The sequence below is a fragment of the Microbacterium sp. genome, assembly GCF_049650565.1.
Lineage (GTDB): Bacteria > Actinomycetota > Actinomycetes > Actinomycetales > Microbacteriaceae > Microbacterium.
This window is the reverse complement of sequence record NZ_JBASAK010000045.1, coordinates 1-105,084: the sequence shown is the minus strand read 5'-3', so window position 1 is coordinate 105,084 and position 105,084 is coordinate 1. Positions and strand designations below refer to the sequence as shown.

The window sequence follows — 105,084 nt, the reverse complement described above, 5'->3', positions numbered from 1 at the left end:
GGCACACCGCCGGACGGGGTGGAGATCCGGGTGTGGGATATGAGGTCTCCCGCTCCCGCCAGGCGCATCGACATCGTCGTGCCGCCCTACATGGGCGCGTCCGGGTCGCTGGACGCGCTCGACGGGTTGAGCATCGGCCTCGTACAGGGCCAGTCGATCGGCTACGACGGCGTGGCCGACCTGCTGCCGGCCGGGATGCCGTACGCCAACGCCGCCAGCGTGCACGAGACCTCGACGGCGGAGCTGGCCGTGGGGCTGATGATCGCCGCGCAGCGGCAGTTCCCGCGGTTCGCGCTGGCCCAGGAGCGCGGCGAGTGGGCGCCCGTGTTCGCCGAGAGCCTGGCCGATCGGCGCGTGCTGCTGGTGGGCTTCGGCGGTGTGGGCAAGGCCATCGCGCGCCGGCTGGCGCCGTTCGAAGTGGAGCTGACGGCACTCGCGCGCAACGCACGCACCGAGCACGTCGAGGGGCTGGGAGAGGTGGCCGTGCACGGCATCGACGAGCTCGAGGCCCTGCTGCCGCACGCGGAGATCGTGATGGCGAGCCTGCCCGACAACGCCGAGACCCACCACCTCTTCGACACCGCGATGATCGCACGGATGGCGCCGAACGCGCTGCTGGTGAACGTGGGCCGCGGTCCGCTCATCGACTCGGATGCCCTGCTCACGGCCCTCAAGGAGGGACGCATCCGCGCGGCATCCGACGTGTTCGAGCCCGAACCGCTGCCCGCCGGGCATCCGCTCTGGACCGCTCCCAACCTGCTCATCACCCCGCACGGCGGCGGCGCGTCCACCGCGATGAACCCGCGCATGGCGCGCCTCGTGCGCACCCAGATCGAGCGGATGCTGGCCGGCGAGCCGCCCGTGAACGTCGTGATCCCGGCATCCTGACCCACCCCTTCCGGTTCCCGTCGCACTTTCCGTCGCCTCGAGCCCATCCTCGGCGGCTCTTTCAGCGGCGGGGACAGCTTCCGACGGATCGAACCGATTCGAACCGCGTACTTCCGAGCTGTAAGCGCTTGCACTAACCTGGTGGCATGGCAGACCTCGAGCAGATCGCATCCCCCGGCTCCGAATGGTGGCGCACCGCCGTCATCTACCAGATCTACCCGCGCTCCTTCGCCGACGCATCCGGCGACGGCATCGGTGATCTGCCGGGCATCACCGCCCGACTCGACTCGCTGAAGAGCCTCGGCGTGGACGCCATCTGGCTGAGCCCGTTCATGGTCAGCCCGCAGAAGGACGCCGGCTACGACGTGGCCGACTACCGCGACGTCGACCCGCTGTTCGGCACGCTGGCAGACTTCGACGCCATGCTCGACGCCGCGCACAACCGCGGCATCCGCGTCATCGTCGACCTGGTCCCCAACCACTCCTCCGACCAGCACGTCTGGTTCCAGCAGGCGCTGAAGGCGGCCCCCGGCAGCCCCGACCGCGCCCGCTACATCTTCCGCGACGGCAAGGGAGAGAACGGCGAACTGCCCCCGAACAACTGGGAGAGCGTGTTCGGCGGCGGCATGTGGCAGCGCGTGACCGAGGCCGACGGCACGCCCGGCCAGTGGTACCTGCACATCTTCGACGTCTCCCAGCCCGACTTCGACTGGACCAACGAGGAGGTCCGCGAGGAGTTCCGCGGCATCCTGCGCTTCTGGCTCGACCGCGGCGTGGACGGCTTCCGCGTGGACGTCGCGCACGGCATGATCAAGGCCGAGGGTCTGCCCGACTACACCCCCGACGCCGACGCCGACTCGATGGGCGGCGGCGAGGAGAACGTGCCGTACTGGGGCCAGGACGGCGTGCACGACATCTACCGCGACTGGCACCGGGTGCTCGCGGAGTACGACGGCGACCGCGCACTGTGCGGCGAGGCCTGGCTGCCGACGCTCGAGCGCACCGCGCTGTGGGTGCGCTCCGACGAGATGCACCAGACCTTCAACTTCCCGTATCTGATGACGCCCTGGGATGCCGCCGCGCTGCGTGACGTGATCCGCGACTCGCTGAGCGCATTCGGCGCGGTCGGCGCACCCAGCACGTGGGTGCTCTCCAACCACGACGTGATCCGGCACGCATCGCGCCTGGCGCTGACCGCCGACAGCCCTCAGGGCGACGGCATCGGCCCGAAGTCGGCGGGCAAGCCCGACCCCGTGATCGGCCTGTCCCGCGGCAGGGCGGCCACCACGGTCATGCTGTCGCTGCCGGGCTCGGCGTACGTCTACCAGGGCGAGGAGCTGGGCCTGCCCGAGGCCATCGAGATCCCCGACGAGTTCCGCCAGGACCCGACGTGGTTCCGCACCGACGGCGAGCGCTACGGCCGCGACGGCTGCCGCGTGCCCCTGCCGTGGACGGCCGACGGCCGCGCGTTCGGCTTCAACGAGACGGGCGCGTCCTGGCTGCCGCAGCCCGACGAGTGGGCGCGCTTCGCTCGGGATGCCGAGGAGGGCGACGAGAGCTCGGCGCTCAACCTCTACAAGCACCTGATCGCCGAGCGCCGCTCCCGCGGTCTCGGCACCGGCTCGCTGGTCTGGGAGGATGCCGGAGCGGATGCCGTGGCCTTCCGCCGCGGCGAGCTGCACGTGGTGGCCAACCTCGGGGTCGAGCCCGTCGAGCTGGGCGAGGGTGTGACGTTCGTCGTCCAGTCCGAGCCGTTCAGCGGCTCCGCGCTGCCGCCGAACACCGCCGCCTGGTTCACCCGCGCCTGAGCGGAGCATCCTCATGGTGAGCATCGACGAGGTGGCGAAGCTCGCCGGCGTGTCGACGGCGACGGTCTCACGCGCCCTCAGCGGCCGGGGCCAGGTGTCCCGAGCCGCACGGGAGCGCGTGCAGAGCGCCGCCGCGTCGCTGGGCTACGTCGTTTCGTCGCGGGCGTCGAGCCTGGCATCCGGGCGCACCCGGAACATCGGCGTGATCGTTCCGTACCTGGACCGCTGGTTCTTCAGCACGGTGCTCTCCGGTGCGACCAGTGCGCTGATGCGCGCCGGCTACGACATCACGCTGTACAACATCACTGCCGACGCCGATGTGCGGCACCGGGTGTTCTCGACGTTCCTGCGCCGGCAGCGCGTGGATGCCGTGATCGCGGTGTCCATCGAGCTGGACGAGTCCGAGACGCAGCAGCTGCTGGACCTCGGCCTGCCGGTGATCGCCATCGGCGAGCCGAACCCGCGGCTGCGAACGCTCACAGTGGACAACACCGCGGTGGCCCGGCTCGCCACCGAGCACCTCATCGGGCTGGGCCACCGCGACATCGCGCACATCGGCGCGAACCCGGAGTTCGACATGGACTTCCACATCCCGACCCAGCGCCGGCACGGCTTCGAGCAGGCGCTGCAGGATGCCGGCATCGAGCCGAGCCATGCGTTCCTCGAGCCTGCGGACTTCACCGTCGACGGCGGCTTCCGCGCCGCCAAGCAGCTGCTGGGGCGACCGGGTCCGCGCCCGACGGCGATCTTCGCCGCGTCGGACGAGATGGCCGTCGGTGCGATCCTCGCCGCCCGCGACCTGGGCTTCCGCGTGCCACAGGACCTGTCGATCGTCGGGATCGACGGACACGAGCTGGGGGAGTTCTTCCAGCTCACCACCGTCGACCAGTTCCCGCTCGCACAGGGCGAGCGGGCGGCGCAGGCCGTGCTGGCTCAGCTGGACCGGGCCGACGCCGACACTCCGGCGCACCTGCCGTTCGAGCTCATCGTCCGCGGCACCACCGCCCGCCCGTAGCGCGTTCCCCGCCCGTCCAATGCCGGGAGCCTCAGGCGACGGTGAACTCCGCGGACAGCAGGTCCTCCTCGCGCGAGGACGGACCGACCAGCAGCGCGAACGCTCCGGGCTCCACGACGCGCGCGCCACGGGCATCGACGATCGTGCAGTCCGCCACCGGCACCTCGAGAGCCACGCGCACAGAGTCCCCGGGCTCCACGCGCACCTGACGGTACGTCTTCAGCTCGCGGTCGGCCCAGCTGGCCGAGGTCACCTCGTCGCGCACGTAGACCTGCACGGTCTCGATCGCGGGGCGGTCGCCGGTGTTGGTCAGGGTGACGGATGCCCGGATCACGGCATCCGCGGTCAAGGACGACGACTCCAGCACCAGGTCCGAGTACGACACCGTCGTGTACGACAGCCCCTGCCCGAACGCCCAGGCCGGAGCCTGCGTGAGGTCGGCGTAGCGATCGCCGTGCTGACCGCGGATCTGGTTGTAGTACGTCGGCTGCTGGCCTGCATGCCGGGCGAACGAGATCGGCAGGCGGCCGGCCGGCTCGATGGCGCCGGTGATCAGTTCGGCGATGGCCAGCCCGCCCTTCATGCCGGGGTTGGCGACCCAGATCACGGCGGCCGCATCCCGAACGGATGCCGGCAGCACCAGCGGCTTGGATGCCATCAGCACCACGATCACCGGCGTGCCGGTCGCGATCACGGCATCCAGCAGCTCCGCCTGCCCGCCGATCAGCTCCAGCGTGGCCGTCGAGCGACCCTCGCCGTACAGCCCGCGTGCATCGCCGACGACAGCGACCACGGCATCCGCTCTCTGCGCCGCGGTGATGGCCTCGGCGATCTGAGCGTCGTCGGCGGGGATGGGCCGCACCACCGGCGGGCGGGGCTGCCCGTCGGGCCAGGTGGCGCCGGCGGGGTCGGGCTCCAGGTTCAGGATGTCGGCGCCGCGGGCGTGCACGACCTCCCACGGGGCGATCGCGCGCAGGCCGTCCAGCACGGTGGTGATCATCTCGCGGGGCTGGCCGTCCAGCCAGCCGGCCTGCCCGGATCCGCCGGCCCAGTCACCCAGCTGCTCCTGTGCGTCATCGGCCAGCGGGCCCACGACTGCCAGGCGCCGCACGGCGCCAGCAGCAACGGGACCATCAGGCGAAGCGGGCGAGACGGGCAGCGTGCCGTCGTTCTCCAGCAGCACCAGCGAGCGCCGCGCCACCTGCAGGTTCAGGTCGGCGTGCGCCCGCCCACCCACGATCTCTGCCACGCCCGCCTCGGGAAGGCGGGGGTTCTCGAACAGGCCCAGCTCGAACTTGAGGGTGAGGATGCGGGCGACGGCAGCATCGAAGTCCGACGAGTCCAGCATCCCGCGCGAGACCGCCTCCAGCGCGCCCTCGAAGAACTGCGGCGTGGTCATGACCATGTCGTTGCCGGCCTTCACGGCGGCGGCTGCGGCGTGCGCGAAGTCGGGCTGCACGCGCTGCTCCCACACCATCCGGCCCACGTTGTCCCAGTCGGTGATGAGCGTGCCGGTGTACCCCCACTCGCCGCGCAGCACGTCGCTGAGCAGCCAGTCGTTCACGGTGATCGGCACGCCGTCGGTGGTCTGGTAGCCGAGCATGAACGTGCGGCAGCCTTCGCGGGCCACGCGCTCGAAGGGCGGCAGGAACCACGAGCGCAGCTTGCGGCGCGAGATGTCGGCCTCGCTGGCGTCGCGCCCGCCCTGCGTCTCGGAGTACCCGGCGAAGTGCTTGGCTGTCGCCAGAATCGCGGTCGGGTCGGCCAGCCCCGAACCCTGGTAACCGCGCACCATCGCCGAGGCCAGCTCACCGATCAGGACCGGGTCCTCGCCGAACGTCTCGTTCACACGCCCCCAGCGCAGGTCGCGGGCGATGCACAGCACCGGGGAGAAGGTCCAGTGGATGCCGGTCGCCGCGACCTCCACGGCCGTGGCGCGCGCCACCTGCTCCACCAGCGAGGCGTCCCAGGTCGCGGCCATGCCGAGCTGGGTCGGGTAGATCGTCGCGCCGGGCCAGAACGAGTGCCCGTGGATGCAGTCCTCCCCCACCAGCAGCGGGATCCGAAGCCGGGTCTGCGAGGTCAGGCGGTTGGCCTGCACGATGCGCTCCGGCGAGGTGTGCAGGATCGAGCCGACGTGACGCCGCAACACGTGATCGCCGATGTCGTCACGGGCATCCAGCTGCAGCATCTGCCCGACCTTCTCCTCCACACTCATGTGCGAGAGCAGATCGGCCACCCGGTCGGGAATCGGAAGAGAGGAGTCCTGGTAGGGCAGGGGAGTCAACGTACAACTTCTTTCGGAGGGTTCTCGTCGTCGGCATCCGGATTCTTCAGAGCGGATGCCGAGGCCTGGCGCACCGCGGTGACGGCGGCGTTCACGTCCAGGCCCTTCTTCTTCATGGCGCGGGCGCGCTCGCCGGCCGAGCGCAGGCGCGGGTTGACGTACTCGTCGATGCCGAAGTTGATCAGCGCCAGCGCGACACCCACGAACGCGATGCACAGACCGGCGGGGACGTACCACCACCAGTAGTCCGGGAACGCGTTGTTCTGCTGCGCCCAGAACAGGATGGTCCCCCAGTTCAGGTTCGACACCGGGATGACGCCGATGAACGCCAGGGTCGTCAGACCCAGCACCGCTGCGGTCATGGTGCCCACGAAGCTGGAGGCGATGATGGCCATCAGGTTCGGCAGCATCTCCACCAGGATGATGCGGTGCAGCGGCTCGCCGTTGGCACGGGCGGCCTGGATGAAGTCGCGATTGCGCAGCGACATGGTCTGCGCGCGCAGCACGCGGGCACCCCACGCCCAGCCGGTCAGGCCCAGCACGGCGGCGATGATCCACAGCGGCGGATCGGCGAACTGCGAGGCGATGATGATCATCAGCGGCAGGCCGGGGATGACGAGGAACACGTTCGACAGCGCCGACAGCGACTCGCTCTTCCAGCCGCGCAGGTAGCCGGCGGTCACGCCGACCAGCACGGCGGTGACCGTGGCCATGATCGTGGCGAGAAACCCGACCACCAGTACGCCCCGTGTGCCGTAGACCAGCTGGCTGAACACGTCCTCGCCGATGTGCGTGGTGCCCATCAGGTGCTGGAAGGACGGCGGCTGCAGCGTCTGGTCCAGGTGCTGCGCGGTGGGGTCGTCGGGGGCGATCAGCGGCGCGAAGATCGCAACCAGGATGAACACCGCCAGGATGATCAGCCCGGCGGCGGACTTCGGGTTGCTGAACATCGCCATGGAGGCCTTCAGCTGACTCCAGAAGGTCTTCTGCTGCACGCGCGGGCCCGGCATGTCGGCCTGCTGGGCGATGAGGTTCTGCGTGGGAGCGGTCATGTCAGGCCTCCGACTGCCGGGTGCGGGGATCGAGGATCGCGTAGGCGATGTCGGCCAGGATGTTGGCCACCAGCACGGCCAGCACCAGCACCAGGAAGATGCCCTGCATGAGGGCGAAGTCCTTGGCGTTGGTGGCGCTCAGCAGCAGCAGTCCGATGCCGGGGTAGGAGAACACCATCTCCATCACGATGGTGCCGCCGACGATGAAGCCCAATGCCAGCGCGAAGCTCTGGATCTGCGGCAGCACGGCGTTGCGGGCGGCGTAGCGCCACAGCACGCGGCGGTTCGGCAGGCCCTTGGCCTGCGCGACGGTGACGTAGTCCTCATCGAGCACGGTGAGCATCATGTTGCGCATGCCCAGCACCCAGCCGCCCAGCGACACCAGCACGATCGTGATGACGGGCAGCGCGCCGTGCGAGATCACCTGGGAGATGAACTCGGCATTCCAGCCCTCTTCCACTCCGACCTCGTAGGCGTGGCCGGCGGGGAACCAGCCCAGCACGCTGGCGAACACGGCGATGAAGATCAGTCCCAGCCAGAAGTACGGCACGGTGCCGAGGAATGTGGTGATGGGCACCAGGGAGTCGAGCCGGCCGCCGCGCTTCCAGCCGATCACGGCGCCCAGCACGGTGCCGATGATGAACGAGATCACGGTGGCGACGCCGACCAGGCCCAGTGTCCACGGCAGGGCGGAGGCGATCGCCTGCCCCACCGGAGCCATGCCGGTGGAGATCGAGACGCCCAGGTCGCCGTGCAGCATGTTGCCCCAGTAGGTGAGGTACTGCTGCCACAGCGGGATGCTCTTGTCCAGACCGAACAGGATGCGCAGGGCGTGCTCGGCCTCGGGCGTCAGCTGCCCCTGGCTGCGGGCCATGTAGGTGTCGACCGCGTCGCCCTTCATGAGCCGCGGCAGGAAGAAGTTGATGGTGATGGCCGCCCACGCCGTGAACAGGTAGAACAGCACCCGCCCGCCGATGAACCGCCACGGCACCCGGATGCCGCCGCGCTCGGCGCGAGTGGCGGTGGTGCCCACCAGAGTGGGGTCGGATGCCGTGGTCCCTGACGCCTGCTCGGCGGTGGTCTGCTCGGGGGTCATCGCGCACCTCCGGTGCTCTGCGCCGAGGCGGTTCCGAAGAACTCCTCGGGGTCGGGGGATGCCGCGCGCAGCTCGCGCGTGTACGGGTCCTTCGGGTGCAGGATCACGTCGTCGGCGGGGCCGTACTCCACGACCCGGCCCTGGTTGAGCACCATGATCTCGTCGCTGAAATGCCGCGCGGTGGCCAGGTCATGCGTGATGTACAGCACGCCCAGGCCCTCCTCGCGCTGCAGGTCGGCCAGCAGGTTCAGCACGCCCAGGCGCAGCGAGACGTCCAGCATCGAGACCGGCTCGTCGGCGATCAGCATGACGGGGCGGGATGCCAGGGCGCGGGCGATCGCGACGCGCTGGCGCTGCCCGCCGCTCAGCTCGTGCGGGCGGCGCTCGAGCACGGCATCCGGATCCAGCCTCACCCGCTCCAGCAGCCGGCGCACCTCGTCGTCGATCTCCTTCGACGGCACGACGCGGTCCAGCTTCAGCGGACGCTCGATGTGGTGCCGGATGGAGTGATACGGGTTCAGCGACGCGAACGGGTCCTGGAACACCATCCGCAGCTGCTGCCGGTACTTCCGCAGCCCGCGGCCCGAGCGGGGGATGGGCGTGCCGTCGAGCAGGATCCGCCCGTGCGTGGGCGTCTCCAGCTGGGTGAGGATCTTGGCGATGGTGGATTTGCCGCTGCCGGACTGGCCGACCAGGCCGACGGTCTGGTGCGAGTGCAACGTGAAGCTCACGTCGTCGAGGGCCTTCATCTGGCCGGAGCCTCGGACGTTGTAGATCTTGGTGACGTTCTGGAACTCGAGAGTCGTCATCGCACCACCACTCCTCTCTCGCCGGTGAGGCGGGGGAACGAGCGCAGCAGGCTCTGCGTGTACTCGTGCTGCGGGTTCGTCCAGATCTCCCTGGCATCGGCGAACTCGACGATCTCACCCTCGCGCATGATGGCGATCCGGTCGCTGATCTCCAGCAGCAGCGGCAGGTCATGGGTGATGAAGATCACCGAGAAGCCGAACTCGTGCCGCAGCTGCGAGATCTGCTTGAGGATCTCGCGCTGCACCAGCACATCCAACGCGGTGGTGGGCTCGTCCATCACCATCAGCTGGGGCCGCAGGGCCAGCGCCATGGCGATCATCACGCGCTGGCGCATGCCGCCGGACAGCTCGTGCGGGAACGAGCGCGCGCGCTGCGCGCCCACCTTCACGATCTCCAGCAGCTCGGCGACCGCGGCCCGGCGCTCGCGCCGACCCAGCTGCGGGCGGTGCACCTCGAACACGTCCTCCAGCTGCGAGCCGATGGTCGCGACGGGGTTCAGCGCGTTCATCGCGCCCTGGAACACCATCGAGATCTTGTCCCACCGGAAGCGGCGCATCTGCTCGGCATCCAGGGAGTGCAGATCGATGTCAGCGCCGTTCTCATCGTGGAAGACGACGCTGCCGCTGGTGATCACCGCCGGCGGCTTGAGCAGGCGCTGCACGCCGTAAGCCAGCGTGGTCTTGCCGCTGCCGCTCTCGCCGGCCAGGCCGATGATCTCGCCGCGGTGCACGTCGAGGCTGACGCGGGTGACCGCCTCGACCGGCGGATCGACGTCGTACACGACCGAGAAGTCGCGTATCGAGAGGAGGGTGTCTGTCATGACTGTCCTTCGGGGCGAAGTCCGCTTCGACAGGCTCAGCGACCCGGGTGGGTCCCTGAGCCTGTCGAAGGGTGCGGATGCTACTTGACGGGCTTCAGCTTCATCAGCACCTGCACGGCCGTCGGCTGCGTCGGGTCGGCGGTGGCGTACTGGTCGCTCTCGCTGGGCCAGCCGGTGTAGGTGCGGGTGTTGTACTCGCCGAGCATCGGGTGGGTGCCGATCGGAATCGCCGGGACGTCCTCGACGAAGATCTTCTGCAGCTTGTTGAGTGCGTCCGTGCGGGCGGCGTCGTCCGATGCCTGTGCGTACTGCTTGAGCAGGGCGGTCGCCTCGGGGTTGTTGTAGCGCCCGAAGTTGTCCGAGACCTTGCCGTCGGCGGCCTGCTCCAGGTAGGCGCCGTTCATGACGTCGTCGTAGATGTGCCACGGGTTGGTGCCGGAGCCGGTCCAGTGCAGCGCGGCCTCGAAGTTGCCGGTGGCCATGTTGGTGAGCCAGGTGTCGGCATCCGGTGTGGCGACCTTCGCGTCTGCGCCCAGCGTCTTCTTCACCTGGGTGGCGACCAGCTGGATGCCGGTGACGTAGTCGTTCCAGCCCTGCGGGTCCTGCAGGGTGAACGAGACCGGGGTGCCCTTCGGGTCGATGAGGGCATCTCCCTTCCAGGTGTAGCCCGCGTCGGAGAGCACCTTGCGGGCGCCCTCGACGTCGATCGAGAACTTCTTGTCCTTGTACTCGGGAGCGATGTACTGGTCGCCGGTCGGCTGGGGGATCCCTGTGATGCTGGTCAGCTCGGGGCCGGCATTGCTGCGGGCGGTCTCGGCGTGCGCCTTGCGATCCACGACCATGTTGACGGCCTTGCGCAGCGCGACGTTGTCGAACGGGGCCTTGGTGGTGTTGACCAGGATCATGTCGGGGCTGAGCACATTGGCTCCCCAGAATACGTTGTGCTTCGGATCCTTGTCGACGTAGTTGATCTTGAAGTCGGTGATGAAGATCTGCGCCCAGTCGGCGTCGCCGCTCTGCAGCGCGCGCAGCAGGCCGGTGTTGTCGTTGTACTCGAGGTACTTCAGCTGCGCGACCGGAACCTTGCCGCCCCAGTAGTCGGTGCGGGCCTGCAGCACGACGCCCTGCGACGAGAAGGTCTTGATCGTGTAGGGGCCGGTGCCGATGGCATCCTTGACCGGATCCTTGGTCGGGTCGGCGATGCTCTTCCACTGGTGCTCGGGAACGATCGGCACCTGCAGCACGTCGCCCTGCTTGACGAACTTGGACTCGCCGAAGGTCATGACGACGTTGTCGCCGTCCTTCTTGATGTCGGTCAGCTTCAAGCCGCCGAGATCCAGAGCGGGGGTGTTCTTGATGAGGTTGAAGGTGAAGATGATGTCGTCGGCGGTGAACGGCTTGCCATCGTTCCACTTCACATCCTTGCGCGGTGTGACGGTCAGTTGGGTGTAGTCGCCGTTCCACTCCACCTTCGATGCCAGCCAGGGAGTGGTCTCGTTCTTGCCGACCGGGTTGACCATGGCGAGGGGTTCGTAGATCATCCGCGCGTAGGCGAGGTTCATGCCCGAGCCATTGCCGATGAACGGGTTGTTGATCTGAGCGGAAAGCACGCCCGAGCCGTCCGGCTTGGCGATCGTGAGGGATCCGCCGCTCGTGGTGGAGGCCGACGTCCCCCCTGACGAGCATCCGGTCAGCGCCATGGCGCTGAGCGCAGCGATCGCGACTCCCGCGATCAGGTACTTCTTGAGCTTCATTGCTTCTCCTAAGGCTCCGGGGCCTGGTGTGAGGGAAGTGAGCGGCAGCGCTCGGGACCCATTCACTTACTGATGAGAAAGTGAACTGACGAGTAGGTTACCTACTAGTCAGTAAGCTGGCAAGCGCGCGCTATCAGACCGTTACACTCGCCCTGAGGGAGGAACCGTGCCGAAGGCAGTGAAGGACAAGCCCCGCAGCCGCGCGGCGCAGCTCAAACGCGCCGAGATCCTGAAGGCTGCCGTCGACATCTTCGGCAGCAAAGGGTCCACCAACGGCACCCTGGCCGATGTCGCCGAGCAGGTCGGGCTCACGCACGCCGGGGTGCTGCACCACTTCGGCTCCAAGCAGAGACTGCTGCTGGAGGTGCTGGCGTATCGCGACCAGGCCGACGTGGCCGAGCTGCACGAGAGCCACATCCCCGGCGGGCTGGAGCTGTTCCTGCACCTGGTGCGGACGGCGTTCGTGAACGAGACCCGCCCAGGCATCGTGCAGGCGTACACCGTGCTCTCCTCGGAGTCCGTCACCGACGGGCATCCGGGCCGGCCGTACTTCGAGGACCGGTACACGACACTGCGCCGCGAGGTCAGCGAGGCGTTCGCCGTGCTGTGCGAGGCCGAGGGCGTGACCGACACGAGCACCGTCGCCGCGGCATCCGCCAGCATCCTCGCCGTCATGGACGGCCTGCAGCTGCAATGGCTGCTGCACCCCGAGATCGTCGAGCTGGGCGCCGCCAGCGAGTTCGCCATCACCGCGATCGTGAACGCTGTACTGAACCCCGCTCCGCCCCTGAAGTCCTACCAGCACTGACAGAGCCCATCCATACGGCGCAACCGGCCCTCTATTCCGCTGATCCGGGGCCCCTTGGATCCGGGGCCCCTTGCGCCACATGGACGGGCTTTCGCGGATCAGAGCACGGGGCGGCGGTCCACCCGGTGGGCCAGCAGCAGGTGCACGACCAGCGAGAGCGTCAGGAAGACAGATGCCAGCGGCACCAGCGCGTCTGCCGGCAGCCCCGCGGCCAGCACCGCGCCGCCGGTCGCGCTGCCGATCGCCGAGCCGAGCATCATGCCGCTGGTGTTCAGCGCGACGACGAGCGCGACGGAGTCGGGTGCCATCATCGCCAGCCGCGCCTGCAGCGAGATGCCGGACCCGCCGTTGAAGGTGGCCGTGCCGAAGAACCAGACCAGGATCGAGACGATCCCCCACGCTCCGGTGAGTCCGAGCCCCGCGGTGCCGAGCAGCATGAAGCCGATCAGCGCGACGATGATGGTCGTGATCACGCGATCCGGCCCGCCGCGGTCGATCCATCGGCCGGCGACCATGTTGCCGCCCAGACTGAAGATTCCGTAACCGAACAGCGCACCCACCATCGCGAGCCCGAGTCCGGTGCGCGAGCCGACGATGAGCGAGGCGTAGGTGAAGCACAGATAGCTGGCGCCCATCAGCCCCACCGGCACCAGCAGCGCGAGCAGGATCGGCCCGCGGGTGAGCGGGCGGAGCGTCTCGCGCAGCGGCAGCGAGGGCAGGTGCAGCGTGGGCACATTGATCAGGATGCCGATCAGCGCCAGCACCCCGATGCCGAAGACGATGAACAGCGGCAGGCGCCAGTTCTCCTCGCCGATGAGCAGTCCCACCGGCACCCCGAGCGCGGTCGCGGCGAGGAAGCCGCCCATCACGACCGACAGCGCTCGCCCGCGGCGCTCTGGCGCGGAGATCGCGATCACGTAGGCTGCCACGACGGCGCTGAGCAGGGCCCCGCCGACGGCCGAGATCACCCGCCCGCTCATGGCCCACCCGTACGTCGGCGCCACGGCGACGACCAGGTTGCCGATCGCGAACACCGCCAGCGCGACGGCGATCGTGCGCTTGCGCTCGAACCTGCCGGTGAGCGCTCCGAGCAGAGGGCCTGCGACCGCGCTTGTCAGCGCGAAGACGCTCATCAGCTGCCCCGCCGCCGCTTCGTCGACACGCAGATCGCCCGCGATCTGCGGCAGCAGTCCCGTGAGGACGTAGCCGTCGATGCCCATGGAGAAGTTCGCGACGGAGAGCCACAGCAGTGCTGCGAAGCCGCCGGACCGCGTGTCGTCTCTCGCCACCGATCCATCCTCGCAGAGCGCGGCCTCAGCCCGGCACCCACACCCGGCCACGGGATGCCGGACAGCACCGGAGACACGGAACCGGCCCGGACTCGATGGTCCGGGCCGGTTCTGCGTCGCTTCGATCAGAGCGGGCGGATGTTCATCGCCTGCATGCCCTTGGGGCCGCGCTCGGCGTCGAATTCCACCTTCTGATTCTCTGTGAGCTCCCGGAAGCCCGACGCGGCGACCGCCGAGAAGTGGGCGAAGAGATCGGCAGAGCCGTCGTCAGGGGCGATGAAGCCGAAGCCCTTCTCCGAGTTGAACCATTTCACAGTGCCCGTGGCCATGTGTCTACTTCTTCCTGTTGTCGCGGCCGTCGATACGGCCGTGTGCGTCGCACCGGATGTCGGCGGACACGATTCTCATCCCCGGTCGGAGACGGACGATGGAGTCGCAATGCCGGGGATCGGCGCGCGACGTGGACATTCGGGCGATGGTGAGGATCGCCGGGGTGAGAGAGATTCACCACGACCTCCAGAGTGGAGGACACGCAACCGTATCACGCGCGCCTGCGAGAAACCCGCCGATCGGGCGACGGGTCCCTCTCAGCCATGGCCGCGCCGCATCCGACTTCCCGTCATAGCATCCGGTGAGCCCGTGATCCCGCAGTTCCGTGACGGCGCCGATCACGGGGATCGGCTGACATCCCGGCATCCGCCCGCTCTATGCTCGCCTCATGAGCATCGATCTCGAGTCGCTGTACATCGACCTGCATCGCAACCCCGAGCTGTCCTTCCAAGAGACCCGCACGGCCGGGATCGCCGCCGGGCACCTGCGCGATCTGGGCCTGGAGGTGGCCGAGGGCGTCGGCACCACCGGCGTCGTGGCAGTGCTGCGCAACGGCGACGGCCCCACCGTCTGGCTGCGCGCCGACATGGATGCGCTGCCGGTGACCGAGGAGACCGGACTGCCCTATGCGTCCACGGCCACCGGGACGGATCCCGACGGCGAGCACGTCGGTATCATGCACGCCTGCGGGCACGACATGCACGTGACCGCCATGATCGGAGCCGTCGAACAGCTCGTCGCCCAGCGCGCGGAGTGGTCGGGCACCGCAGTCATCGTCATCCAGCCCGCTGAGGAGCTGGGAGCCGGCGCCCGCGCCATGCTCGACGACGGCGCACTGGACCGCTTCCCCCGGCCGGATGTCGTGCTGGGCCAGCACGTAGGACCGCTGCCTGCAGGCACGGTGGGGCTGCGCCCGGGCCCGCAGATGTCAGCATCCGATGGTCTGAAAGTGGTGCTGCACGGCCGCGGCGGGCATGGCTCCCGCCCGGAGTCGACGATCGACCCGATCGTGATGGCCGCCTCGACGATCATGCGCCTGCAGACCGTGGTCTCGCGCGAGACCGACCCGGCACTTCCCGTGGTGGTGACGGTGGGCTCCGTGCACGCCGGAACGAAGAACAACATCATCCCCGCCGATGCCACGCTGCAGCTGAGCCTGCGCTACCCGAACGACGAAGTGCGCGAGAAGGTGCTGAAGAAGGTGGAGCGCGTCGTGCGCGCGGAATCCGCGGCATCCGGCGCCGAGCGCGAGCCTGATATCGACACCCTGCACACGCTTCCGGCAACCATCAACGATGCGGATGCCGCAGCCCGGGTCACTGCTGCGTTCCAGGCGGGCTTCGGCGAGCAGGCCGTGCTCGACCCGGGGCTGCTCACCGGCAGCGAGGACGTGTCGTGGTTCGCCCGGGATGCCGGCGTGCCGCTGGTGTTCTGGTTCTGGGGCGGCGCAGACCCGGCTGCGTTCGGCGCGGCGATGGCGAGAGGCACGCTGGAGGAGGACATCCCCACCAATCACTCGCCGTTCTTCGCCCCGCTCATCCACCCCACCATCGAGGTCGGCGTGAAGGCGCTGGTGACCGCGGCCCGGGAGTTCCTGGCCTGAACAGAGACACCCGCAGTGCCTGCAGAACGGCGACGATAGGTCTGCAGAACGGCAACGAGAGGCTTGTAAAACGGCAACGGCAGGCCTGCAGAACGGCAGAGTTGTGCTAAATTCACCGCATGTCACTGTTGCGTCGCAATGCTGCCGCGCTGGCCGCGGAGATCATGGCGACATCGCCGATCACCGTGCTCTCCGGCGCAAGACAGGTCGGCAAGAGCACCCTCATGCAGCAACTCGCAAGCAACCGGGACGCGCGCATCGTGTCGCTCGATTCCGCCGTGGACCGGGCCGCCGCCGAACGCGACCCTGACGGATTCGCGCAGCAGCATCCATCAGGCACCCTTGCGATCGATGAGATCCAGCGCGTTCCGAAGCTACTCATCGCTGTGAAACACGCGACTGATCTGAATCGGACTCCCGGGCGCTTCATCCTCACAGGATCTGCCGATCTGCTCACCATTCGTGGCGGTCAGGAGAGCCTCGCAGGTCGCGCTCAGACAGTTGCCCTCGACGGTCTGAGCCGCGGCGAGATCGAAGGCACGACCGAGGACTTCGCCCACTATGCCTGGAATCTGCCGAACGGGGCAGTCCTTCGGGATGTCCCGGATATCTCCCGTCGCGACTACCTCGAACTGAGCTCGCGCAGCACGTTCCCCGAGATCCGTGATCTGACGTCCCGCCAGCAGGTTCGATGGCTGAACAACTACTCAGAGCGCGTACTGTCGAAAGACGCGGCGGAAGTGTCCGGCATCCAGCATCCGGATCGTCTCCGTCCTCTGCTCCAGCTGATCGCTGCGGAGAACGCCACCGAGTTTGTCGCCGCCCATGTTGCGCGTCAGCTCGACATCCCGCCCCGCAGCGTCCCCGCCTACCTCCGTGCATTGCGCGATGTCTTCCTTGTGCGGGAGCTTCCCGCGTGGGGTGCCAACATCAGCAGGCGCGTCATCTCGAAACCCAAGGTGAGCATCGCCGATCCGGGGCTGGCCGCCGCGCTCAGCGGGGCCGACATCGATGGCCTCGAACGTGACATTGCCGGAGCGCTCACCGGCGGGCTGGTCGAGGGGTTCGTCACCTCAGAGATCGCGAAGCAACGGACATGGTCCGCTATCGACACCCGTCTCCATCACTTCCGCGACAGCGGCGGACGCGAAGTCGACCTGGTGCTGGAGAATCCTCGGCGTGAGGTCGTCGGCGTCGAAGTGAAGGCCACCAGCTCTATCACCGCACGGCACTTCCGCGGCCTCGAGTTCCTGCGCGACTCGCTCGGTGCGGCGTTCGTTGCCGGCGTGGTCCTCTACACGGGACACAGATCCCTGCGATTCGGCGACCGGCTCTGGGCACTGCCCATCGGTTCCCTCTGGCGCGCGACGGTCTGAGCGCCTATGCCTCCAGCACCCGGTGGTTGATCTGGAGGGCCTCGCGGTGCAGCCGCTCCATCTGCAGGTCCAGCTCGCCCGCGGTCTCGGCCGCGTCGGTGAGGCGCTGCACCAGGTGCGCGGGGACGCGGCCGTCGAACTTGTAGTGGATCTTGTGCTCCAGACTCGCCCAGAAGTCCATTGCGATGGTGCGGAACTGCACCTCGACGGGCACCTGGATCGGACCGGTGGACAGGAACACCGGCACCTCGACGATGACGTGCAGACTGCGGTAACCGTTGGGCTTGGGCTGGGCGATGTAGTCCTTCACGATGCGGACGGTGATGTCATCCTGCCGGGTGAACAGCTCGAACAGCCGGTACACGTCGCTGACGAAGCTGCAGGTCACTCGCACGCCGGCGATGTCGGTGATCTCGCCGCGGATGGTCTCGAAGTCCGGCTCGATTCCCTTGCGCGCGACCTTCTCGACGATCCCATCGGGTGACTTGAGCCGACTGGAGACGTGCTCGATGGGATTGTAGGCGTGCAGGTGGGTGAACTCGTCGCGCAGGATCGAGATCTTCGTCTCGACCTCGCGCATGCCGAACTCGTACTCGCGCAGGAACCGCTGGAACTGGTCGCGGAGCTGCTTCGCCTGGGCGATCGCGGCGTCGTCGACGGGAACCGTGCTCATGCCGATGACGTTACGCCGTCGCGTTCGGAATGCGCTGGAAGCAGCGGATGCTGGGGCGCCTCGCGAGCGCTGCGTCTACCGGCAGCGCGGTGCAGATGCCGCCACCGGGGTCGCCGTGTTGCACCCCCGTCACCGCAGGCGTAATGTCGCCGCTCGTGGCACACGATGGCCGCGAGCCGGGCGATGCCCCGCAGCTCGCAAAACGCATCCTGATCGGCGAACCGCTGACGACCGAACAGGTCAACGACCAGCTGCTCCCCAAGCGCATGGCGCTGCCGATCTTCGCATCCGACGCGCTGAGCTCTGTGGCCTACGGGCCGCAGGAGATGCTGATGATCATGCTCATCGGCGGAACCGCGCTGATGACGCTGAGCCCGCTGGTCGCTGCGGCCGTGGTGCTGCTGCTGATCGTGGTGGTGCTCAGCTACCGGCAGATCATCAAGGCCTATCCCTCCGGCGGCGGCGACTTCGAGGTGACGCAGCGCAACCTCGGCGAGGTGCCATCGGTGATCGTGGCCGCCGCCCTGCTCGTGGACTACATCCTCACGGTGTCGGTGTCCATCGCCTCGGGCGTGGACAACATCATCTCCGCCGTGCCCGTGCTCAACAACTGGCGCGTGGAGATGGCTGTCGGATTCGTCGCCCTGATCGTCATCGTCAACCTGCGAGGCGTGCGCGAGGCATCCGCTGTCTTCGCCATCCCCACCTACGTGTTCATCGGATCGGTGGGCGTGATGATCGTCACGGCGCTGGTGCGCACCGTGATGGGCGATGCGCCGGTGGCTGCCAGCGCCGCCTACACGATGCATGCGGAGAGCCTCAGCCAGGCAGCCATCGTGCTGTTGATCCTGCGGGCCTTCTCCAGCGGATGCTCGGCCCTGACCGGCGTGGAAGCCGTCTCCAACGGCGTGCCGGCGTTCCGCGTGCCGAAGATCCGCAACGCCAAGACGACCCTGGCGATGATGGGCTCGATCGCCGCCCTGCTGTTCGCAGGGCTCACCGCCGTCGCGCTGATCTCGGGCGTCAAGTACGCCGAGGATCCCTGCCAGCTGGTCGGCTACACCTGCGGCACCCCGCAGCAGAGCCTGATGGCGCAGGTGGCATCCGCCACGTTCGGTGCGGGAAGCATCGCGTTCTTCATCATCCAGGCGGCCACCGCCTGCGTGCTGCTGCTGGCCGCCAACACGGCGTTCAACGGCTTCCCGCTGCTGGGTTCGGTGCTGGCGCGCGAGGGTTACGCCCCGAAGGCGCTGAACACCCGGGGCGACCGGCTGGTGTTCTCCAACGGCATGATCGTGCTGGGCCTCGCCGCAGTGGTGGTGCTGGTGGTGTTCCAGGCGAACCTCACCAACCTCATCCAGCTGTACATCATCGGCGTCTTCGTATCGTTCTCGCTGGGCCAGATCGGCATGGTGCGGCACTGGAAGCGCGTGCTGCACGAGACGCACGCGCGTCCGCTCAGCGAGGTGGCCGATGACCGACGCGGCGCCGTCACCGGCCTGGTGATCAACACGACGGGCGCGATCATGACCGTGACCGTGCTCGTGATCGTGACGATCACGAAGTTCACGCACGGCGCGTGGATGGTGTTCTTCGCGATCCCGGTGCTGGCCGTGCTGATGCTGGGCGTGAAGCGCTACTACCGCGACGTGGAGCACGAGATCTCGATCGACGACACCACGCACTTCGGCTCCAGCGGCGACGTGGCCATCGTGCTGGTGAGCAGGCTGCAGAAGCCCGTCATCAAGGCGCTGGACTACGCCATCGCCGCCCAGCACGACAAGACCATCGCCCTGCACATCGCCCTCACCCCCGAGGACGGCAAGGAGCTTCAGCGTCAGTGGCAGCAGCACAACATCCCCGTGCCGCTGGTCATCGTCGACTCCCCGTACCGCACGTTCGCGCAGCCGGTGGAGCACTTCATCCGCCAGTATCGCGAGAAGCATGGTCCGAGCGTGATCACCGTGTACCTGCCGCAGTACATCGTGGGGCACTGGTGGGAGTCCATGCTGCACAACCGTCGCTCCCGCCGCATCGCCGCGCAGCTCATGATGGTTCACGGTGTGACCATCACCCTGGTGCCGTGGCTGCTGGATTCCTCCGAGCTCATCTACGGCCGCAGGTCGCGTCCGCTGCCCGGTCAGCAGCGCTCGGGCCGTCCGGTGGTGCTCTACAGCAAGCCGCCCGTCGGTCGTCGCGCGCAGCGACCGGCGGGTCCGCCCGACCAGGGGTGACGGCATCCGGCATCCGCAGGTCACCCCCGAACGGGGGTGGACGCCGCCGCCGCACCAGCGCATCCTGTTGCGATGAGCAACGGCGCTTCCTACTCCTCCGGAATCAGTTCCACTCCCCTGCGCGGGCAGACCATCGGCGACATGCTGCGCGAGGGCGCGGCGACCTTCGGCGATCGCGAGGCTCTCGTCGACGCACCCGACGGACGCCGCTGGACATACGCCCAGCTGCTGCACGACAGCGAGCGGCTGGCCTCTGCGCTGCGCGGACTCGGCATCCGCAAGGGCGACCGCGTGGGCATCTGGGCTCCGAACTGCGCGGAGTGGGTGCTGACGCAGTACGCCACCGCGTTGATCGGCGCGATCCTCGTGAACGTCAATCCGGCCTACCGCACGCACGAGGTCAAGTACGTCATCGAGCAGTCCGAGATGGCTCTCATCGTCAGCGCCGTCGAGTACCGCACCTCGAAGTACGCCGAGATGCTCGCCGAGATCGGGTACGAGAAGACACTGTTCATCGGGTCGGAGCGCTGGTCGCAGCTGGTCGCGGATGCCCCGGAGTTCGAAGACACGGATGCCCTGGCTTTCGACGACCCGATCAACATCCAGTACACCTCGGGCACCACCGGGTTCCCGAAGGGCGCCACGCTCACGCACCACAACATCCTCAACAACGGGTTCTTCGTGGGGGAGGGCATCGCCTACACCGAGCACGACCGTGTGGCGCTGCCGGTGCCGCTGTACCACTGCTTCGGCATGGTGATGGGCGTCCTCGGGGCGCACTCGCACGGAGCGGCCGTGGTGCTGCCGGCGCCCGGCTTCGATGCCGAGACCACGCTGCAGGTCGTTCAGGACGAGAAGGTCACCTCGCTGTACGGGGTGCCGACCATGTTCATCGCCGAGCTCGCGCATCCGCGGTTCGCCGAGTTCGACCTGTCGTCGCTGCGCACCGGGATCATGGCCGGCTCGCCGTGCCCGGTCGAGACGATGAAGCGCACCATGACCGAGATGGGGATGAGCGAGGTGGCCATCTGCTACGGCATGACCGAGACCTCGCCGGTGTCGACCATGACCAAGATGGACGACGACGTGGCCGCACGCACGCAGACCGTCGGGCAGGTGATGCCCCATCTGGAGGTCAAGATCGTCGACGAGGACGGGCAGGTGGTGCCGCTCGGCCAGCCGGGCGAGTTCTGCACCCGCGGGTACTCCGTGATGCTGGGCTATTGGAACGAGCCGGCCAAGACGGCGGAGGCCATCGACGCCGGCCGCTGGATGCACACCGGAGACATGGCGACCATGGATGCCGATGGCCGGGTGCAGGTGGTCGGGCGCATCAAGGACATGGTGATCCGCGGTGGCGAGAACATCTACCCGCGCGAGATCGAGGAGTTCCTGTACACGCACCCCGATGTGCAGGACGTGCAGGTGATCGGCGTGCCCGACGAGCAGTACGGCGAGGAGCTGATGGCCTGGATCGTGCTGCGCCCCGGTGCCGCATCGCTGACCGCTTCGGATGTGAGGCAGTTCGCGACCGGGCGGCTGGCGCACTTCAAGATCCCGAAGTACGTGCACCTGGTCGACGACTTCCCCATCACCATCACCGGCAAGGTGCGCAAGGTCGAGATGCGCGAGATGGCGGCGCGGCTGCTGGTCGGGCGCTGACCCGGCCGAACCGGTGTAGGTTCGAGGGCACGCGGCGGGGTTGCCGCGTGGGAGGTGCAGGATGCCGCTGTTCGGATCGTCGTTCCGCGCGCTGCGTGACCGCGGCGGGCTGGACGTGGTCTTCGGGGGCATCGCCCGGCCTCGGGCGACCGGCTTCGCCATCACGCACACGCAGGGCGGTCTCACCGACCGGCTCAATGGGCTGCTGATCCGCGCCGGGCACGGGCTCGGCGGGCTGGTGATGACCTCGGCGCACCCGGCTGCCGTGCGCGACTACCTCAGCGACGGCCGAATCACGCACGCCTACGACGCCGCCGTCTCCGCCGAGCGACTTCGCACGGTCACCGCGTTCCCGGTGCTCGTGAAGGGTGCAGTGCGGGGCGTGCTGTACGGGGCGATGCGGGGTGCCGCACCGCTCACGCCCTCGGCATCCGCAGCGATGAAGAGCGTCGCCGACGGCATCGGCTTCGACCTGGCTGTGGAAGAGGCGGTCACGCAGCGTGTCGACCTGGCCGAGACTGCGGAGCGGATGCGCCTGGCGCGCAGTGCCGTGCCGGATCGGGAATGGGAGGGGGTCCGCACGGCGTTCGCCGAACTGCGGGAGCTGGCGCAGGATGTCGAGGATGCCGGCATCCGCGCCCGCTTGGACTCGATCCTGGATCGCATGGCGCACCCTTCTTCTGCTGTGGGTGCGCGACTGTCGGCGCGCGAGGTGGACGTTCTGGCACTGGTGGCGCTGGGCTGTTCCAACGCCGAGATCGGCCTGCGCCTGAACCTGCAGCCCGAAACCGTGAAGAGCTATCTGCGCACCGCGTCGCGCAAGCTCGGAGCCGGGGGCCGCGTCGATGCCGTGCGGCTGGCGAGAGCCGCGGGACAGCTGCCCTGAGCCGGGCGGGCTTCCGGCATTACGCTGGTGAGATGGTCGAACTGCACCAAGTCCCCTGGCCGATCCGCACCGAGCGGCTGCTGATCCGGCCACTGGAGGATGCCGATCTCGCAGCCGTCTGGGAGTTCCGGCGGCTGCCGGAGGTGAATCGCTGGCTGGGTCGTGCGCCCGCCACGCGCGAGGCGTTCGATGACACGTACTCGGAGCCGGAGCGTCGGGCGATCACGTTCGTGATCGAGCTGCCGGATGCTGCGGGCAGGACGATCATCGGCGATCTGATGCTGAAGATCGAGGACGGCTGGGCGCAGGCCGAGGCCGCGGACGCAGCGCGCGGCGTGCAGGCCGAGCTGGGCTGGGTGCTCGCGCCGGCGCATGCGGGGCGGGGCTACGCGACCGAGGCCGTCAGCGCGATGATCGACCTGTGCTTCGGGGCGCTCGGGCTGCGCCGCGTGCATGCGGGATGCTTCGCCGTCAACGAGCCGTCGTGGCGGCTGATGGAGCGACTCGGCATGCGCCGCGAGGAGGACAGCCGGCAGACCGCGCTGCACCGCTCGGGTGAGTGGATGGACGGCGTGAACTACGCCCTGCTGGCCGACGAGTGGCCCGGCCGGCGCTGACGTCGCACGGGCCGAGCGCACGGGATGCTGCCGAGCCCACGGGTTGTTCGCGTGAACCTCCCGCCCGCCCCGCGAGGTCAGTCGCTGTCGACGGAGGGCGAGAGGCGGAGTGTCAGCGGCCCGGGCGGAGATCCAGTCGGCGCAGCGCCTGGGCGTTGAGCGCGACGACGATGGTCGACAGGCTCATCAGCACGGCGCCGACGGACATCGGCAGCACGAACCCGACCGGCGCCAGCATGCCCGCGGCCAGCGGCACCGAGATCAGGTTGTAGCCGGCGGCCCACCACAGGTTCTGCGTCATCTTGCGGTAGCTCGCCTGCGACAGCTCGATCACCGATACCACCGAGCGCGGGTCGTCGGATGCCAGGATCACCCCCGCGGACGCGATCGCGACGTCGGTTCCGGCGCCGATCGCGATGCCGACATCAGCCTGCGCGAGTGCCGGGGCGTCGTTCACGCCGTCGCCGACCATCGCGACTCTCCTGCCCTCGCGCTGCAGCTCGGCGACCCTCGCGGACTTGTCCTCCGGCCGCACCCCGGCGAACACTCTCTCGATGCCGAGATCGGCAGCCACCGCATGCGCGACAGCCTCGGCATCGCCGGTGATCATGACCACTTCGATGCCCCGCGCCTGCAGCGCACGCACGGCCTCACGCGACTCACTGCGGATCTCGTCGGCCAGCTTCAGCCCACCGATGGTCTGCCCATCACGCACCACGTGCAGGATGATCGCCCCGTCGACCCGCCACTGGGCAGCCTCCGGCGCATCGTCGGCCCCGACCTCTTCGAGCAGGCGCGGCCCGCCGACTCGCACCTCGTGTCCGTCGACCGTCGCGGTCACACCGACCGCAGGCGACGAGCTGAAGCCCGTCGCGCTCGGCACGTCACGTGCCGAGGCCGCACGCACGATCGCCTTCGCGAGCGGGTGCTCGCTGTCGGCCTCGGCGGATGCCGCCAGCGCGAGCACCTGATCTGCGGTCCACCCCGCAGAGGGGGCGACGGCGGTGACGGTGGGCTCGCCCTTGGTGAGCGTGCCGGTCTTGTCGAACAGCACGGCGTCGACGTCGCGCATCGTCTCCAGCGCCAGACGGTCCTTGATGAGCACGCCGGCGCGCGCCGCGCGCTCGGTCGCGATCGACACGACCAACGGGATCGCGAGGCCCAGCGCGTGCGGGCAGGCGATCACGAGCACCGTGATGGTGCGGACGACCGCCTCATCAGGCATCCCGAGGAAAGTCCAGACGAGAGCCGTGACGACCGCGGCGCCCAGCGCGAACCAGAACAGCCACGCCGCCGCACGGTCGGCGATGCGCTGTGCTCGCGAGCTGGACGCCTGCGCGTCGGCGACGAGCCTGCGGATGCCGGCGAGCGCCGTGTCGTCGCCTGTGGCGGTCACGCGAATGCGCAGGCCCGAGTCGGTGGCGACAGTTCCCGCGGTGACGTGGTCGCCCGTACCGCGGCTGACCGTGCGGGACTCCCCGGTGAGCATGGACTCGTCGAGGTCGGCGCGGCCGTCGACGATCTCGCCGTCGGCGGGGATGCTGCCGCCGGGGCGGACCCGCACGATGTCGCCGATCTCGAGATCGGCGGGGCTGACCACGGTGCCGTCCACCAGCTCGGCCTCGTCGGGCAGCAGGGCCGCGAGTGAGTCCAGCGCGGAGGTGGTCTGCGCGAGCGAGCGCATCTCCAGCCAGTGCCCGAGCAGCATGATCACGATCAGCAGCGCCAGCTCCCACCAGAATTCGAGCTCGTGGTGCAGGATGCCGAGGCTCGCTCCCCACGAGGCGAGGAACGCCACCGTGATGGCCAGGCCGATCAGCAGCATCATGCCGGGGCGGCGTGCCTTCAGCTCGGAGACAGCGCCCGTGAGGAACGGGCGTCCGCCCCACGCGTACATGACCGTGCCGAGGACCGGTGCGATCCAGGGGCCCCAGGCAGGCACTTCGTAGCCGAGGATCATCGCGAACATACCGCTGAACGCGACGGCGGGAACGGCGATCAGCAGGTTGATCCAGAACAGCCGGCGGAACTGGCCGACGTGGTCGCCGTGTCCGGCGTGCTGCCCGTGTCCGGCGTGATCCATGCTCATGCCAGGGCGCGTGTGCTCGCCAGGGCTGGAGTGGCTGCTGTGCTCGGCGTGCCCTCCAGGCATCTCGCCGTGCGGCGAGGTGTGTGCGTTCATCGTGTGCGCTCCCTGCTCTGCGTGGCTGTTCGGGCCCATCGGCGCCTCCTCGGCATCCGGAGCCGGCCGCGCCGGCTCATGATGACTCCAACCAAATACCCCCCTGGGGTATTCCTTGGAAGGTATGACCGGTGTCGCCGCCCGTGTCAGCGGAAGCTGCGCAGCCGCAGACTGTTGCCCACCACGAACACGCTGGAGAACGCCATCGCAGCACCGGCGAGCATGGGATTCAGCAGGCCCAGTGCGGCCAGGGGGATGGCGGCGGTGTTGTATGCGAATGCCCAGAACAGGTTGCCCTTGATCGTGCCGAGAGTGCGGCGCGAGAGGCGGATCGCGTCGGGTGCCGCGCGCAGATCGCCCCGCACGAGCGTGATGTCGGATGCCTGGATCGCGACATCCGTGCCGGTGCCCATCGCCATGCCCAGGTCGGCCTGCGCGAGCGCGGGCGCATCGTTGACGCCGTCGCCGACCATCGCGACCACATGGCCCTCGGCCTGCAGCCGCGAGATGACGGCGACCTTTCCGGCCGGCAGCACCTCGGCGATCACGTGGTCGATGCCGACCTGGGCGGCGATGTGCCGCGCGGCCTGTTCGTTGTCGCCGGTGAGGAGGACGGGCGTGAGCCCGAGCGCCTTCAGCGAGGCGACGGCCTCGGCGCTGGTGGCCTTGACCTCGTCGGCCACGACGATCAGGCCACGGGGCTCGCCGTCCCAGGCGACCAGCACGACCGTCTGGGCCGCGGACTCGGCATCCGCCTGCGCCTGCAGCAGCTCGGCCGACGGATGCAGCGACCACTCCTCCAGGAGCGACAGCCTCCCCACGAGCATGGCGTGGCCCTCGACGACACCCGTGACCCCGCGACCCTCGTGGTTCTGGAACCCTTCGACAGGCTCAGGGACCCATCCTTCGGCACCTGACCCCACCTGGGTCGCTGAGCTTGTCGAAGCGTCGGGCGCCCCTTCGCTCCCCACGCCCCAGTCCCGTGACGCAGCCGCAGCGATGGCCCGGGCGATCGGGTGCTCGCTGGCATGCTCGATCGCCCCGGCCAGGCGCAGCAGCTCACCGGCATCCGTCCCCTGCTCGGGCACGACCCGTGCCACCGACATCCGCCCCTCGGTGACGGTTCCGGTCTTGTCGAGCACGATCGTGTCGACCTGGCGGGTGGACTCCAGAACCTCCGGGCCCTTGATCAGGATGCCGCGCTGCGCGCCGCGTCCGGTGCCCACCAGCAGCGCGGTCGGCGTGGCCAGTCCCAGCGCACAGGGGCAGGCGATGATGAGCACCGCGACCGCGGCGGTGAAGGCCATCGACGCCCCGGACCCCCGCAGCAGCCAGGATGCCAGCGTCACCAGGGCGATGCCGATCACGACGGGCACGAAGATCCCCGAGATGCGGTCGGCCAGGCGCTGCACCTCGGCCTTGCCGGTCTGCGCGTCCTCGACCAGGCGCGCCATCTGCGCGAGCTGCGTGTCGGCGCCCACGCGAGTGGCGCGCACCACCAGCCGACCGCCGGCGTTCACGGTGGCGCCGGTCACGGCATCCCCCGCCGCCACTTCGACCGGCACGGCCTCGCCGGTGATCATCGACTGGTCCACGGCAGATGTGCCCGAGGCCACGATGCCGTCGGTGGCGATCTTCTCGCCCGGGCGCACGACGAACTCGTCGCCCACGCGCAGTTCGGCGATGGGGATGCGCACCTCGACGCCCGCCCGCAGCACCGCGACATCCTTGGCCCCGAGCTCCATCAGCGCGCGCAGCGCGGCGCCGGCCTGCCGCTTGGCGCGCTTCTCGAAGTAGCGCCCGGCCAGCACGAACATGGTCACGCCGGCGGCGACCTCGAGGTAGATGCTGCCGGCACCGTCCGTGCGCGCGATCGCGAGCGAGAACTCGTGGGTCATCCCCGGCATTCCGGCCGTGCCGAGGAACAGCGCGTACAGCGACCACAGGAACGCCGCCGAGGTGCCCAGGCTGATCAGGGTGTCCATGGTGGCCGCGCCGTGGCGCAGGTTCACCCACGCCGCGCGGTGGAACGGCCACGCCGCCCACACGATCACCGGCGCGGCCAGCGCCAGCGACGCCCACTGCCAGTACGTGAACTGCAGCGCGGGGATCATGGCCAGCAGGATCACCGGGATGCTGAGCACGATGGCGCCGACCAGCCGCTGCCGCAGGGAGCGCAGCTCCGGGTCGTCGCCGGATGGCCGGGTCCCTGAGCCCGTCGAAGGGTCGGGAACCTCGGGCGCGGGTACGGATGCCGTGTATCCGGCGTTCTCGACCGTGGTGATCAGCAGCGCGGCATCCAGCGGCCCGTCGACGGTGACCTGTGCCTTCTCGGTGGCGTAGTTGACGGTCGCGGTGACCCCATCGAGCTTGTTGAGCTTCTTCTCGATGCGCATCGCGCACGACGCGCAGGTCATCCCACCGATCTCCAGATCGATCCGGGATGCGTCTGCGATGGTCATGGCGATGCTCCTCCGAAGGAAGAGGAAGTCAGGCGGCGACGGCGGAGTAGCCCGCTTCGTCGACGGCGGCGATGACGGCATCCTGATCCAGAGCGGACGACGAGGTCACGACCAGGCGGCCGCTCTGCGCGCTCACGTCGATGCTCTCGACTCCGGCGATCCTCTCGACCTCTTCGCGCACGGACATCTCACAGTGCCCGCAGGTCATCCCGGTCACCTGGAACTCGGTGGTGGTCATCGTCTCTCCTCCGCTCGGTACCCCGCAGGGTACGTGGATCAGAGTACCACCGATACCCTATGGGGGTATCGGTGAACACCGGATGCTGTCAGACTCCCCGCTTGTTGCGGTACATCGCGGCATCCGCTCGACGCACGCCCTCCTCCATGGATTCACCAGGGCGCATCTCGGTCACGCCCCACGACCACGGGTGACCGGCCAGCTGTCGCATGCCGGCCAGCATCCGCTCGGCGTCGTCGGCAGGCGTGTCAGGCAGCATCATGACGAATTCATCGCCGCCGAGGCGGCCGACGAGGTCACCGGAACGCGAGAGCGAGACCCACTGCGCGACGAGGCTCTTCAGCACCGCATCGCCGGCTTCGTGCCCCTCCTCGTCGTTGACCTCCTTGAACCGGTCCAAGTCCAGCACCGCGATCGACAGCGGCCGGCGCGCGCGGTTCGCGCGACGCATCGCCTCGGTCAGCTGCGCGGTGAAGCCACGCCGGTTCAGGGCGCCGGTCAGCGCATCGGTGTGCGCCTCGACGCGCACGCGGTGGCGCACGAAGAACCCCATCTCCAGGCACAGCCACGTCAGCAGCACGGCACCGGCGATATTCGCCACTCCGAACAGTCCGGTGCCCAGCACCCCTTCGATCTTGGGCCCGCCGAACGGGCCGAATCGTATGGCGGCGGCGACGGACGCCACGATGATGAGCTCCAGCGAGCGACCGATACGGGCGCCGAAGAACCAGGCGAGGTAGACCGCCATGACCGGAAGCTCCTGGATCGCCGCGACGGCGTTCTGACGCTCCTGGGAGAACCCGATGTAGTAGACGGACACGACGGCATGGGCCACCACGAGCACCAGCCCGGTCCACTTGGGCAGTCGCACGCCCATCACCATCACCATCACCACCGGCACCAGGCACGCCACCAGCAGCACTGCCGCGGTCGTCGCCTCCGCACGCGTGAGATCGTCCTCGAAGAGCTCGACCCCCTCCAGCACGGCGAAGTACAGGCAGAGGATCGCCGTCACCAGGGACTGGACAGAGGTGCGCTTCCGAGCCCGCTGGATCCACCCCAGCTGCAGCCAGGAGAGCTCCTGGCTGTCGGCGGCCCGAATGCCCTGCTCGACCACGACGAATGTCCCTTCCCCAGCGCACCCCTTCCGCGCGCTGGATGTCAGACTACCCCGCACCCCCGACACACGTCGATGACGTCTTCGACGAAAGTCGAGGTCGGGTGGAAGTTGTGACAGAGGGCTCCTCCGCGGGACACGCAGCGAATACACTGAACCGTGATCTTCATCTCGCCGAGCACGGGAGCAGCATGACACGCACCGTGGACGCCGTTGCGCACTTCCAGCCGATCGTGGATCTGCGCTCCTCTCGCGTGGTCGGCTTCGAGGCGCTGGCGCGCTTCGACGACGGCGTCTCGCCCCTGGATCACCTGGACGCCGCAGAAGAGGGCGGGCAGCGCGAGGATCTGGAGCTGCGCCTGATCGAGATGGCCGTGGAGGCCGCATCCGCTCTCCCGCCGTCGTCGTTCGTGACCCTGAACGCCTCGGGCGGCACGGTGACCGACCCGCTCCTGGCCGAGGTCCTGCAGCGCGCGGAGCGCGCGTGGGGGCTGGAGCTGTTCGAGGGCTCGGCCCCGAGCGCGTGCGTGGCCGTGCGGGAGCAGGTCGACCGCCTCGGAGGCTTCCTGCTCATCGACGATGCCGGGACGGACTTCTCCGATGAGGAGCGCATCCGGCAGCTGCGACCGGACATCGTCAAGATCGATGGCGATCTCTTCCGGCGATCGTTCGACGACACCCCGGCCTGCGAGCTGATCCGCCGCGTCGTCGCGGCCGCCCACGAGGTGCACGCACGGATTCTGGTCGAAGGCGTCGAGGACGCCCATCAGCTGGAGACGATCGTCGCCCGGGGCGCGGACCTCGCTCAGGGCTACTATCTGGGTCGCCCCACCCCCGTCGAGGACATCCCCGCCATGTTGGCCGACCTGCACCAGCGCGTCGGGATGGATGCCGGTCTCTGAGCCGATGGTCCTGGGCGGGGGAGGCGACATCCGCGACCGGAACCGCGCGGCAGCCTCGCTGCGACTGGCAGCGCCGAGTAGTCCCGCAGGGCATCCTCGTACTCCCAGGCGCTCCTGAGATCTGAGGTGTGCGCGCGCAGAGATAGGGATTCCTCCCGATGCTCGCGCACCGCCTTACCGCGAAGTGTAGGGATGCACCGAAAGGGGACATCCCATGTATCAAGACATCATCGGCACCTACCGGGTCATCGTGATCGAGCAGGAGCAGGCCGCTCTCCGCGCCGAGCGTGCACGGATGCTGGCCGAGCGCGCCGCATGCGTGCCGGTCGAGGGGCGGTGGAGCCGGATGCTGCATGCACTAGGACCGCGTCGTGTCGCGAGATCGCGCAGCAGCCGTGCCGGGAGCCGCGAAGCCTGCCCGGGCGCCGAGCACACTCTCGCCGGCGCGTGAGCACGACGCGCACAGCACCGCGTGTCGGCGCCGCGTGGCACGATGAGGGCATGTCCCTCGTCGAGCCTGCCGCCGGCATGGTGGGTCGCGACGCCGAGTTCGAGCTGCTCGGCGCCGCTCTGCGGCGCGCCTCCGCAGGAGAGTCGGCGGGAGTGCTCGTCGCGGGCGAGGCCGGCCTCGGCAAGTCGCGTCTGCTGCGCGAGTTCAGCGAGAGCCTGCCCGAGGGCGTGCTGCTGCTGTCGGGCTGGTGCCTGGACTACGGATCCACACCCGCCCCGTACGGGCCCCTGCCCGCGATCCTGCGCGGGGCGCTGACCGCCCTCGGCGACGCCGCCGCCGATGCCGCCGGTCCGGGGCGTCAGGCGCTGCGCGTGCTGCTGCCCGAGCTGGGCAGCGGGCCCGTCGACCGGTCGGCCGGGCCCGAGGGCCTGCGTGAGGCGATCGCCAATGTGCTCGAAGCCGCCGCCGAACGGCATCCGCTGGTCATCGTGGTGGAGGACCTGCACTGGGCCGACGACGCAACCCTCTCCCTGTTGGCGTTCCTGCTGCGCGCACTCGCGGGTCACCGCGTGCTCTTCGTGCTCACCTGCCGTGTGGACGAGGTCCGTCGAGGCGGTCCCGTGCGCGCCTTCCTGGTCGAGTCCGAGCGCTCCCGACTGCTGGAGCGCATCGAGCTGAGGCGGCTGGACGCCGTGCAGGTCCGCGAGCTGGCCGAGGCGCTGAACGGGCCCATCGGCGATGCGAGCTTCGCACGGCTGCTGGAGCGGTCGGAGGGAGTGCCGTTCTTCATCGAGGAGCTCTCGTGCCGGACCACCGGACCGCTGCCGGACTCGCTGCGTGACCTGCTGCTGGTGCGGTTCGATGCCCTCGGCGACGATGCGCGACGGGTGGTGCGGGTGCTCTCGGCGTCGGAGGCCGAGGTCGACCACGGGCTGCTCTCCGAGCTCGTGGGTTTCGACGACGACCGACTGGACACCAGCATCCGCGAGGCGGTCGGCGCGGCCATCATCGGCGTGCGCGCGGACGAGGACTACGACTTCCGGCACGCACTGCTGCGCGAGGCGGTGCACGACGACCTGTTGCCCGGCGAGCGTGCGCGGCTGCACCGCTCGTATGCCGAGGCGCTCGAGCGGCGGGTGGCTGCGGGGCGCAGCGGGCTGGAGGCCGCGCTCGCCTTCCACTGGCATCAGGCGCACGACGCACGACGCGCGCTGGTGGCCGCCATCGCCGCGATGGACAAGGCTCGCAACGGCTTCGCGTTCTCCACCGCGGCTCGTCTGGGTGAGCTCGCGCTGGAGCTGTGGGATCAGGTGCCGGATGCCGAGGCTGCGACAGGCACGTCGCATCTGGCGCTGCTGAAGAGCTTCGGGTCGACGCTGCGAAACGCAGGATTCGACGAGCGCGCGCTGGCCGCCGTGGATCTGGCACTGGCCGAGATCGATGACGACACCCCGCCCATCGTGCGCGTCAAGCTGCTTCGGGACAAGTCGCTGTACACGCAGAACGCCGGCCGACCGGGCGCAGTCGACCTGCTGCGCGAATCCCTGGCGGCCATGACGGACGTCGATGACGAGCATCTGCGAGCGGACCTGCTGAACCTCCTGGCGGGGCGGTTGATGGTGCAGGGTGATCTCGACGGGGCGCTCGTGTCGGCGCAGGAGGCGCTGGAGATCGGGCGACGCGGCGGCTACGACGCGCCCATCTCCGTGGCGGCGAACATGATCGCCAGCTGTCTTCTGCATCAGGGCGATCTGGACGGGTCGGCGCGATTCTACGGTCTGGCCTGGGAGCATGCGAAGGAGATCCGATCCCAGCTCCACTACTGGGTGAATCGCTCCGACACGCTGAGCCTCCTGGGGCGGTACCGTGAGGCGATGCGCACCGCCGAGGCGGGGATCGCGCACGCTCGAGAGCTGGGCCTGGAGCGATCCAGCGGGTCGATCCTCACCGAGAACATGGTGCAGCCATTGCTCGAGCTGGGCGAGGTCGATCACGCCGAGCGGCTGCTGTCGAAGGACCTCACGATGCGCAGCTTTCGCATCTTCCGGGTCTACACGACGGCGTCGCGCATCCGCACGCTGATCTGGCGCGACCGGCTGGACGAGGCCGGCGCGCTGTTCGAGGAGTGGCGGGGAGCGCTCGGCGAAGCGACGACGCTGGAGCGGCAGGTCTGGTACTCCGTGGTCGACGTGGAGATGCTGCTGGGCCTCGCCTCCGGCCGTCTCGCGGACGCGGTGGCGGCGCTGGAGCGGATGCTGGACGACAACGGTCCCCGGTTGGCGCAGGACGTGCGGCGACTGCTGGACGGAGCTCTGATCACGGCCGCCCTGCGGGCCGACGGCAATGCCGCCGAGGCGCAGCGGCTGGCAGACCGCATCCGAGCGGCCTGGGATGCGCACGAGGCGGTCATCCCGGAGTGGAGCGTGCTGATCCGGGCGCTGCTCGATGGGGATGCGGATGCCCTGCGGGACGCGGTCGCCGTCGCCGATCGGATCGACGGACCGGTGCTGTTCCGCTCGGCGCTGCGCCTGGAACTCGCCCGCGCGCTGGTTGCCTCGCACGGCGACCGTTCCGAGGCCGCGGCGGCACTGTCCGAGGCCGCGGCGATCGCCACGAAGATCGGTCATGGGCTCCTGCAGAGGACCGTGCGGGGGTTCGCCGATGCCAGCCGGCTCGGCTCACCCGCGGCTCGCGGAGACGGCGCCGAGCTGACCGAGCGCGAGCGGCAGGTGCTCTCCCTGGTCGCCGAGGGGCTGAGCAACCGCCAGATCGCGGAGTGCCTGTTCATCAGCGTCAAGACGGTGAGCGTGCATGTGTCCGCGGTGCTGCGCAAGCTCGGCGCCACCAGTCGCACCGAGGCCGCCGCGCGATTCCGGTCGCGGATGTCGGATCCCGCCTAGCGCGGGACTCCGCGGCCGCCGCACACCCTCCGCCAGCCTGGGTTCGTCGTCCTCCCGCATCCGTTCCCGTCAGCGTCGCTCCGGCTCAGGCGCGTCTCGTGGTGGAACCCTCACGCCGAATGCCCGTGCACCCGGATCAGCCGGCAGCGGCTGAAGCCCGAGGTGCCCGTAGAAGCCGGCAGCGTTGCCGTTGCCCGCACCGGTCACGAGGTGCAGTCCCGGCACTCGCTTCTCGCCCAGTCGTGAGATCAGCGCGTCCATCAGACGTCGACCCCAGCCCTGTCCTCGCACCTCGGGCAGGAGATCGATATGCAGGTGCGCCGGGTACACCGAAGCGTACGGCGAGGTGACCCGGCCTCTCGCATCAGCGTAGGCGAGCATCATCCGGTCGTGGTCGGTGCACTCGGAGCGAACGAGATCCGGCCGCCGCCGTGGCCACCAGTCACGGGCGAACCATTGCTCGAAGGCCGCGGTATCCGGTGCGCACACCACATATCCGCGGGCGACGCCATCGACGTCGACGACGAACGCGAAGTCCGGATGCCGGAACACGTACGGCTGCATGAACAGGTCGGGCAGCAGCGTGGGGATGCTGTACAGACTGCTTGCATCGCGCCCCGCGTCTCCGGTCCGGATGCAGACCTCCGCGAGCGCGGAGCCGTCATCCGGCCGGTAAGGACGCAGGCGCGCATTCATGCGCACGGTGTACGAGCCGCCGGGCTCACAGGTCGACGAGTCCGGCGCGACCCGCGCCGACGAAGCCGCACGCTCTGGTCGTGCCCGCCAGGCAGCCGTTGGCGAGCATCATCGCGGAGTAGTAGTCGATGAACCGGAATCCGTAGGTCTCCCCGCGTGCGAAGGCCTGCTTTTGGATGGCTACTCGCCACTTCTCGAATGCGGAGTCCGTGACGGCCACATACCGATCGGGCACGAAGTCCTCTGCGTCCTCCCAGTTGTGGACATGCAGGATCTGCGACACGCCATGCCTGCCCAGTGGACTGTCCACCGGCAGCGATGCGAGAAATCGGGCACGCTCCGCAAGCGCGGCCGCTCGCTCATGGTCGCGGTGCATGCTCTTGCGCCAGTGAGTGATGATGAGCTCGGGCTTGTCCTGCCGGATCATGTCGGCGATGAGTTCCGCCGCGGAGTCATCATCCGGGAGGAAGCCGTCGGAGAAGCCCAGGGTGCGGAACTCGGCGCCGATGCCGTCGGCGAAGGACTGGCCCTCTTCGAGTTTCTGCTGCCGGTAGGCGTCGGGCGTCATCCGCGGGTGACCCCTCTCACCGTAGGTGCAGGCGAGGATGATCACCCTGTCGCCCTCCTCAGCGAGGCGCGCCAGCACAGGTCCCGCGGTCAGATCCATATCGCCGATGTGTCCGCCGATGGCGAGAACCGTCTTCATTCTGATACTCCATTCCTTGAGGCTTGACGGGTGGTCATTTCAGACCGCTCAGCATGATGCCGCGCACGTAGTACTTCTGCAGCATGAGGAAGATGATCAGCACGGGAAGGGTGCTGATGACGATTCCTGCCATCACGATGGGCATGGTGCGATCAGGGTCGATGAACGCCTGCAGCATCTGAATGCCGACGGGGAGAGTCATGAGATCCGGATTGCTGGAAGCGATCAATGACGCCCAGATGTACTCATTCCACTGACCTACGAATGTCAGCAGTCCGAGTGTGATGGCGATCGGCTTGGTCTGTGGCAGCACCACGCTGAAGAACAGCCTCCACTCGCCGGCACCGTCGATGCGGGCGGCCTCGAGCATCTCGTCGGGGACGCTGACCATGTATTGACGCATCAGGAAGATGCCGAATCCGCTGACCACGAACGGGAGGATCAGCGACGCGATGTTGTTGGTCATACCGCCGTGGCCACCCTGCCCGAGGATGTTGTTCCCCCCGACGAGCGGCCAGTTCAGGAGGATCAGGAAGTCAGGGATCAGCAGGAGGAACGACGGAAGCATCATCGTCGCCAGCACGAAGCGGAAGATGACATCCCGCCCGCGGAAGCGCAGCTTCGCCAGCGCGTAGCCTGCCATCGCCGACGTGATCAGGACGGTCGCCGTCACGGTGACCGATACGACCACGCTGTTGAAGAACAGCAGTCCGAGCTGGAGCTGGTCGATGGCCTGCACATAGTTGTCCCACGTCCAGTTCTCCGGGAAGAACCTGTATGGCAGCAGGCCATACTCGCCGGGGCCCTTCAGGGAGCTGAACACGGTGTCCAGGAACGGGACGGTCATGAACAGCCCGCCGATGATGACGACGATGTACGACAACCATGGGATCCCGTGGCGTCGGCGCTTTCGCTCTCCGGAGCGCGTGGTCGTGGTCATTCTTCGTCCCCTCCCCGCTTGCGACTTATCCACAGCTGCAGCAACGTGACGACGAAGATGATGACGAACAGCACCATCGCCATAGCACTGGCCGCGCCCCAAGCCCCGAACTTGAACGCCTGCTGGTACATCTCGAACGCCGCGACGTTGGTGGCGTTGGCCGGTCCCCCGTCTCCGGTCATCACGATGATGATGGCAAAGGACTGCAGTCCGGCGATGACCTGTGTGATGAGCACGAAGAGCAGCGACGGTCGCAACAGCGGCAGCGTGATGCTGAAGAACGTGCGCCACCTCCCGGATCCATCGATCTCCGCTGCTTCGTAGACGTTCCTGTCGATGCCCTTCAGACCTGCGGTCAGGATGAGCACGGCGGCCCCGATGGACGACCAGGCCTGCACGACCGCGACAGCCGGCAGTGCCAGGTCGGGATCGGACAGGAACCCGATCGAGTTCACACCGAGCACATTCAGGATCCCGTTGATGAGACCGGCCGGCTGATACATCATCTTCCACACGTTGCCGACCGCGACCACAGTTGCGACGAACGGGAGGAAGTAGAGGAACCGCCAGAAGCCCTGGAGTCTCAGATGCTCGATGAGCTCAGCGACCACCAGTGATCCGCCGACGGCGAGAAGCACCGCCAGTGCCGCGAACACGAAAGTATTGACGAGGATCGGCAACACGAAGGTGCCGTCCAGATTCAGGACGCCGACGTAGTTCTGCAGCCCGGTGAGCCTGATCTTGGACAGGTCGTACCCACCCCATTCCGACAGGGACAGGATGACGGCGAAGATCGTCGGAATGATCAGGAAGACGACGAAGAACAGCAGTGAGGGGCTGAGGAAGAGATAGCCTGCGCGAGCCTCACGCCGGTACCTCAAGGAGAGATGAGAATTACTCGCCGTCCGTGGCGAAGCGCTGACCTCCGTCCGTCGCGTACGGCGAGATTCCTTCGTCGACGTCTGTGTCATGGCTGCTCCGATTGTCTGAGAATGCGGGGCAGGGTTCCGCACCCTGCCCCGCATGAGTCCTACTTGACTTGCTTGTCGATCTTCGTGACGAGGCCGTCGAAGGTCTTCTGGACCGCCGCACCATTGACGAGGATCTCGTTCAAGGCGTTATTGGTCTCCGTCTTGGCCTCATAGGCGTTCGCCGCGTTCGACTCCGCCATCGCGTAATCGGCGGCTTCGTAGATCGGCGCGAGATTCGCGTCGGCGGTCACATACTTGTCGGCGAGGGTCGTCGCGTCGGACTTGCGCGGAGGGATGAGCCCCTGCTCTGCGAAGAAGTTGCCGAGCTGCGTCACGCCGTCCGCGTTCTTGTTCGAGTTCAGCCACTTGACGAACTTCCACGCCTCTGCCTGATGCTTGCTGTGCGCGTTGACGCCGTTGAAGAACGCGTACGCCAGGGAGCCGACGTCGCCGGCCTTCGGCCCGGGGATCGGCGCCGTTCCCACATTCACGTAATTGTCTTTCATCGCCGTCTTGAGGCTCCCGATCCACCATCCCGCCTGAAGCGCCATCGCCACTCCACCGGAGGGGAATGCCTTCGTCGGTTTGATCGACACATCACTGACCCCGGCCTCAGCCAGGTCGGACTCGAGCTTCATCACGGCCGTGGCTTCATCGCCCATCGCCGACTTGCCGTCGGAACCGAGGAAGTCACCGCCCGCGGAGTCCAGCAGCGACAGGAACGGATGCACAGTCTGGTTGTCGCCATCCTGAATGAGCGAGAGGCCCTGCACGACGGTGTTGCCCGAACCGTCGACCTTGTTCGTCGCCTTGGCGACCTCCACCAGTTCGTCCCAGCTCGCCGGGGGCTGCGCGTATCCCGCGTCCTGGAGGATCTTCTTGTTGTAGAACATCACGTAGGTGTTCAGTTCGGTCGGGTATCCGAGAACCTGGCCGGCGCCGGTCGTCACAGCGTCCACCGCAGCCTGGCTGTAGTTGTCCTTGATGTCGGCCGCGATGTCGGCCGGCGGTTCAGCCAGCACGCCGTTGGAGACGAGTTGGCCACCCCAGAGTGCATAAGCGCTGATGACGTCGGCACCACGGTCTCCCGTCTGACGGACGTTCAGCGTGGTCAGCAGGTCGTTGAACTGGACGGACTGCCACTTGACCTGGATGTCAGGATTCTCCTTGTTCCACTGGTCGACCAGCTCCGAGAAACCGCTCTTGAACGGTTCAGTGCCGTAGTGGCTGAGGAACGTGATGGTGACCGGGCCGCCGTCGCTGCCCTGATCCCCGTCGATTCCTGTGCACCCGCTCAGAGCGAGTCCGACCACGCTGACCGATGCGATGGCCACCAACGGCCGCCGGAGCCAGCGCTTGACTGTTGCAGGCATGATTTCCTCTCAGATGATGAACCGTCGTCAGACAGCCGTATTTGCGTGCATTATCGTGAAGGTCCGCGTGATGCCGAACCCCGTCTTCAGATACAGATGACCCGCGGGTGACTCCTCCCCGGTCCACAGGAACCAGGCGGAATGACCTCCGAGCGACTTCATCCGCTCAAGCGTCAGATGCAGGAGCACCTCACCGAGACCAGTACCGCGGCTCTCGGACAGCACTCCGAAGGGCCCGAACCTCTCGAGGACGTTCTCATAGGCGCCGTGCATGGCCCACCCGAGCATCCGCTGCTCAGGATCGCGGCACACGATGATGCGCTCCAGCGGCAGGCCCATCAGGAAGCTCTCGCGGATGGCACGCGCCCAGTCGGGGTTGAACCGGGTCCCCGCGATGTCCACGAGATCCACAAGATCGTCCCCGTCCGGGGACCCCAGGTACCACCCCTCCGCTCGCAACGACTTCACGCGCTCGCGGATCCGATCCGGAAGAGCGTAATCGTTCAGACTCATGTCCATCGCCACCGATTGATACTGCTGCTCGAAGCCCAGCGAGCGGAGCAGCGCTCCGGCAGCCGGGTAGCGCGCCTCATCGAGTCCGGGGAGAAAGTAGTTGGGGGTGTACGAGGAGAAGTACGCGGTGGTCACGCCCAGCTGATGCAGCCAACGCAGTGCAGACTGCAGGAGGGCGCGGCCCGTTCCTGCCCTGCGATGATCGGGATCCACGAAGAAGAACGGAATCCACCCGGAGTCCGGCTCGAGGTCGGCGCCCGATGCGGCGATCCGCCTGCGAACGGCGTAGGCGCATCCGATGATCCGACCGCCGGCTTCCGCCACGAACAGCCCGTTCGGATCGAAGTTGCGATCCAGCAGCACCAGATCGCGGAACCGATCGTAGGTGATGCCGTCCGCCGGCGCAGCCGCCGTCCACACTCGAGCCAGCTGTCGCCCGTCCCCGGGTGCAAAGGTCCGGATACTCGTGTCCATTCACCTCTCCTGACGTCTCGCAACATTGCGATCTGACCTACGACAGAAGCTACCGGCTCCCAAGAGCGGATGTCAAGCACTTTCATCCGTGCTCGCCAGAATGTTACACAATTACCTCTCGTACAGGAGAACGTCTCCCGAGTAGACCTCCGCGGTGCGCATCGAACGCACGCAGGCCAAGCCACCCAGCCCCTGCCCTGACTCCATCGCCTCGCGGAGGCCAGCGCTGCCCCACAGACGATCCAGAGCGAATCCGGAGCGCCCGGGATCCTGCCTCGCACCCGCCGGAAGGCTGTGCACCTCATCGGGAGCGTCACGCAGGGCGGCATCCAGGACCGCAATGGCCGTCAGCACGGGCTGGTACGCGTCAAAGTCCGTGATGTGCAGCTGAACACCGCGACAGCGCTCCCCGACGTACTTGTGGAATGTGGGCTGGAACCACACGTCGCGCACGAGGAGCCCCGGCAGGTTCTGCTCCCTCACATCCTCGCCGAAGCGGGCGCTGAGAAACGGTGCGCCGACCGTCTCGAAGGGATGGGTGGTGCCGCGTCCTTCGCTCAGAGTCGTACCCTCTATCAAGCCCATGCCGGAGAATGCGTACGCGGACTGCAGGGTCGGGATGTTCGGCGACGGCGGCACCCACGCCTGGCCCGTCGCGCGAGCACCCGTGTGGCTGTCCCAGCCCGACATCTCCACGACTTCCAGTTCCAGTTCCAGGCCCTCGGCACGAAGGTCGCGGCAGGCGAACAGCCGCGCGAGCTCTCCGGCGGTGAGGCCATGACGCTGATGAACGTCAACCCGCCCCACGAAGCTGCGGCAGGCCGGTTCCACCACGCCGGGCCCTGCCACCCAGACACCGCCCAGCGGATTGGGGCGATCGAGCACGACGAAGCGCAGGCCCGCGCGCGCGGCGCTTCGCATCGCGTCGTACATCGTCCAGATATAGGTGTAGAAGCGCGCCCCGATGTCCTGCATGTCGAACACGAGAGTGTCGACATCGGCGTCGTGAAGCATCGCGTCGAGCTCGGCATCGGTCGAAAGATAGGTGTCGAACACCGGGAGTCCCGTGCGTTCGTCGACGCTCTCGCTCTCGCTTCCGCCGGCCTGAGCAGATCCGCTCAGTCCGTGCTCCGGTCCGAACAGCGCCGTCACGGGCACCCCGGCGGCACGCAGCGCGTCCACGGACCGGCCCAGGTCGGGCATGGTTCCCGTGAAATTGGTCAGCAGGCCCACCCGGCCGCCGCCGATCAGGCGGGGATCGGCCGCTGCGCGCTCGGCGCCGGTCATCAATCGTTCTGGTCTCACGATGTCGCTCCTTCAGTCGATTACTGCGCATCCGCGCCGGGTCGCCCGAGAACGTCGATGAGACTGCGGCGAACGCGCCCCGCAGAATCCGTGCGACTCAGGCGCCCGAGCGAAGCTCCTTGACGATGTCGTAGGTGCTCTTCAAGGCCTTCACCGTCCGGTCGTACTGTCCCCGTGCGACACCTACGAACAGGTAGTCGACGAGCGTGAGCTGGGCGATCCTGCTGGCCATGGCGCCGGAGCGGAACGTCGTCTCCCGCACTGCGGTCCGGAGCGTGACGTCCGCCGAGGTCCCCAGCGTGGACTCGGGCAGGTTGACGATCGCGATGGTGAAGGCGCCCGCGGCTCGTGCCGCAGCCAAGAAGGCGACGGTCTCTCGAGTCTCACCGCTGTGCGAAAACCCGATCGCGACATCCTTCGGCTCACCCAGCGTGGCGGAGGCCAGCGCTTCGTGCGAGTCCTGGAAGTTGAGCGCCGTGAAGCCGATCCGCAGCAGCTTCGTGGCGAGATCGTGCGCACCGACGTTGCTGGCGCTCACGCCGAAGGTCAAGACGCGTCGTGAGCGCAGAATCTTCTGGATCGCGCGTCCGAGTGCACGAGTATCCAGGCTGTCAGCCGTCTCGCGGATGCCGAGAATCTCGCTGCCCGAGATCTTGGACACCATGTCGTCGAGCGAGTCCGACTGGCTGATATCCGCACCGTGGCGCATGATCGACGTGCCGGCGAGCTCCGCTGACTCCTTGGCCAGCTCTGCAGCCAGCTGCAGCTTCAGCGCCGGAAAGCCGGCGAAGCCCAGCGCTCGGCAGAAGCGCACAATCGTCGCACCGGAGGTCTGGCAGATCCGTGCCAGCTCCGAGGTCGTGCTGTTGACGACCATCTCCGGGCGCTCCAGGAACAGCTCCCCGACGCGCTTCATCGTCGGAGGATAAGTCGATAGTCGCGCCTGCAGAACGCTCTGAATGCTCACGGACTGAACACTAGCCCGACCAACCATCGCACACCTCCTCCTACGTCACGCTGGATGCAAGATCGATAGATTGTGATTCAATTACATCTTGACACTTCATACGGTAACATGATTTCACATTTGAGAACTCGAAGGAAGGACTCCGATGCCTGCCGCGAGGGTGGACTGCGTATCCGTGGACCTCGGCAAGACCAAGGTGCGACTGCGCCGCTACGGGATGACGCCCCGATGGGAGGCCGTTGGCGACGGAGCACCCGGGCTGGCGGATGTCGGGGGGCCGGCCGCATCGGCCGCCAGCATCCTGAATGCACTGGCCACCCAGACGGATGCGACGATCGGGAGCGTCGGATGCTGGTCGGTGGGAGCTGCAGGTGCAGCCATCACCCCCACTGCCGCCTCCGAACTCGCCGGCCGACTGCGGGCCGCACTGGGTGCGCCCGTCATCGTGACCTCCGACATGGTCACCGCGCACGTCGGAGCAACAGGAGGTCTCGCAGGGACGCTCCTGATCGCCGGCACCGGGGCAGTAGCGCTTCGAGTCGCCGTCGACGGCCGAACGACACGATCCGACGGCTGGGGTCCTCACCTGGGAGATGAGGGCAGTGGTCGTTGGGTGGGCCAACGCGGACTCAATGCGGCCCTGCGCGCTGCCGATGGTCGCGGTCCCCGCACGGAGCTCCAGCACCGCGCCGTCCACTTCAGCGGTGGGCTGGACGCACTGCCGGGTATGACAAGCGGCCCTGATGCAGCAGCCAGACTGGCTGCTTTCGCACCCGTCGTGCTGGCCGCTGCCGCGGCTGAGGACGAAGTGGCCATGACCATCGTGCGCGAGGCGACCCGCGCCCTTGCCGTCACAAGCGCCTCCGTCCGCTCCGAGGACAGCACCGTGTACGCCACCGGCGGCCTCACCGAGAACCCTCTCTTCCGCGCTGAGCTGCACGCCGCGCTGAAGGTCCAGGGCCTGGAATTGAAGAGCCCGTGCGGCGATGCCCTCGATGGTGCTGCAGTTCTGGCCGCCCATACCGATCTCCCCGTCGAAAGGCTCGTCGTCCGTGTCTGAAAATCCCGCACTCCCCACCGTCACGCAGATGCAGCACGAGCTGTCAGCGCTCACAACCGAGCGAGTCGACTCGGGCCTGCGAGACCTCGACACGTTCTCGACCGAGCGGATGCTCCGCGTGATGAACACACTGGATCACGAGGTACCGGATGCTGTGGAGCAGGCGATTCCCGTGATCACCGCAGCGGTCGATGACATCGTCGGCCGGCTGTCGGAGGGCGGGCGACTGATCTACATAGGGGCAGGAACCCCCGGCCGCCTCGGCGTTCTCGACGCCAGTGAGTGCCCCCCCACGTTCAACACCGATCCCGGGATGGTCCACGGAGTCATCGCGGGCGGCGACGGTGCCATCCGCACGTCGGTGGAGGGCGCGGAGGACGACGCCGACGCCGGCGCAGCCGACCTCGCCGGGCTCGCGCTGACCGAGTTGGACACTGTGACGGGGATCTCCGCATCCGGGCGCACCCCGTACGTCTTGGGCGCCCTGCAGTATGCGCGGAGCATCGGCGCCCTCACCATCTCCATCGCATGCAACTCGGGATCGGCGATCGGCGCAGTGGCAGACCATGCGATCGACGTCGTCGTGGGTCCCGAACTGATCGCGGGGTCGACACGACTGCGCGCGGGAACGGCGCAGAAGCTGGTTCTCAACATGCTGTCCACGGCGACCATGGTCAGGCTCGGGAAGACATACGGCAATGTCATGGTCGATCTCCGCGCCTCGAACCAGAAGCTGCGCGCCCGCAGTCGAAGAGCCGTCACCCTGATCACGGGAGCATCGGAATCCGATGCGGCACGAGCCCTGGAGGCCACAGGCGGCTCCGCCAAAGAAGCGGCGCTGGTGCTGATGCGCGGCCTGAGTCCGCAGGAGGCCCACAGCCGCCTGACCAGGACTCCCTCTCTGCGTCAGGTACTGCGGGACACCCTTCCGCGATGACAGGGCTGACCCGCACCCCACGTGATGCGGCGACCGCACGCCAGCCCGGACAAGGCACAACACAAGACGGAAGGAACGTGGATGCGTGAACCTGCAGATCTCAATTCGCTGCGCGATCAGCTGTCCACCGGGGCACTGACCACCGACGCGGACATCATGGCCTCATTCCTGCAGGACCATGCGGAGCGACCGCTTCCCGGCAGCGCGCTCGCGCTGGTCCGTGCCCGGGACGAGGAGGATGTCCGGACGACGATGCGATGGGCATCGAGCCGCGCCATCCCTGTCGTCATCCGCGGGGCCGGATCCGGTCTGTCCGGCGGCAGCACGGCCGTGGATGGCTGCCTGCAGCTGTCACTGGACCGTATGCGCGACATCCGCATCGATCCAGCGACGCGCACAGCCCACGTCCAGCCCGGCGCGTTGAACGCCGACGTGAAGTCCGCCGCTGCGGCGCATGGTCTCGCGTATCCCCCGGACCCCGCGTCCACCGCGTTCTGCTCCATCGGGGGCAACGTGGCGACCAACGCCGGGGGGTTGTGCTGTGTGAAGTACGGCGTGACAGGAGACTACGTCCTCGGGTTGAATGTCGTGCTCGCCGACGGCCGCCGGCTCAGCCTGGGCGGCGACCGGATCAAGGACAGCGCAGGGCTGTCGCTGACCAAGCTCTTCGTGGGAAGCGAAGGGATCCTGGGGGTGATCACCGAGGTGATCCTGCGACTCGTTCCTGCACCGGCGCGCCCGGGAAGCCTTGTAGCCACATTCGCTGACGTCGTCGATGCCATGCGCACCGTGGAGGCGATCACGGCGGTGCTGCGGCCGTCGATGCTGGAGTTCATGGATCGGACGACGATCCGCGCCGTCGAGGACGTCACTCACATGGGCCTTGATCTGGATGCCGAGGCGATGCTGATCATCCAATCCGACTCCGCCGGGTCGCTCGCCGCTGAGGAACTGACGCAGATGGAGTCGCTCTGCAACGAGCACGGCGCCACCGAGTGCGTCATGACCGACGACCCCGACGATGGCGACGCCTTCGTCGCGGCGCGCCGTACCGCGGTCACGGCCGTCGAGAGAAAGGGGGCCATTCTTCTGGAGGATGCCGGGGTTCCCATCCCGCGCCTCGCACAGTTGGCCAGCGGCATCCAGCGAATATCGGTCGACCGGAATGTCGCAGTGGCGCTCATCGCTCATGCCGGCGATGGGAACACGCACCCCATGATCCTCTTCGACCGCGAGGACCCCGCCACTTTCGAGCGCGCCCAGCGCGCATTCGATGACATCATGGCCCTGACGATCTCGCTCGGGGGCACCATCACCGGCGAGCACGGGGTCGGAAAGCTCAAGCAGCCATGGCTGCCCCGGCAGCTGGGCTCGGAGGTCATGACCCTGACACGTGAATTGAAGGCCGCACTAGATCCCCAGAGCATCCTCAATCCCGGCGTGATCGTCGCCTGATCCGTTCTCTCCCCTCGTGCGCGAGCAGGTCTCAGGAGCGCTTGGCGGAGTACGAGGATGCCGGTGCCGACTTCTCCCGGTCGAAGCCGACCACCGCTCGGTCGGGCCCGACTGCTCCGTCCTTCCGCATGCGCGAGATCTCCTCGTCGGAGTATCCCGCTTCACGCAGCACGTCGTCGGTGTGCTGCCCGACGGTCGGCGGCACCAGCCGCAACGGCGGGGTGTGACCGTCGTACTTGACCGGATGATTGACCACGCGCACCGTGCCCGCCGACGGATGCTCGAAGGTGAGCACCGTCTCGTTGGCTTCGACCTGCGGTTCGTCCAGCAGCTCCGGATACTCGTTCACCGGAGCGTTCCAGACGCCGATATCGTCCAGGCGGGCGCGCCAGTGCGCGATCGTGTTCGTGCGCATGTGCTCCACGATGATCTCGTTGACCCGCTCGCGCTGCGTGAACTGGTCGTCCCGGGTGAACTCCGCGAGCCTGGGGTCGTCGAAGGCTGCGGCCAGGGTCGCCCCGTCCGCCAGCGACAGCGTGAGCCACCCGTCGCTGGTCTCGAAGACCCCGTACGGGGCCTGGTGGAACCTCGACGAGATGCCGGAGGCGCTCCGCGGCCACAGCCTGCCGCCATTGAGATGGCAGTTGAGCGGCTCCAGCTGCAGATCCATCGCCGCGGAGAGCAGGTTGCTGTCGATCTTGGCGCCCTCGCCTGTGCGGGCCCGTCGTACGAGCGCCGCACAGATCCCCATCGTCCCGAGGGTTGCGGAGTGCTCGTCGACGATCGCAGATCCGACCAGCACCGGCGGATCCCCCGCCCGTCCGCTCAGGGAGGCCAGCCCGCTGAACGACTGCATGAGCAGATCCTGGCCGGGGCGATCAGCCAGTGGGCCGGTCGGTCCGAAGCCGGTCAGCGAGCAGTACACGATCCCCGGGTTGCGAGCCTTCACGGCCTCGTAGCCGAAGCCGCGCCGCTCGAGCACCCCCGGCCGGAAGTTCTCGACGACCACGTCGGCGGCATCCAGCATCCGCCACAGCACCTCCTCGCCGGCGGGGTCGCGCAGATTGATCTCGGCGCTGCGCTGATTGCGCCCCGCCAGCAGGAAGAAGACGCTCTCCTCACCGACGAAAGTGCGCGCCCCGGACCAGAACCGCTCGTATGAGCCGCCGATCGGCTCGATGCGCACGACGTCCGCACCCAGATCGCCCAGCATCTGCGAGCATGAGGGTCCCTGCAGGTAGTGAGTGAAACTGACGACCTTGATGCCGTCGAGCATGCCGGTCATGACCGACCTTCCGTCTCTGCTGCCTGGGCAGCGATCTCGCGAGGCGCCGTGAAGTGCGCGGCCCTCTTCTGGGTGAAGGCGGCAATGCCCTCTTCGATGTCTGGTCCCGTGAACACGCGCGCACTGTCCGCGAGCGAGGCGCTGACAGCCTGTGCGGTGGTCTGAGTGAGGGCGGCACGAGCACCGGCCTTGATCAGCTGCAGCGCCAGCGCAGGACCGGATGCCAGTTCCGCAGCGCGCTCGAGCGCGCGCGTCAACGCCGCGCCGGGCTCGGCGATCTCCGTGATCAGACCGATCTGCAGCGCCTCCGCCGCATCGACGCGCCGCCCTGTGTAGAGCAGGTCGAGCGCACGCCCGAGGCCGACCGTCTTCGGCAGGCGGAACACCCCGCCGGATCCCGGGAACACGCCCAGGCCGACCTCGGGGAACCCGATCACCGTCTTCGGGTCGACGATGCGCAGGTCGCAGGCGAGGGCGAGCTCCGCGCCTCCGCCCAGGCAGACACCGCCGATCGCGGCGATGGTCGGGATCGGCAGAGCCTCCACGGCATCCATGGCCTCGTTCTCGCGACGGAGCTTGCGCTCGACGACCTCGGAGCGGACGTCGGCGAACTCGGTGACGTCCGCGCCCGCGCAGAACGCCCGATCCCCGGCTCCCGTGATGACCAGCACGCGCACTCGGGCATCCTGAGCGATGTGCGTGGTCGCCGCCAGCAGCCTGCGGGTCAGCTCCAGGGTGATGAGATTCAGCGGCGGGTTGCTCAGCGTGAGCACGGCGACGCCGTCGTCGCGCACCTCCAGGGTGAGCTCGGCGGCATTCTCGGCACCGGTCACGCCGTCACGCTCCCGCACGGATCGCGAAGGATGCCGCGCGCTTGCCGGTGCGGATGTTCACGGATTTGAGTTCGGTGAACTCCTCGAAGCCGGCCTGCCCCATCTCGCGTCCCACGCCGCTGGCCTTGTAGCCGCCGAACGGCATCTGCGGCGGCGCGTCGATGGTGGTGTTGGCGTAGACGGTGCCGCTCTTCAGTCGCTTCGCGACCTGCAGCACCGTGTCGACGTTCTTGGACCAGACACTGTTCGCCAGTCCGTACTGCACCCCGTTGGCGAGCCGGACGGCCTCATCCTGGTCGTGGAACCTGGTCACGGTCAGCACGGGTCCGAAGATCTCGTCCTGGAATGCCGCCGATTCCGGTCCGACGCGATCGATCACGGTCGGCGCGACGAACTGTCCGCGCGCCAGGAGACCATCGGTCACCCGCGTGCCGCCGACGATCACCTCGCCGCCCTCGTCGGCCGCGCCCCCGATGTAGGAGGTGACCTTCTGCAGATGGCCGGCGTGGATGAGCGCGCCGACGTCGGTGGTGCGATCCATCGGCTGCCCGACGCGGAGCATGCGGGTCTGCCTCGCCACCTCGGCGACGAAGTCGTCGGCGATGGAGTCCTCCACCAGCAGGCGCGGCTGCGAGACGCAGCATTCACCGTTGTTGAAGTTCACCCCGAACACGACTCCCGCGGCGGCGTCCTCGAGATCCGCGTCCGCGAACACCACGTTGGCGGCGTTGCCGCCCAGCTCCAGGGAGAGCTTCTTGATGTTCCCGGTCGAGGCGGCGATCACCCGCCGCCCGGTGGCGGTCGACCCGGTGAAGGAGACGAGATCGATGCCGTCGGCCTCCGCAATGGCTTGCCCTGCCCTGCCGTCGCCGACCACCATGCCGATGACGCCACGAGGGACTCCCGCCTCCGCAGCCAGCCGCACGAGGTGCTGTGCGCTGGAGCTGGTCAGCTCCGAGGGCTTGACGACCGCTGTGCACCCTGCCGCCAGGGCGAACGGCAGCTTCTGGCTCAGGATCAGCGCCGGGAAGTTCCACGGCACGATCAGACCCACGACGCCGATCGGCTCGCGCAGCACGAGGCCGGTGAAATCGGGACCGTTGCTGGTGTAGGTCGATCCGCTCATGGTCAGCGCGAGCGAGGCCGCGTAGCGCCACAGTCCCGCGGCGCCGGCGATGTCGCCCTCGGCGAGGCGGATGGGCTTGCCCGTCTCCTCGGCATCCAGCGCCGCCAGTTCTGCGGCATCGCGGTCGATGAGCTCGGCGACGCGACCCAGGATGATCGAGCGCTCCATCCCCGTCATCCTCGGCCATGGCCCCTCGTCGAACGCGGCGCGCGCGGCGCCGACAGCCCGAGCGACCTCCGGAGCCCCTCCCGCCTGAACGATCGAGACGACCTCATCGGTGGCCGGCGCGAGCCGGTCGATCGGCTGGGCATCGGCGCTGTCCTCGAATGCACCGTCGATGAAGTGCTGCACGGAACGTGCGCGAGTGGTGGTCATGATGATTCTCCTTCTGAGCTGCCGTCAGGCGGCCCGCTCGTACAGCCCGATCAGATCGTCCAGCGTGACGGGGCGCGGATTGCCCGGCAGGTCGGCCTGCAGGAGGGCGTCGCGTGCGAGCGCCGGGATCGCGTCGCGCGGAACGCCGAGCTCCGCCATGGTGCGCGGCACGCCTGTCTGCTCCGCCAGGCGGTGCACGGCCACGGATGCCCGTGCGGCGGCCTCGTCATCGGAGAGCCCGTGCACATCCTCTCCGAGCGCCTGCGCGATGCGGGCGAATCGCGCCGGCGCTGCCGTGAGGTTGAAGTCGATCACGTACGGCAGGAACAGCGCGTTGGCCGTGCCGTGATGCACTCCGAAGTGCGCACCCAGGGTGTTGGCCAGCGCGTGCACGGCCCCGAGTCCGGCATCGTGGAAGCCGATGCCGGCCATCGAAGACGCGACCAGCATGTGGTACAGGCTGTCGGGGTCGCCCTGCGATGCGGCGACGAGGTGGGCGCCGATCAGCTCGATGGCGCCCAGGCAGATGGCGTCGGTGACGGGATTGGCACCGAGTGCGACGTATGCCTCGATGGCGTGCGTGAGCGCGTCCATACCGGTGGTCGCGGCGATCCTGCTGGGCAGCTTCGCCACCACGCGCGGGTCGAGCACGGCCACCTCGGCGAACATGAGGTCCGACACGATCACCATCTTGACCTGCGTCTGCGGATTCGTGATCACCGCTCCCTTGGTGACCTCTGATCCGGATCCCACGGTGGTGGGGATGACCACCACCGGAAGCGGTCTGTTCGCGAATCTGTCCACGCCCTCGTAGTCCACGATGGATCCGCCGTTGGTGCCCAGCACGGCGACCGACTTGGCGACGTCGATGCTGGATCCGCCGCCGATGGCGATCAGGACGTCGGCCCCGGCCACCTCTCGCGCTTGCGCTGCGGACTCGACGGTCGCGATGTCCGGATTGCCGACCACGTCGCTGAACACGTGGAACGGAAGGGCACTGCCGAGCACGTCCGTGACGATCCTGTCGATCCCGGCGGCGACGATGCCCGGGTCGGTGACGACGAGTGCTTTCGTGCCCATGGTGGGCAGTCGCCCGGCGGCGACCTCGAGGGCATCCGCGCCCATGATCAACTGCGGTGGTGAGGAGAAGTGCTGGCTCATTCCGATGTCCTTTCGGGGTGTGCGGGTGCGACGCTGGCGAGGGCGCGCAGTCGTGGCGACGAAGCCAGTCGCCACAGTGCCTCAGTGAAGTAGTAGTCGCCCCACATCACGGATTCGTCGACTCCGAGTCCGTTGCCGTGGTGGTAGGTGGCATGGCGCAGGATCCCCTCCCAACGGCGATCCGGATCTGCGAGGAATGCGTCACCCGAGAGCGTCGAGAGGATACCGGCGGCGTAGCGCGCGTAGCGCTCGCCCGCCGCCCCGCTCAGCTCCGCGAGCTGGAGCAGGCCGGATGCCGCGACCGCCGCCGCTGACGATTCGTAGGGGAGCGCCGGGTGCGGGTCGTCCCAGTCGTTGGGTGGCACGTACGCGTCTCCGGTGCGCAGGATGTAGGTGTCGGCCAGGTCCTGCGCCGTACGCAGGAAGCGCGTGTCTTCGGTGCCCAGGTGCGTCGTTCCGAAGCCGTACAGCGCCCATGCGAGACCGCGGGACCAGCAGGAGTCGGAGCGGAAGCCCTGATGGGTGGCCGCGCGCAGGTACTGCCCGGAGTCGGGATCGAACCATCCCTCGTGCACCGTCGTCGCGTCGCCGCGGACGAGGAACCTCCGCGAGGTGAGGGCGTGCTCCACCGCGACCCGCTGCAGCGCGGGATCGCCGCTGAGCCGAGCCGCTCGGAAGATGACCCCGACGTTCATCATCACATCGATGAACGTACTGCCGGCGTCGACCCACGTGCGCAGATACCTGCCGCGGGGGTTGAAGCGCGCCGCCATCGTCCGTCCGGCCCGCACCAGGACGTCCGCGGTGCGGGCGCTGGGCTCCAGATCATGCCATCTGCCCCAGCTGGGGTCGAAGAGGAAGCCGATGTCGTGGGTGGACGAGTCCGTCTTACGCGATTCCAGGGCGAGGCTGTACCGCTCGGCCTGGTCGTGCCAGAACCTCTCGCCGGTGAGCTCTGCGAAGATCCACAGCTGCCCTGTCAGGAAGCCGCTGGTCCACACGGGAGCCCATGGGTCATCCTCGAAATGCCACTTCCCGTGCTGGGTGTAGGTCGGGAACTGCAGGGGGTACTCGGTGACCAGACGGCGCACCTGAGCGCGGGCGACCTGCAGAGCGTGCTCGATGTCGAGCGACGGCGAATCCATGTGGCTGTCTCCTTCGCACGACGGCTCCTGGAGCCGACGTGACTTCACCGTAGGAGCGAAACGTGGGATGCTTCAATAGCATCCAGATAACGGTGTTCACTCTGAGCTAACGCACGATGATGTGGAGATGAGCCGATGCAGCCGAACCCCGACCGCGTGACGAAGGCCGCCCAGCGCCCTCGAACCGTGCAGTCCGTGATCCATGCCACCACCCTGCTGCAGGTGATCGCGCATGCGCGAGGACCGCTTTCGCTGAGCCGACTGGCGAGGGCCGTCGGTCTCAGCAAGCCGGCCACCTACAACCTGCTGGGCACCCTCATGGCGCTGCATCTGCTGCGCCGCGACGCTGCCGGGCAATACCTTCCGGACTGGGGCCTGTACGAGATAGGCGTGCGCGTGGCGGACATCGAGCCGCTGCGCGATTCCGCACGGATGCCGCTGAGGGAACTCGCCCGTCAGGTGCACGGCGCCGTACTGCTCTCCGTCCTGCACGGGAATCACGTGCTGTACGTCGACCGCGCCGAGGACTCTGTCGGCTTCACCATGGTCGCAGACATCGGCATCCGGTCTCCTCTGCACACGACGGCTTCGGGCAAGGTCCTCCTCGCGGCGATGTCGGACCATGTGCTCGGCGGCCACCTCCAGCGCCCGCTGCGCGCGATCACCCCTGCCACGATCACCGACCCGCGCATGATGCTGATGGAGATCGCCCTGACCAGGGACCACGGGTACGGCGTCAGCTGGGGCGAGCAGGAACGGGACCTGTCCAGTGTCGCCGTACCTCTGCGCGGCCGGGACGGATCCGTCTGCGCGGTGCTCGCAGCCGCCGTCCCCACCGCCGATCTGCAGAGGATCGCACCCAGTCGAATGGCGGGTCGCCTCTCCGGCACGGCTGCGATGATCAGCTCCTCCTGGAGCACGTCCGCTCCGTCATCATTCAAGTTCTGCCCTGACTAACAGCATTCGCCCTGCGCTAACACATTGTGGGAATTCGTCTTGCCGTGCTTCGCGGGGTGCTGAGACGCTTCGGAGCAGTCGCCAACGACGACGACTCTCACCATGGAGGGTTCCCCCAATGAAGATCACCATCAGAGGTTCCGCACTCGCCATCCTGACCACGACCCTCGTCGTGGTGGGACTCGCGATCACCGGCTGCTCCACGCAGTCCGACTCTCCGGGAACATCCGATCCCGGAGGCTCCGCAGACCAGCAGGGGTTCAAGATCGGCCTGCTGCTGCCCGACGAGACATCCACCCGCTACGAGACACAGGACCGCCCCCAGTTCGAGGCCGCGCTGAAGAAGCTCTGCCCCGACTGCGAGCTGCTGTACGCGAACGCCGATCAGGACGCTGCGAAGCAGCAGCAGCAGGCCCAGTCCATGCTCACGCAGGGCGCGAAGGTGCTCGTCGTGGATCCCTGGGACGGCGTGGCCGCAGCGAGCATCGTCAACCAGGCCAAGTCGCAGAAGGTCCCCGTGATCGCCTACGACCGGCTGATCCACAGCCCCGACCTGGCGTACATCATCTCGAATGACTACACGAAGGTCGGCGAGCTGCAGGGCCAGGCCCTGGTCGACAAGCTCAAGAAGGACGGCGTCACCTCCGGCGGCATCGTGATGCTGAACGGCGCCGACACCGACAACAACGCGGTGAACATCCGCAAGGGCGCCTCCGGGGTCATCGAGGGCGCCGGCTACACGGTGCTCAGCCACCTGGAGACCTGGGACGGGCCGACCGCGCAGAAGTTCGCCGCCGCGCAGATCGCCAAGTTCGGAGACCAGATCAAGGCCTTCTACTCGGCCAATGACGGCAATGCTCAGGCTGCCATCTCGGCCATGAACGCCGCGGGCATGCCCCTCGTGCCCACGACGGGCCTGGACGCCACGCTCGCCAGCATCCAGTCGATCCTGGCCGGCCAGCAGTACATGTCGGTGTACAACTCGTTCGCCGGTGAGGCCGCGCAGGCGGCCAAGGTCGCCGTGCAGCTCGCCAAGGGCGAGAAGCCGGAGTCGTCCGCGCAGATCGAGGGCATCCCGGCATTCCTGCAGCAGCCGCAGGCCGTGACGATCGACAACATCGCCGACACCGTCGTCAAGGACGGCGTCTACAAGGTGTCGGAGATCTGCACCGCGCAGTACGCCGCCGCCTGCAGCGCCAACGGAATCAAGTAGCCGGCCCGACGGTGCGGTGGGGAGCCTCTCCCCCCTCTCCACCGCACCGCGAGCCTCAGTTAGGAGCATCGTGACTGGATCATCCACCCAGACCGCCGCGGAGCCGCTGCTGTCGCTGCGCGGGATCAGCAAGTCCTTCGGCGCCGTCAGCGCCCTCACCGACGTCGATCTCGACGTGCACGCCGGGGAGATCGTGGCCCTGGTCGGCGACAACGGCGCCGGCAAGTCCACACTCGTGAAGATTCTCGCCGGTGCTCACGCCGCCGACTCGGGGACGGTGCTGTGGAGAGGTGAGCCGACGACTCTCGCCAGCCCCCTGGACGCGCAGCGCCTGGGCATCGCGACGGTCTACCAGGACCTCGCACTGTGCGACAACCTGAACGTCGTGCAGAACCTGTTCCTCGGGCGCGAGAGCGGTTCGGCCTGGGCCATGAACGAAGTGGACATGGAGAAGCGCTCCTGGGGGCTGCTGTCGCAGCTCTCCGCGAAGATCCCCTCGGTCCGCATCCCCGTGGCCGGCCTCTCCGGCGGTCAGCGCCAGACTGTCGCCATCGCCCGCTCCCTCGTCGGCGATCCCAGCGTCGTCATGCTCGACGAGCCCACCGCCGCGCTCGGCGTGGCCCAGACCGCCGAAGTGCTCAACCTCGTCGAGCGACTTCGCGACCGAGGTCTCGGCGTCATCCTCGTCAGCCACAACATGGCCAACGTGCAGAACGTCTCCGACCGCATCGTCGTGCTGCGCCTGGGGCGCAACAACGGGACGTTCCGGACCCGCGACATCACCTATGAGGACATCGTCACCGCCATCACCGGCGCTGCGGACAACGCCGTGAGGGCGCGCGAGCTCTCGCACGCGCAGAAGGAGAACGCACAGTGAGCACACGCACGCAGTCACCCGCGGCCGATCAGACCGCGCCCCTGGACCGGCAGGACGAGCGCCTCGCCGCAGCCGGCACCGGCCTCAGCGGCCGGCTGCAGGCCGGATGGCTGCGCATTCGCAGCGGCGACATCGGCTCGCTGCCCGTGATCATCGGGCTGATCCTCATCGCCGGCGTGTTCCAGATCCTGAACCCGCTGTTCCTCTCCAGCACGAACCTCGTCAATCTGATGCTGGACAGCGCCGCCGTCGGCACGATCGCCGTGGGAGTGGTCCTGATCCTGCTGCTGGCGCAGATCGACCTGTCCATCGGCTCGGTCAGCGGCCTCTCGGCGGCCGTGCTCGCCGTTCTGTACGTGCAGCTGGGCCTGCCGCTGTGGCTCGCGCTGATCGCGCCGATGTTCATCGGCGCCCTGATCGGGCTGCTGTACGCCGGCCTGTTTCTGAAGTTCGGAGTGCCCAGCTTCGTCTCCACCCTGGGCGGGCTGCTGGCCGTCCTCGGTCTGCAGCTGTTCCTGCTGGGGAACAACGGCTCCATCAACCTCCCCTTCGACTCGTTCATCGTGGAGTTCGCGCAGACCATGTTCCTCCCCGCCCCGGTGGCATACGCCCTCATCGCCGCGATCTCCGTCGGGTACCTGGTGACGTCGTGGTGGTCACGGCGGATGCGTGTGCGCGAGAACCTCTCCGCCCCGTCGAAGGCGGAGCTGCTGGTGCGCGCCGCAGTGCTCCTGATCGTGCTGGAGGCCGTCGTCTGGTATCTGAACACCTCGCGGGGACTCGCCACCATGTTCGTGTTCTTCATCGCGATCATCGCCGTCACCGCCTACGCTCTCAAGCGCACCCGATGGGGCAGGGCCATGTACGCCATCGGCGGCAACGTCGAGGCTGCGCGCCGCGCGGGCATCCATGTCAATTGGGTCTACGTGTCGGCCTTCGCGATCTCCTCGATGCTGGCCGCGGTCGGAGGGCTGCTCGCTGCCGGACGGCTCGCGGCCGCCACGCTCAGCAGCGGCACGGGCGACGTGAACCTGGAGGCCATCGCGGCGGCGGTCATCGGCGGAACCAGTCTCTTCGGCGGTCGCGGTCACGCGCAATCGGCCCTGCTCGGCATCCTCGTCATCGAGGCGATCGCCAGCGGCCTGAACCTGCTGAACCTGGACTCGTCGATCCGATTCATGGTGACGGGCGCCGTGCTGGTGCTCGCCGTCGTCGTCGATTCGCTCTCGCGCCGGTCGCGAGCGGCGCATGGCACCGCCTGATCTGGAGGCAGCGTCCTTATACTCGCTACGTCGCACTCTGAAGGGATTCCCATGGCCTCCGCCTCCGCATCAGCCAAACCGGCAGGCTCCACCCGCACGGTCCGCTCCGTGGTGCACGCGGTTCAGCTGCTGCGCCGCCTCGCCCAGTCGTCGTCACCGAGCGCCCTGGGCGAGCTCGCCGCCGGGGTGGGACTCAGCAAGCCCGCCACGTTCAACCTGCTGAAGACGCTGGAGCTGGAGGGCCTGGTGGGCAAGGACTCCGATGCCAAGTACCGGCTGGACTGGGGAGTGTACGAACTCGGAAGCGCCGTCGTGCGCGGTGCCGATCTGACACGCGTCGGCCGGGCGCACCTGGACCGGCTGGCCGAGGCTACGGGTGAGGCGACGCTGCTGGCGATCATCGATGACCAGAGCGTGCTGTACATCGACCGGGGCCAGGCGGATGCGTCGTTCGCGATGGTCGCCAACGTCGGCCGCCGATCGCCGCTGCACACCAATGCATCGGGCAAGGTGCTGCTGGCTTGGAAGGATGCCGCATCCCTCGACGAGTACCTCGCGACCGCCCCCCTGGAGCGCAGGACAGCCCGCACGATCACCGATCCCGCGGTGCTGCGAGCCGAGCTCGAGACCGTGCGCGGCCAGGGCTTCGCCACCTGCGTGCAGGAGCAGGAGGAGGGTCTGTCCAGCGTCTCCGTGCCCGTCATCGGGCACACCGGCGAAGCCGTCGCCGCCCTGACCGTCGCGGCACCCAGCCAGCGGATCAACGCCGAATCGACTCCGGGGCTGAGGGATCTGCTCCTGGCGGCGGCCGCGGAGATGTCCACGGAACTCGGCGGGGGCATGGCCTGACCCTCCAGGGCTCGAGCTCAGTCCACTCGCGAGAGCTCCCGCTCCGCACGGACCAGCACGTCCTCCGAGCATCCGATGCTCTCCAGCGCCAGCAGCGCCGCCCCGACGATCGGCCGGGAGCGCACGAGGATCATCTCGGCATCGGGCGCCCGGCGCGCGAGCCCGCTCCGGACCCCGTCGAGGAGTCGACGGTTTCCGGCGGCCAGGATGCCCCCGCCGAGCACCACCGGAACGGGGCGTCCGCCGAGGTCGAGGCGGGTGATCGCGGCGACGGCGAATGCGACGATCTCCTCGGCCTGACGATCCAGCACCCGGCCCGCGACGACATCCCCGGCATCGGATGCCTGCAGCACCAGCGGAGCGAGGGTCGGAAGGGTGCGCTCGCCCAGCCGGCCATAGTGGAACGCCTCGATCACGGACTGCACGTCCGGCAGCCCGAGATGCGCCGGCACGGTGCGGGAGAGCATCGTGGGATCGCCGCGGCCGTCCACCGCTCTCGCCGCATGCCAGAGGGCCGCCTCGCCGAGTGTCGATCCACCGCCCCAGTCGCCCGAGATCATGCCCAGGGCGGCGAAGCGGGCCACCTCTCCATCCGCCCGCACGCCGACGCAGTTGATGCCGGTGCCGCAGACGACGGCGATGGCGTCGGGTCGTCGAGTGCCGGCGCGCAGCAGCGCGAACATGTCGTTGCCCACGACGACCGGATGCGCGGACGCGCGGGCCCACGTCGTCTCGGCGATCGCCTCCGCGAACGATGCCACGTCGCGCGGCATGTCCATTCCCGAGAGATAGACGCTGCACCGCAGCAGCTCCCGGGGCCCGGCCTTCGCGAGGACCTCGGAGATCGCCGCGTCGACGATCCCGACCGACGGGCTCAGATCCTGAGGCTCCACGGTCGTCCCCGGCATCCGCGCGTGTGCGATCAGACGACCGTCGGCCCCTACGGCGACGGCATCGGTCTTGGTGCCGCCACCGTCCACGGCGACGATGACGGCGTCGGCTGGGGTCGCCGCATTCACGCTGTCCACGCCAGATGCGCGGCGTTCTCCGCGATCAGCAGATCCGCGAGCCTGGAGGCGCGATCGTACTGACCGACCAGCGGATGCGCGAGCAGAGCGCGCACGACACGGTCCCTGCCTCCGTGCATCGCCGCGTCGAGGGCCAGCCGTTCGTATGACGCAGTGTGCGAGATGAGGCCCGCGAGGTCGTCGGGCAGCGGTTCGACGGGCAGTGCGTGCACGCCATCGGCCCCGACCCTCGCCGACACCTCGATGGTGTGGTCGTCAGGGAGGAACGGCAGGGTTCCGTCGTTGCGCAGATTCACCACCTGCACGTCGCCGCGGTCCGAGGTCAGCGACGAGATCAGATCGACGGCGGCCTCCGAGTAGAACGCACCACCGCGCTTGCGCAGCTCCTCCGGCTTGGTGTCGACGGCGGGGTCGGCGTAGATGCGCAGCAGCGCCTCCTCGACGGCCATCACGGCCTCCGCCCTGGTGGCGGAGCCGAGCTGCTCCGTGAGCACGTGGTCGTGCGCGTAGAAGTAGCGCAGGTAGTACGAGGGCACCATGCCCAGCATCGACAGCAGCTCCTGCGGCAGCTCGACCTCCTCCGCCAGCTCCGCGAGGTGTTGGCCGAGCAGATCGTCCAGGACGGGCTTCCCGTCGACGGTGACGCCGCGCTCCCAGGTGAGGTGGTTCAACCCGACGTGCTGGAGCTGCACACGGGCGTGATCCACGCCCAGCATCCGCGCGAAACGACGTTGGAAGCCGATCGCGACGTTGCACAGGCCGACCGCGCGGTGCCCCTCCTGGAGCAGCGCGCGGGTGACGATGCCCACAGGGTTCGTGAAGTCGATGATCCAGGCATCCGGTCTGGCGTGGGCCCGGATCGCCTCGGCCACGCGCAGCACCACCGGCACCGTCCGCAGCGCCTTGGCGAATCCGCCGGGGCCCGTGGTCTCCTGTCCGATCACACCGCAGGCGTGCGGCCAGGTCTCATCGCCCTTGCGCGCGGCCTGCCCGCCCACTCGCAGCTGGATGAGCACGATGTCGGCATCCGCGACACCGGCCACGAGGTCGGAGGTCGTGATGATCCGCCCCGGATGCCCTTCGCGGGCGAACATGCGTCGTGAGATCGCAGACACCAGCTCCAGCCGGTGATCGTCCGGATCGACCAGCCACACTTCTTCGAGACGGAGCGTGTCCTGCAGTCGCGCGAACCCGTCGATGAGCTCCGGCGTGTAGGTCGACCCTCCGCCGACAACCGCTAGTTTCATGACTATCCCTTCACTCCAGTCAGCGTGATGCCCTCCACGAAAGTGCGTTGGGCGAAGAAGAAGACGACCACGACCGGGATGGTCACCAGCATCGTCACGGCCATGGTCGTGCCCCAGTCGGTGCCATGCGATCCGCGGAAGGTCGCCAACCCGTAGGCCACCGGCCAGTTCTGCGGACTCTCCGACGCGTAGAGCAGGGGGCCGAAGAAGTCGTTCCAGGCGTGGAAGAACAGGAAGATGCCCGCGGCGGCGATGCCAGGCCTCGACATCGGCACGACCACTCGCATCATCACCCCGAACTCGCCGTTGCCGTCGATCCTCGCCGCGTCCGCGTATTCGCTGGGGATGGTCAGGAAGAACTGCCGCAGCAGGAAGATCGAGAACGCGTCACCCAGCAGGTTCGGCAGGATCAGCGGCCACAGCGTGCCGGTCAGTCCCAGTTGCGCCCACATCACGTAGATCGGCACGACCGTGATCTGCGGCGGCAGCAGCATCGCGATGATGATCGCGAAGAAGATGACGTTCGCGCCGCGGAAGCGGATCTTCGCCAGCACGTACGCGGCGGGCACCGAGGAGGCGAGCATGAACACGGTGGCGAGCCCCGCATACAGGGCCGAGTTGCCGAACCACAGCGCCAGAGGCACCTGGGTGAACGCCTTCGCGTAGTTGCCCCAGTCGAACGGGGCGGGCCACAGTGAGGCCGTCAGCGTCTGCCGGCTCGACATCAGCGAAGTCAGCAGCACGAAGATGACCGGCGCGATGAACAGCACGCCGAGCGCGACCAGCGCGGTGTGCTCGGCGATGAAGGTCAGCACGCGGCTGGGCGAGGTGCGCGCACGGCGTCGCTGCGGTGCGACGGAGCGCGCGGACGTGGATGTGCTCATGACCGCCCTTCCGGTGAGAACGCCTTGAACTGACGCAGCAGCACGCCGACGAACACGCCGGCGACGACGAACAGCACGACGGCCAGCGCCGCCGCGTAGCCCAGCTGGAAGTTGCTGAAGCCGCGCACGTACAGCCACTGGGTATAGGTGAGCAGCGACTTGCCGGGATAGCCCATGACCGCGCCGATGCCGTTGTTGACGCCCGCGGTGCCGCTGGCCACGCTGGACGCGACAGCAGCCTCCGTGAAGTACTGCAGGGCGGCGATGACGCCGGTGATCACGGCGAACACGATGACCGGCATGATGCTGGGCAGCGTGACGTAGCGCACCTTCTGGAATCCGTTGGCGCCGTCCAGGGCTGCCGCCTCGTACTGATCCTGCGGCACGTCCAGAAGCGAGGCGAGGAAGATGATCATGATGTCGCCGAGCACCCACATGCCCAGCAGCACGAGCGAGGGCTTCGACCAGGCGGGGTCGTTGAACCACAGCGGACCCTGGATGCCGAAGATCTTCAGGACGTGGTTGACGGGCCCCGCCCCCGGGTTGAACAGGAACACGAACGCGACGGTGGACGCGACCGGTGGCACCAGAGCGGGAAGGTAGAAGAGGGTGCGCCAGAGTCCCGCCGCGAAGCGCGCCCGGGTGAGCAGGCCTGCGACGGCGATCGCGCAGATGATGCGGACGGGCACCAGGATCACGACCAGCCAGAGAGTGTTCAGCGTCGCGGTGACCACGGCCGGGTCCTGGGTGAACAGGTACACGTAGTTGCGCATCCCGATGAACTCCGGCGGGGTCAGCAGGTCGTAGCGCGTGAACGAGTAGTACACGTTCGCGAGCAACGGGTAGGCGAAGAACACGCCCAGGCCGAGCAGGGCCGGGCTGAGCATGCCCCAGACGACCAGCCGCCGCGCGGTCTTCGGAGAGCGGAGGCGCCTGGTGGGGCGGCGATCCGCATCGTGTCGCCCCACCTGCCGCTCCGCTGCGCGGAGAGTCGTCATCTCACGGCGCCTTGCTCAGTGCCAGGGCGTTGTCGATGTCCTCGTCGACCTTGGCGAGTCCTGCGTCCAGATCGGTCGCCTCACCCGACTGCCACTGATCCCAGAAGGTCTGGAACGTGGTCTGGTTCGCATGGCCGATCGCCGTCGCCGGCACGCTGACCAGGTTCGGGCTCGCTGCGATGTCGAGGAAGGTCTGGAACTGCTGCGGGTAGTCCAGGTCGGCGGAGTTCAGCGCAGCCTTCGTGGTCGGCACGTTCTTGATGCCGTTGGCCAGCTTCACCACGGTGTTCGTGTCGGTGGTGAGGTACTTCAGCAGGGCCCACGCGAGATCGGGATGGGAGGATCCCTTCGCGATGCCGGCGATGGTTCCCGTGGTGTACCCGCCGCCGTACAGCGACGCGTAGTCGTCCCCGACGGGGAAGGGCGCGGTGCCGTAGTTCAGGTCCGGCTTCTGGTCCTCGATGAAGGCCACCCGCCACTCGCCGTCCATGTTCATCGCGATCTGCCCGGTCTGGAAGGCGTTGTCGGCTGACCACTCGTCGCCGAGTCCCGAGGTGAAGGCCTTCAGCTTGTCGTAGCCGATCTCATCCACGTAGTCCTTCTGCCAGGTGGCCAGATCCTTCCAGCCCTGGTTGTTCAGCGCGCTCTTGGCACCGTCATCCGACATCCAGGGACCATCGATCGTGCCCGTGTAGTTGACCGGCTGATTCTCGTAATAGTTCATCAGCGGGTTGAAGCCGAGGGTCTTGATCGAGCCGTCGGCGTTGTATGTGGTGAGCTTCAGACCCATCTCCTTGAGCTCGGAGAGGGTCTTCGGCGGAGCCGTGTAGCCGGCCGCCTTGAGCAGATCGGCGTTGTAGTACAGGCCGTAGACGTCGGCGAGCATCGGCAGCGCGCACTGCTTGCCGTCGAACGAGGTGTACTTCTTGGCGACGTCGGTGAACTCCGACATGTCGACACCGTCTCGCTTGATGACAGGGTCGAGATCGCGGAATGATCCCGACGAGCAGAAGAGCCCGACGCTGTCGGTCGAGCCCGAGATCGCCACGTCGATGTCGCCGCCGGTCGCGATCTTCTTCGCGAGCTTCTCGTCGTCCTGTCCGGAGTGCACTTTGACCTTCACCCCGGGATTGGCCTTCTCGAAGTCGGCGACGACCCCGTCGATGGCTTTTGCCTCGCGGTCGCTGAAGAAGTGCCACAGCGACACGGTCCCGCTCAGCTTGGCGGGGGCGGTGGAGGAGAAGTCCGCTCCACCGGAGGAGCCTCCCGCGCATCCCGCGAGCACCACGGTGGCGCTGGTGGCGAGGGCGAGCATGGCGCCGAGGCGGCGCCGGGTCGAATGTGTGTTCATCGTAAGACCTCACTGTTGTTACGAATGGATGTTGCAGAACCAACCACCTGGGTGCGGTGGATGATCGTGGGTGCGCTGCTCAGGCCGGGGAGGACAGCTCCTCGAGCAGGCGCGCGCGCAGTTGCGCGACGAGGATCTCGCGTGCACCCCGCAGCACAGGGCGGTCCCTGACCGCCGTGTGGATCACCTGAGGGTGCCAGCGGGTCTCACGCTCGATCTCGGCACGGACGAGATCGGCCAGAAGGTCGCCGCCGGCTGCGCCGACGGGACCGCCGAGCACGATGAGCTCCGGCGCGAGGATGGCCAGCACCGGGATGATGCCGACGGCGGCGCGGCGGGCGATCTCCGCCAGCACCTCGGCGCGGTCAGGATGATCACCGAGGGCTGCGAGCACCTGATGGTCGTCTCCGACGATCCCGTGTGCGCGGGCGATCTCCATGACGGCGGGTTCGCCGAGCAGATCCTGCAGGGAGCGTGCCTCGGGATCGATGTGCACCGCGTCACGAGGCACGGGGAGGTAGCCGATCTCGCCCGCACCGCCGGCTGCACCGCTGTGCAGCGCCCCGCCGAGGTCGAACGCCAGGCCGAGGCCCTCGCCCATCCACAGCAGAGCGAAGTTCGATGCGCCGGCGGCGACGCCCTCGGCCCGCTCGGCGATGGCGGCGAGGTTGACATCGTTCTCGATGAGGACCTGTACGCCCAGCGACGACTCCAGGTGCTTTCTGATGCCCTCAGTCGGCCAGCCGGGAAGCGTGTCGATGAACGACAGCCGGTCTCCTCGCGGGTCGACCGAACCGGGAAGGCTCAATGCCACCATCTGCACGGTGCTGCTGTCGACATCTGCCGCCGCGCAGGCCGCATCGATCGCGTCGCGCACGTCGGACTCCGCCGAGCGACGCTGATCGGCGCCGACCTCGACCTCGACGATGGGATGCTCGACACCCAGCGCGTCGACGACGCAGGAGCGGATGAGGAACTCACTGACATCCACGGCGACGCCGCGAGCCCGCTGCACCTGCACCCCGTAGCTGACGGCGTTCGGTCCACGTCGGCCGGAGATCGCCCCCACGGGCTCCACGATTCCCAGCTGCTCGAATCGGGCGACGATCTGCGAGGCGGTCGGCTTGGAGAGCCCGCTGAGCTCGCTGATGCGGTTGCGGGTCAGTGCTCCATGCTCGAACAGCAGCTGCAGTGACGCGCGTTCATTGCGCTCGCGCAGCCAGGCGGGCGTTCCCGGGGTGTTCAGCGTCGACATCGATCTGCTCTCTCTCGCTGAGAGAAAACTAACAAGAAGGTTTCTTAATAGCAATACCCTCACGAAAGATCTTGTCTCCCACGGCGAAGATCGGCCAGGCTGGCTGCCGACGGCGCGGCCTCAGGCGCCGATGAACTCCTCGATCTCGCCGTAGTCGGCGCTCTCACGGATCTCGATGACAGCGCCCAGGCGGTCGGTGTCGAGCACGACGATCTCGTTCTCGCCCTCGTGCCAGAGCGGGCCGGGGGCGTAGAGAGTCACCTGCGGGCCGCGCTCCCAGTACCAGCCCAGCAGGAAGCCGTTCAGCCACACCATGCCGTGCGCCGAGCCGGGCAGCGCGATCCACGCGTCCAGCGGGCGGGAGACGGTGACGGATGCCACAGCCAGACCGTCGTGGCCCTTCACTTCGTCTCGCTTGCGCTCGCTCGGTACAGGCGACAGGCTCAGGGACCCGGCCTCCTGGGTCGCTGAGCCCGTCGAGGCGGCGTGGACGCCACCACGGGAATCGCATCCCGCGGCAGCATCCGGTGCTCCCAGCCGTGCTGGAACCGGCGGCCGATGAGAACACCTCCGAGAACGCCCTTGCAACCGCCGGTGCGCGGCCCGTAGTTCACCCGCCCGAGGCTCTCCACGACGACCAAGAGGCGCCCCGAGCCGCCAGCGATGGGCAGGGTGAGGGTCTGCTCGCCGTCGTGCTCGATGGTGCCCAGCCGCACGTCGTCGAGGAACACCGTCGCGCGGTCGCGCAGCTCGAGCAGCGTGAGCTCGGTGTCGGCCGCGAAGACGATCTCCGACGAGTATGCGACCAGCCCGTCCTCCGCGCCCAGCCCCTCATAGGAGAGCGGCTGCGGAGCGATGGCGACCACCGGCTGCGCACGCGACGTCCGGCAGCGACGCGACCGGCACCAGCGTCGCGGATGCCGCGGTCTGGTGCTCCGGGTCATCCGGCACGGGCGGAAGGTCTCCGGAGTGGAACGGCGCGAAGACCCGCCGCAGCGCGTGGAACTTCGCGTTCAGCGAGCCGTCCTCACCGATCGGGGCGTCGGAGTCGTACGACGTGATGGTGGGCTGGATGACGCCGTCGTGGTTGGCGCCGGCCCACAGGCCGAAGTTCGTGCCGCCGTGCGCCATGTAGATGCTCACCGAGCCGCCGGCATCCAGCAGCTCCTGCACGGTGCCGATCATGCTCGCGGCCGACCGGACGTGGTGCTTCTCGCCCCAGTGGTCGAACCAGCCGCACCACAGTTCGCTGCACATCAGGTGCTGGTCGTCGGGCCGAAGGGCCACGGCATCCTCCACACCGCTGCCGAAGGTGAAGGTGCCCATCGCGCCGGGGACGCTGCCGTTCCGCACCATGTCGGCCGTGGTGCCGTCGGCGTTGGTGAGCATCTCGACAAGACCGCGGCTGCGCAGACCATCGCGCAGGTGAGCCAGGTAGGTCTGATCGGTGCCGTAGGAGCCGTACTCGTTCTCCACCTGGATCAGGCGGATCGGCCCTCCGTGCGCAGCCTGCAGCGGCTCGAGCTGCGGGATGCGGTGCGGCGCGCCGTCGCGGAAGCGTCGTCCGTCGCGCCAGACGAGGGATGCAGCGGGCATGGTTCTCCGGGGTTGAGTAGGCCGTGTTGACGTTCACATTGCCGGGGTGGCCTGTGGTCGGCATCCGCTCTGCCAGCTCGAACCGCGAGTGTCGGAGCTGCTCCTTAGGCTCATCGCAGACGACGGAGGATCGATGAGCACCAAGAGCTGGCAATGGCGAGCCATATCACCTAAGCTGGGTGGACAACATCCCCCAGCCTCTCCACGATGCGCAACAGGGGGATTTTCTTTTGCCTGACCTCCCCCGCCGATATCGCAAGCCTGCACTGTCCGAAGACGCGCTGCTCGCCCGCTGGCGGGAGCGCGGTCTCGTGATCTCGGACCCGATCGTGCACTGCGGTATCTGCGCCACCTCGGGTACTACCGGATCTCCGCATATGTTCGCAGTTTCGAGACTTCGACGCGTGACGTGATCCGCCCCGGAGTCAGCTTCGATGACGTCCTCCGCCTCTATGTGTTCGACCGACAACTCCGCCTGCACATGCTCGACGCGCTTGAACGCGTGGAGGTCGCTGTACGAGCCGCGATCAGCGACCATATGTCCCTCATCGGCGGTCCGCACTGGTCTGAGGATTCAGGGCACTTCACGCACCGGCCCGCTCACCAGCATCTCCTGCATGACATTGACGACATGCTCCGTCTCCAGCACGCGCGACGTGCCGAGACGGACCTCGGAGGAGACCGATTCGCCTCAGCGCTGGATCACTACGTCGCCAATTACGACGAGCCGTCCCGTCCCCCGACCTGGATCGTCTTCGAAGAACTGAGCTTTGGCCGGACCCGCGCGGTGTACGACTCGCTCGCCGACAGGCAGGTGCGATCATCGATCGCCAGATCTCTTGGAGTCATGCCGCCGGTACTGTCGTCCTGGCTCAAGAGCTACCAGCGAGTGCGCAATATCTGCGCCCACCATGGAAGCCTCTGGAATCGCGGTCTGGGCGTGTACCCGATGATCCCGAAGTCACGCCACACGAGGTGGCTGGACGATCCCACTCCGCTGGAAGAGCCGTGGCGCCGCCAGAGACTCTTTCCAGTGATGGTCTCGCTGCAGACCGTCCTCCACACGATCTCACCGAGGTCCACCTGGGGGCAGCGACTGAACGGCCTCCTGGACGCGACCCCTGCTGTTCCACTGCACCCGATGGGAGTACCGGATGGATGGTTCGACGACCCGTTCTGGTCGACCGAGCCGAGTTCGTCGCCACACCGATGAATTCATGCCTCGCGTACGCTGACCCCATGCAGATCACCGCTCCCGAGGCCCTCGCCGAACTCGCAGCCCTCGAGGATCCGAAGGCGCGTGCCGTCAACGAGCGGCATGGCGATGCGCACGGCGTGAACCTGTCGAGAATGCGGGCGCTGGCGAAGAGCATCGGGCTGTCCACCGACCTGGCGCGCGAGCTGTGGTCCGCCGAGGATGTCGCCGGACAGCTGCTGGCGCTGCTGATCGCCAACCCGCGCGAGCTGTCGGCCGATGAGATCGACCGGATGCTGCGCAGCACCCGCAGCGCGAAGGCGCACGACTGGCTGGTGAACTACATCGCCAAGAAGTCACCCCGGGCCGAGTCCCTGCGCGAGCGATGGAGGGATGATGCGGATTCCGATGCCCGAGCCGCCGCATGGTCTCTGACCTCGGTGCGGGTGGCGAAGAAGCCCGACGGCCTGGACCTGGACGCGCTGCTGGACCGCATCGAACGCGAGCTCAAGGACGCGCCGTCGCGCGAGCAGTGGGCGATGAACGAGACCCTGGCCACCATCGGCATCCATCACCCGGCGTTGCGCGAGCGCGCCATCGCCATCGGCGAGCGCCTGCAGGTGCTGGCCGACTACCCGACGCCGCCGAACTGCACCAGCCCGTTCGCGCCCGCGTGGATCGCCGAGATGGTGCGCCGCCAGGGCTGACGACGGGGCGGGCGCTCAGTGGTGGAAGAGGCGCAGGCCCGTCTCGACGCGCGTGATGCCGTGCTCGGATGCTGCCGCCGCGACCTCATCGGAACGGGTCGATCCCCCGGGCTCGACGATCGTGGACACCCCGAACTCGGCGGCGTGATCGACGTTGTCGCGGAACGGCAGGAAGCCGTCGGAGACCAGCGTCACGTCGTCCAGCTTCGCCGCCCACTCCTCGCGCCAGATCTGGTCGGCGTAGCGCGCGGCCGCCTTGTCGCCGAAGAGCCCGGCGAACTCGACCTGCTGCGAGCGGGTCATCTCCGCACCCGCGAAGCGGATCTGCCAGTTCAGTCGGTCCTGCCGCCGCATTCCATCCGGCGTCGGCAGCTCGCGGACGAACGGATGCCGGCGCAGCCACCACACGCGCGCCTTGGCGCCGGCGAGCCGCACGCAGTCCACCCGGTTCTGCTGCCCCGCGCCGATGCCGACGGCTGCACCATCGCGCACCAGCACGACGGAGTTCGACTGCGTGTACCGGGCTGTGGCCATGCCCAGCAGGGCGTCACGGCGGTGCGCGTCGTCGAGGGCGCCCGCGGGGAGCGCGGCGGCCAGATCCGCAGCATCCCGATCCTGCTCGATGACCGCGCCGAGCACCTCACGGCGCTCACGGACGGGCGGCCGCCAGTCGGAGCCCGCCTCGAAGATCAAGAACCTGCCGCCCTTCTTGGTCCGCAGCACGTCGACCGCACCCTGCTCGTACCCCGGGGCGATGACGGCATCGCAGATCACCGTGCGCAGGAAGTCGGCGGTGGAGGCATCCAGCGGGCGCGAGAGTGCCACCACGTCGCCGAACGACGACTTCGGATCGGCGTCGCGGGCACGCACGTACGCGGAGATCAGGCTGTCGGTGGCGACCCCGGGCGTGCGCCAGGTCTCCGCCGCCACATCGTCGACCGCCCCGGCCAGTGCGGCGCCGGCCGGAGACACATGCTTGAAGGATGCGGCGGCGGGCAGGCCGCCGGCCTCATCGGCCTCGCGCACCAGCGCGTAGGCGTTCAGCGCGTCGAGGTAGTTGATCAGCGAGGGCTCGCCGCCGAGGATGGCGGGGCCTCCGATGACGGTGGCGGACTGGTGCGGATTCATCCCGTAGCGCACGGGCACTCCCATCTGTGATGGGCACCCAGGCGGTCGATGCCGTTGCGTTGCTCCCCGCCGGTCACCCGGCCACGCCAGTCGCAGCTTCTAGGATACGCGGCGGTGCTCATCCGCATCCGCACGACCGATCTGGATCGAGAACGCACCCCGCGACGACCTGCAGCATGCATATTCGATCCGGCCCGCCCGCGGACCTGCACAGCCCGCCCACGCCAGCCGCGGTGTCAGCCGCGCATGGCGACGCCACGCCGCCAGTAGCCCATGAACGCCACCTGCGCGCGATCGATGCCCATGCCCTTCACGAGGTGCCTGCGCAGCGTGGTGACCACGCCGCTCTCGCCGGCGATCCAGAAGTAGCGGTCGTCGTGGGATCCCTCGGATGCCAGCTCCTCGCCGAGTCCGGAGTACACCGGTGTCTCCCACACCAGATCCTCGCCCTCGGCATCCTGCACGACGATCTCCCCGCCCGACGAACCAGAGCCCAGGTGATCGAGCACCGTGGGGATCAGGCGCAGGCCGTGCGCGGCATCGCCGCGCGGCAGCCAGTGCACGTCCACGCCCGCAGGCGCATCGATCGACAGCACATCCACAGCCGACGGCACCTCGATGAAGGCGACCCCGCGCAACGACCGTGGGGCGTCTTCGAGGATGCGCGCGATGGCCGGCGCCGCCGTCTCGTCGCCGACCAGGCAGACGCGGGATGCCGTGCCCGGCGCGTACTCGATGCCGCCGCGCTCGGGACGGCCGCGGCGCGGTCCCACCAGCAGCACGGCATCCCCCGGCTCGGCGCGACTGGCCCACAGCGAGGCGGGACCGGTGAGCCCCGGCGCCAGGTGCAGCACGAAGTCCACCACGACCTCGGTACCCGCGGCATCCGCCTTCAGCTCCCGGATCGAGTAGGTGCGCATCGAACCGCGCTCGGACTCGGGGAACGCCAGGTAGGCGCTCCACCAGTCGTCGGCGCCCCGATCGATCGCGGGCAGCACGCCGGATGCCGGCGGGAAGACGATCTTGATGCGGGTGTCGAACACGTCACCGGGCGTGCCGAACTCATCGAGCTCGACCCCGCCGAAGGTGACGCGCACGAAGCTCGGCGAGATCTGCTGCACGCGGCGCACCTCGGCGAGCGCGAGCACGAACGGGGACTTCTCAAGGGTGTCAGCGGACATGGTGCCTTCCCATCGGTGTGACCATCGGCTTGCCGGTGGCGGGGTCGTCGGTGACCAGGCTCCTCAGCCCGAACACCTCCTGCACCAGCTCGCTGGTGAGGATCTGATCGGGGGCGCCGGCGGCGTGCACGCGGCCGTCCCTGATGGCGACCAGCTCATGCGCGTACCGCGCGGCAAGGTTCAGGTCGTGCAGCACCATCACGATGGTCGTGCCGCGCTCCAGGCTCAGATCGGTGATCAGATCGAGCACCTCCACCTGGTGCGCCACGTCGAGGAACGTTGTCGGCTCGTCCAGCAGCAGGATGTCGGTCTCCTGCGCGAGGGCCATGGCGATCCAGACGCGCTGCCGCTGCCCGCCGGACAGCTCGTCGACGGCACGGTCCGCAAGATCGGTGATGCCAGTAGCATCCAGCGCGTCAGCCACGACCTCGTAGTCGCGGGCGCTCCAGCGCGCGAGCGCCTTCTGGTGCGGATGCCTGCCCCTGCCCACCAGGTCGGCCACGGCGATGCCCTCCGGCGCGATCGGCGACTGCGGCAGCAGCCCCAGCACGCGCGCCACCGCGCGGGTGGGCAGGGTGTGGATGGACCGGCCGTCCAGCACCACCTCGCCGGCGTTCGGGCGCAGCAGTCTCGCCAGGGCCCGCAGCAGCGTGGATTTGCCGCAGCCGTTGGCGCCGACCAGACAGGTGATCCGGCCAGGCGCGATGGCCAGATCGAGGCCGTCGACGACGGTGCGCTCCCCGTAGCCGAGGGTGACGCCCGATGCCTCGAGCTGGTGGCTGACGGTCACAGTGACGCTCCCTGGCGGTTGATGCGGATGAGCAGGTAGATGAGGTACGGCGCGCCCAGCACGCCGGTGATGACGCCCACCGGGTAGCGCGCGCCGAACGCGAACTGGCCGATCAGGTCGCCGGCCAGCACCAGCACGGCGCCCACCAGCGCGCTCGGCACCAGCAGGTTCGCGCCGGGGCCGGTGACGCGCGCGGCGATGGGGCCTGCCATGAAGGCGACGAACGCGATGGGGCCGGTGGCCGCCGTCGCGAACGCCAGCAGCGCCACGGCGCCGACGATGAACAGCATCCGCACACCGCCCACCCGCACGCCGAGCGCAGCAGCCGAGTCGTCGCCGAGGCGCAGCATGCTCAGCGCGCGGGACTGCACGAGCGGCACCGGCAGCACCACCACCATGGCGATCGCGACGGGCCCGACACGATCCCAGGAGGCATTGTTGAGACTGCCCGTCAGCCACTGCATGGCCGTCTGGATGTCCCACTGCGCGGCGCGGGAGAGCACGTACGACACCACGCTCTGCAGCATCGCTGCCACGCCGATGCCGATCAGGATCAGCCGGGTGCCGGCGAACCCGCCGCGGTTGGCGAGCAGGTAGATGGCCAGGGCCGTCACCAGCGCACCGCCCAGCGCCAGGATGCCGATGATCGGCCCGTCGGCGGCCAGCACCACGATGCCGATGACGGCCGCGGCGCTCGCGCCCTCGGAGATGCCGATGATGTCGGGGGATGCCAGCGGGTTGCGCAGCATGGTCTGGAAGGTGACGCCCGCGATGCCGAACGCGCCTCCGGCCAGCACGGCCAGCACGGTGCGGGGCAGACGCAGCTCGCCGACGGTGAAGGAGGCACCCGGCACCTGCCCGCCCAGGATCACCTGCATCACCTCAGCGGGGCCGTAGAACGTGTTGCCGACCATGAGAGCCGTGCAGGCCAGCGCGAGCACCATCACGCCCAGCACGATGCCGGCCGTGGCGTGACGGCGGCGGCGACGGCGACGTCCGGCGATGATGACGGCAGCGCTCGGCGAGAGACGGGGGCGCTGAGCCTGTCGAAGCGTCGCGCTCACAGTTCCCGCACCTTCTGCCGGCGCACGATCCAGATGAAGAACGGCGCGCCGATCACCGCGGTGACGATGCCGACCTGCAGCTCCTCCTCGGCCGCCACCACCCGGCCCACCACATCGGCGGCCACCAGCAGCACGGCACCGGCCATGGCCGACAGCGGCAGCAGCCACCGATGGTCTGTGCCCACCAGCATCCGGCACAGATGCGGGATGACGAGCCCGACGAAGCCGATCGGGCCGGCGATGGCGGTGGCTGCGCCGGCCAGCAGCACGGCGCCCAGCGCCGAGACCAGCCGGGTGCGGAACACGCTCTCGCCCAGTCCCGCGGCCAGCTCGTCTCCGAGGGCGAGGGAGTTCATGCCGCGCGCACATGCCAGGCAGATCAGTGCGCCCACGGCCAGCACCGGGACCAGCACGCCGATCTTGGCCCAGTCCGCGCCGCCGACGCCACCGACCTGCCAGGACTGCCACGCCTGCAGCAGCTCCACGCGGGGGAGCATGATCGCGCTGATCAGCGAGGCGAACGCGGCGGACGTCGCGGCGCCCGCGAGCGTGAGCTTGAGCGGAGTGGCGCCGCCGCGGCCCAGCGACCCGACGGCGTAGACGAACACCGCGGCGACCGCGGCGCCGACGATGGCCACGGCGATCTGCCCCCACGCGCTGCTGAGGCCGAAGAACGCCAGTCCGATGACGACCGCCAGCGCAGCGCCGCCGGTCACGCCGAGGATGCCCGGGTCTGCGATCGGGTTGCGGGTGACGGCCTGCATGGCGGCGCCCGACATCGCCAATGCGGCGCCGACGAGGATCGCCAGAACCGTGCGCGGTACGCGCTTGAGGACCGCGGCCTGCGCGATCGTCGCATCGTGCCCGGTGAGGCCGGCGACGATGTCGTCGGGGCTGACCGCACGCATCCCGAACGACACCGAGACGACGGAGAGCGCGACCAGTGCCGCGCATCCCGCCAGCAGCCACAGCGCGCGCACCGGGATCGGATGCCGCACGGTGGCGGCATCCGACCCGATCGATGCGGCGACGGTCACTTCTCGAGCGGCGCGGCCAGCAGGGCGAAGTAGGTGTCGAGGCCCCACGGGATCGACAGCGGCGACGGGTTCGCAGAGGCTGCCAGCGGAGTGGCATCGGGCAGGATCGCGACGTGGCCCGCGGCGATGGCGGGGATCTTCGACAGCAGCGGGTCGGCCTGCAGCGCCGCCAGCGTGGTGTCGTCGCCGTAGGTGACGAACAGGTCGACGTCGCTGAGCTCATCGGCCTTCTCGGCGCTGACCGTGAGGTAGAAGTCCTTGCTGTCGGCGTGCTTCTGCACGATCGCCGGCATCGGCAGGCCGGCCTGCTTCAGGAACCCGGGACGCGTGTCGGCGGCCGTGTAGTAGCCGATCTGGCTGAGGTCGCTGGGGTCGAGGTAGGCGAACAGCACCTTCTTGTCTTTCAGGATGCTGTGCGCGTCGAGCGCCGCCTCGGTCTGCGCATGCAGATCGGCGATGAGCTTCTTCCCCTCGGCGGCCTTTCCGATCGCCTCGGAGTCCATGGTGATCATGTCGTCGACCGAGGTGCCCCATGCGGTCTTCGGATATGCGACCACCGGGGCGATCTTCGAGAGGGTCTCGTACTCCTCCTTCGTCAGTCCGGAGTATGCGGCGAGGATCACATCGGGGTGCGTGTCGGCGACGGCCTCGTAGTCGATGCCGTCGGTCTCGTCGAACAGCACCGGGGTCTTCGCGCCCAGCTCCTTCAGCTTGTCCTCGACCCACGGCAGCACGCCGTTGCCGTTGTCGTCGCCCCAGGTCGCCTTGCTCATGCCGACCGGCACGACGCCCAGCGCCAGCGGCACCTCGTGGTTGGCCCACGCGATCGTGGCGACCCGCTCGGGCTGCTTCTGGATGGTGGTCTCGCCGTACACGTGCGTGATCGTGACGGGGAAGGCGGAGTCGGATGCCGAACTGGCCGGGCCCTGCGAGTCGGCGGTCGCCGCGGGCGAGCAGGCGGCGAGTCCGAGGGCGAGAGCGGCCGCCGCAGTCGCGGCGAGAAGGCGGGAGAGGCGCACAGCAGTGCCTTTCGTGAAGGTCAGGGGATCAGGCTTAGGTAAGCCTTACTTAACCTAACACGCACTCGCCCGCACTCCGCAAGTGCGGCTCCGCAAATGCCGCTCCGCAAGTGCGGCTCCGCAATGAGGACGCTCAGCCGGCCCGGAGCGGCGAACGACGGGCGGACGGCCGCGACTCCTCGGGCGCCAGGATGCACAGCAGCCGGGTGAGCGTGGACAACCACAGCAGCACCAGGCCCACGACCACGGCCTCCAGCCCCGCGACGGGCAGCACGTGCGCGACGAACGCCAGGATCACGGCGACGACGACCAGCACCACGAGCGCGACGGTCAGCGCACGCAGCATCCGCAGCTCCCCCATCAGCAGCGTCGTCATGACGACTCCGGCGAGGATCAGAACCAGCGCGGCGAACGCGGCGATGGCGTGCGGCAGCGGCGCCTCGTTCAGCGGCAGCATGCCCACGGCCGCGAGTGCGAGCCCGGCCACCGCCCAGGCGGTCACGACGGCCGCGATGCCCCGCAGCGCCGCATCCCCCAGCATCCGGTGCAGGTCGCGGCCGAGGTACGAGCCGGTCGTCGCGACGAGGAGTCCGGCGATGACCACCGTGCCATTGAACGCCCAGCCGTGCGTGCCGATTCCGAGATCCGAGAAGCTGCGGCTCCACCAGGCGGGATCGGATGCCGTCAGCATGGCGAACAGCGTGCCGATGATCAGGAACGCGAACATCAGCGACGCGATGTCGCGGGTGGTCAGGCGGATGCCGGTGCGGAATGCGAACCGCCCGCCGAGAGCGGACGCGACGCCGGCGAACACCCCTCCGCCGATCGCCGAGACCCGAACCCCCTGGAGGCCTGTGGCCAGCACTTCACCGGCCAGCAGCACGCCCAGCCCCGTCACCCCGGCGAGCGCTGCGCCCACGGCGACACCGCTGACGTTCGACACCAGCGCCTGCCAGTCCGGCATGAGCGCCGTCTCGCCGGATCTGTGCATCCGTCCGCTCACCACGAACGCACCCGCGGCGATGACACCCGCCACCAGCGCCACCGGGATCAGCACGCCACCGGAGACCAGCACCGCGCCGACTCCGTCGAACGGCCGCACCGCACCCCACAGCACGGCGGCCCCGGCGAGCGCGCCCAGGGCGAAGCACACGGCGGTCGCCCACAGCATCCGCTCCTGCTCGCGCAGCATCCGCTCGACGTTCATCCCCTCATGCAACCACCACCCGGCGACATACGCTGGGAGCATGAGCACGCACATCGCCGCCGCGCCAGGCGAGATCGCCCCCATCGTCCTGTTCCCCGGAGACCCGCTGCGGGCCAAGTGGATCGCCGAGAACTTCCTCGAGGGCGCGAACCTGTACAGCGAGGTGCGCGGGATGCTGGGCTTCACCGGCTCCTGGAACGGGCACCGCGTCTCGGTGCAGGGCTCGGGCATGGGGCAGCCGTCGATGTCGATCTACGCCAACGAGCTGTTCGACTCGTACGAGGTGCAGACCATCGTGCGCGTCGGCTCCTGCGGAGGGCTCACCGAGAAGGTCGCGATGCGCGACATCATCATCGCCAACGGCGCCTGCACCGACTCGGGGATCAACCGGCAGCGCTTCCATGGGCTGGACTACGCCCCGGTGGCCGACTTCTCCCTGCTGCGGGCGGCCGTCGAGGCGTCGGAGGCGCTTCCGCTCGCGAACACGGTGCACGTCGGCCTGCTGTACTCCAGCGACCAGTTCTACTCGACCCGCCCCGAGCTCACCGAGCCGCTGGTCGCGCACGGCGTGCTGGGTGTCGAGATGGAGACCAGCGGGCTGTACACGCTGGCCGCGTACTACGGGCGGCGGGCGCTGGCGGTGTGCACAGTGTCGGATCACCTGGTCACGCACGAGGAGACGACCGCGCAGGAGCGCGAGCAGACCTTCGGCGACATGATCGAGATCGCGCTGCGCGCGGCGGTCTCCTGAGCGGCGCGCGCCTCGGGATCCAGGTCAGGCTGCGGCGCGGATGATGTGACTCCGGGCGTGCGCCGCGGCTTCGCCGAGGTCGTCGAAGAGATGGTTCTGGTGGCGCAGCGAGCGCAGCACCCCGACGTGCTCGGCGAGCTTCAGGTGCCTCGGCTGGATGCCCTTCACCAGCACTGTGATCCCGCGACGCTCCAACGACACGATCATGTCGGTGATCACCTGGGCGCCTGTGGCGTCGAGGATCTGCAGCTGCGACATCCGGATGATGACCACCTCGACCTCGCGCAGGGTGATCACGCGCTCCATCATGCGTTCGGCCGCCCCGAAGAACAGCGCACCATCGAGGCGGAACAGCGCGATCCGCTCGTCGCCGGACCGCGCGGCGCCCGGCAGCTCCTCGCGGTGCACGCCGCTGGTCTTCGCCAGCTGCCGCAGGGCGAAGAACCCGGCGGCGAGCAGCCCGATCAGCACGGCGTAGATCAGGTCGACGCTGACGGTCACGGCCGCGGTGATCACGAACACGACGGCATCCGCCCGCGTGGAGCCCATCACCGCGCGCACCGTGGAGGGCGCGATCATGCGACAGGAGGTGACCATCAGCACGCCCGCGAGTGCGGCCAGTGGTATGCGCGAGACGACGGACGCCCCGACCAGCACCACGGCGAGCAGCAGCAGGCCGTGCACGACGGCCGCCAGCCGGGTGCGGGCACCGGCGCGGATGCTGACCGCCGTGCGGGCGATGGCGCCGGTGGCGGGCATCCCTCCGAACAGTCCGGCGGCGATGGACGCCAGCCCCTGGCCGACCAGCTCGCGGTCGGCGTCATAGGGGCCGGTGTCGGAGATGCTGGCGGCGACGCGAGCGGCCAGCAGCGATTCGATCGCCGCCAGGGCGGCGACAGCCAGCGCCGGGCCGAGCAGCCCGAGGGCCGCACGCGGCTCGACGAGCGGCAGCGTCGGCGCCGGCAGTCCTGTCGGCAGCTCGCCGATTACGTCGACCGGCAGCCCGAGGAGGGCGGCCAGGAGCCCGGCGACCACGATCGCCAGCAGGGATCCGGGGAACTTCGGAGCGAGCGTGAGCGAGACCAGCATGATCGCCACCACGACCGCGACGAGCAGTAGCGACCAGCCCAGCTTCGGCCAGGATGCCGTCATCAGCGACTGCACAGCCGAGATCGCGGCATTGGTGCTCTCCCCCGGCTTCGTGCCGGTGGCGGTCGGCACCTGCTGCAGGAAGATGATGACCGCGATGCCGAGCGTGAATCCCTCGATCACCGGCCAGGGGATGTAGCTGATCGTTCGTCCGAGGCGCAGCACGCCGGCCAACAGCACCAGCGCTCCGGCGAGCAGGCAGATCAGTGCCAGGGCGGTGGTGCCCTGGGACGCCATGATGGGCGCGAGCACCACGACCATCGCCCCCGTGGGACCGGAGACCTGCACGTTCGAGCCGCCGAAGACGGCCGCGACGACGCCCGCGATGATCGCGGTGACCAGGCCGCTCTCCGCACCGGCACCCGAACTGACGCCGAACGCGAGGGCCAGGGGAAGCGCGACGATGCCGACGGTGACGCCGGCGAGCAGATCGCCGCGCCAGGTGCGCGACACGGCCGCGTAGTCGGTGCGGGACGGCAGCAGGGAGCGGGGATTCATGTGCGCTCGGGAATGACCGGCATCCCGCTCTGCTCGATCAGCTGCTGCTGCGTGGTCTGCAGGATCTCGCCCAGCAGGGCGCGCGCGACGCGCAGCAGATCGGCCACCTCGGGATAGGCGAGCCGGTAGAACACCAGACTGCCGCGACGCTCGGAGATCACGAGTCGATTCCGCCGCAGCACTGCCAGGTGCTGCGAGACGTGCGAAGCCTCCAGATCGATCTGCGCGAGCAGTTCGGAGACCGAGGACTCCGGCACGGCCGAGAGCACCTCGAGGATGCGGATGCGGATGGGATGCGCGAGGCCTTTGAACAGCCCGGCCTTCACCTCGTACAGCGGACGGTTCGGGTCGCTGAACATGGCGCTCTCCTTGCGGATCAATGGGATGACGATTTCATCATATGATCATATTCTGACAGTTTCCCGTCCGGAGCCTTCTCGGCCCGATCGCAGGACATCGCGTCACCGATGCGTCAGCGATGCGCGGATCAGAGGTCGCCGGGAACGAAGAAGCAGCCGGATGCGTCGGTGCGAGTGTGCGAGATGAATGCATCCTTCTCGTCCAGACGACGCTGGGTGAGCACGAACGTCGTCGGATCGGAGAGGAACGCGATGAACAGCAGCCCCACGGCCGCCTCGCCGTCGATGCTGTAGCTGCGGCGCAGCATCAGCCCACGGCCGACGTTGGCAGGGTGCGCCCGGCGGGCGTGCGCGTCGAGCGGGGTCAGCATCTCGCCGTCGGGCTTCTTCGCGAACAGGTCGATCTGCGCCCGGGTCCCTCCCCCCGACAGCGGGGCGCCGGTGTCGCGGTGACGTCCGAAAGCGCGCTCCTGCGCGCTCACATCCAGTCGCCCGAAATCCGGCGAGATCCACATCCGGCGCAGCACCCAGTGCGTGTCGCGCGAGGACGCATCCGTCCAGACGCCGGCCGCGAGCTCCTCGGCGGTGCGGGGATTGATGATGCCGTCGATGAATCCCGCGGAGGTGCGCGCCGTGCCGTACGACGTCGGGGCGTCGCGCACGCCCAGCTGCTGCCAGAGCACCGTGCCGCCGAGCAGCTCGCGCGCGGCATCTGCGGCCTGGCGCACGCCGGCGACGGTTTCGGCGCACACCTGCACGGCGAGATCACCGCCGGTCACGACGCCGTCGGCGTCGTTCGCGAAGGAGGGCAGATCGGATGCCGCGGCCGCGCGCTCCGGCCACAGCACCTTCGCGTGGCGCGGGGCGAACCCGACCGTGACCGTCAGCTCACCGGCATCCGCCGGCAGCTTCGGCAGTCGCGCGAGCATCGACCGCACCCGCGCGAGAAGTCGGGGGGAATCGACGGCGGTGAAGGTCAGCACCTCGATGAGCGCGTGATGCTGCGGCACCTCGGGCGCAGTGATGCCGGGGCGACGGTCCGCCGTCGGCAACGCCGCAGACGCCGGCGTCTGCTCGGCTCTCGCAGGTTCGGCTCCGGGCGTCAGCGCGCCGCGCAGCGCCCAGCCGGCCATACCCGTGACAGCCGCGCCACCGGCCGCCAGGAACAGACCGCGGCGCGTGGGTCGGCCCATCGCGGTCCCCTCATCCCGCGTGACCCGCCCCTGTGCGTCGTCACGTTCAGTCACCATGCGCCCCGAACGCCTGGTCCACGGCCGGGATGCGTGCGGCGGGCTTCGCGCCGGTCGGCCGGATGACCAGGGCGTCGTCATCTCCGGCATCCAGCCGTCTGAGCGCGCCGTGCTCATCGACCCACAGCCTGGTGCGCGCCTTCTGTCCGTCGACACTCGGCGAGCGGAACACCTGCAGCTCCACCCCGTCGTCGTCGGCCTGACCGAGATAGCGGGCGTCCGACTGCCGCAGCAGCGTGGAGTTCTCGGGCCGGTCGGCACCCATGCCGAAGACGACGGCCATGATGGGCGACGGACTGCTCTCCTGCTGCCAGACACCGTCCTTCTCGACCAGGCACACCTTCGGGTTGAACGCCAGGTGCTCGGTGACCGCGATGCCCTCGGGCCCGCGCTTCACCTCACCCCAGGCGATGCCGTCGTCGAAGTCGACAGTGAGCGTCGCGGAGACGTGATCCACGGAGTCCGTCTTGCCCGCCGTCAGCGCGACGACGGCGTCTCCGCCCGCAGCAAGCCGGAACCTGACCTGAGCGAGCGTGTCAGCCTGCTCGATGGTCAACGGCTGACCGGAATCCGACAGGCCCGCGCTGCAGCCGGAGAGCAGCAGCGCGGTGCACACGGCCAGAACGGCAGCACGCCATCGCCTCACGAGACCGCCTTCGCGAGCAGGTCCGCAGCAGGAGGGACGATGCCGTCCAGCGCCGGCAGCTCGATCGTCTTCGGCAGAGTGCGCGGAGCCGTGTCCGTCTTCGACAGCCCCGGACGCTCCGGTGGCAGCGCCACCTTGGAGAACGCCAGCCCCTTCGGGGCAGCCGGCTGCGCGAAGGGCACCCCGATCGCGTTGCAGCCGCTGAGACCCGCAGGCGATGTGAGCGCCGTAGCCGGCAGCACGAAGCAGTTGTCCGTCCCGGGAGCGGTGGCGGATGCGGCGAACGCGACGTCCAGCGCATTGCCCGACCACGCGTTGTCGGACACCCGTGTGCCCGTGGGCGCGAAGTCGTCCGCGGACACGATCCAGACGCCCACCGACGTGTTGCCGCTGATCGTGTTGGCCCGCACCTCGGCATCCACTGTTCCGCCGAGCCCGATGCCGACGCCGAACGCACCTGTCGCCTGCGCGGGTGTGGCGGGCTCGTCGTTGTCCGAGATCACGTTGCCGACGACGCGCACCGCGGTGCTCGGCCCGTGCGCCTCGAGGTAGTTGCTGAGCACGCTGACCCCGATGCGGTTGCCGACGATGCGATTGCCGGTGACCACCACATGCGAGGCGTTGGCCAGCTCGAGGCCCGAGGCGTTGAGCGTGATGACGTTGTCCTGCACGACGGCATTGCACTCTGCGCACTGGCCGACGTAGATCCCGGAGTCCGAACCGCCGCTGGCGAGGTTGTCGCGGATGACGCCGTCGGTGCGGTTGAACGCGTAGATGCCGTACAGGCCGTTGTTGTTCGCAGTGACGTCCTGCACCAGGTAGCCGGGCACGGGCGGCGGCACGTCGGATGGCAGGTAGCCGTCCGGACCGCGCGCGACCCCCGCGCCGTTCTTGTCGGTGGCGCCCGTGATCAGCACGCCGTTCTGCAGGTGATTGCGCACCGTGAGGTTCTCGACCGTGATGCGCTCGCCCGTCGCCACCACGCCGTTGCTGCGCGTGAGCTCGCCGTCGATGATGACCTTGTTGCGGTCCTCACCGCGCACGGTCACGTCATCGGCGCGGACATCCAGCGACTCGGTGTACGTGCCGGGGGCGATCAGGATGATGCCGCCGTCGGCCACCATGGCCCCGGCCTTCGACAGCGTGGCGTCGGCCGGCACGTGCACGACCTTCTGCGTGGGCTGCTCGGAGGGCCCCGGACCGCAGCCGGTCGCGGAGAGCAGGCCGAGGGCCACCGCGACGATCGCGGTGGCCCTCAGCAGCGCATTGCTCACGAGAACAGGTTACCGGCGGTATCCGTGTTCCCCTCGGCGGATGCCGTGCGGCGACGGCGGACGAGCACCAGCCCGGCGCCGATCATCAGCAGCAGCATGGCCACGCCGCCCAGAGCCCACGGCATGGCGCCACCGGTGATCGCCAACGGCACGGGCTCCGGAGCGTAACCGGCATCCAGCGTCGGCAGATCGGCCTTGCCGGGATCCGCGGAGTTCGACCCCGTAGCCGGCGTCGTGAACGTGATGCGGCCCGTGCTCGGGTTCGCATCGGAGTCCCGCGCGTCGTCGCCGCCACGGTTCGCCGAGGTCAGCGGAACGGTCTTGCCCTTCACCATCACGCTCTTCGGGAACTCGACCGTGTACTGCGTGGACGGCTTCAGATCCGTGAACGCGTAGTACCCGTGCTCATCGGTCTTCGTCGTGGCGACCAGCGTGCCGTCCTCGTCGTACAGCTTCACGGTGACATCCCCGAGAGGCGTCTCACCGGAATCCTGCACGCCGTCACGGTCGGCGTCGAACCACACGTAGTCGCCCACCGAGACCAGGATCGGCGTGTACCCGGCATCGATCGTCGGATCATCCGCCTCGCCCGGAACCGCGGAGTTGTTTCCGTCGGCAGGGGTGGTGATCGGTGCGCGTCCGGTGGCGACAGCCGGGTTGGAGTCGGCTGCCGTGTCACCGCCCGCCCGGGGCGTGGTGAGCTGCTGCGGCACACCATCGTCCGTGACCGTCGTCGGGAATTCGACGATGTAGTCCGTCGAGTTGGGCAGGTCCGTGAAGACGTAGTAGCCGTCCGCGTCGGTCGTGGTCGTCGCGACCACGGTACCGTCGGGGTTCAGCAGCTTCACCGTCGCACCGGGAACCGGCTTCTCACCGGCGTCCTGCATGCCGTCGCCGTCCTGATCGAGCCACACGTAGTCGCCGACCGAGACCAGCACCGGCACATAGCCGGCATCGACGTTCGGCACGTCGGTCTGGCCAGGCTCGGACGAGTTCGTGCCATTCGCCGGCGTCGTCACCGTCGTGCGGCCGGTGTCGACCGCCGGGTTCGAATCGGTCGCGCCGTCACCCTGTCCGGGAGTCGTCAGCTCATGGTTGACGCCGTCGACGGTGACCGTCGTCGGGAACTCCACCACGTATTGCGTGTTCGGAGTCAGATCCGTGAACGCGTAGTAGCCGTCCGCGTCGGTGGTCGTGGTCGCGACCACGGTGCCGTCGGGGTTCAGCAGCGTCACCGTCGCATCGGGAACCGGCTTCTCACCGGCATCCTGCACGCCGTCGCGATCCGCATCGATCCAGACATAGTCGCCGATGGAGACCGGCGGCACGATGTAGCCCGCGTCGATGGTCGGGTCATCGGCCTGGCCGGGCTGCGCCGAGTTCGACCCGCTCGCCGGCGTGGTGACCGCCGCGCGGCCCGTCTCCGGGATGGGGTTCGAGTCCACGGAGCGGTCGTCGCCGGCGGCGCGCTGGGTCAGCGGCATCACCGTGCCATCGATGGTCACCGTCGTCGGGAACTCCACCACGTAGGGAGTCGAGTTGGGCAGGTCGGTGAAGACGTAGTACCCGTTCGCGTCGGTCGTGGTCGTCGCGGCCACGGTGCCGTCGGGGTTCAGCAGCGTCACCGTGGCACCGGGCACCGGCTTCTCGCCCGCATCCTGAATGCCATCGCCGTCGGCGTCGACCCACACGTAGTCGCCGACCGAGACCAGATCCACCACGTAGCCCGCATCGATCGTCGGATCGTCTGCCTGGCCGGGCTCGGCCGAGTTGCTGCCGTTCAGCGGCGTGGTCACAGACGCGCGGCCGGTGTCCACTGCAGGGTTGGAGTCCGTCGTGGCATCGCCCTGCGTCGGCGTGGTCAACGAATAGTTCACGCCGTCCACGACGACCGCATTCGGGAACTCCACGATGTAGTCCGTCCCCGGAGCGAGATCGGTGAACGCGTAGTAGCCGTCCGCGTCGGTGGTCGTGGTCGCGACCTCTGTGCCACCGGGTGTGAGCAGCCTCACCGTCGCACCCGGAACCGGCTTCTCGCCGGCATCCTGAACGCCGTCACGGTCCGCATCGATCCAGACGTAGTCGCCGATCGAGACCGGCGGCACGATGTAGCCCGCGTCGATGGTGGGATCGTCCGCCTCACCGGGTTCGGTGGAGTTCACACCCGTGGCGGGAGTGGTCACCGGCGCACGACCCGTGGCCACCGCGGGGTTCGAGTCCGCGCCGCGGTCGCCGCCTGCACCAGGCGTCGTGAGCGTCACATTCGTGCCGTTCACGTTCACGGATGTCGGGAACTCGACGATGTAGTCCGTCAGCGCGGGAAGGCTGCCGAACGCGTAGTAGCCGTTCGCGTCGGTCGTGGTCGTGTCGAGCACCGTTCCGTCGGGCGCCAGCAGATTGACCGTCGCTCCGGGCACCGGGGGCTCTCCGGCATCCTGGATGCCATCGCCGTCCTGATCGATCCACACGTAGTCGCCGATCGAGACCAGCGGCACGTAGCCCGCGTCGATGGTGGGGTCGTCGGCATCGCCCGGCGTGCTCAGGTTGCTCCCCGACGCCGGAGTGGTCACCGGCGCCCTGCCGGTGTCCGTGGCCGGGTTGGAATCGGTTGCGGTGTCTCCGCGCGTCGGCCCGGTCAGGCCGTACGTGCGCCCGTTGACCGTCACCGTGGTCGGGAAGACCACCGTGTAGTCACTGCTGGCTCGCAGATCGGTGAACGAGTAGTACCCGTCGGCGTCGGTGGTCGTGGTAGCGACCGTCGCGCCTGTGCTGTCGAGCAGCGTCACAGTCGCACCGGGCACCGGAGCCTCACCGGCATCCTGCTGGCCGTCGTTGTCCGCATCGATCCAGACGTAGTCGCCGATGGAGACCGGCTTGGGCGCGAAGCCGAAGTCGATCGAGTGGTCGTTGACGTTGGCCGCCGGAGATGTGATGTTCGCGACCACCGTCGGCGTTCCGCCCACATCGGCCGTGGCACCGTTGCTGTCGATTCCGCGGTCCCCGCCCGCTGCGGTGAGCGTGGGATCGGTGCCCGCCAGGGGACCGCCGGCGGCAAAGTCGGCCGGGCGATCCAAGCGGATCTGGTAGTCCGTGGCCGGCTGCAGCCCATCGGAGGTCGAGAAGTAGTACTCGCCGTTCTCGTCGGTCTCGGTCGTTGCGACCAGGGTGCCCGCCGTGTCGTACAGCGACACCTGCACGCCCGCGGCGATCGGCTCGTCCGGATCCTGGATGCCGTCCTTGTCGGTGTCCAGCCAGATGCGGTTGCCGATCTGCTGGGTGGCGTTCAGAACCAGCGCCTCCATGTCGGCGAGGCCCTGCGCCTTCTGGAAGTCATTGGTGACCAGGACGTCGGTGGATCCAGTGGAGCCGGCGGCCCTATCACCCGTGGCCGGGTTGAACGCGCGCAGTCCGTTGGACCACAGCTCGGTGGCATCCATCTGGTTGATCACCAGCCGGTCGGTGCCCGGGACGGCGACCATTCCGCCGAAGGCCGCCTCGTTGTGGAATCCGCCGAAGTCATCGAAGTCACCGCTGCGGTTCAGCGTGGTTCGGCAGTTGAAGTCCAGCGTCGAGCCCGAGGCGCATACGCCGACGATGTCACCAGTGGCGATGTAGTTCGCGTACGCACTGTCGCCATCGGTCTGCTGACCGTAGTACAGCATCGAGCTGTACTGGTCGCCGCCACGGTCGCGGAAGGCGAGGATCATCCCGCCTGGCTGGGTGAACTCGATGTCGGAGAGCATGGGCTGCGGCACCGAGAACTGTCCGGAAAGGCCCTGCCCGGCAGGATCCGGCGGCGACGTAATGATGGAGCCATCGATGCAGGCCTGTGGAACATCATCGCCCCACGGCCGCCAGTCCACCGGCTGGCAGACGGCGCTCACGGGGATGTTGCCGGACGCGACGCCGCTGTGCCCCGGTGCGGTCGTCGGGTCGCCGGAGAGAACCGTACCCGTCGGGGCGAGAATGCCCTGCGCGGAGATCGTGTACTCGATCACCGTGGCCTCGGACGTCGCACCACAGGTGGCGCCGATGTAGATCTTGCCGTCGTTCTGTCCGATGGCCATGGGCGCCCAGTCCTCATCCGCGGCGCAGTTCACCGCGGGAATGGCCAGCGTCTGCGTCGGAGCCGGGTCCACCGCACCCTGCACGGGATAGACCACCACCGAGTCGGTGTGCATGTTGACGGCCAGCAGGAACTTGGAGTCCTCGGTGACCTCGACGTCGCCTAGAGACTCGCGGCCGACGGCCGTGCGGAACGAGTAGTCCTGCAGCTGTTGGCCAGCCAAGTTGGTTTCGGTCATGTCGTGCGCTGTGGTGCCGGCATCCGCAACCGTGGCGTAGACCTCGGTCGCGCCGGTGAACGGGTCGACTCGGTAGATCGCGCCGGGACCGCCTGGACCATACGTCGAGCCGCGCTTGGCGTACGCTCCGGCGTAGATCTTCTGCGCCTTCTGATCCAGTCCGATGCCGTAGACCGATCCCGTGGTGACGCGCTGCGTGACGGCGGCCGGCGGCTTGTTGAGCCGATACGGCACCGAGTAGATCTCCTTATTCTCTGTAGCACCGGGCCAGATGCTGTCCGGCTGCAGGGCCGAGTAGATCGTGGCGTTCGACGCCCCCAGGGTACTGCGGTCGACGTACCCGACGGAGAGTGTCGCATCTGCGCCGGCGGACACGTCGACGAAGGACGTCGTCGGCGCGAACTGCGGCTCGGCATGCCCGTCGAGGATCGTCGCCTCGGAGTAGACACCCGCGTTGGGGTTGACCACATCGACGCGGTACTTGCTGCCCACGAGCGTGTTGCCCGCGTCAGTCGCCGCGAGCACGACCTGACCGCCGGCGTTCGTCGAGCGCGTGATGGTGTGACCCGACGCATCTGAGATACGCACGGTCACGCCGTTGATCGGCGCATCCGCGGCATCGCGGGTGCTCGACACGTTGACGTCTTTGACCACGGAGACCGTGATCGTCCCGTCGCCGGTGTCCGCCGAGGCGGGTGGAATGAATACGAACGACATCGCCGCGACAGTCGCGAACGCGGCTGTGCACGCAGTGAGCTTCTTCAAAGCGTCTCCTGTGACCCCCCTCGCCTCACCCCTCCGATGAGGCCTCGTCGGCTGGGTGGACCGACACGCTCATATTGGCCCTATGCATATCCTGAGCGCAAGCCGACATTCCGACGTGAGTCTCCTGTGCACATCGCGTGCAGCTTCGAAGGGTTGGCGTGTTCGACCTCCACGGGTCGACGCTTCGAGCCGAGGTGGAAGGATCGAGACATCATGCTTCTCGATCCCGCTCCCGTCCGCGACGCCGATGCGGATGCCGTGTACACGGCGTTCGTCGAGTGGGCGGAGTCCACGGGCATCAGCCTGTACCCTGCGCAGGACGAGGCGGTCATCGAGATCGTCTCCGGCCAGAACCTGATCCTGTCCACGCCGACCGGCACGGGAAAGTCGTTGGTGGCCGTCGGGGCGCACTTCGCCGCGCTGGCCTCCGGTCGCCGCACGTACTACACGGCACCCATCAAGGCCCTGGTGAGCGAGAAGTTCTTCAGCCTGGTCGACATCTTCGGCGCGGCGAATGTGGGCATGGTCACCGGAGATTCATCGGTCAACGCGGATGCCCCCATCGTGTGCTGCACGGCCGAGATCCTCGCCAACCTCGCACTGCGGGAAGGGTCGGGTGCCGACGTCGGCCAGGTCGTGATGGACGAGTTCCACTTCTACGGCGACCCCGACCGGGGCTGGGCCTGGCAGGTGCCGCTGCTCACGCTGCCGCAGACGCAGTTCGTCCTGATGTCCGCGACGCTCGGAGACGTCACGTCACTGGCATCCGATCTGACGCACCGCACCGCGCGCGAGACGGCGGTCGTGACCGGAGTGGAACGACCCGTGCCGCTGCACTTCTTCTACGAGACGACGCCCATCCACGAGACCATCGAGGATCTGCTGCACACGGATCGCGCACCGGTGTACATCGTGCATTTCTCGCAGGCCGCGGCCATGGAGCGCGCGCAGGCGCTCGCCAGCGCGAAGGTCTCCACCCGCGAGCAGCGCGATGCGATCGCGGAGCTGATCGGCGGGTTCCGTTTCACGACCGCGTTCGGGCGGACGCTCTCGCGGCTGCTGCGGATGGGCATCGGCGTGCACCACGCGGGCATGCTTCCGAAGTACCGCCGGCTGGTGGAGCAGCTCGCACAGCGCGGCATGCTGCGGGTGATCTGCGGCACCGACACCCTCGGCGTCGGCATCAACGTGCCCATCCGGACGGTGCTGCTGACGGCGCTGACGAAGTTCGACGGGCAGCGGATGCGGCAGCTGAACGCCCGCGAGTTCCACCAGATCGCGGGGCGGGCCGGCCGCGCCGGCTACGACACCACGGGGACCGTGGTCGCGCAGGCGCCGGAGCACGAGACCGAGAACCTCGCGGCGATCCGCAAGGCCGGCGACGACCCGAAGAAGAAGCGCAAGATCATCCGCAAGAAGGCGCCGGAGGGATTCGTGTCGTGGGGCGAGCCGTCGTTCCGCAAGCTCATCGACTCGGAGCCCGAGACGCTCACCTCGCACATGCAGATCACCAGCGCCATGATGCTGAACGTCATCGCCCGCGGCGGCGACGCGTTCGCGAATATGCGTGCACTGGTATATGACAACCATGAGCCTCGGGACAGGCAGCGGATGCTGGCGCTGCGTGCGCTCGGGATCTACCGGACGCTGCGCGAATCCGGGGTCGTGGAGACGTTCGACGACGACCCTTCGACAGGCTCAGCGCCGCAGGGGAATGGGTCCCGGGACGATGGTTCCCTGAGCCTGTCGAAGGGCATCCGCCTGACCGTCGACCTGCAGCCGAATTTCGCGCTGAACCAGCCGCTGTCCCCCTTCGCCCTGGCGGCGTTCGAGCTGCTCGACCCCGAGTCGCCCAGCTTCGCGCTGGACATGATCTCGATCGTGGAGTCGACGCTGGACGACCCGCGCGCGATCCTCTCGCAGCAGGAGTTCGTCGCCCGCGGCGAGGCGGTGGCGGCGATGAAGGCAGAGGGCATCGAGTACGACGAGCGCATGGAGCTGCTCGAGCAGATCACCTGGCCCAAGCCACTGGAGGAGCTCCTGTCGGCTGCGTTCAGCACGTTCAGCGCTGCGCAGCCGTGGATCCGTGACTTCGAACTGCATCCGAAGTCCGTCGTGCGCGACATGTACGAACGAGCCATGTCGTTCGGGGAATATGTTGCGTTCTACAAGACCGCCCGCTCAGAGGGCGTGGTGCTGCGGTACCTCTCGGATGCCTATCGCGCGGCGTCGCAGACCATCCCCGAGCATCTGAAGACCGAGGAGCTGCATGACCTCATCGAGTGGCTGGGCGAACTGGTGCGCCAAGTCGATTCGAGCCTGCTGGATGAGTGGTCGGAATTGATCAGCGGCTCGGACACCGGCTCGCTGACGAAGGGTGACGAGCCCGTCGTGCCTCCCGCGCCGAAGCGCCTGACCGGCAACACCCGTGCGTTCCGCGTGCTGGTGCGCAACGAGCTGTTCCGCCGAGTGCAGCTGGCGGCCCGTGAGGACGTGGAGTCGCTGGCATCCCTCGACCCCGGCTTCACCGGCTGGGACGCGGCGCTGGATGCGTACTACGCCGAGCACGACGAGATCCTCACCGGCGCGGATGCTCGCAGCTCGGCGCTGCTGATCATCGAGGAGGGCGCAGCGGAGTGGACCGTCCGCCAGATCCTCGATGACCCCGCCGCCGACCACGACTGGGGCATCTCAGCCACGGTTGACCTGACAGCCTCCGACGAGGAGGGTGCCGCTGTCATTCGCGTGACGGGTGTGGACCGCCTGTAGGGCCGGATCACCGGCATCCGTCCTCGTTTCAGATCGGGGGCCGACACGCCACATCGCGGACGATTACCGCGATTCCGTCCGGCATCCGGCGTGTCGGCCCCCGAAGCGCAAGCGCAGTCGGATCAGGCCGCACGCTTCTGCCGCGTCGCGGCGAGCTCCCGTCCGTACGTGCGCGCCGACTCCTCGGCCTGCTGCTTCAGCTCGTTGGCGACCTCGGTGAACGCATCCAGCGCGGGATTGACGCCCACCAGCGTGAACGGCCGCTGCACGATCCGCAGGTCCAGACCCCAGACGTCCTCCAGCACGCGGCGCAACCACCCCGTGGAGTGGTCCCAGCCCTCCTTCGGCGTCCCGGGCGAGTAGTTGCCGCCGAGCACGGTGACCAGCGTCGCCGGCTTGCCGCGAAGGGCCGTCCCCTGCGGGTCGATGCGCGGCTCGGTGTACGCGAGATCGAACCAGGTCTTGAAGTGCTGGGAGACGCCGTAGTTGTAGAGCGGGACGGCGAACAGCAGCGCATCCGCCTGGAGCATCTCGTCGGCGAACGTGCTCGCCAGCGCCTGCGCCCGCCTCTGCTCGTCGGAGCGGTCCTCTGGCGAGACGAACTTCGCGGTGACGGCCGCCGCCCACGTCGTCGCCGGAACGGGGTCGACCGAGAGGTCGCGTCGGGTCACCGTCGAGTCCGGGTGGGAACTCGTCCACTCGGCTTCGACGAGATCGGCGAGCGAGTGGCTGGCAGACGTCGCAGGGAGGATGCTGGCATCCAGACGGAACAGAGACATGAAACACCTTTCGTTTTCCGCTGTCGCTTTGTTTTTCGTAGCGGCAAGCGTTAACGTAGCACCGGTATGATGGTGCCATGGCGGATGCCGACCAAGAGATCCAGTTGTGTGACGCCGCCGTCACGCTGGCCTTCAGCGTGCTCGGAAAGCGCTGGAACGGGATGATCGTGTCGTCCCTGGGCGCGGGTCCGGCGAGTTTCGTGTCTTTGCGCCGCGCAGTGAGCGGCATCAGCGACACCGTGCTCTCCGACCGCCTCACCGAGCTGGCCCAGACCGGGCTCGTCTCGCGCTCCGTCGATGCCGGTCCCCCGATCGCGGTGTCCTACTCACTGACCGGCAGCGGACGGAGACTTCTCCCGATCCTCGGCCAGCTCGGGGAGTGGGCGTCGGCCAACCTCGAGCTGCCCGCGCACTGACGAGCTCCGTCGAGCCCGCCTTACCGGCCGGCCCACGATCACGCTGATCGGTCGGCCTGCAGCATCCCGCGCAACATCGGCACAGTTCGGGGGCCGACACGCCACTCTGCAGGATGGATCACCGCAAAGCATCCACCGAACTGGCGTGTCGGCCCCCAGACTGTGCACGTGCGACGCGGATGCTCACCACGGGCTCGGCTTGTAGTCCTTCAGGAACACGCCGTGCAGGTCGACGCCCGCCTCGCCCTGCACGATCGGGTCGTACACGCGGGCGGCGCCGTCGACCAGGTCGAGCGGGGCGTGGAAGCCCTCCTCGGCCAGGCGCACCTTCGTGTAGTGCGGGCGCTCGTCGGTGATCCATCCGGTGTCGACGGCGGTCATCAGGATGCCGTCGGTCTCGAGCATCTCGCCGGCGCTGGTGCGGGTGAGCATGTTCAGCGCGGCCTTGGCCATGTTGGTGTGCGGGTGCCCAGGGCCCTTGTACCTGCGACCGAACTGTCCCTCCATGGCGGACACGTTCACGATGTACTTGCGCCGCGCGCCGGATGCCGCCATCGCGGGCCGCAGCCGGCTGATCAGCAGGAACGGCGCCGTGGTGTTGCACAGCTGCACCTCGAGCATCTCCAGAGGGTCGACCTGGTCGACCGACTGCACCCAGCTGTTCACGCGCTTGACGTCGGGCACCAGGCCACCCGCGTCGATGGCGGTGCCGTCGGCGTGCTTCGCCAGCGACGACGAACCCGCCGCCATCGACAGCCGGGTCAGCTCGTCGGCAGTCAGCGCCTGCCCGCCGCGCTCCGCCACGGTGCCGGCGAGCGCCGCGACAGAGAGCAGCGGGTTGGCGTGCACCGACGCCTGCAGCGCCTCGGGGTGGGGGTCGGCGGTGTGACCGAAGGTCTCCACCTCGGGCAGCGGGCCATCCGGAAGCGGCTGCAGCTCGGCATCCGTCAGCAGGGAATACGCGCCCGGCGAGCGCCGCACGGTCTGCGCGGCGTTGTTGATGAGGATGTCCAGCGGGCCCTGCGCGGCGACGGAGTCGGCCAGTGCGATCACCTGCGCCGGGTCGCGCAGATCGATGCCGACCACCCGCAGTCGGTGCAGCCACTCGCCCGAGTCCGGCAGCGACGAGAAGCGCCGCACGGCATCCCGCGGGAAGCGGGTGGTGATGGTCAGGTGCGCGCCGTCGCGCAGCAGGCGCAGGGCGATGTGCATGCCGATCTTGGCACGCCCGCCGGTGAGCAGCGCGCGCCTGCCGACGAGGTCGGCGTGGGCGTCGCGCTTGGCGTGGCTGAACCTCGCGCACTCCGGGCAGAGCTGGTGGTAGAAGGCGTCGACGAGCGTGTAGGGCTTCTTGCAGATGTAGCAGTTGCGCGGCTTGAGCAGCTCCCCGGCGATGGGTGCGTCGACGACGCTCGTGGCCAGGTCGATCCCGCGAGTCTCGTCGTCGATGCGGTCGGGGGCGCCGGTGGCCGTGCGCGCGACGACGGCCTTGTCGGCCTCGGCCACGGCATCCCGGATCTCCTTGCGGCGTGCGCGCTTGACGGCCTTGAACATGTTCGAGGTGGCGCGTCGGACGGCGAGGTAGTCCGGATGCTGCTGATCCACCCGATCGAGTTCGGCGAGCACCCGGATGGTGGTGGCGAGATCGTCGGGGTCGATGCCGGATGCCGGGAGCTCGCTCATTGGGCCGATTCTACCGGCCAGACCTGGGCGTTCCGGAGTGGGACTGACCATTGTCGGGACCCCGGCGTAGGGTCGGCCACATGAGCACCACCGGAGTCGTCGAAGCGTCCATCCACCAGGGGATCGTGCCCGGCTACCTGCTGGCGAAGCTGGCGCGATCGAGCCAGTACACGCGCGCTGCCGAGGCCGCCAGGCAAACCCTCATCAAGGGACGTCCGGAGTACCACTCCACGCTCCAGCTGTCGGTCGATGAGAACGGCGATCTGATCGCCGACGTGCAGGCGGCGCCCACCCGCACCATCTACGACACGCACAACACCGAGCAGCTGCCTGGAGACAAGGTCCGGGGCGAGGACGATCCCGAGGTGGCCGACACGGCGGTCGACCAGGCGTTCGACGGACTGGGGGACACGTTCCAGCTGCTGCTGCAGGCGTTCCAGCGCGATTCCCTCGACGGCAAGGGTGCGCCGCTCGACGCCACCGTGCACTACGGCGAGAAGTACGACAACGCGTTCTGGAACGGCTCGCAGATGGTGTTCGGCGACGGCGACGGCGAGGTGTTCACCGGCTTCACGAGTTCGGTCACGGTGATCGGGCACGAGCTGGGCCACGGCGTGATCCAGACCACTGCGGGCCTGGAGTACCAGGGCCAGTCCGGTGCGCTCAACGAGTCCTGCGCCGACGTGTTCGGTGCGCTCACCGAGCAGTTCACGCTGAATCAGACCGTCGACCGGGCCACCTGGCTGATCGGCGAGGGCATCTTCACCCCGCAGGTGCAGGGCAGGGCGCTGCGTGACATGATGCACCCCGGCACCGCCTACGACGACGACGAACTCGGCAAGGACCCGCAGCCCGCCGACATGGCGCACTATGTCACCACCACTGAGGACAACGGAGGCGTGCACATCAACTCCGGCATCCCGAACCGCGCGTTCGCCCTGGCCGCGACGGCGATCGGGGGCAGGGCCTGGGAGGGCGCGGGCCTGGTCTGGTACCGCGCGCTGACCGACGGAGTGTCCAAGACGGCGACATTCACAGAGTTCGCCGAGCAGACAATCGCCGCCGCCACAGACATCGGGGATAGCGTGGAGAAGGCGGTTCGCGATGCGTGGATCACCGTCGGAGTGATCGAGGATGCCCAGGTACGAGACCCCCGGTGATGGATCGGATGCCATCACCTCCCGCAACGGCGACGCGGCCCCCCGTATCGTCATCGCCGTGGTGCGCACCGGCGGCATCGCCGGCCTGCGGCGGCGCTGGCGCGTGGAACGGGAACCGGAGGAGGCCCCCGAGTGGGTCGCGCTCGTCGAGCGCTGTCCGTGGGACCAGCGAATGGATGCCGGTGAGCAGACCGGCGCAGATCGCTATGTGTGGAGCATCCACGCCGTCCTCCCCGACGAGCAGCGCGAGCAGGTGGTGCCGGATGCCCTGCTGCAGGGCGCCTGGCGAGAGCTGGTGGATGCCGTCCGCGCCGCCGACTCGGATTGACCACGCCCACGGTCCGCACGCCATGAAGGAGCCGAGCGCATGACCCAGAAGATCGTCCCCAACCTGTGGTACGACCGCGATGCCGGCGAAGCCGGAGAGTTCTATGCCGCGGCGCTGCCGAGGACGAAGGCGAACATCGTCATGCGGTATCCGCAGGAGGTGCCGGAGTTCCAGAAGGGGCTCGAGGGTCGGCCGCTCGTTGTCGACGTCGACGTCGACGGGTTCCACCTCACGCTGATCAACTCCGACGACACGTTCCGGCCGACTCCGGCGCTCTCGCTCATCCTGAACTTCGACCCGCTGCTGTTCAGCGGCTCGGCCGAGGCCGCGCGCGTGGCGCTCGATGCCGCGTGGGAGGCGCTGTCCGACGGCGGCACCGCGCTGATGGAGCTCGGCGAGTACCCGTTCAGCCCGCACTACGGCTGGGTGCAGGACCGGTACGGGGTCAGCTGGCAGCTCATGCTGACGAATCCCCAAGGCGAACCGCGTCCGTTCGTCATCCCGCAGCTCATGTTCGCGAACGACGTCGAGGGTCGCGCCCGCGAGGCGGCCGAGTTCTACACGTCGCTGTTCGATGATGCGGGACTCGGCACCGTGATCCCGCGACCGACCGGCGGCGTGATGTTCGGCGAGTTCCACGTCGGGGAGCAGTGGTTCTCGATCATGGACTCCGACGTCGCGCACGAGTTCGGCTTCACGCCCGGGGTCTCACTGGAGGTGTGCTGCACGGACCAGGTCGAGATCGACCGGCTGTGGGAGGCGCTGTCGGCCGTCCCTGATGCCGAGCAGTGCGGCTGGCTGGTCGACCGCTTCGGCGTGAGCTGGCAGGTGGTGCCCGAGAACATGGGTGAGCTGCTGAAGCGTCCTGGTGCCTACGACCGGATGCTGGAGATGAAGAAGCTGGTGATCGCGGACTTCTGACACCTCGGAGCGAACAGGGGTGACAATGGAGCCATGGGACTCTTCTCGCAGAAGCAGCAGGATCCGGCCGCGTGGGCGGCTCTGCCGGGCGAACCGCTCGATGAGACCAACCCCAACGAGCGCCTCGACGAGGCTCCGCCGGTCGATCTGCTGGGGCTGGGCCTGGGCGGGACGAGTACCGTGATCACGATCCCGGGCGCCGAGTCCGAGGCATCCGGCGCTGTGTCCGATGGCGACGAGGCCGACGCCGACGACTGATCAGGATGCTGCGCTGCGGCCGGCCTCGATGAGCGGGCCCAGGGCGTAGCGGCCGGTGTCGACGGACAGCTTCACGCCGTCGTTCGAGCGCACGCGCACGCGAGTGCGCAGGCCTGAGCTCACCATGCGGAACGATGCGATGTCCCGATAGGCGATGTGCTTCTCCCGCCCGAGCACGGTGCGGAAGCGCACGGCATCCGCTCGCACCTCGAGAAACCAGTTGCGGTACGCGAGGATCAGTCCCAGTCCGAGCAGGACCACCACGACCGAGGCGATGCGCGCCGGCAGCAGCTCCGCGGTGAAGCGGGCGGCGAACGTCACCACGCCGAGCACAGCCCCGGCGATCAGCAGCACGGCTCCTGCCAGCACGACCAGCAGAGGCATCCGCTGCCTCTTCCCGACCTGCTTCGCGGGCGTCACGCGCCGGAAGAACCGGGCGACGACCACGATGACCAGCGCGATCACGATCGCGATGATCACGGCTTTGGCGACGAACCCGGACACCCCTCGACGATACCGACTGTCGGGTGGTGTCGGGCCGACGCCCTACGGTGGAAGGATGACGATCACCGCCGCTGCAGACGGCTCCGCTCTCGGGAATCCCGGCCCGAACGGCTGGGCCTGGTACATCGACGACCAGCACTGGGCCGCCGGCGGGTCCCCGCACGGCACGAACAACCAGGGCGAGCTGCAGGCGGTGCTGCAGCTGCTGCGCGCCACCGCCGGCACCGACGAGAAGCTGCTGATCCACTGCGACAGCCGGTACGTGATCGATTCGGTGACCAAGTGGATGCCGGGGTGGAAGCGGCGCGGCTGGCGCAAGTCCGACGGCGCTCCGGTGCTGAACCGCGATCTTCTGCAGAGCATCGACGAGGCCATGCAGGGGCGCGACGTGGAGTTCTCCTGGGTGAAGGGGCATGCCGGGCATCCTCTGAACGAGGCCGCCGACGAGCGCGCCAATGCGGCCGCCACGGCGTACAAGAACAGGCAGGAGCCGAAGCGCGGGCCGGGCTACGCGGGGGTCGCGAAGCATGACCCTTCGACAAGCTCAGGGGCCCAGAAAGAATCGGAGACCCAACCGTCCTGGGTCGCTGAGCCCGTCGAAGCGTCGAAGGCTCCAGTTCCGAAGACCCCCACTCCCGCGCAGCTCTGGGCCGAGGCATCCGATCTGCTCGACGGACTCGACGACCAGCCGATACCCGATCCCATCGACCTGACCGTCTCGCTGACCGGCGCGGAGCACGCCCGGCTGCGTGACCGCGCCGAGGCGCAGGGCGTCTCGCTCGCGGAGGCGCTGCGCCGGCTGATCTGAACGGTGCCAGACTGACCGCATGTGGATCGGCTGGGTCGAGTTCGACATCCTGCTCGGTGACGTGCGCTCCCTCAAGGAGAAGCGCGGCGTGATCAGGCCGATCATCGCCGACCTCAGCCGGCGCACCGAGGCGGCCGCCGCCGAGGTCGGCGCGCAGGACCTGCATCGCCGAACGCGCATCGGGATATCCGTCGTGGCCGCGCACGCCGGTCACGTGCACGAGGTGCTGGATCAGGCGGAGCGGATGCTGGTCGACCAGCATCCCGAGATCACGCTGCTGTCCGCGCATCGGGGTCTGAGCTCCAGCGACGACTGAGCAGCTGGAGCCCGACCTCCGCCGTTCATAACTCCGGAGATCCGCGCTGGAAACAGCAGAACCGGGGCCATCCACGCTGAATGGCCCCGGTTCTCCGGAGTTGTGGCGCTGAGGGTCAGGCGAGCACGGTCGACTCCAGGCGCTTGTACGACTCCTCCATGCCATCTGCCATGCCGGTGGCGAGGATCGCGTCGCGGGTCTCCAGGTCGGGGAACTCCATGAGGACCGTGATGAGGGTGGCGCCTTCCTCCTCGTAGAAGTTCACGTCGTCGAGGATGTCGGGGCCGTCTGTGCCCTGCATCCGCTCCGACTGCACGGCCCGGCGGGGCGCGTCGACGACGAGCATCTCGCCTTCGAAGCCGAACGGCTCGCCCTCGGTGTCGCCGACCGGGGCCCACGAGGTGCGGTAGCGGTCGCCGGCCGCAAGGCCGACCTCGCACTCCGTCATCTCCCAGCCGTCGGGGCCCAGCATCCACTGCCGGATCAGGTCGGGCTCGGTGTAGGCGCGCCAGACCAGTTCGCGCGGGCCGTTCACCAGCCGGGTGATGCGCACGTGCGTGTCGTCCAGCAACTCGACCTGGGTGCCCTTGCCCTCGGCGTACTCGCGCAGGTCGCGCAGCACGGCGTCGATCTGCGACATCGCCATGCGGGTGCCCTCGACGACGCCCATGTCGAGCACGGTCTGCAGCGCCTCGATGGAGTCGAACCGGCTGGAGGTGATCATGCGCGTGCCGCCCTCAGTTGACGCGAAGGTGAAGTCCATGCGCATTGCGGGCATGCCCGGGTTGGGGTTGCCGTGCTCGTCGCTGAAACCGTCGAGCACGCTGAAGGCGCGCGGCTCGTCGATCTCGAGGAACTCCCAGTACGCGCGATGGCTGTCGCCGTGCGGGCCGGTCATGCCGTAGTCGGCTCGGCCACCCACGGTGTGATCCCAGGTGAAGAATGTGGCCGGCCAGCCGGGAGGACCCCAGAACCGCTCGAGCTGGCGCGGGTCGCTGTAGGCGGCCCAGACGCGCTCGATCGGCGCGGCGAACTCGGCCGTGACGGTGAGGGTGAGGTTCTCGGTGTCGGCGTTGATGTCGATGACGGGCATGTCAGTCTCCTTGGGGTTCGGAAGTCTGGGGCTCAGCTTGGGTCGCTGAGCCCGTCGAAGCGTCGGATGCCGGTGGCGCGGCCAGCAGATCGTCGAGCCGGGCGACGCGCGCACGCCACAGCTCTTCGTAGCGGGCGAGGAGCACCCGCGCGCGGGCGATCATCTCAGGATCGGCGCGGACGAGCCGCTCGCGTCCCTCGGCGCGCTTGACGATGAGGTGCGCCTCTTCGAGCACGGAGACGTGCTTCTGCACCGCGGCGAACGACATGTCGTAGTCGCGGGCCAGGGCTGAGACCGACTGCTCGCGCTCGATGGTCCGGCGCAGTATGTCGCGCCGGGTCGACGTCGCCAGTGCGTGGAATACACGGTCGATCTCCGCTTCGCTGAGTTCACCTTGTACAACCATTTGGTTGTACGTTATGCGAGGCGGATGCCGGTGTCAAGAGGTTCTTCGTCGAGACCCCTCGCCGGCATCCGGCGAAGGCTGTCCGGCCGGGCGCCCCAGCGCCCGGCCGGACAGATCAGGCCCGCGCGCGCTTTCTGCGGCGCATGGCCAGGAGCATCAGCAGAGCTCCCGTGCCGACGAGCACTCCCGCAGCCCAACCGATGAGCGGCCCGAGTTCACCACCGGTCGTCGCGAGTCCGCCGAGCGCCTTCGCGCTGGTCACCGTCGACGACGGGTCTGAAGTGACGTCCTTTCCACCCGGTGCGGTCGCGGTGGCGGTGGCCGTGTTTCGCACGCTTCCCGCTGCGGCATCCGCCGAGGTCACGGTGTACGCGGCGGCGAACACGACGGCGACCTGCCCCGGCGCCAGCTGTGCCGTGACGGGCGTGCCGCTGACCATCGGGTCATCGACCGTGACATCCGTGAGGGTCACGTTTCCGGTGTTCTCGAGCTGGAACGAGTATCGGATCCGCTCGCCCGGGTTGGCCTGGCCGTCTCCGTTGCCATCGAGCAGTTCCGCCGCCTTCGTGATCTTCAGCCCGGGCGCCTGCGTGAGCTTCACCACGGCATCCGCGTCTTCACTCACCGCGTCGCCGCGCGCCGGGGTCGCGAGGAGCGTGGCCGTGTTCTTGACCGCGCCCGCGTCGATGTCCTTCTGCGTCAGGCTGTACCCCGCGGTCGCGGCGATCTTCTCGCCGGGCGCGAGTTGTCCGGCAACGGCCGGCCAGTCATCGAAGGAGATCGTTGAGACGCCGGCGAGGTGGTCGACGATCTCGATCGCGTTGATCGTCACGTTCCCGGTGTTCTCGATCTCGAAGGAGAACTCCGCCTTGTCACCGGCCACGGGATCGGCGCCGGTCGTGGCGAGTTCACCCTGCTTCGTGAACGTCGCGGTCGCGACGGCCGGGATGACGACCTCCGCCTGCGCGGACGAAGTGACCTCGGCGTCATCGACGTCGCGCGCCGACGCGGTCGCCGTGTTCGACACTCTGCCCGCATCGACATCCGCCTGGGTCAGCGTGTACGTCGCCGTGGCTGTCGCCGGAGCGCCTGCGGTGAGGACACCGGCCGCGCCCGGCCACTCATACGCGATCGTCGACAGTCCGGGCAGCGGATCGGCGATGTCCACGTCGTGGAGCGTGACGTTGCCGGTGTTCGTGATCGTGAACGAGTAGTCGACCTCATCGCCGGCCCGCACCGTGTCGGACAGGTCGAGGTGCGCGTCCTTCGTCAGCACGATCCCCCCGGTCTGGGGGAGGTCCAGATCCACACCGGACTCAGCGCGCGCCTGCTCCCCGCCGGCCGACAGACCGACGACGCTCGCCGTGTTCGAGGTGATGCCCGCATCGATGTCGGCCGACATCAGCGTGTACGTCGCCACCGCCGTGACGCTCTCACCCGCACTGAGGGTTCCCTCGGTGGTGGGCCATCCATCGGGGAAGGTGATGGCCGAGAGTCCCGGCTTCGCGTCCGTGAGCACGATGTCCGTCAGCTCGCCTCCGCCGATGTTGGCGATGACGAACGTGTACTCGAGGACGTCACCCGACCGCGGATCGAGCGCGTCGCCGGGGGCGCGCATCGCCACCGACTTCGTCAGCGAGATGCGGTCGAGGTGGTCGACGTCGCTGGCCGACCCGGTGAGGGTGAGGCCAGGGAACGCCGGGTCTGCGGCCGTCGCGCTGACCGCGTTGGTCAGCATCGTGCCGGTCGCGTCGTCAGGAACGCGCACGGTGACGGTCACCTCCGCGGTGCCGGCAGCGGCGAGACTCGACAAGTTCCAGGTGACGACTCCCGCGTCGTGCGTGCCGCCGTCGGATGCCGAGACGAACGCGACTCCGGCCGGCAGCGTGTCCACGATCTCGACGTTGCTGATGTCTTCGCCGACGAGCTGATTGCCGACGCGAATCGTGTAAGTGCTCTGCTGCCCGGCGACGACGGCCGGAAGGCCGTCGTCCTTACTGACGGTCAGCCCGGTGGTCGCGGCGTCCGCGACGGTCGGCACGAGCGAATCGCTGTTGTTGCCGGGTACCGGGTCGAACAGGTCGCTACCCGCCGTCGCCGTCACCGCGCCGCCAGTGCTGGTGATGATCACGGGAACGTTCAGCGGCACGGTGTCGCCGTCGGCCAGCATCGTCGGGGACGTGCAGGTGAGCACTGCAGGCCCGTCCACCGGGGCGGTGGCGGTGCCTGCCGTGCAGGTCCAGTCGCCGACGGCGAGGTCGGTCACCTGGACCCCGGCCGGGATGTCGACCGTCACGGTCGTCTCGGCATCCGTGCCGGACTCGTTGCTGACGGTGAAGGGCAGCACTCCGGGGCGGCCGAGCTGAAGCTGCCCCGGGTCGCCGGCGGTGACGGCGAGGTCTGCGGCCTGGACGACGACGCAGACCGGGCTGGGCTCGCTGACGGGCACGCCGCTCGCGCTCGTCGCGATCGAGTTGCACGCCTGCTCACCGGCTGCGGGGGAGCCGAGTACTTTTGCCGTGTAGACGAAGGACACGGACTCGCCCGCGGACAGCCCGCCGGCGACCTCGGCGCGGATCGCGACGGAGTCGGCCGCCGAGGAGTCCCAGTCGTCGGTGCAGCCGGTCGGACCGCCCGCGTACACCTGCGGACGGCATGGATCGGTGGAGTCCGAATAGGCCAGCGTCACGCTCGGCGAGATGCTGCTGACGGTGCTCACCGACTCCGCGAAGTCGGAGTTGCGCGGAATCGAGGCGCTGCCACTGCTGACGCCGGTGTCACCGACGTGGGGCAGCACGTCGTAGGCGACGACGGACGACAGCGCCGAGTTGCCGTCGTTGCGCAGGGTCACCCGGTAGGTGATGTCCGTCGCCACGGGAGAGATCGGCGCAGCCTGCGTGGAGTCGGAGACCCAGTCGCAGCCGTCGGCGGCCGCCGGATCGGGCAGGCAGATCTCCTTCGTGCTGCCCAGCGCCGCCGCAGAGCCCACTCGGATCGCCGATGCGTTCGCCGATGCGAAGTTCTCGGTGGTGATGCCGTCCCCGTCCAGGTCCGCCTGGTCTGTCCAGCGCTGGCCGTTGTTGTTGCCGCCCCAGGTCGAGGCGTAACCGGGGAAGGAGTGCGATGCGTCGCCCACGAGACCGTTTGCGACTCCTACACTGCCGGGAGTGGCAGCGGCGGTCGGCGTCGCCTGGACGCTCAGTTTCGGCCAGGTCGCATTCACACCCCACACGGTGCCCGCCGGCCAGTGCACGTAGAGCGCATCGCGCTCGACGCCGGAGACCGTGACGGTCTTGCGTTCGAAGATCGCGCCGTCGGGCGCTCCGGCGGCGAGGCTCCACGAGTCGGCGATGATCTCCCAGTTCGCCGGGGCGAGGAACACGTACTGCGGCTCGACGGTGTCGGTGGGCTCCATCGAGGACGTCACGCCGTAGACCGTGTAATTGACGGGAGTGCCGATGACCGGGTCGCCCGGGGTCGACGAGGCCGCGGAGATGGCACTGTTGAAGTTCGCCGGTCGCGGCGTGATGACCATGTCCGTGGTGTCGGAGCCCTCGTCGTAATCGGCGAGGGTCGTACCCGGGTAAGTCATGACAGCGGATGCGGTGTTCGTGAGCGGCCACCCCTCGTCGGGTGCCTTCCCGACGGTGACGTACTTCACCCTCATGGTGTAGTACTCGGTGAGCGGCGTCGCCGACTGATCCTTGTTCGGCCCTGCGAGCTCCGGCGTGGTCACCACGACCGAGACGATCCGGCGTGCACTCGGAGCGACGTATCTCTCCGTCGCGGTGCCCGTGGTGCCATCATCCAGGACATAGGCGATCTGGGCGCCGACGGCGTTGACCTCGTAGGCGCGGATGTGGTCGGCGCCGATCTTGTCATCGGTGATGACGGCGACGCCGGGGACGTTCGCCTTGTTCCCCACGCGGATGTCGTACGAGTTGCCGGCGCCGTTGTCCCAGACGATGTTGGGGTTGAGCTGCCTGGACGCAGTCTTCTCCACGGGCGTGGCGAGAGCGAATGGGGCGCAGGCGGTGACCTCGTGCGTGACCTCGGTCTGCGCCTGCTTCTGCTGACCGTCCAGATAGACGACGTCGGCGTCGAACGATGCGGTGACGGATGCCGTGCACGGATCGGCGAAGAGCGCTTCCGGAAACTTCACGGTCACGGTGCGGGCGATGCTGAAGCCGTTCGCTGATCCCCAACCGGTGGCCGCCGTCGGCCCGCTGGCGGTCCAGGTGACGGTGCGTGCCGCCGCGTCATAGGTGCCGTCCGGGGAGGTGCCGACGTATTCAGCGCCCTCGGGCAGGTGGAACGTGTTCGTGTAGGAGGCGGCGCAGAGCTTGGACGGCTCGCCGTGGTTCGCCGTGGAGCGGTACCACATGCAATCCGACCCCATCCGCAGGACGTAGTCGTAGTTCTCGCCCGCGCGAGCGAGACCCTGCGTGGCGAACGAGACCTGCGGAGCCATGGTGTCGATGTGCCAGGTGATCTCGTCGAACGCCGTGGCGGTGGCGCCCACGTTCGCCGCGTCGATCGTCACCGTGTTCCGGATCTTCTCGCCATCCAGGAAGAACGATTGCGGGGCCACGCTCAGGCCGCGATCCTGCCAGACGTACACGACGGTGAACGCCCCGGTCGCGCCGGCCGCCAGGTCACCCAGGCGCACGACGTATCCGGCGGCGGCGGACCCGCTGATCGAGGCACCCGTGGGGAGCGTGCTCGAACTGTAGCGGGCGAATCGGTACTGACCGTAGATGCTGTCCAGCTGCTGCGGCGCGATGGCGATGCTGACGTCGGTGCAGTCACTCGCCGACCCGCACGTGTATCCGATGTTCAGCGCGAAGTACTGCGTGGGCGCGGTCGATCCGTAGGTCGCCTTCAGCTCCGTGATCGGGGTGGACAGATCCAGGCCCGAGACGTAGTCGACGCTGGTCGACACCGTCGCGGTCCCTCCTGGCACCGCGAGCGGCGCAGCGGGCCCCGCCGCCGACGCCGCCACCGGGGTCACCAGAGACGCGACGACGACCGCCAGGGAAGCCAGAGACGCCGCAATCGAGTTCCGACGGGTGTGCGCGTGTGAGGACCTGCCGAACATGGGTTCCCTTCCCGGACTGCATCACGATGACCGAGCGAAAACGCACAGCCAACTCACAGTCAAACAGTCGCTTCGCGCCGGTTTCGATGAGTGCGATCGTTTTCACCCGGGCCTTCACCCCCTTCACTCCGGACTCACGGCGGCTTTGCCGGTGCGACCCGGCTCATCGCTATGCTCGGTGGGGGGGGACGGGCTTACGCCTGGGAAATCAGACGAGAGGGTGATGCGTGATGGCGCCGTTCCGTGATCCCACGGCGGAGAAGTTCCCAGTTCTGCACCGACCGGCTTGGGGTTCACCGCCGATCAGCGCCACGCAGATCGTCCGCCGGGCTCTCCTCGAATGGATGGCGGCGAACGACTCGGCTCCCGTCAGGATCATCAGCGCCCCGGCGGGCTACGGCAAGACCAGCGCACTTCTCGGGTGGCTCGGATCCGCGACGAGCTCGAACCGCGCGGTCTGGATCCCCCTCGATGAGACCGTCGTCGACCGCATCGCCTTCTGGGCGCTGACGCTGCACCAGCTCCGCTCCGCCGGACTCTCCATGCACGAGGATCTCGTGGATGCGCTGCGTCAACCGCGCGAGGGGACGCCGTTCCTCCCCGCACTGCTGGCCGCACAGCTCGAGGCCGTGAGCCCGCTGGTCATCGTCGTCGACGCCGGCGCCCAGCGCCCGGAGCCGGCCGTGATCGCCGACCTGCTGCGGCTGGCCACGCAGGTGGACTCCGTCCAGATCGTCATCGCCTCCCGGGACAGCACTCAGGAGCTGATCGGAGACTCGTTGGCCCCGGACCACATCGTGCAGTTCCCCTCTGCCGACCTGCTCTTCACCGTGCAGGAGATCACCGCATCGGCGCGGCGCCTCGGCATCGAGCTCACCGGCGATGAGGCGCGGAGCCTCCACGATTCCACCGCCGGATGGCCCTCCGCCGTGCGCAGCGTGCTCGACCCGAGTCAGAATCGTGGGCTCAACGGTGCGATGCCGTTCGCCGCGCAGATCATCGAGTCCGTCCGCGCCGACCCTGGATACGACGGGTTGCTGGTCGCCTCACTCTCCGACGTCGTGCACCGCGATGACATCGACCGTCTCGACTCGGCGGCCCCCGTGGCTCCGCTGCTGGAGCGTCTCGCTCGCACCGGGCTCGGCTTCTGGGACGACTCGTCGCAGCGCACCTTCCGACTGCTGCCCGCCGCGCGTGACGCGCTGCGGGCCGAGTTCGCGGCATCCGACCCTCAGGGCAAACGCGACGCCCATCGCGAACTCGCCGTGCGTCACCTCGCACAGGATACGAGCGTCGCGCTCGCGCACGCGATCGAGTCCGGGGACTGGGAACTGACGGCGCGGATCAGCCGCCGCCACCTGCTCTCCGTCACACAACGGGTCGGAGGGACAGCCCTGTCGACCGTCGGCATCCCGCCCCGCGCACAGCGCGACTACCCGATCCTGCGGTTCATGGTCGCACTCGACGACTACTCAAACGGGCGCAGGGCGCGCGCCGTCCAGGGGCTGACCACGCTGCTCGCTGTCACCGAAGGCCGGCATCTGATGCGGCGGAACGGCACGCTGGACGACATCTGGCTTCAGGCGCTGGTGGTGACGAGTCTGCGGCTGCTCGGCAGATACGAGCTGGCGCGCACGGGACTGCGCCGGCTGGAGCGGATGATCGCCCACACGCCGGACCCCGAGGGCGAGGTCGATGAGGCGCGCTCGGTGCTGATCCGCGACGGGGCGACCACGCTCATGCTCGCCGGACATCTGCAGGAGGCCGCCGAGCTGCTCGATGAAGCAGGAGCGGACCCCCTGCCGAACCGGCCCGACATCGAACGCGCGCGCGTCCTGGGGATGCGCGCACTGGTCAGCGCGCTGCGCGGCGACGTCCGCGCGGCGGAGGCGTCCCTCGCGGCGCACGACCTACTGAGCCTCCCGGTGCACTTCGACACGACGTACACGGCGTTCGCCGCCATGGTCGCCCACGCGCTCGTCAACATCGAACGCGGCGAGCTCGACACCGCCGAAGGCTTCCTCAGCCGCACGGACTCGCACGCCGCCACCACCGAGATGTGGCCGTTGCTCCTGCGGGCGCGCGTTCTCATCGCCTGGGAACGAAAGGGGGCACCGGAAGCGCTCCTGCTGCTCGAGCGCCTCGCGGGCTCCCACACCCGCGGCCGTTCGGCGCACGGGCCGTTCGCCGTGCACACCGTGATCACCCTGCGGGTGAGGCTTCTGCTGTCGATGGGCCGGTATGCGGAAGCACGGTCGGCGCTCGCCGACGCCCCGCATGCGCGATCGCAGCGCTGGTCATCGACGCGTGCGCACCTCGAACTCCTCGCGGGCGAACCGGAGCGCGCCAGTGTCATAGCGCTCGCCGCGCTCAATGCGGCTCCGTCCCCACGTGAGCATCTGGCGCTCTTGGTTCTCGCTGCCACCGCGACGCAGCGCGTCGGTGACGACGCGCAGGCGGCAGCTCACCGGAACGCCGCAGTCGTCCTCGCACAGCAGCATGGTCTGCTGCTGCCCTTCGCGACCGTGCCGCACGACGAAGCACTGGCGGTGGCATCCTCTGCTCCGGAGCTCGTCGCCGCACTGCGTGAACTTCGCTGCTACCCCAGCGGTGCCTCGCCGTCGGTGTCTCTCACCCCGCGGGAGAGCGTCGTGCTCAACCACCTCCTGGAAGGGATGACCGTCGCCGAGACGGCGCAGTCGCTGTCGGTATCCAAGAACACCGTGAAGACGCAGGTGCGATCGGTGTACCGCAAACTCGGGGTCGACAATCGGTCGGATGCTGCCGCCCAGGCCAGGCTCAGACGCCTGATCTGACGCGCGGGGCCTGGGTACAACTGCCTGACGCCGCCCTCAGCGCCGCCCGAACACGGCGTGCAGCAGCGGCACGACCGAGACGCACATCAACACGATTCCCAGCGGGGCGGCCGGACCCAGCAGCAGGATGCCGCCGATCAGCAGGCCTCCGAACAGCACCGCCGACACCGCCCGGTACGCGACGCGGATGATGCGGTCGAGCCGGTGCTCCAGGCTGGAGACGTCGAAGGTCAGGGCGCCGGCATCCAGCCTGTCGAGCGTGGAATCCACCCGCGCCGGCAACCGCCACAGCGTGCCGATGTTCGACACGGTCTGCTTGCCGAGGTCGGTCAGCAGACCGGCGCTCTGGTCCTTGACCAGCCGGTCCGCGTACGGCTCGACGGGCTCCCAGATGTTGAACGTCGGATCCAGCGCGCTGCACAGCCCGGAAGTCAGCGACACGGCGCGGATAAGCAGCAGCATCCGCTCGGGGAACTGCACCGGCAGCGACCGCATGGTCTCGCCGAACTCGGTGCCGAAGTCGGCCAGCTCGCGCGGGTCGACGTCGCGCAGCTCGTTGAAGCCCATGCCGCCGAAGCGTGCGAACAGCACGGTGAGCGCCCGCTCGAGTTCGGTGGTGCGGGCCGAGGGCAGCAGGATGCCGATCTGCTGAGCGGCCGTGACCAGGCCGTGGCTGTCGCGCGAGGCGACGGCGATCACCAGGGTGCGGAGTCCTGCGCGGATGCCGTCGGGAACCTCGGCCATCATGCCGAAGTCGATGAACGTGAGACGCCAGTGGTCCGAGCCCGGCGTCACGAAGATGTTCCCCGGGTGCGGGTCGGCATGCACGAACGAGTGCGTGAACACCTGGTCGAGCATCACGTCCCCGAACACCGCGGCGACCTCGGCGGGGTCGATTCCGGCATCCCTCAGCGCTGCGACATCGTTGATCTTGATGGCCGTGACGTCCTCGAGGGTCAGCACCTTGCGCGTGGTGCGCTCCCAGACGACCGCGGGCGCGGCGACGCGCGGGTCATCGGCGAAGCAAGCGGCGAAGCGTTCGGCGTTCGCAGCCTCGTGCAAGTAGTCGATCTCCTCGTGGCAGGTCTGCGCGAACTCCTCCACGAGTGCGGGAGCGTCCACGCGGTCGCGCACCACACGCACGCGCGCCGCCCAGCGGGCCACCCGGCGCAGGGCTGACAGGTCGACCGCGACGATCTCGTCGATGCCGGGTCGCTGCACCTTGACGACGACGTTCGAGAGGCCGGTCCCGGCGGCATCCGCCTCGCTGAGGGTCGCGCGATGCGCCTGTCCGAGAGACGCCGCG

88 protein-coding genes are annotated in these 105,084 nt (G+C 68.5%); 33 read left to right on the top strand and 55 right to left on the bottom strand.

Annotation, left to right across the window (positions count from 1 at the left end; translation table 11 throughout):
- The 3 genes from WA967_RS08985 to WA967_RS08975 form a co-directional block, all read left to right on the top strand.
- Positions 1-888: 2-hydroxyacid dehydrogenase (locus WA967_RS08985; RefSeq protein WP_424421430.1), on the top strand; the 888-nt coding region annotated here is incomplete at its 5' end.
- Between the two features lie 146 nt (positions 889-1,034).
- Positions 1,035-2,696 (top strand): glycoside hydrolase family 13 protein, encoded by a 1,662-nt coding sequence (locus tag WA967_RS08980; RefSeq protein ID WP_424421428.1) that lies wholly within the window; start codon positions 1,035-1,037, stop codon positions 2,694-2,696.
- A gap of 13 nt (positions 2,697-2,709) precedes the next feature.
- Positions 2,710-3,711 carry a LacI family DNA-binding transcriptional regulator gene (locus WA967_RS08975; RefSeq protein WP_424421426.1) on the top strand — a complete coding sequence of 334 codons (1,002 nt, stop codon included), beginning with the start codon at positions 2,710-2,712 and terminating at the stop codon, positions 3,709-3,711.
- A 31-nt stretch (positions 3,712-3,742) separates the two neighbouring features.
- On the opposite strand, the gene WA967_RS08970 is transcribed toward WA967_RS08975, so the two are convergent.
- From WA967_RS08970 to WA967_RS08945, 6 genes are all read right to left on the bottom strand, one after another.
- On the bottom strand, positions 3,743-5,998 hold the full coding sequence (locus tag WA967_RS08970) for a glycoside hydrolase family 3 N-terminal domain-containing protein (RefSeq protein ID WP_424421424.1): 2,256 nt from the start codon (positions 5,996-5,998) through the stop codon (positions 3,743-3,745).
- On the bottom strand, positions 5,995-7,050 hold the full coding sequence (locus WA967_RS08965) for an ABC transporter permease (protein WP_424421421.1): 1,056 nt from the start codon (positions 7,048-7,050) through the stop codon (positions 5,995-5,997). Before WA967_RS08965 ends, WA967_RS08970 begins: the two co-directional genes overlap by 4 nt.
- A gap of 1 nt (position 7,051) precedes the next feature.
- Complete coding sequence (locus tag WA967_RS08960) at positions 7,052-8,146, bottom strand: ABC transporter permease (protein ID WP_424421418.1); 1,095 nt, start codon at positions 8,144-8,146, stop codon at positions 7,052-7,054.
- Positions 8,143-8,955 carry an ABC transporter ATP-binding protein gene (locus WA967_RS08955; RefSeq protein ID WP_424421416.1) on the bottom strand — a complete coding sequence of 271 codons (813 nt, stop codon included), beginning with the start codon at positions 8,953-8,955 and terminating at the stop codon, positions 8,143-8,145. The genes WA967_RS08960 and WA967_RS08955 overlap by 4 nt, the downstream gene beginning before the upstream one ends.
- Positions 8,952-9,776, bottom strand: coding sequence for an ABC transporter ATP-binding protein (locus tag WA967_RS08950; protein WP_424421413.1), 825 nt, complete (start codon positions 9,774-9,776; stop codon positions 8,952-8,954). Before WA967_RS08950 ends, WA967_RS08955 begins: the two co-directional genes overlap by 4 nt.
- 80 nt (positions 9,777-9,856) lie before the next feature.
- Positions 9,857-11,530, bottom strand: a complete 1,674-nt coding sequence (locus WA967_RS08945) for an ABC transporter substrate-binding protein (protein WP_424421410.1) — start codon at positions 11,528-11,530, stop codon at positions 9,857-9,859.
- A 166-nt stretch (positions 11,531-11,696) separates the two neighbouring features.
- On the opposite strand from WA967_RS08945, the gene WA967_RS08940 reads away from it, so the two are divergent.
- Complete coding sequence (locus tag WA967_RS08940; RefSeq protein WP_424421407.1) at positions 11,697-12,338, top strand: TetR/AcrR family transcriptional regulator; 642 nt, start codon at positions 11,697-11,699, stop codon at positions 12,336-12,338.
- 98 nt (positions 12,339-12,436) lie between these two features.
- Here the strand turns inward: WA967_RS08940 and WA967_RS08935 are convergent, their stop codons facing one another.
- Both WA967_RS08935 and WA967_RS08930 read right to left on the bottom strand, forming a co-directional pair.
- Positions 12,437-13,627, bottom strand: coding sequence for an MFS transporter (locus tag WA967_RS08935; RefSeq protein ID WP_424421405.1), 1,191 nt, complete (start codon positions 13,625-13,627; stop codon positions 12,437-12,439).
- Positions 13,628-13,752: 125 nt separating this feature from the next.
- A complete protein-coding gene (locus WA967_RS08930) occupies positions 13,753-13,956 on the bottom strand; it encodes a cold-shock protein (RefSeq protein WP_298863297.1) in 204 nt (67 codons plus the stop codon).
- A 389-nt stretch (positions 13,957-14,345) separates the two neighbouring features.
- Between WA967_RS08930 and WA967_RS08925 the strand changes: the two genes are divergently transcribed.
- Positions 14,346-15,560 carry an amidohydrolase gene (locus tag WA967_RS08925; protein ID WP_424421402.1) on the top strand — a complete coding sequence of 405 codons (1,215 nt, stop codon included), beginning with the start codon at positions 14,346-14,348 and terminating at the stop codon, positions 15,558-15,560.
- A 119-nt stretch (positions 15,561-15,679) separates the two neighbouring features.
- On the top strand, positions 15,680-16,936 hold the full coding sequence (locus WA967_RS08920) for an ATP-binding protein (RefSeq protein WP_424421400.1): 1,257 nt from the start codon (positions 15,680-15,682) through the stop codon (positions 16,934-16,936).
- Positions 16,937-16,940: 4 nt separating this feature from the next.
- Here WA967_RS08920 and WA967_RS08915 read toward each other — a convergent pair whose 3' ends face one another.
- A complete protein-coding gene (locus tag WA967_RS08915) occupies positions 16,941-17,609 on the bottom strand; it encodes a GTP pyrophosphokinase (RefSeq protein ID WP_298863303.1) in 669 nt (222 codons plus the stop codon).
- Between the two features lie 143 nt (positions 17,610-17,752).
- Between WA967_RS08915 and WA967_RS08910 the strand changes: the two genes are divergently transcribed.
- From WA967_RS08910 to WA967_RS08895, 4 genes are all read left to right on the top strand, one after another.
- Entirely contained in the window at positions 17,753-19,843 is a 2,091-nt protein-coding gene (locus tag WA967_RS08910; protein ID WP_424421397.1) for an APC family permease, read from the top strand.
- A gap of 72 nt (positions 19,844-19,915) precedes the next feature.
- Positions 19,916-21,505, top strand: coding sequence for an AMP-binding protein (locus WA967_RS08905; protein WP_424421394.1), 1,590 nt, complete (start codon positions 19,916-19,918; stop codon positions 21,503-21,505).
- Between the two features lie 61 nt (positions 21,506-21,566).
- A complete protein-coding gene (locus WA967_RS08900; protein WP_424421391.1) occupies positions 21,567-22,391 on the top strand; it encodes a LuxR C-terminal-related transcriptional regulator in 825 nt (274 codons plus the stop codon).
- A 32-nt stretch (positions 22,392-22,423) separates the two neighbouring features.
- A complete protein-coding gene (locus WA967_RS08895; protein WP_424421388.1) occupies positions 22,424-23,008 on the top strand; it encodes a GNAT family N-acetyltransferase in 585 nt (194 codons plus the stop codon).
- A gap of 112 nt (positions 23,009-23,120) precedes the next feature.
- Here WA967_RS08895 and WA967_RS08890 read toward each other — a convergent pair whose 3' ends face one another.
- The 4 genes from WA967_RS08890 to WA967_RS08875 all read right to left on the bottom strand — a co-directional run bounded on the left by WA967_RS08890 (position 23,121) and on the right by WA967_RS08875 (position 29,007).
- Positions 23,121-25,190 carry a copper-translocating P-type ATPase gene (locus WA967_RS08890; protein WP_424421385.1) on the bottom strand — a complete coding sequence of 690 codons (2,070 nt, stop codon included), beginning with the start codon at positions 25,188-25,190 and terminating at the stop codon, positions 23,121-23,123.
- 146 nt (positions 25,191-25,336) lie between these two features.
- The gene (locus WA967_RS08885; protein ID WP_424421382.1) at positions 25,337-27,652 is read right to left on the bottom strand and encodes a heavy metal translocating P-type ATPase; all 2,316 of its coding nucleotides are present in this window, start codon (positions 27,650-27,652) and stop codon (positions 25,337-25,339) included.
- A 28-nt stretch (positions 27,653-27,680) separates the two neighbouring features.
- The gene (locus WA967_RS08880) at positions 27,681-27,890 is read right to left on the bottom strand and encodes a heavy-metal-associated domain-containing protein (protein WP_424421380.1); all 210 of its coding nucleotides are present in this window, start codon (positions 27,888-27,890) and stop codon (positions 27,681-27,683) included.
- Between the two features lie 88 nt (positions 27,891-27,978).
- On the bottom strand, positions 27,979-29,007 hold the full coding sequence (locus WA967_RS08875; protein WP_424421377.1) for a diguanylate cyclase domain-containing protein: 1,029 nt from the start codon (positions 29,005-29,007) through the stop codon (positions 27,979-27,981).
- Between the two features lie 191 nt (positions 29,008-29,198).
- On the opposite strand from WA967_RS08875, the gene WA967_RS08870 reads away from it, so the two are divergent.
- The 3 genes from WA967_RS08870 (at position 29,199) to WA967_RS08860 (ending at position 33,260) form a co-directional block, all read left to right on the top strand.
- Complete coding sequence (locus WA967_RS08870) at positions 29,199-29,909, top strand: EAL domain-containing protein (protein ID WP_424421374.1); 711 nt, start codon at positions 29,199-29,201, stop codon at positions 29,907-29,909.
- Positions 29,910-30,123: 214 nt separating this feature from the next.
- Positions 30,124-30,360 carry a hypothetical protein gene (locus tag WA967_RS08865; RefSeq protein WP_424421371.1) on the top strand — a complete coding sequence of 79 codons (237 nt, stop codon included), beginning with the start codon at positions 30,124-30,126 and terminating at the stop codon, positions 30,358-30,360.
- Positions 30,361-30,410: 50 nt separating this feature from the next.
- Complete coding sequence (locus tag WA967_RS08860) at positions 30,411-33,260, top strand: helix-turn-helix transcriptional regulator (protein ID WP_424421368.1); 2,850 nt, start codon at positions 30,411-30,413, stop codon at positions 33,258-33,260.
- A gap of 69 nt (positions 33,261-33,329) precedes the next feature.
- On the opposite strand, the gene WA967_RS08855 is transcribed toward WA967_RS08860, so the two are convergent.
- The 8 genes from WA967_RS08855 to WA967_RS08820 form a co-directional block, all read right to left on the bottom strand.
- A complete protein-coding gene (locus WA967_RS08855; RefSeq protein ID WP_424421365.1) occupies positions 33,330-33,956 on the bottom strand; it encodes a GNAT family N-acetyltransferase in 627 nt (208 codons plus the stop codon).
- A gap of 25 nt (positions 33,957-33,981) precedes the next feature.
- The gene (locus WA967_RS08850) at positions 33,982-34,662 is read right to left on the bottom strand and encodes a PIG-L deacetylase family protein (RefSeq protein ID WP_424421363.1); all 681 of its coding nucleotides are present in this window, start codon (positions 34,660-34,662) and stop codon (positions 33,982-33,984) included.
- 34 nt (positions 34,663-34,696) lie between these two features.
- Positions 34,697-35,602, bottom strand: a complete 906-nt coding sequence (locus WA967_RS08845) for a carbohydrate ABC transporter permease (protein WP_424421361.1) — start codon at positions 35,600-35,602, stop codon at positions 34,697-34,699.
- Positions 35,599-36,483 (bottom strand): carbohydrate ABC transporter permease, encoded by an 885-nt coding sequence (locus WA967_RS08840; protein WP_424421359.1) that lies wholly within the window; start codon positions 36,481-36,483, stop codon positions 35,599-35,601. The genes WA967_RS08845 and WA967_RS08840 overlap by 4 nt, the downstream gene beginning before the upstream one ends.
- A gap of 149 nt (positions 36,484-36,632) precedes the next feature.
- Positions 36,633-37,946, bottom strand: a complete 1,314-nt coding sequence (locus WA967_RS08835) for an extracellular solute-binding protein (protein WP_424421356.1) — start codon at positions 37,944-37,946, stop codon at positions 36,633-36,635.
- A gap of 27 nt (positions 37,947-37,973) precedes the next feature.
- Positions 37,974-38,933 carry a GNAT family N-acetyltransferase gene (locus WA967_RS08830; RefSeq protein ID WP_424421353.1) on the bottom strand — a complete coding sequence of 320 codons (960 nt, stop codon included), beginning with the start codon at positions 38,931-38,933 and terminating at the stop codon, positions 37,974-37,976.
- 111 nt (positions 38,934-39,044) lie between these two features.
- Entirely contained in the window at positions 39,045-40,238 is a 1,194-nt protein-coding gene (locus tag WA967_RS08825; protein WP_424421350.1) for an exo-beta-N-acetylmuramidase NamZ family protein, read from the bottom strand.
- Between the two features lie 97 nt (positions 40,239-40,335).
- Complete coding sequence (locus WA967_RS08820) at positions 40,336-41,232, bottom strand: MurR/RpiR family transcriptional regulator (RefSeq protein ID WP_424421348.1); 897 nt, start codon at positions 41,230-41,232, stop codon at positions 40,336-40,338.
- A 118-nt stretch (positions 41,233-41,350) separates the two neighbouring features.
- Between WA967_RS08820 and WA967_RS08815 the strand changes: the two genes are divergently transcribed.
- The 3 genes from WA967_RS08815 (at position 41,351) to WA967_RS08805 (ending at position 44,657) form a co-directional block, all read left to right on the top strand.
- Positions 41,351-42,265 carry an N-acetylglucosamine kinase gene (locus tag WA967_RS08815; RefSeq protein WP_424421345.1) on the top strand — a complete coding sequence of 305 codons (915 nt, stop codon included), beginning with the start codon at positions 41,351-41,353 and terminating at the stop codon, positions 42,263-42,265.
- Positions 42,258-43,202, top strand: coding sequence for an N-acetylmuramic acid 6-phosphate etherase (murQ, locus tag WA967_RS08810; protein ID WP_424421343.1), 945 nt, complete (start codon positions 42,258-42,260; stop codon positions 43,200-43,202). Before WA967_RS08815 ends, murQ begins: the two co-directional genes overlap by 8 nt.
- Before the next feature lie 81 nt (positions 43,203-43,283).
- Positions 43,284-44,657: an FAD-binding oxidoreductase gene (locus WA967_RS08805; protein ID WP_424421341.1), complete on the top strand. Its 1,374-nt coding sequence runs from the start codon at positions 43,284-43,286 to the stop codon at positions 44,655-44,657.
- A 31-nt stretch (positions 44,658-44,688) separates the two neighbouring features.
- Here the strand turns inward: WA967_RS08805 and WA967_RS08800 are convergent, their stop codons facing one another.
- Genes WA967_RS08800 through WA967_RS08780 form a run of 5 tightly spaced genes read right to left on the bottom strand, consistent with a single transcriptional unit; the run spans position 44,689 to position 50,582 of the window.
- On the bottom strand, positions 44,689-45,942 hold the full coding sequence (locus WA967_RS08800) for a CaiB/BaiF CoA transferase family protein (RefSeq protein ID WP_424421339.1): 1,254 nt from the start codon (positions 45,940-45,942) through the stop codon (positions 44,689-44,691).
- A complete protein-coding gene (locus WA967_RS08795; protein WP_424421337.1) occupies positions 45,939-46,775 on the bottom strand; it encodes an enoyl-CoA hydratase/isomerase family protein in 837 nt (278 codons plus the stop codon). Before WA967_RS08795 ends, WA967_RS08800 begins: the two co-directional genes overlap by 4 nt.
- Before the next feature lie 4 nt (positions 46,776-46,779).
- A complete protein-coding gene (locus tag WA967_RS08790; RefSeq protein ID WP_424421334.1) occupies positions 46,780-48,276 on the bottom strand; it encodes an aldehyde dehydrogenase family protein in 1,497 nt (498 codons plus the stop codon).
- A gap of 24 nt (positions 48,277-48,300) precedes the next feature.
- Positions 48,301-49,437, bottom strand: a complete 1,137-nt coding sequence (locus tag WA967_RS08785; RefSeq protein ID WP_424421332.1) for an iron-containing alcohol dehydrogenase — start codon at positions 49,435-49,437, stop codon at positions 48,301-48,303.
- Positions 49,434-50,582: a glycoside hydrolase family 88 protein gene (locus WA967_RS08780; protein WP_424421329.1), complete on the bottom strand. Its 1,149-nt coding sequence runs from the start codon at positions 50,580-50,582 to the stop codon at positions 49,434-49,436. Before WA967_RS08780 ends, WA967_RS08785 begins: the two co-directional genes overlap by 4 nt.
- 135 nt (positions 50,583-50,717) lie before the next feature.
- Between WA967_RS08780 and WA967_RS08775 the strand changes: the two genes are divergently transcribed.
- From WA967_RS08775 to WA967_RS08755, 5 genes are all read left to right on the top strand, one after another.
- Entirely contained in the window at positions 50,718-51,539 is an 822-nt protein-coding gene (locus WA967_RS08775; RefSeq protein WP_424421327.1) for an IclR family transcriptional regulator, read from the top strand.
- A 118-nt stretch (positions 51,540-51,657) separates the two neighbouring features.
- Entirely contained in the window at positions 51,658-52,752 is a 1,095-nt protein-coding gene (locus WA967_RS08770) for a substrate-binding domain-containing protein (RefSeq protein WP_424421324.1), read from the top strand.
- 70 nt (positions 52,753-52,822) lie between these two features.
- Positions 52,823-53,629: an ATP-binding cassette domain-containing protein gene (locus WA967_RS08765; RefSeq protein WP_424421321.1), complete on the top strand. Its 807-nt coding sequence runs from the start codon at positions 52,823-52,825 to the stop codon at positions 53,627-53,629.
- Positions 53,626-54,891 carry a sugar ABC transporter permease gene (locus WA967_RS08760; RefSeq protein ID WP_424421318.1) on the top strand — a complete coding sequence of 422 codons (1,266 nt, stop codon included), beginning with the start codon at positions 53,626-53,628 and terminating at the stop codon, positions 54,889-54,891. The genes WA967_RS08765 and WA967_RS08760 overlap by 4 nt, the downstream gene beginning before the upstream one ends.
- A 51-nt stretch (positions 54,892-54,942) precedes the next feature.
- A complete protein-coding gene (locus WA967_RS08755) occupies positions 54,943-55,740 on the top strand; it encodes an IclR family transcriptional regulator (protein WP_424421316.1) in 798 nt (265 codons plus the stop codon).
- Positions 55,741-55,757: 17 nt separating this feature from the next.
- On the opposite strand, the gene WA967_RS08750 is transcribed toward WA967_RS08755, so the two are convergent.
- The 9 genes from WA967_RS08750 to WA967_RS08710 all read right to left on the bottom strand — a co-directional run bounded on the left by WA967_RS08750 (position 55,758) and on the right by WA967_RS08710 (position 64,099).
- Entirely contained in the window at positions 55,758-56,768 is a 1,011-nt protein-coding gene (locus WA967_RS08750; RefSeq protein ID WP_424421313.1) for an N-acetylglucosamine kinase, read from the bottom strand.
- Positions 56,756-58,015 carry a 6-phospho-beta-glucosidase gene (locus WA967_RS08745; protein ID WP_424421310.1) on the bottom strand — a complete coding sequence of 420 codons (1,260 nt, stop codon included), beginning with the start codon at positions 58,013-58,015 and terminating at the stop codon, positions 56,756-56,758. The genes WA967_RS08750 and WA967_RS08745 overlap by 13 nt, the downstream gene beginning before the upstream one ends.
- Positions 58,016-58,017: 2 nt before the next feature.
- Positions 58,018-58,899, bottom strand: a complete 882-nt coding sequence (locus WA967_RS08740; protein WP_424421307.1) for a carbohydrate ABC transporter permease — start codon at positions 58,897-58,899, stop codon at positions 58,018-58,020.
- Entirely contained in the window at positions 58,896-59,897 is a 1,002-nt protein-coding gene (locus tag WA967_RS08735) for a carbohydrate ABC transporter permease (protein WP_424421305.1), read from the bottom strand. The genes WA967_RS08740 and WA967_RS08735 overlap by 4 nt, the downstream gene beginning before the upstream one ends.
- 1 nt (position 59,898) lies before the next feature.
- Positions 59,899-61,248 (bottom strand): extracellular solute-binding protein, encoded by a 1,350-nt coding sequence (locus WA967_RS08730; protein ID WP_424421302.1) that lies wholly within the window; start codon positions 61,246-61,248, stop codon positions 59,899-59,901.
- 79 nt (positions 61,249-61,327) lie between these two features.
- A complete protein-coding gene (locus WA967_RS08725; RefSeq protein WP_424421300.1) occupies positions 61,328-62,503 on the bottom strand; it encodes an ROK family transcriptional regulator in 1,176 nt (391 codons plus the stop codon).
- A gap of 120 nt (positions 62,504-62,623) precedes the next feature.
- A complete protein-coding gene (locus WA967_RS08720; protein ID WP_424421297.1) occupies positions 62,624-62,908 on the bottom strand; it encodes a hypothetical protein in 285 nt (94 codons plus the stop codon).
- A 38-nt stretch (positions 62,909-62,946) separates the two neighbouring features.
- Positions 62,947-63,369, bottom strand: a complete 423-nt coding sequence (locus tag WA967_RS08715; protein WP_424421295.1) for a hypothetical protein — start codon at positions 63,367-63,369, stop codon at positions 62,947-62,949.
- Positions 63,335-64,099, bottom strand: a complete 765-nt coding sequence (locus tag WA967_RS08710) for a beta-galactosidase (protein ID WP_424421292.1) — start codon at positions 64,097-64,099, stop codon at positions 63,335-63,337. The genes WA967_RS08715 and WA967_RS08710 overlap by 35 nt, the downstream gene beginning before the upstream one ends.
- Positions 64,100-64,349: 250 nt before the next feature.
- On the opposite strand from WA967_RS08710, the gene WA967_RS08705 reads away from it, so the two are divergent.
- Positions 64,350-65,312, top strand: coding sequence for an Abi family protein (locus tag WA967_RS08705; RefSeq protein WP_424421433.1), 963 nt, complete (start codon positions 64,350-64,352; stop codon positions 65,310-65,312).
- Between the two features lie 26 nt (positions 65,313-65,338).
- Positions 65,339-66,001 carry a DNA alkylation repair protein gene (locus WA967_RS08700; protein ID WP_424421290.1) on the top strand — a complete coding sequence of 221 codons (663 nt, stop codon included), beginning with the start codon at positions 65,339-65,341 and terminating at the stop codon, positions 65,999-66,001.
- Between the two features lie 15 nt (positions 66,002-66,016).
- On the opposite strand, the gene WA967_RS08695 is transcribed toward WA967_RS08700, so the two are convergent.
- The 7 genes from WA967_RS08695 to WA967_RS08665 all read right to left on the bottom strand — a co-directional run bounded on the left by WA967_RS08695 (position 66,017) and on the right by WA967_RS08665 (position 73,427).
- Complete coding sequence (locus tag WA967_RS08695; RefSeq protein WP_424421288.1) at positions 66,017-67,153, bottom strand: phosphoribosylaminoimidazolecarboxamide formyltransferase; 1,137 nt, start codon at positions 67,151-67,153, stop codon at positions 66,017-66,019.
- A gap of 212 nt (positions 67,154-67,365) precedes the next feature.
- Positions 67,366-68,310, bottom strand: coding sequence for a siderophore-interacting protein (locus WA967_RS08690; protein ID WP_424421286.1), 945 nt, complete (start codon positions 68,308-68,310; stop codon positions 67,366-67,368).
- Positions 68,300-69,100 (bottom strand): ABC transporter ATP-binding protein, encoded by an 801-nt coding sequence (locus WA967_RS08685; protein ID WP_424421284.1) that lies wholly within the window; start codon positions 69,098-69,100, stop codon positions 68,300-68,302. Before WA967_RS08685 ends, WA967_RS08690 begins: the two co-directional genes overlap by 11 nt.
- Positions 69,097-70,164: a FecCD family ABC transporter permease gene (locus WA967_RS08680; protein ID WP_424421281.1), complete on the bottom strand. Its 1,068-nt coding sequence runs from the start codon at positions 70,162-70,164 to the stop codon at positions 69,097-69,099. The genes WA967_RS08685 and WA967_RS08680 overlap by 4 nt, the downstream gene beginning before the upstream one ends.
- The gene (locus WA967_RS08675) at positions 70,161-71,201 is read right to left on the bottom strand and encodes a FecCD family ABC transporter permease (protein ID WP_424421279.1); all 1,041 of its coding nucleotides are present in this window, start codon (positions 71,199-71,201) and stop codon (positions 70,161-70,163) included. Before WA967_RS08675 ends, WA967_RS08680 begins: the two co-directional genes overlap by 4 nt.
- A complete protein-coding gene (locus WA967_RS08670) occupies positions 71,198-72,220 on the bottom strand; it encodes an iron-siderophore ABC transporter substrate-binding protein (RefSeq protein ID WP_424421276.1) in 1,023 nt (340 codons plus the stop codon). The genes WA967_RS08675 and WA967_RS08670 overlap by 4 nt, the downstream gene beginning before the upstream one ends.
- A 133-nt stretch (positions 72,221-72,353) precedes the next feature.
- Entirely contained in the window at positions 72,354-73,427 is a 1,074-nt protein-coding gene (locus WA967_RS08665) for a DUF998 domain-containing protein (RefSeq protein WP_424421274.1), read from the bottom strand.
- A 40-nt stretch (positions 73,428-73,467) separates the two neighbouring features.
- On the opposite strand from WA967_RS08665, the gene deoD reads away from it, so the two are divergent.
- Positions 73,468-74,178 (top strand): purine-nucleoside phosphorylase, encoded by a 711-nt coding sequence (deoD, locus tag WA967_RS08660; RefSeq protein WP_424421271.1) that lies wholly within the window; start codon positions 73,468-73,470, stop codon positions 74,176-74,178.
- A 24-nt stretch (positions 74,179-74,202) separates the two neighbouring features.
- On the opposite strand, the gene WA967_RS08655 is transcribed toward deoD, so the two are convergent.
- The 6 genes from WA967_RS08655 to WA967_RS08630 all read right to left on the bottom strand — a co-directional run bounded on the left by WA967_RS08655 (position 74,203) and on the right by WA967_RS08630 (position 84,423).
- The gene (locus WA967_RS08655) at positions 74,203-75,825 is read right to left on the bottom strand and encodes a SulP family inorganic anion transporter (protein WP_424421269.1); all 1,623 of its coding nucleotides are present in this window, start codon (positions 75,823-75,825) and stop codon (positions 74,203-74,205) included.
- The gene (locus WA967_RS08650; protein WP_424421266.1) at positions 75,822-76,184 is read right to left on the bottom strand and encodes an ArsR/SmtB family transcription factor; all 363 of its coding nucleotides are present in this window, start codon (positions 76,182-76,184) and stop codon (positions 75,822-75,824) included. The genes WA967_RS08655 and WA967_RS08650 overlap by 4 nt, the downstream gene beginning before the upstream one ends.
- A gap of 128 nt (positions 76,185-76,312) precedes the next feature.
- The gene (locus WA967_RS08645; protein WP_424421264.1) at positions 76,313-77,377 is read right to left on the bottom strand and encodes a Dyp-type peroxidase; all 1,065 of its coding nucleotides are present in this window, start codon (positions 77,375-77,377) and stop codon (positions 76,313-76,315) included.
- A 46-nt stretch (positions 77,378-77,423) separates the two neighbouring features.
- Entirely contained in the window at positions 77,424-78,080 is a 657-nt protein-coding gene (locus tag WA967_RS08640) for a hypothetical protein (RefSeq protein WP_424421261.1), read from the bottom strand.
- Complete coding sequence (locus tag WA967_RS08635) at positions 78,077-79,354, bottom strand: NosD domain-containing protein (protein WP_424421258.1); 1,278 nt, start codon at positions 79,352-79,354, stop codon at positions 78,077-78,079. The genes WA967_RS08640 and WA967_RS08635 overlap by 4 nt, the downstream gene beginning before the upstream one ends.
- Positions 79,351-84,423 (bottom strand): SdrD B-like domain-containing protein, encoded by a 5,073-nt coding sequence (locus tag WA967_RS08630; protein ID WP_424421255.1) that lies wholly within the window; start codon positions 84,421-84,423, stop codon positions 79,351-79,353. Before WA967_RS08630 ends, WA967_RS08635 begins: the two co-directional genes overlap by 4 nt.
- 213 nt (positions 84,424-84,636) lie before the next feature.
- On the opposite strand from WA967_RS08630, the gene WA967_RS08625 reads away from it, so the two are divergent.
- Positions 84,637-87,192 carry a DEAD/DEAH box helicase gene (locus tag WA967_RS08625; RefSeq protein ID WP_424421253.1) on the top strand — a complete coding sequence of 852 codons (2,556 nt, stop codon included), beginning with the start codon at positions 84,637-84,639 and terminating at the stop codon, positions 87,190-87,192.
- A gap of 122 nt (positions 87,193-87,314) precedes the next feature.
- Here WA967_RS08625 and WA967_RS08620 read toward each other — a convergent pair whose 3' ends face one another.
- Complete coding sequence (locus tag WA967_RS08620) at positions 87,315-87,971, bottom strand: FMN-dependent NADH-azoreductase (RefSeq protein WP_424421249.1); 657 nt, start codon at positions 87,969-87,971, stop codon at positions 87,315-87,317.
- A gap of 77 nt (positions 87,972-88,048) precedes the next feature.
- Here WA967_RS08620 and WA967_RS08615 point away from each other — a divergent pair, with 77 nt between their 5' ends.
- A complete protein-coding gene (locus tag WA967_RS08615) occupies positions 88,049-88,387 on the top strand; it encodes a winged helix-turn-helix transcriptional regulator (protein WP_424421247.1) in 339 nt (112 codons plus the stop codon).
- Positions 88,388-88,570: 183 nt separating this feature from the next.
- Here WA967_RS08615 and WA967_RS08610 read toward each other — a convergent pair whose 3' ends face one another.
- Positions 88,571-90,070: an SDR family NAD(P)-dependent oxidoreductase gene (locus WA967_RS08610; protein ID WP_424421244.1), complete on the bottom strand. Its 1,500-nt coding sequence runs from the start codon at positions 90,068-90,070 to the stop codon at positions 88,571-88,573.
- Between the two features lie 80 nt (positions 90,071-90,150).
- On the opposite strand from WA967_RS08610, the gene WA967_RS08605 reads away from it, so the two are divergent.
- From WA967_RS08605 to WA967_RS08590, 4 genes are read left to right on the top strand one after another with little or no spacing between them, the layout of a single operon-like run.
- Entirely contained in the window at positions 90,151-91,230 is a 1,080-nt protein-coding gene (locus tag WA967_RS08605) for a M4 family metallopeptidase (RefSeq protein WP_424421242.1), read from the top strand.
- Complete coding sequence (locus tag WA967_RS08600; protein ID WP_424421239.1) at positions 91,205-91,558, top strand: protealysin inhibitor emfourin; 354 nt, start codon at positions 91,205-91,207, stop codon at positions 91,556-91,558. The genes WA967_RS08605 and WA967_RS08600 overlap by 26 nt, the downstream gene beginning before the upstream one ends.
- A gap of 39 nt (positions 91,559-91,597) precedes the next feature.
- On the top strand, positions 91,598-92,479 hold the full coding sequence (locus tag WA967_RS08595) for a VOC family protein (RefSeq protein WP_424421236.1): 882 nt from the start codon (positions 91,598-91,600) through the stop codon (positions 92,477-92,479).
- 33 nt (positions 92,480-92,512) lie between these two features.
- Entirely contained in the window at positions 92,513-92,737 is a 225-nt protein-coding gene (locus tag WA967_RS08590; RefSeq protein ID WP_424421233.1) for a hypothetical protein, read from the top strand.
- On the opposite strand, the gene WA967_RS08585 is transcribed toward WA967_RS08590, so the two are convergent.
- Complete coding sequence (locus WA967_RS08585) at positions 92,738-93,241, bottom strand: hypothetical protein (protein WP_424421231.1); 504 nt, start codon at positions 93,239-93,241, stop codon at positions 92,738-92,740.
- Positions 93,242-93,296: 55 nt separating this feature from the next.
- Between WA967_RS08585 and WA967_RS08580 the strand changes: the two genes are divergently transcribed.
- Together WA967_RS08580 and WA967_RS08575 are read left to right on the top strand one after the other, a co-directional pair.
- Complete coding sequence (locus WA967_RS08580; RefSeq protein WP_424421229.1) at positions 93,297-94,049, top strand: ribonuclease H family protein; 753 nt, start codon at positions 93,297-93,299, stop codon at positions 94,047-94,049.
- A gap of 19 nt (positions 94,050-94,068) precedes the next feature.
- Positions 94,069-94,365 (top strand): DUF503 domain-containing protein, encoded by a 297-nt coding sequence (locus tag WA967_RS08575; RefSeq protein WP_298863415.1) that lies wholly within the window; start codon positions 94,069-94,071, stop codon positions 94,363-94,365.
- Positions 94,366-94,480: 115 nt separating this feature from the next.
- On the opposite strand, the gene WA967_RS08570 is transcribed toward WA967_RS08575, so the two are convergent.
- The 3 genes from WA967_RS08570 to WA967_RS08560 all read right to left on the bottom strand — a co-directional run bounded on the left by WA967_RS08570 (position 94,481) and on the right by WA967_RS08560 (position 100,962).
- Complete coding sequence (locus WA967_RS08570) at positions 94,481-95,458, bottom strand: SRPBCC family protein (RefSeq protein ID WP_424421226.1); 978 nt, start codon at positions 95,456-95,458, stop codon at positions 94,481-94,483.
- Position 95,459: 1 nt separating this feature from the next.
- Positions 95,460-95,864: an ArsR/SmtB family transcription factor gene (locus WA967_RS08565; protein ID WP_424421225.1), complete on the bottom strand. Its 405-nt coding sequence runs from the start codon at positions 95,862-95,864 to the stop codon at positions 95,460-95,462.
- Between the two features lie 115 nt (positions 95,865-95,979).
- A complete protein-coding gene (locus WA967_RS08560; RefSeq protein WP_424421223.1) occupies positions 95,980-100,962 on the bottom strand; it encodes a DUF7507 domain-containing protein in 4,983 nt (1,660 codons plus the stop codon).
- 344 nt (positions 100,963-101,306) lie between these two features.
- On the opposite strand from WA967_RS08560, the gene WA967_RS08555 reads away from it, so the two are divergent.
- Entirely contained in the window at positions 101,307-103,778 is a 2,472-nt protein-coding gene (locus WA967_RS08555) for a LuxR C-terminal-related transcriptional regulator (RefSeq protein WP_424421220.1), read from the top strand.
- 36 nt (positions 103,779-103,814) lie between these two features.
- On the opposite strand, the gene WA967_RS08550 is transcribed toward WA967_RS08555, so the two are convergent.
- A partial coding sequence (locus WA967_RS08550; RefSeq protein ID WP_424421218.1) for an ABC1 kinase family protein occupies positions 103,815-105,084 on the bottom strand: 1,270 nt, incomplete at its 5' end.

Bases quoted from the DNA above. Each gene is read 5' to 3' on its own strand.
- WA967_RS08835 (WP_424421356.1), bottom strand. From the start codon at position 37,946: ATGCCTGCAACAGTCAAGCGCTGGCTCCGGCGGCCGTTGGTGGCCATC.
- WA967_RS08690 (WP_424421286.1), bottom strand. From the start codon at position 68,310: ATGTCCGCTGACACCCTTGAGAAGTCCCCGTTCGTGCTCGCGCTCGCC.
- WA967_RS08915 (WP_298863303.1), bottom strand. From the start codon at position 17,609: ATGAGCACGGTTCCCGTCGACGACGCCGCGATCGCCCAGGCGAAGCAG.
- WA967_RS08745 (WP_424421310.1), bottom strand. From the start codon at position 58,015: ATGAAACTAGCGGTTGTCGGCGGAGGGTCGACCTACACGCCGGAGCTC.
- WA967_RS08725 (WP_424421300.1), bottom strand. From the start codon at position 62,503: ATGTCGACGCTGAACACCCCGGGAACGCCCGCCTGGCTGCGCGAGCGC.
- WA967_RS08965 (WP_424421421.1), bottom strand. From the start codon at position 7,050: ATGACCGCTCCCACGCAGAACCTCATCGCCCAGCAGGCCGACATGCCG.
- WA967_RS08790 (WP_424421334.1), bottom strand. From the start codon at position 48,276: ATGACCACCACTCGCGCACGTTCCGTGCAGCACTTCATCGACGGTGCA.
- WA967_RS08885 (WP_424421382.1), bottom strand. From the start codon at position 27,652: ATGACCATCGCAGACGCATCCCGGATCGATCTGGAGATCGGTGGGATG.
- WA967_RS08740 (WP_424421307.1), bottom strand. From the start codon at position 58,899: ATGAGCACATCCACGTCCGCGCGCTCCGTCGCACCGCAGCGACGCCGT.
- WA967_RS08975 (WP_424421426.1), top strand. From the start codon at position 2,710: ATGGTGAGCATCGACGAGGTGGCGAAGCTCGCCGGCGTGTCGACGGCG.
- WA967_RS08580 (WP_424421229.1), top strand. From the start codon at position 93,297: ATGACGATCACCGCCGCTGCAGACGGCTCCGCTCTCGGGAATCCCGGC.
- WA967_RS08955 (WP_424421416.1), bottom strand. From the start codon at position 8,955: ATGACGACTCTCGAGTTCCAGAACGTCACCAAGATCTACAACGTCCGA.
- WA967_RS08590 (WP_424421233.1), top strand. From the start codon at position 92,513: ATGGGACTCTTCTCGCAGAAGCAGCAGGATCCGGCCGCGTGGGCGGCT.
- WA967_RS08855 (WP_424421365.1), bottom strand. From the start codon at position 33,956: ATGAATGCGCGCCTGCGTCCTTACCGGCCGGATGACGGCTCCGCGCTC.
- WA967_RS08880 (WP_424421380.1), bottom strand. From the start codon at position 27,890: ATGACCACCACCGAGTTCCAGGTGACCGGGATGACCTGCGGGCACTGT.
- WA967_RS08625 (WP_424421253.1), top strand. From the start codon at position 84,637: ATGCTTCTCGATCCCGCTCCCGTCCGCGACGCCGATGCGGATGCCGTG.
- WA967_RS08645 (WP_424421264.1), bottom strand. From the start codon at position 77,377: ATGGGCCGACCCACGCGCCGCGGTCTGTTCCTGGCGGCCGGTGGCGCG.
- WA967_RS08570 (WP_424421226.1), bottom strand. From the start codon at position 95,458: ATGCCCGTCATCGACATCAACGCCGACACCGAGAACCTCACCCTCACC.
- WA967_RS08925 (WP_424421402.1), top strand. From the start codon at position 14,346: ATGAGCATCGATCTCGAGTCGCTGTACATCGACCTGCATCGCAACCCC.
- WA967_RS08845 (WP_424421361.1), bottom strand. From the start codon at position 35,602: ATGACCACGACCACGCGCTCCGGAGAGCGAAAGCGCCGACGCCACGGG.
- WA967_RS08800 (WP_424421339.1), bottom strand. From the start codon at position 45,942: ATGACCGGCATGCTCGACGGCATCAAGGTCGTCAGTTTCACTCACTAC.
- WA967_RS08895 (WP_424421388.1), top strand. From the start codon at position 22,424: ATGGTCGAACTGCACCAAGTCCCCTGGCCGATCCGCACCGAGCGGCTG.
- WA967_RS08850 (WP_424421363.1), bottom strand. From the start codon at position 34,662: ATGAAGACGGTTCTCGCCATCGGCGGACACATCGGCGATATGGATCTG.
- WA967_RS08730 (WP_424421302.1), bottom strand. From the start codon at position 61,248: ATGAACACACATTCGACCCGGCGCCGCCTCGGCGCCATGCTCGCCCTC.
- WA967_RS08785 (WP_424421332.1), bottom strand. From the start codon at position 49,437: ATGAGCCAGCACTTCTCCTCACCACCGCAGTTGATCATGGGCGCGGAT.
- WA967_RS08665 (WP_424421274.1), bottom strand. From the start codon at position 73,427: ATGAACGTCGAGCGGATGCTGCGCGAGCAGGAGCGGATGCTGTGGGCG.
- WA967_RS08860 (WP_424421368.1), top strand. From the start codon at position 30,411: ATGTCCCTCGTCGAGCCTGCCGCCGGCATGGTGGGTCGCGACGCCGAG.
- WA967_RS08945 (WP_424421410.1), bottom strand. From the start codon at position 11,530: ATGAAGCTCAAGAAGTACCTGATCGCGGGAGTCGCGATCGCTGCGCTC.
- WA967_RS08735 (WP_424421305.1), bottom strand. From the start codon at position 59,897: ATGACGACTCTCCGCGCAGCGGAGCGGCAGGTGGGGCGACACGATGCG.
- WA967_RS08870 (WP_424421374.1), top strand. From the start codon at position 29,199: ATGACACGCACCGTGGACGCCGTTGCGCACTTCCAGCCGATCGTGGAT.
- WA967_RS08980 (WP_424421428.1), top strand. From the start codon at position 1,035: ATGGCAGACCTCGAGCAGATCGCATCCCCCGGCTCCGAATGGTGGCGC.
- WA967_RS08930 (WP_298863297.1), bottom strand. From the start codon at position 13,956: ATGGCCACGGGCACTGTGAAATGGTTCAACTCGGAGAAGGGCTTCGGC.
- WA967_RS08650 (WP_424421266.1), bottom strand. From the start codon at position 76,184: ATGTTCAGCGACCCGAACCGTCCGCTGTACGAGGTGAAGGCCGGGCTG.
- WA967_RS08950 (WP_424421413.1), bottom strand. From the start codon at position 9,776: ATGACAGACACCCTCCTCTCGATACGCGACTTCTCGGTCGTGTACGAC.
- WA967_RS08805 (WP_424421341.1), top strand. From the start codon at position 43,284: ATGCGTGAACCTGCAGATCTCAATTCGCTGCGCGATCAGCTGTCCACC.
- WA967_RS08615 (WP_424421247.1), top strand. From the start codon at position 88,049: ATGGCGGATGCCGACCAAGAGATCCAGTTGTGTGACGCCGCCGTCACG.
- WA967_RS08905 (WP_424421394.1), top strand. From the start codon at position 19,916: ATGAGCAACGGCGCTTCCTACTCCTCCGGAATCAGTTCCACTCCCCTG.
- WA967_RS08610 (WP_424421244.1), bottom strand. From the start codon at position 90,070: ATGAGCGAGCTCCCGGCATCCGGCATCGACCCCGACGATCTCGCCACC.
- WA967_RS08755 (WP_424421316.1), top strand. From the start codon at position 54,943: ATGGCCTCCGCCTCCGCATCAGCCAAACCGGCAGGCTCCACCCGCACG.
- WA967_RS08830 (WP_424421353.1), bottom strand. From the start codon at position 38,933: ATGGACACGAGTATCCGGACCTTTGCACCCGGGGACGGGCGACAGCTG.
- WA967_RS08780 (WP_424421329.1), bottom strand. From the start codon at position 50,582: ATGGATTCGCCGTCGCTCGACATCGAGCACGCTCTGCAGGTCGCCCGC.
- WA967_RS08710 (WP_424421292.1), bottom strand. From the start codon at position 64,099: ATGCCCGCTGCATCCCTCGTCTGGCGCGACGGACGACGCTTCCGCGAC.
- WA967_RS08560 (WP_424421223.1), bottom strand. From the start codon at position 100,962: ATGTTCGGCAGGTCCTCACACGCGCACACCCGTCGGAACTCGATTGCG.
- WA967_RS08820 (WP_424421348.1), bottom strand. From the start codon at position 41,232: ATGGTTGGTCGGGCTAGTGTTCAGTCCGTGAGCATTCAGAGCGTTCTG.
- WA967_RS08920 (WP_424421400.1), top strand. From the start codon at position 15,680: ATGTCACTGTTGCGTCGCAATGCTGCCGCGCTGGCCGCGGAGATCATG.
- WA967_RS08865 (WP_424421371.1), top strand. From the start codon at position 30,124: ATGTATCAAGACATCATCGGCACCTACCGGGTCATCGTGATCGAGCAG.
- WA967_RS08605 (WP_424421242.1), top strand. From the start codon at position 90,151: ATGAGCACCACCGGAGTCGTCGAAGCGTCCATCCACCAGGGGATCGTG.
- WA967_RS08960 (WP_424421418.1), bottom strand. From the start codon at position 8,146: ATGACCCCCGAGCAGACCACCGCCGAGCAGGCGTCAGGGACCACGGCA.
- WA967_RS08565 (WP_424421225.1), bottom strand. From the start codon at position 95,864: ATGGTTGTACAAGGTGAACTCAGCGAAGCGGAGATCGACCGTGTATTC.
- WA967_RS08595 (WP_424421236.1), top strand. From the start codon at position 91,598: ATGACCCAGAAGATCGTCCCCAACCTGTGGTACGACCGCGATGCCGGC.
- WA967_RS08600 (WP_424421239.1), top strand. From the start codon at position 91,205: ATGCCCAGGTACGAGACCCCCGGTGATGGATCGGATGCCATCACCTCC.
- WA967_RS08695 (WP_424421288.1), bottom strand. From the start codon at position 67,153: ATGGGAGTGCCCGTGCGCTACGGGATGAATCCGCACCAGTCCGCCACC.
- WA967_RS08575 (WP_298863415.1), top strand. From the start codon at position 94,069: ATGTGGATCGGCTGGGTCGAGTTCGACATCCTGCTCGGTGACGTGCGC.
- WA967_RS08910 (WP_424421397.1), top strand. From the start codon at position 17,753: ATGTCGCCGCTCGTGGCACACGATGGCCGCGAGCCGGGCGATGCCCCG.
- WA967_RS08700 (WP_424421290.1), top strand. From the start codon at position 65,339: ATGCAGATCACCGCTCCCGAGGCCCTCGCCGAACTCGCAGCCCTCGAG.
- WA967_RS08890 (WP_424421385.1), bottom strand. From the start codon at position 25,190: ATGAACGCACACACCTCGCCGCACGGCGAGATGCCTGGAGGGCACGCC.
- WA967_RS08775 (WP_424421327.1), top strand. From the start codon at position 50,718: ATGCAGCCGAACCCCGACCGCGTGACGAAGGCCGCCCAGCGCCCTCGA.
- WA967_RS08620 (WP_424421249.1), bottom strand. From the start codon at position 87,971: ATGTCTCTGTTCCGTCTGGATGCCAGCATCCTCCCTGCGACGTCTGCC.
- WA967_RS08815 (WP_424421345.1), top strand. From the start codon at position 41,351: ATGCCTGCCGCGAGGGTGGACTGCGTATCCGTGGACCTCGGCAAGACC.
- WA967_RS08655 (WP_424421269.1), bottom strand. From the start codon at position 75,825: ATGAATCCCCGCTCCCTGCTGCCGTCCCGCACCGACTACGCGGCCGTG.
- WA967_RS08900 (WP_424421391.1), top strand. From the start codon at position 21,567: ATGCCGCTGTTCGGATCGTCGTTCCGCGCGCTGCGTGACCGCGGCGGG.
- WA967_RS08770 (WP_424421324.1), top strand. From the start codon at position 51,658: ATGAAGATCACCATCAGAGGTTCCGCACTCGCCATCCTGACCACGACC.
- deoD (WP_424421271.1), top strand. From the start codon at position 73,468: ATGAGCACGCACATCGCCGCCGCGCCAGGCGAGATCGCCCCCATCGTC.
- WA967_RS08555 (WP_424421220.1), top strand. From the start codon at position 101,307: ATGGCGGCGAACGACTCGGCTCCCGTCAGGATCATCAGCGCCCCGGCG.